Annotated in this window: 125 protein-coding genes, 2 pseudogenes and 1 riboswitch (1 of these 128 cut by a window edge); of the genes and pseudogenes, 40 read left to right on the forward strand and 87 right to left on the reverse strand. The window is 66.7% G+C overall.

What is annotated here, in order from left to right; all coding sequences use genetic code 11:
- Together ACTJLD_RS29795 and ACTJLD_RS29800 are read right to left on the reverse strand one after the other, a co-directional pair.
- Positions 1–1,389: FAD-dependent oxidoreductase (locus tag ACTJLD_RS29795; RefSeq protein ID WP_440660334.1), on the reverse strand; the 1,389-nt coding region annotated here is incomplete at its 3' end.
- Between the two features lie 281 nt (positions 1,390–1,670).
- Positions 1,671–1,880: a hypothetical protein gene (locus ACTJLD_RS29800; RefSeq protein WP_027791660.1), complete on the reverse strand. Its 210-nt coding sequence runs from the start codon at positions 1,878–1,880 to the stop codon at positions 1,671–1,673.
- A 460-nt stretch (positions 1,881–2,340) separates the two neighbouring features.
- Here ACTJLD_RS29800 and ACTJLD_RS29805 point away from each other — a divergent pair, with 460 nt between their 5' ends.
- The 5 genes from ACTJLD_RS29805 to ACTJLD_RS29825 are packed head-to-tail and all read left to right on the forward strand — an operon-like array spanning position 2,341 to position 6,258.
- Positions 2,341–2,757: a nuclear transport factor 2 family protein gene (locus ACTJLD_RS29805; RefSeq protein WP_440660335.1), complete on the forward strand. Its 417-nt coding sequence runs from the start codon at positions 2,341–2,343 to the stop codon at positions 2,755–2,757.
- A gap of 3 nt (positions 2,758–2,760) precedes the next feature.
- The gene (locus tag ACTJLD_RS29810) at positions 2,761–3,618 is read left to right on the forward strand and encodes an SDR family NAD(P)-dependent oxidoreductase (RefSeq protein WP_124532045.1); all 858 of its coding nucleotides are present in this window, start codon (positions 2,761–2,763) and stop codon (positions 3,616–3,618) included.
- Positions 3,619–3,658: 40 nt separating this feature from the next.
- Positions 3,659–4,417: an SDR family oxidoreductase gene (locus ACTJLD_RS29815; RefSeq protein WP_027791663.1), complete on the forward strand. Its 759-nt coding sequence runs from the start codon at positions 3,659–3,661 to the stop codon at positions 4,415–4,417.
- A 37-nt stretch (positions 4,418–4,454) separates the two neighbouring features.
- Positions 4,455–5,291 carry an SDR family NAD(P)-dependent oxidoreductase gene (locus tag ACTJLD_RS29820; protein ID WP_226186008.1) on the forward strand — a complete coding sequence of 279 codons (837 nt, stop codon included), beginning with the start codon at positions 4,455–4,457 and terminating at the stop codon, positions 5,289–5,291.
- Positions 5,292–5,349: 58 nt separating this feature from the next.
- Positions 5,350–6,258: an NAD-dependent epimerase/dehydratase family protein gene (locus ACTJLD_RS29825; protein WP_060319411.1), complete on the forward strand. Its 909-nt coding sequence runs from the start codon at positions 5,350–5,352 to the stop codon at positions 6,256–6,258.
- Positions 6,259–6,355: 97 nt separating this feature from the next.
- Here ACTJLD_RS29825 and ACTJLD_RS29830 read toward each other — a convergent pair whose 3' ends face one another.
- From ACTJLD_RS29830 to ACTJLD_RS29850, 5 genes are all read right to left on the reverse strand, one after another.
- Positions 6,356–8,221: a phosphoenolpyruvate carboxykinase (GTP) gene (locus ACTJLD_RS29830; RefSeq protein ID WP_060170779.1), complete on the reverse strand. Its 1,866-nt coding sequence runs from the start codon at positions 8,219–8,221 to the stop codon at positions 6,356–6,358.
- A 525-nt stretch (positions 8,222–8,746) separates the two neighbouring features.
- Complete coding sequence (locus ACTJLD_RS29835; protein ID WP_440660336.1) at positions 8,747–9,523, reverse strand: glucose 1-dehydrogenase; 777 nt, start codon at positions 9,521–9,523, stop codon at positions 8,747–8,749.
- Positions 9,524–9,638: 115 nt separating this feature from the next.
- Positions 9,639–10,394: an SDR family NAD(P)-dependent oxidoreductase gene (locus tag ACTJLD_RS29840; protein ID WP_440660337.1), complete on the reverse strand. Its 756-nt coding sequence runs from the start codon at positions 10,392–10,394 to the stop codon at positions 9,639–9,641.
- Positions 10,395–10,403: 9 nt separating this feature from the next.
- On the reverse strand, positions 10,404–11,270 hold the full coding sequence (locus tag ACTJLD_RS29845; protein ID WP_119337380.1) for an SDR family NAD(P)-dependent oxidoreductase: 867 nt from the start codon (positions 11,268–11,270) through the stop codon (positions 10,404–10,406).
- A gap of 50 nt (positions 11,271–11,320) precedes the next feature.
- Positions 11,321–11,821, reverse strand: coding sequence for a nuclear transport factor 2 family protein (locus ACTJLD_RS29850; RefSeq protein WP_027791670.1), 501 nt, complete (start codon positions 11,819–11,821; stop codon positions 11,321–11,323).
- Between the two features lie 212 nt (positions 11,822–12,033).
- Here ACTJLD_RS29850 and ACTJLD_RS29855 point away from each other — a divergent pair, with 212 nt between their 5' ends.
- From ACTJLD_RS29855 to ACTJLD_RS29870, 4 genes are all read left to right on the forward strand, one after another.
- Positions 12,034–12,546 (forward strand): nuclear transport factor 2 family protein, encoded by a 513-nt coding sequence (locus tag ACTJLD_RS29855; RefSeq protein WP_124532033.1) that lies wholly within the window; start codon positions 12,034–12,036, stop codon positions 12,544–12,546.
- A 51-nt stretch (positions 12,547–12,597) separates the two neighbouring features.
- The gene (locus tag ACTJLD_RS29860; protein WP_322072352.1) at positions 12,598–13,314 is read left to right on the forward strand and encodes an EthD domain-containing protein; all 717 of its coding nucleotides are present in this window, start codon (positions 12,598–12,600) and stop codon (positions 13,312–13,314) included.
- A gap of 499 nt (positions 13,315–13,813) precedes the next feature.
- Positions 13,814–15,214: a hypothetical protein gene (locus tag ACTJLD_RS29865; protein ID WP_175863245.1), complete on the forward strand. Its 1,401-nt coding sequence runs from the start codon at positions 13,814–13,816 to the stop codon at positions 15,212–15,214.
- A complete protein-coding gene (locus tag ACTJLD_RS29870; RefSeq protein WP_440660338.1) occupies positions 15,211–16,602 on the forward strand; it encodes a trypsin-like serine protease in 1,392 nt (463 codons plus the stop codon). Before ACTJLD_RS29865 ends, ACTJLD_RS29870 begins: the two co-directional genes overlap by 4 nt.
- Before the next feature lie 90 nt (positions 16,603–16,692).
- On the opposite strand, the gene ACTJLD_RS29875 is transcribed toward ACTJLD_RS29870, so the two are convergent.
- From ACTJLD_RS29875 to ACTJLD_RS29885, 3 genes are all read right to left on the reverse strand, one after another.
- Positions 16,693–17,658, reverse strand: coding sequence for an alpha/beta hydrolase (locus ACTJLD_RS29875; RefSeq protein ID WP_440660339.1), 966 nt, complete (start codon positions 17,656–17,658; stop codon positions 16,693–16,695).
- Between the two features lie 175 nt (positions 17,659–17,833).
- A complete protein-coding gene (locus ACTJLD_RS29880) occupies positions 17,834–18,703 on the reverse strand; it encodes a hypothetical protein (protein WP_371141208.1) in 870 nt (289 codons plus the stop codon).
- A 141-nt stretch (positions 18,704–18,844) separates the two neighbouring features.
- On the reverse strand, positions 18,845–19,162 hold the full coding sequence (locus ACTJLD_RS29885; RefSeq protein ID WP_440660340.1) for a TetR family transcriptional regulator C-terminal domain-containing protein: 318 nt from the start codon (positions 19,160–19,162) through the stop codon (positions 18,845–18,847).
- A gap of 187 nt (positions 19,163–19,349) precedes the next feature.
- On the opposite strand from ACTJLD_RS29885, the gene ACTJLD_RS29890 reads away from it, so the two are divergent.
- The 5 genes from ACTJLD_RS29890 to ACTJLD_RS29910 all read left to right on the forward strand — a co-directional run bounded on the left by ACTJLD_RS29890 (position 19,350) and on the right by ACTJLD_RS29910 (position 22,493).
- On the forward strand, positions 19,350–19,508 hold the full coding sequence (locus ACTJLD_RS29890; RefSeq protein WP_196494411.1) for a hypothetical protein: 159 nt from the start codon (positions 19,350–19,352) through the stop codon (positions 19,506–19,508).
- Between the two features lie 316 nt (positions 19,509–19,824).
- Positions 19,825–20,328 (forward strand): YbaK/prolyl-tRNA synthetase associated domain-containing protein, encoded by a 504-nt coding sequence (locus ACTJLD_RS29895; protein WP_440660341.1) that lies wholly within the window; start codon positions 19,825–19,827, stop codon positions 20,326–20,328.
- Between the two features lie 97 nt (positions 20,329–20,425).
- A complete protein-coding gene (locus ACTJLD_RS29900; RefSeq protein ID WP_021162168.1) occupies positions 20,426–21,064 on the forward strand; it encodes a helix-turn-helix transcriptional regulator in 639 nt (212 codons plus the stop codon).
- Between the two features lie 66 nt (positions 21,065–21,130).
- On the forward strand, positions 21,131–22,105 hold the full coding sequence (locus tag ACTJLD_RS29905) for a threo-3-hydroxy-L-aspartate ammonia-lyase (protein WP_027791681.1): 975 nt from the start codon (positions 21,131–21,133) through the stop codon (positions 22,103–22,105).
- Positions 22,106–22,244: 139 nt separating this feature from the next.
- Complete coding sequence (locus ACTJLD_RS29910) at positions 22,245–22,493, forward strand: hypothetical protein (RefSeq protein ID WP_440660342.1); 249 nt, start codon at positions 22,245–22,247, stop codon at positions 22,491–22,493.
- Between the two features lie 33 nt (positions 22,494–22,526).
- Here the strand turns inward: ACTJLD_RS29910 and ACTJLD_RS29915 are convergent, their stop codons facing one another.
- The 5 genes and pseudogenes from ACTJLD_RS29915 to ACTJLD_RS29935 all read right to left on the reverse strand — a co-directional run bounded on the left by ACTJLD_RS29915 (position 22,527) and on the right by ACTJLD_RS29935 (position 26,279).
- The gene (locus tag ACTJLD_RS29915) at positions 22,527–23,351 is read right to left on the reverse strand and encodes an SDR family NAD(P)-dependent oxidoreductase (protein ID WP_440660343.1); all 825 of its coding nucleotides are present in this window, start codon (positions 23,349–23,351) and stop codon (positions 22,527–22,529) included.
- Between the two features lie 5 nt (positions 23,352–23,356).
- A pseudogene (locus ACTJLD_RS29920) lies at positions 23,357–24,232 on the reverse strand (SDR family NAD(P)-dependent oxidoreductase).
- Between the two features lie 31 nt (positions 24,233–24,263).
- A complete protein-coding gene (locus ACTJLD_RS29925; protein ID WP_440660344.1) occupies positions 24,264–25,256 on the reverse strand; it encodes an NADP-dependent oxidoreductase in 993 nt (330 codons plus the stop codon).
- A 44-nt stretch (positions 25,257–25,300) separates the two neighbouring features.
- The gene (locus tag ACTJLD_RS29930) at positions 25,301–25,945 is read right to left on the reverse strand and encodes a Dabb family protein (RefSeq protein WP_440660345.1); all 645 of its coding nucleotides are present in this window, start codon (positions 25,943–25,945) and stop codon (positions 25,301–25,303) included.
- Complete coding sequence (locus ACTJLD_RS29935; RefSeq protein WP_440660347.1) at positions 25,935–26,279, reverse strand: hypothetical protein; 345 nt, start codon at positions 26,277–26,279, stop codon at positions 25,935–25,937. The genes ACTJLD_RS29930 and ACTJLD_RS29935 overlap by 11 nt, the downstream gene beginning before the upstream one ends.
- 167 nt (positions 26,280–26,446) lie before the next feature.
- On the opposite strand from ACTJLD_RS29935, the gene ACTJLD_RS29940 reads away from it, so the two are divergent.
- From ACTJLD_RS29940 to ACTJLD_RS29970, 7 genes are all read left to right on the forward strand, one after another.
- Positions 26,447–27,502: an AraC family transcriptional regulator ligand-binding domain-containing protein gene (locus ACTJLD_RS29940; protein WP_440660348.1), complete on the forward strand. Its 1,056-nt coding sequence runs from the start codon at positions 26,447–26,449 to the stop codon at positions 27,500–27,502.
- An 89-nt stretch (positions 27,503–27,591) separates the two neighbouring features.
- Positions 27,592–27,784: riboswitch (cobalamin riboswitch) on the forward strand.
- Positions 27,785–28,125: 341 nt separating this feature from the next.
- The gene (locus ACTJLD_RS29945; RefSeq protein WP_124671578.1) at positions 28,126–30,054 is read left to right on the forward strand and encodes a TonB-dependent receptor domain-containing protein; all 1,929 of its coding nucleotides are present in this window, start codon (positions 28,126–28,128) and stop codon (positions 30,052–30,054) included.
- Between the two features lie 236 nt (positions 30,055–30,290).
- Positions 30,291–30,860 (forward strand): YdeI/OmpD-associated family protein, encoded by a 570-nt coding sequence (locus ACTJLD_RS29950; protein WP_440660518.1) that lies wholly within the window; start codon positions 30,291–30,293, stop codon positions 30,858–30,860.
- 204 nt (positions 30,861–31,064) lie between these two features.
- A complete protein-coding gene (locus ACTJLD_RS29955; protein ID WP_440660350.1) occupies positions 31,065–31,910 on the forward strand; it encodes a GNAT family N-acetyltransferase in 846 nt (281 codons plus the stop codon).
- Between the two features lie 402 nt (positions 31,911–32,312).
- Positions 32,313–32,885 (forward strand): TetR/AcrR family transcriptional regulator, encoded by a 573-nt coding sequence (locus tag ACTJLD_RS29960; protein WP_124838521.1) that lies wholly within the window; start codon positions 32,313–32,315, stop codon positions 32,883–32,885.
- 22 nt (positions 32,886–32,907) lie between these two features.
- Positions 32,908–33,903 carry an alpha/beta hydrolase gene (locus ACTJLD_RS29965; RefSeq protein WP_440660351.1) on the forward strand — a complete coding sequence of 332 codons (996 nt, stop codon included), beginning with the start codon at positions 32,908–32,910 and terminating at the stop codon, positions 33,901–33,903.
- A gap of 19 nt (positions 33,904–33,922) precedes the next feature.
- Positions 33,923–34,348, forward strand: coding sequence for a DUF6331 family protein (locus ACTJLD_RS29970; protein WP_440660352.1), 426 nt, complete (start codon positions 33,923–33,925; stop codon positions 34,346–34,348).
- Here ACTJLD_RS29970 and ACTJLD_RS29975 read toward each other — a convergent pair.
- Positions 34,345–34,977 carry a LysE family translocator gene (locus ACTJLD_RS29975; RefSeq protein WP_440660354.1) on the reverse strand — a complete coding sequence of 211 codons (633 nt, stop codon included), beginning with the start codon at positions 34,975–34,977 and terminating at the stop codon, positions 34,345–34,347. The two genes, ACTJLD_RS29970 and ACTJLD_RS29975, sit on opposite strands and share 4 nt — an antisense overlap.
- Positions 34,978–35,093: 116 nt before the next feature.
- On the opposite strand from ACTJLD_RS29975, the gene ACTJLD_RS29980 reads away from it, so the two are divergent.
- Positions 35,094–35,555, forward strand: coding sequence for an Lrp/AsnC family transcriptional regulator (locus tag ACTJLD_RS29980; protein ID WP_027791696.1), 462 nt, complete (start codon positions 35,094–35,096; stop codon positions 35,553–35,555).
- Between the two features lie 122 nt (positions 35,556–35,677).
- Here ACTJLD_RS29980 and ACTJLD_RS29985 read toward each other — a convergent pair whose 3' ends face one another.
- From ACTJLD_RS29985 to ACTJLD_RS30040, 12 genes are all read right to left on the reverse strand, one after another.
- Positions 35,678–37,126 carry a collagen-like triple helix repeat-containing protein gene (locus tag ACTJLD_RS29985; protein WP_440660355.1) on the reverse strand — a complete coding sequence of 483 codons (1,449 nt, stop codon included), beginning with the start codon at positions 37,124–37,126 and terminating at the stop codon, positions 35,678–35,680.
- 280 nt (positions 37,127–37,406) lie between these two features.
- Positions 37,407–37,754, reverse strand: coding sequence for a copper-binding protein (locus ACTJLD_RS29990; RefSeq protein ID WP_060371928.1), 348 nt, complete (start codon positions 37,752–37,754; stop codon positions 37,407–37,409).
- A 66-nt stretch (positions 37,755–37,820) separates the two neighbouring features.
- Positions 37,821–38,612, reverse strand: coding sequence for a DUF2182 domain-containing protein (locus ACTJLD_RS29995; RefSeq protein ID WP_440660357.1), 792 nt, complete (start codon positions 38,610–38,612; stop codon positions 37,821–37,823).
- Positions 38,609–39,253: a DUF1326 domain-containing protein gene (locus ACTJLD_RS30000; RefSeq protein WP_027791701.1), complete on the reverse strand. Its 645-nt coding sequence runs from the start codon at positions 39,251–39,253 to the stop codon at positions 38,609–38,611. The genes ACTJLD_RS29995 and ACTJLD_RS30000 overlap by 4 nt, the downstream gene beginning before the upstream one ends.
- A gap of 180 nt (positions 39,254–39,433) precedes the next feature.
- Complete coding sequence (locus ACTJLD_RS30005; protein WP_021164379.1) at positions 39,434–39,733, reverse strand: hypothetical protein; 300 nt, start codon at positions 39,731–39,733, stop codon at positions 39,434–39,436.
- Between the two features lie 39 nt (positions 39,734–39,772).
- Entirely contained in the window at positions 39,773–40,132 is a 360-nt protein-coding gene (locus ACTJLD_RS30010; RefSeq protein WP_440660358.1) for a hypothetical protein, read from the reverse strand.
- A gap of 87 nt (positions 40,133–40,219) precedes the next feature.
- Positions 40,220–40,468, reverse strand: a complete 249-nt coding sequence (locus ACTJLD_RS30015; RefSeq protein WP_027791702.1) for a hypothetical protein — start codon at positions 40,466–40,468, stop codon at positions 40,220–40,222.
- Positions 40,469–40,562: 94 nt separating this feature from the next.
- The gene (locus ACTJLD_RS30020) at positions 40,563–41,090 is read right to left on the reverse strand and encodes an acyltransferase (protein WP_027791703.1); all 528 of its coding nucleotides are present in this window, start codon (positions 41,088–41,090) and stop codon (positions 40,563–40,565) included.
- Positions 41,091–41,092: 2 nt separating this feature from the next.
- Positions 41,093–42,037 carry an electron transfer flavoprotein subunit alpha/FixB family protein gene (locus ACTJLD_RS30025; protein WP_440660359.1) on the reverse strand — a complete coding sequence of 315 codons (945 nt, stop codon included), beginning with the start codon at positions 42,035–42,037 and terminating at the stop codon, positions 41,093–41,095.
- A gap of 16 nt (positions 42,038–42,053) precedes the next feature.
- Entirely contained in the window at positions 42,054–42,803 is a 750-nt protein-coding gene (locus ACTJLD_RS30030; RefSeq protein WP_440660361.1) for an electron transfer flavoprotein subunit beta/FixA family protein, read from the reverse strand.
- Between the two features lie 32 nt (positions 42,804–42,835).
- Positions 42,836–43,624: an SDR family NAD(P)-dependent oxidoreductase gene (locus ACTJLD_RS30035; RefSeq protein WP_027791706.1), complete on the reverse strand. Its 789-nt coding sequence runs from the start codon at positions 43,622–43,624 to the stop codon at positions 42,836–42,838.
- 66 nt (positions 43,625–43,690) lie between these two features.
- A complete protein-coding gene (locus tag ACTJLD_RS30040) occupies positions 43,691–44,527 on the reverse strand; it encodes an alpha/beta fold hydrolase (protein ID WP_440660362.1) in 837 nt (278 codons plus the stop codon).
- 139 nt (positions 44,528–44,666) lie between these two features.
- Here ACTJLD_RS30040 and ACTJLD_RS30045 point away from each other — a divergent pair, with 139 nt between their 5' ends.
- The 6 genes from ACTJLD_RS30045 (at position 44,667) to dmpG (ending at position 51,432) form a co-directional block, all read left to right on the forward strand.
- Complete coding sequence (locus tag ACTJLD_RS30045; protein ID WP_440660363.1) at positions 44,667–45,446, forward strand: SDR family oxidoreductase; 780 nt, start codon at positions 44,667–44,669, stop codon at positions 45,444–45,446.
- Between the two features lie 153 nt (positions 45,447–45,599).
- Positions 45,600–47,165: a DUF1302 domain-containing protein gene (locus ACTJLD_RS30050; RefSeq protein ID WP_175862542.1), complete on the forward strand. Its 1,566-nt coding sequence runs from the start codon at positions 45,600–45,602 to the stop codon at positions 47,163–47,165.
- 38 nt (positions 47,166–47,203) lie between these two features.
- A complete protein-coding gene (locus tag ACTJLD_RS30055; RefSeq protein WP_059697322.1) occupies positions 47,204–48,586 on the forward strand; it encodes a DUF1329 domain-containing protein in 1,383 nt (460 codons plus the stop codon).
- Between the two features lie 102 nt (positions 48,587–48,688).
- On the forward strand, positions 48,689–49,471 hold the full coding sequence (gene dmpE, locus ACTJLD_RS30060; protein WP_440660364.1) for a 2-oxopent-4-enoate hydratase: 783 nt from the start codon (positions 48,689–48,691) through the stop codon (positions 49,469–49,471).
- Between the two features lie 13 nt (positions 49,472–49,484).
- On the forward strand, positions 49,485–50,384 hold the full coding sequence (locus ACTJLD_RS30065) for an acetaldehyde dehydrogenase (acetylating) (RefSeq protein ID WP_027791711.1): 900 nt from the start codon (positions 49,485–49,487) through the stop codon (positions 50,382–50,384).
- A 16-nt stretch (positions 50,385–50,400) separates the two neighbouring features.
- Positions 50,401–51,432 carry a 4-hydroxy-2-oxovalerate aldolase gene (dmpG, locus tag ACTJLD_RS30070; protein WP_060061670.1) on the forward strand — a complete coding sequence of 344 codons (1,032 nt, stop codon included), beginning with the start codon at positions 50,401–50,403 and terminating at the stop codon, positions 51,430–51,432.
- Between the two features lie 189 nt (positions 51,433–51,621).
- Here the strand turns inward: dmpG and ACTJLD_RS30075 are convergent, their stop codons facing one another.
- Both ACTJLD_RS30075 and ACTJLD_RS30080 read right to left on the reverse strand, forming a co-directional pair.
- Positions 51,622–51,864 (reverse strand): hypothetical protein, encoded by a 243-nt coding sequence (locus tag ACTJLD_RS30075; RefSeq protein WP_146254399.1) that lies wholly within the window; start codon positions 51,862–51,864, stop codon positions 51,622–51,624.
- Positions 51,861–53,108 (reverse strand): alkaline phosphatase family protein, encoded by a 1,248-nt coding sequence (locus ACTJLD_RS30080; RefSeq protein ID WP_440660366.1) that lies wholly within the window; start codon positions 53,106–53,108, stop codon positions 51,861–51,863. The genes ACTJLD_RS30075 and ACTJLD_RS30080 overlap by 4 nt, the downstream gene beginning before the upstream one ends.
- A 413-nt stretch (positions 53,109–53,521) precedes the next feature.
- Between ACTJLD_RS30080 and ACTJLD_RS30085 the strand changes: the two genes are divergently transcribed.
- Positions 53,522–54,328 carry an alpha/beta fold hydrolase gene (locus ACTJLD_RS30085; RefSeq protein WP_440660367.1) on the forward strand — a complete coding sequence of 269 codons (807 nt, stop codon included), beginning with the start codon at positions 53,522–53,524 and terminating at the stop codon, positions 54,326–54,328.
- Between the two features lie 167 nt (positions 54,329–54,495).
- Here ACTJLD_RS30085 and infA read toward each other — a convergent pair whose 3' ends face one another.
- From infA to ACTJLD_RS30190, 21 genes are all read right to left on the reverse strand, one after another.
- The gene (infA, locus tag ACTJLD_RS30090) at positions 54,496–54,759 is read right to left on the reverse strand and encodes a translation initiation factor IF-1 (RefSeq protein WP_027791717.1); all 264 of its coding nucleotides are present in this window, start codon (positions 54,757–54,759) and stop codon (positions 54,496–54,498) included.
- Between the two features lie 468 nt (positions 54,760–55,227).
- Positions 55,228–55,431, reverse strand: a complete 204-nt coding sequence (locus ACTJLD_RS30095) for a cold-shock protein (RefSeq protein WP_006483056.1) — start codon at positions 55,429–55,431, stop codon at positions 55,228–55,230.
- A 290-nt stretch (positions 55,432–55,721) separates the two neighbouring features.
- Positions 55,722–56,801: a Rieske 2Fe-2S domain-containing protein gene (locus ACTJLD_RS30100; protein WP_440660368.1), complete on the reverse strand. Its 1,080-nt coding sequence runs from the start codon at positions 56,799–56,801 to the stop codon at positions 55,722–55,724.
- 67 nt (positions 56,802–56,868) lie between these two features.
- A complete protein-coding gene (locus ACTJLD_RS30105; protein ID WP_440660369.1) occupies positions 56,869–59,334 on the reverse strand; it encodes an efflux RND transporter permease subunit in 2,466 nt (821 codons plus the stop codon).
- A gap of 64 nt (positions 59,335–59,398) precedes the next feature.
- Complete coding sequence (locus tag ACTJLD_RS30110; RefSeq protein ID WP_060085371.1) at positions 59,399–60,376, reverse strand: WD40/YVTN/BNR-like repeat-containing protein; 978 nt, start codon at positions 60,374–60,376, stop codon at positions 59,399–59,401.
- A 181-nt stretch (positions 60,377–60,557) separates the two neighbouring features.
- Positions 60,558–61,763 (reverse strand): acetyl-CoA C-acyltransferase, encoded by a 1,206-nt coding sequence (locus ACTJLD_RS30115; protein WP_440660370.1) that lies wholly within the window; start codon positions 61,761–61,763, stop codon positions 60,558–60,560.
- 17 nt (positions 61,764–61,780) lie between these two features.
- Positions 61,781–62,266, reverse strand: coding sequence for a MaoC family dehydratase (locus tag ACTJLD_RS30120; protein ID WP_440660520.1), 486 nt, complete (start codon positions 62,264–62,266; stop codon positions 61,781–61,783).
- Positions 62,266–63,066, reverse strand: a complete 801-nt coding sequence (locus tag ACTJLD_RS30125) for an SDR family oxidoreductase (RefSeq protein ID WP_272546817.1) — start codon at positions 63,064–63,066, stop codon at positions 62,266–62,268. The genes ACTJLD_RS30120 and ACTJLD_RS30125 overlap by 1 nt, the downstream gene beginning before the upstream one ends.
- Positions 63,063–64,265 carry an acyl-CoA dehydrogenase family protein gene (locus ACTJLD_RS30130; RefSeq protein ID WP_440660372.1) on the reverse strand — a complete coding sequence of 401 codons (1,203 nt, stop codon included), beginning with the start codon at positions 64,263–64,265 and terminating at the stop codon, positions 63,063–63,065. Before ACTJLD_RS30130 ends, ACTJLD_RS30125 begins: the two co-directional genes overlap by 4 nt.
- On the reverse strand, positions 64,262–65,575 hold the full coding sequence (locus ACTJLD_RS30135; protein ID WP_334066864.1) for an acyl-CoA dehydrogenase family protein: 1,314 nt from the start codon (positions 65,573–65,575) through the stop codon (positions 64,262–64,264). The genes ACTJLD_RS30130 and ACTJLD_RS30135 overlap by 4 nt, the downstream gene beginning before the upstream one ends.
- Positions 65,576–65,577: 2 nt before the next feature.
- Positions 65,578–66,456 carry an SDR family oxidoreductase gene (locus tag ACTJLD_RS30140; RefSeq protein ID WP_440660374.1) on the reverse strand — a complete coding sequence of 293 codons (879 nt, stop codon included), beginning with the start codon at positions 66,454–66,456 and terminating at the stop codon, positions 65,578–65,580.
- A gap of 41 nt (positions 66,457–66,497) precedes the next feature.
- Positions 66,498–67,649, reverse strand: coding sequence for an acetyl-CoA C-acetyltransferase (locus tag ACTJLD_RS30145; RefSeq protein ID WP_440660375.1), 1,152 nt, complete (start codon positions 67,647–67,649; stop codon positions 66,498–66,500).
- A complete protein-coding gene (locus ACTJLD_RS30150) occupies positions 67,646–68,716 on the reverse strand; it encodes an acyl-CoA dehydrogenase family protein (protein WP_440660376.1) in 1,071 nt (356 codons plus the stop codon). The genes ACTJLD_RS30145 and ACTJLD_RS30150 overlap by 4 nt, the downstream gene beginning before the upstream one ends.
- 35 nt (positions 68,717–68,751) lie before the next feature.
- A complete protein-coding gene (locus ACTJLD_RS30155; protein WP_440660377.1) occupies positions 68,752–69,921 on the reverse strand; it encodes an acyl-CoA dehydrogenase family protein in 1,170 nt (389 codons plus the stop codon).
- The gene (locus ACTJLD_RS30160; RefSeq protein ID WP_440660378.1) at positions 69,918–70,733 is read right to left on the reverse strand and encodes an enoyl-CoA hydratase family protein; all 816 of its coding nucleotides are present in this window, start codon (positions 70,731–70,733) and stop codon (positions 69,918–69,920) included. The genes ACTJLD_RS30155 and ACTJLD_RS30160 overlap by 4 nt, the downstream gene beginning before the upstream one ends.
- A gap of 19 nt (positions 70,734–70,752) precedes the next feature.
- Complete coding sequence (locus ACTJLD_RS30165; RefSeq protein WP_440660379.1) at positions 70,753–71,862, reverse strand: NAD(P)H-dependent flavin oxidoreductase; 1,110 nt, start codon at positions 71,860–71,862, stop codon at positions 70,753–70,755.
- Complete coding sequence (locus ACTJLD_RS30170) at positions 71,859–72,779, reverse strand: enoyl-CoA hydratase (RefSeq protein WP_440660381.1); 921 nt, start codon at positions 72,777–72,779, stop codon at positions 71,859–71,861. Before ACTJLD_RS30170 ends, ACTJLD_RS30165 begins: the two co-directional genes overlap by 4 nt.
- Before the next feature lie 8 nt (positions 72,780–72,787).
- Entirely contained in the window at positions 72,788–73,585 is a 798-nt protein-coding gene (locus ACTJLD_RS30175; protein ID WP_060319677.1) for a CoA-transferase subunit beta, read from the reverse strand.
- A 10-nt stretch (positions 73,586–73,595) separates the two neighbouring features.
- Complete coding sequence (locus tag ACTJLD_RS30180; protein WP_059697341.1) at positions 73,596–74,489, reverse strand: CoA transferase subunit A; 894 nt, start codon at positions 74,487–74,489, stop codon at positions 73,596–73,598.
- Between the two features lie 9 nt (positions 74,490–74,498).
- Positions 74,499–75,395, reverse strand: a complete 897-nt coding sequence (locus tag ACTJLD_RS30185; RefSeq protein WP_440660383.1) for a VOC family protein — start codon at positions 75,393–75,395, stop codon at positions 74,499–74,501.
- Positions 75,396–75,596: 201 nt separating this feature from the next.
- The gene (locus tag ACTJLD_RS30190) at positions 75,597–76,028 is read right to left on the reverse strand and encodes a type II toxin-antitoxin system VapC family toxin (RefSeq protein ID WP_440660522.1); all 432 of its coding nucleotides are present in this window, start codon (positions 76,026–76,028) and stop codon (positions 75,597–75,599) included.
- 171 nt (positions 76,029–76,199) lie between these two features.
- Here ACTJLD_RS30190 and ACTJLD_RS30195 point away from each other — a divergent pair, with 171 nt between their 5' ends.
- The gene (locus ACTJLD_RS30195) at positions 76,200–76,442 is read left to right on the forward strand and encodes a hypothetical protein (protein WP_440660384.1); all 243 of its coding nucleotides are present in this window, start codon (positions 76,200–76,202) and stop codon (positions 76,440–76,442) included.
- Here ACTJLD_RS30195 and ACTJLD_RS30200 read toward each other — a convergent pair.
- The 35 genes and pseudogenes from ACTJLD_RS30200 to ACTJLD_RS30370 form a co-directional block, all read right to left on the reverse strand.
- Positions 76,433–76,639 (reverse strand): hypothetical protein, encoded by a 207-nt coding sequence (locus tag ACTJLD_RS30200; protein ID WP_440660385.1) that lies wholly within the window; start codon positions 76,637–76,639, stop codon positions 76,433–76,435. The two genes, ACTJLD_RS30195 and ACTJLD_RS30200, sit on opposite strands and share 10 nt — an antisense overlap.
- Positions 76,640–76,641: 2 nt before the next feature.
- Positions 76,642–76,941 (reverse strand): hypothetical protein, encoded by a 300-nt coding sequence (locus tag ACTJLD_RS30205; protein ID WP_440660386.1) that lies wholly within the window; start codon positions 76,939–76,941, stop codon positions 76,642–76,644.
- Positions 76,942–76,943: 2 nt separating this feature from the next.
- Positions 76,944–77,651, reverse strand: a complete 708-nt coding sequence (locus ACTJLD_RS30210) for a glycoside hydrolase family 73 protein (RefSeq protein ID WP_440660387.1) — start codon at positions 77,649–77,651, stop codon at positions 76,944–76,946.
- Positions 77,638–77,901 carry a hypothetical protein gene (locus tag ACTJLD_RS30215; RefSeq protein ID WP_440660388.1) on the reverse strand — a complete coding sequence of 88 codons (264 nt, stop codon included), beginning with the start codon at positions 77,899–77,901 and terminating at the stop codon, positions 77,638–77,640. The genes ACTJLD_RS30210 and ACTJLD_RS30215 overlap by 14 nt, the downstream gene beginning before the upstream one ends.
- Positions 77,898–78,074, reverse strand: a complete 177-nt coding sequence (locus ACTJLD_RS30220; RefSeq protein ID WP_155714150.1) for a hypothetical protein — start codon at positions 78,072–78,074, stop codon at positions 77,898–77,900. Before ACTJLD_RS30220 ends, ACTJLD_RS30215 begins: the two co-directional genes overlap by 4 nt.
- A 14-nt stretch (positions 78,075–78,088) precedes the next feature.
- On the reverse strand, positions 78,089–80,002 hold the full coding sequence (locus tag ACTJLD_RS30225) for a hypothetical protein (protein ID WP_440660390.1): 1,914 nt from the start codon (positions 80,000–80,002) through the stop codon (positions 78,089–78,091).
- 3,051 nt (positions 80,003–83,053) lie between these two features.
- Positions 83,054–83,443, reverse strand: a pseudogene (locus ACTJLD_RS30230) (transglycosylase SLT domain-containing protein); the annotation flags it as partial.
- Positions 83,444–84,871, reverse strand: coding sequence for a hypothetical protein (locus tag ACTJLD_RS30235; protein WP_440660391.1), 1,428 nt, complete (start codon positions 84,869–84,871; stop codon positions 83,444–83,446).
- Positions 84,872–84,883: 12 nt separating this feature from the next.
- Positions 84,884–85,783 carry a hypothetical protein gene (locus ACTJLD_RS30240; RefSeq protein WP_440660392.1) on the reverse strand — a complete coding sequence of 300 codons (900 nt, stop codon included), beginning with the start codon at positions 85,781–85,783 and terminating at the stop codon, positions 84,884–84,886.
- Position 85,784: 1 nt separating this feature from the next.
- Complete coding sequence (locus ACTJLD_RS30245) at positions 85,785–86,243, reverse strand: hypothetical protein (protein WP_440660394.1); 459 nt, start codon at positions 86,241–86,243, stop codon at positions 85,785–85,787.
- Entirely contained in the window at positions 86,240–86,818 is a 579-nt protein-coding gene (locus ACTJLD_RS30250) for an aspartyl/asparaginyl beta-hydroxylase domain-containing protein (protein WP_440660395.1), read from the reverse strand. Before ACTJLD_RS30250 ends, ACTJLD_RS30245 begins: the two co-directional genes overlap by 4 nt.
- A 146-nt stretch (positions 86,819–86,964) precedes the next feature.
- Entirely contained in the window at positions 86,965–88,299 is a 1,335-nt protein-coding gene (locus ACTJLD_RS30255; RefSeq protein ID WP_440660396.1) for a hypothetical protein, read from the reverse strand.
- Positions 88,296–89,750 carry a packaged DNA stabilization protein gene (locus tag ACTJLD_RS30260; protein ID WP_440660397.1) on the reverse strand — a complete coding sequence of 485 codons (1,455 nt, stop codon included), beginning with the start codon at positions 89,748–89,750 and terminating at the stop codon, positions 88,296–88,298. Before ACTJLD_RS30260 ends, ACTJLD_RS30255 begins: the two co-directional genes overlap by 4 nt.
- A 1-nt stretch (position 89,751) precedes the next feature.
- Positions 89,752–90,093, reverse strand: a complete 342-nt coding sequence (locus ACTJLD_RS30265; RefSeq protein WP_440660398.1) for a hypothetical protein — start codon at positions 90,091–90,093, stop codon at positions 89,752–89,754.
- Positions 90,094–90,096: 3 nt separating this feature from the next.
- The gene (locus ACTJLD_RS30270; protein WP_440660400.1) at positions 90,097–90,627 is read right to left on the reverse strand and encodes a hypothetical protein; all 531 of its coding nucleotides are present in this window, start codon (positions 90,625–90,627) and stop codon (positions 90,097–90,099) included.
- Positions 90,628–90,728: 101 nt separating this feature from the next.
- Complete coding sequence (locus ACTJLD_RS30275; RefSeq protein ID WP_440660401.1) at positions 90,729–91,229, reverse strand: packaged DNA stabilization gp4 family protein; 501 nt, start codon at positions 91,227–91,229, stop codon at positions 90,729–90,731.
- Positions 91,230–91,255: 26 nt separating this feature from the next.
- Complete coding sequence (locus ACTJLD_RS30280) at positions 91,256–91,894, reverse strand: hypothetical protein (protein WP_440660402.1); 639 nt, start codon at positions 91,892–91,894, stop codon at positions 91,256–91,258.
- 38 nt (positions 91,895–91,932) lie between these two features.
- Positions 91,933–92,310 carry a hypothetical protein gene (locus tag ACTJLD_RS30285; RefSeq protein ID WP_440660403.1) on the reverse strand — a complete coding sequence of 126 codons (378 nt, stop codon included), beginning with the start codon at positions 92,308–92,310 and terminating at the stop codon, positions 91,933–91,935.
- Positions 92,311–92,361: 51 nt separating this feature from the next.
- Positions 92,362–93,612 (reverse strand): P22 phage major capsid protein family protein, encoded by a 1,251-nt coding sequence (locus tag ACTJLD_RS30290; protein ID WP_059588123.1) that lies wholly within the window; start codon positions 93,610–93,612, stop codon positions 92,362–92,364.
- 37 nt (positions 93,613–93,649) lie between these two features.
- A complete protein-coding gene (locus ACTJLD_RS30295) occupies positions 93,650–94,576 on the reverse strand; it encodes a hypothetical protein (protein WP_440660404.1) in 927 nt (308 codons plus the stop codon).
- Between the two features lie 96 nt (positions 94,577–94,672).
- Complete coding sequence (locus ACTJLD_RS30300) at positions 94,673–96,796, reverse strand: portal protein (protein ID WP_440660405.1); 2,124 nt, start codon at positions 96,794–96,796, stop codon at positions 94,673–94,675.
- Complete coding sequence (locus ACTJLD_RS30305) at positions 96,796–98,310, reverse strand: terminase (protein WP_440660406.1); 1,515 nt, start codon at positions 98,308–98,310, stop codon at positions 96,796–96,798. The genes ACTJLD_RS30300 and ACTJLD_RS30305 overlap by 1 nt, the downstream gene beginning before the upstream one ends.
- Positions 98,310–98,705 carry a helix-turn-helix domain-containing protein gene (locus ACTJLD_RS30310; protein ID WP_440660407.1) on the reverse strand — a complete coding sequence of 132 codons (396 nt, stop codon included), beginning with the start codon at positions 98,703–98,705 and terminating at the stop codon, positions 98,310–98,312. Before ACTJLD_RS30310 ends, ACTJLD_RS30305 begins: the two co-directional genes overlap by 1 nt.
- A 7-nt stretch (positions 98,706–98,712) precedes the next feature.
- Complete coding sequence (locus tag ACTJLD_RS30315; protein ID WP_440660408.1) at positions 98,713–98,901, reverse strand: hypothetical protein; 189 nt, start codon at positions 98,899–98,901, stop codon at positions 98,713–98,715.
- Entirely contained in the window at positions 98,895–99,161 is a 267-nt protein-coding gene (locus tag ACTJLD_RS30320; RefSeq protein WP_440660409.1) for a hypothetical protein, read from the reverse strand. Before ACTJLD_RS30320 ends, ACTJLD_RS30315 begins: the two co-directional genes overlap by 7 nt.
- Positions 99,158–99,337, reverse strand: coding sequence for a hypothetical protein (locus tag ACTJLD_RS30325; protein WP_440660411.1), 180 nt, complete (start codon positions 99,335–99,337; stop codon positions 99,158–99,160). Before ACTJLD_RS30325 ends, ACTJLD_RS30320 begins: the two co-directional genes overlap by 4 nt.
- A 38-nt stretch (positions 99,338–99,375) precedes the next feature.
- Positions 99,376–99,990, reverse strand: coding sequence for a hypothetical protein (locus ACTJLD_RS30330; RefSeq protein WP_440660412.1), 615 nt, complete (start codon positions 99,988–99,990; stop codon positions 99,376–99,378).
- A gap of 28 nt (positions 99,991–100,018) precedes the next feature.
- Positions 100,019–100,651, reverse strand: a complete 633-nt coding sequence (locus ACTJLD_RS30335; protein WP_440660413.1) for a DUF2829 domain-containing protein — start codon at positions 100,649–100,651, stop codon at positions 100,019–100,021.
- A gap of 8 nt (positions 100,652–100,659) precedes the next feature.
- Positions 100,660–100,935 (reverse strand): hypothetical protein, encoded by a 276-nt coding sequence (locus ACTJLD_RS30340; protein WP_440660414.1) that lies wholly within the window; start codon positions 100,933–100,935, stop codon positions 100,660–100,662.
- On the reverse strand, positions 100,932–101,123 hold the full coding sequence (locus ACTJLD_RS30345) for a hypothetical protein (RefSeq protein ID WP_440660415.1): 192 nt from the start codon (positions 101,121–101,123) through the stop codon (positions 100,932–100,934). Before ACTJLD_RS30345 ends, ACTJLD_RS30340 begins: the two co-directional genes overlap by 4 nt.
- The gene (locus ACTJLD_RS30350) at positions 101,123–101,380 is read right to left on the reverse strand and encodes a hypothetical protein (RefSeq protein WP_440660417.1); all 258 of its coding nucleotides are present in this window, start codon (positions 101,378–101,380) and stop codon (positions 101,123–101,125) included. The genes ACTJLD_RS30345 and ACTJLD_RS30350 overlap by 1 nt, the downstream gene beginning before the upstream one ends.
- Positions 101,381–101,388: 8 nt before the next feature.
- Positions 101,389–101,889 carry a RusA family crossover junction endodeoxyribonuclease gene (locus ACTJLD_RS30355; RefSeq protein WP_440660419.1) on the reverse strand — a complete coding sequence of 167 codons (501 nt, stop codon included), beginning with the start codon at positions 101,887–101,889 and terminating at the stop codon, positions 101,389–101,391.
- Between the two features lie 2 nt (positions 101,890–101,891).
- Positions 101,892–102,527, reverse strand: a complete 636-nt coding sequence (locus ACTJLD_RS30360) for a hypothetical protein (RefSeq protein ID WP_440660421.1) — start codon at positions 102,525–102,527, stop codon at positions 101,892–101,894.
- The gene (locus tag ACTJLD_RS30365; RefSeq protein WP_440660423.1) at positions 102,496–103,530 is read right to left on the reverse strand and encodes a DUF1376 domain-containing protein; all 1,035 of its coding nucleotides are present in this window, start codon (positions 103,528–103,530) and stop codon (positions 102,496–102,498) included. Before ACTJLD_RS30365 ends, ACTJLD_RS30360 begins: the two co-directional genes overlap by 32 nt.
- A gap of 85 nt (positions 103,531–103,615) precedes the next feature.
- Positions 103,616–103,891, reverse strand: a complete 276-nt coding sequence (locus ACTJLD_RS30370) for a hypothetical protein (protein WP_059588100.1) — start codon at positions 103,889–103,891, stop codon at positions 103,616–103,618.
- A 152-nt stretch (positions 103,892–104,043) separates the two neighbouring features.
- On the opposite strand from ACTJLD_RS30370, the gene ACTJLD_RS30375 reads away from it, so the two are divergent.
- A complete protein-coding gene (locus ACTJLD_RS30375; protein WP_440660425.1) occupies positions 104,044–104,436 on the forward strand; it encodes a hypothetical protein in 393 nt (130 codons plus the stop codon).
- A gap of 7 nt (positions 104,437–104,443) precedes the next feature.
- Here ACTJLD_RS30375 and ACTJLD_RS30380 read toward each other — a convergent pair whose 3' ends face one another.
- The gene (locus ACTJLD_RS30380) at positions 104,444–104,662 is read right to left on the reverse strand and encodes a transcriptional regulator (RefSeq protein WP_440660427.1); all 219 of its coding nucleotides are present in this window, start codon (positions 104,660–104,662) and stop codon (positions 104,444–104,446) included.
- A gap of 109 nt (positions 104,663–104,771) precedes the next feature.
- Here ACTJLD_RS30380 and ACTJLD_RS30385 point away from each other — a divergent pair, with 109 nt between their 5' ends.
- The 9 genes from ACTJLD_RS30385 to ACTJLD_RS30425 form a co-directional block, all read left to right on the forward strand.
- Positions 104,772–105,449, forward strand: coding sequence for a helix-turn-helix domain-containing protein (locus ACTJLD_RS30385; RefSeq protein WP_440660429.1), 678 nt, complete (start codon positions 104,772–104,774; stop codon positions 105,447–105,449).
- A gap of 34 nt (positions 105,450–105,483) precedes the next feature.
- Positions 105,484–105,885: a hypothetical protein gene (locus ACTJLD_RS30390; RefSeq protein ID WP_440660430.1), complete on the forward strand. Its 402-nt coding sequence runs from the start codon at positions 105,484–105,486 to the stop codon at positions 105,883–105,885.
- 158 nt (positions 105,886–106,043) lie between these two features.
- Positions 106,044–106,253 (forward strand): hypothetical protein, encoded by a 210-nt coding sequence (locus ACTJLD_RS30395; RefSeq protein ID WP_440660432.1) that lies wholly within the window; start codon positions 106,044–106,046, stop codon positions 106,251–106,253.
- Positions 106,254–106,263: 10 nt separating this feature from the next.
- Positions 106,264–106,713, forward strand: a complete 450-nt coding sequence (locus ACTJLD_RS30400; protein WP_440660433.1) for a hypothetical protein — start codon at positions 106,264–106,266, stop codon at positions 106,711–106,713.
- Between the two features lies 1 nt (position 106,714).
- Positions 106,715–106,846, forward strand: a complete 132-nt coding sequence (locus tag ACTJLD_RS30405; RefSeq protein WP_440660434.1) for a hypothetical protein — start codon at positions 106,715–106,717, stop codon at positions 106,844–106,846.
- Between the two features lie 47 nt (positions 106,847–106,893).
- Positions 106,894–107,193 carry a hypothetical protein gene (locus ACTJLD_RS30410; RefSeq protein ID WP_440660435.1) on the forward strand — a complete coding sequence of 100 codons (300 nt, stop codon included), beginning with the start codon at positions 106,894–106,896 and terminating at the stop codon, positions 107,191–107,193.
- 154 nt (positions 107,194–107,347) lie between these two features.
- The gene (locus tag ACTJLD_RS30415) at positions 107,348–107,725 is read left to right on the forward strand and encodes a hypothetical protein (protein ID WP_440660436.1); all 378 of its coding nucleotides are present in this window, start codon (positions 107,348–107,350) and stop codon (positions 107,723–107,725) included.
- Complete coding sequence (locus ACTJLD_RS30420; RefSeq protein ID WP_440660438.1) at positions 107,722–107,883, forward strand: hypothetical protein; 162 nt, start codon at positions 107,722–107,724, stop codon at positions 107,881–107,883. Before ACTJLD_RS30415 ends, ACTJLD_RS30420 begins: the two co-directional genes overlap by 4 nt.
- Positions 107,883–108,718, forward strand: the 5' portion of a protein-coding gene (locus tag ACTJLD_RS30425; RefSeq protein WP_440660440.1) for a PD-(D/E)XK nuclease-like domain-containing protein. Its footprint extends 52 nt past the window's final position; 836 of the gene's 888 nt are visible here — the first part of the coding sequence; the start codon lies at positions 107,883–107,885; the stop codon falls past the right edge of the window. Before ACTJLD_RS30420 ends, ACTJLD_RS30425 begins: the two co-directional genes overlap by 1 nt.

Genomic DNA, 108,718 nt, shown 5'->3' on the forward strand with positions numbered 1-108,718 from the left:
GCGGGCGGCAATCCGTCGGTGAACGGGTCGAGCGGCTTCGGCATCGCCCGGCACCGGCGCGCGCGCCGCGTCGACCACCTGCCCGGTCGGCAGCGTGTCGAGCCCGCCGAGCGTGAAGTGCGGATAGAACGCGTAGTCGATCCGGCAATCGAGCGCGACGAACGGCGGCTCGATCAGCGGCTGCAGCCATTTCTCGGCCTTGTGGAACAGCGGATCGGCGCCTTCGGCAGCATGGCGGTTGTAGACGTCGACAGTCGCCGTCAGCGTGCCGGCCGGCATCTCCAGGTCGCGTTCGACTTCCTCCCACGTTTCGCCGGCCGCCGCGATGCCGATCCGCGCAATCGCGGGCGGCTCGCGGTACGTCGCCTGGTCGACGAGCAGGTAGATGCGGTCGCCGGCCTGGTGGAACGCGTGATGGCCCGTGCGGCCGTGATAACCGTCCTCGTTGATGAAGCGCTGGCCGCGCGCGTTCACGAAGATTCCCCGGATCAGCGATTCGGGCGCGTAGAACGGCAGGCTGACGAAGCCCTGGTCCATGTGGATCGCCGCGCCGCCCGCGCTCTGGCCGAGCAGGATGCCCGAGCCGTCGTCGCCGGGGCTGCCGATCGGTTCATCCGAGCGCAGGAACTGCGGCGCATGCCGGCGCACCATGTCGCGATTCATCGCGAAACCGCCCGCGCACAGGATCACCGCGCGACGCGCACGCACGCATGCCGTCTCGCCATACGCGCGCAGCACGACGCCGCGCACCGCGCCGTCGTCGTCGACGATCAAGGCGAGCGCGCGCGTGTCGTAACGCGTCGCGACGCCGAGCGCCGCCACGCGTTCGGCCAGCACCCGCATCAGCATCTGCCCGCCGCCCCAGCCCGGCCATTGCGGCGTGTGCCCGCGCGGGCACGGCTTCGCGGCCTCGCTGAACGGCCAGGCTTCCTCGCTGCCCGACCAGATCAGGCAATCGTCGGTCTCCGGTTCGACGATCCGCTCGGCAATGAACATGTTCTTGTACGTGAGGCCCTGCGCGACGAGCCAGTCGTGGTGCGCCAGGCTTTCGTTCGCGTAGAGCCGCACCTTCGCCTCGTCGGCGTCGCGCCCGCCGGCCAGCATCAGGTAGCGGTACAGATCCTCGGTGTCGTCGGTAAAACCGGCCTGCCGCTGTGCAGGCGTGCCGCCGCTGCCGCCGAGGTAGATCTCGCCGCCCGACAGCGCGCTCGTGCCGCCGTAGCTCGATGCGCGCTCGACGATCAGCGTGTCGGCACCGGCACGCGCGGCTTCGATCGCCGCACAGGCGCCGGCCGCGCCGAAGCCGACGATCACGACATCGTGTTCGGCATCCCAGCGATGCACGTCGCGAATGTTCAGGGGGTGAGTCAGGGAATAGTCGGATGACATGAGGAATGGGTCAACGTGTAGGAAACCTGAGGAAAGCGATGGAAAGCGGCGGATGCGGCGAGGGCCGGACAGGCGGCCCGTTGCCGATGTCGCCGCGATGCCGGGACGGGCATGCGACGGTGCGTGTGCGCGACACACGCGTCCCGCGCCCGGTTGAAGCCGCGATGCGCGTCAAACGGATCGGCCCGCGCGATGATTCCGACGTGGTCGCGGCGAAGGGCATTGGTACGCCATCGCGCCGCCACGGCTTCCGGCCTGCGCGGCGCGCAGCCGCGCCGACGTCACATGCCGCGCAGCGCGGCGAAACCGAAGTGCGACGGATCGATCGGCACGCAGCCGGCCGGCAGCCCGTTCGCGTCGACCGAGCGGCATTGCAGGATGCCGGCCGCATACGGCGGCGACGGAACCTGATCGGCGCCGTATCGCGCCATCGCCATGGCAGCGAACGTGCCCATCGCCAGTACGCACAGCTTGCGAGTCGTCAGTCTCATGATCGTCGTCCCCTCCGGTTGTCCGCTCGTGCGGTTCGTGTCCGGCGTGCATCGCATGCGGCACCGGATGACTGCACGGTAGCCAGCGCCCGGCCGCCGGCCATCGTCCATTTCGACTAGGGGCAAACGCTGAGCGGCGGGCGCACGGCGTGTCGCATCGCAGCATCGTGCGCAATGGCTTCGCACACGCGGAGGAGACGCGGCGCGTTGCGCGCCCGTCGCGGCCGGCCGCGCCAATCGTCAGACGCCTGTCGCACGCCGGTCGCTGCGCCGCAACAACCTTGCGCGATCGTGCGGCACGCGGCGCCCGGCCCCGGTGTTTTCCCCGACCCTCGCCCTGCTCCGTATGGATGATGAGTCGCCATCGGTCCGATGCGAACCTTCGCCTCGACGTCGCAATGCCGCCGCGTCCGCACTCGCGGCGCGGCCGACTCTTTCCGTTCTTCCACGGGAGCACTGCATGACCGATTCGAATCCCAGCCACGCGCTGTACGAACTGGCGTGCCGCTACGCGCAAGCCGTCGACCGGCGCGACTGGCCGCGACTCACCGCCCTCTTCACGCCCGATGCGCAGCTCGCCGGCCCCGGCTTCCGCTTCTACGACCGCGACGCGATCGTGACGGGCATGCGCGTGATCGAGCACTACGAAGCGACCCAGCATCACGTGCACAACCAGCTCGTGACGCTCGACGGCGGCGAGGCCGACGTCGAGACCTATGGCGTCGCCTGCCACGTCTACGTGCGCGACGGCGTGAAGCGCAAGCTCGACTGGGGGCTGCGCTATCGCGACCGCTGCGTGTTCGACGGCGGCACGTGGCGTTTCGCCGCGCGCACGCTGCACGTCGACTGGTCGCAAGACCTGCCGCTGGAGGGCTGAACGATGCGCACCGCTGCTCCTCTCGACGGCCGCACCGCACTCGTCACGGGCGGCGCCGGCGGCATCGGCGCGGCCTGCGCGCACGCGCTCGTCGCCGACGGCGCGGCCGTCGTGCTGATGGGCCGCCGCCGCGACGCGCTCGAACGCACGCAACGGCAACTGACCGACGCGGTGCCCGGCAGCCGCGTCGCGATCCATGCGGGCGACGCCTGCGACGAAGGCGACCTGCAGGCCGCGCTCGACTGCGCGTGGGCGCTCGACCATCGCCTCGACATCGTCGTGCCGACGGTTGGCGGTGCGAGTTTCCGGCCGCTGCTGCTGCACGACGCCGACACCTTCCGCGCCGAAATCGACCTGAACCTGCACAGCGCATTCGCCGCGATCCGTCACGCCGCGCCGCGGCTCGCCGACAGCGGCGGCGGCGCGATCGTCTGCATCTCGTCGACGGCCGCGCAGATCAATTTCCGCTGGCTGTCCGCGTACTGCACCGCGAAGGCTGCGCTAGAAGCACTCGTGCGCGGCGCGGCCGAGGAACTGGCCGGCGCGAAGATCCGCGTGAACGCGGTGCGCCCGGGCCTCACGCGCTCCGAAGCGACGGCGCCGATGTTCGACAACCGCGCGCTCGTCGATAGTTTTCTCGAGCAGATCCCGCTCGGCACGCTCGGCGAACCGGAAGCGATCGCGCATGCGGTGCGCTATCTCGCGGGCCCCGAGTCGGGCTGGGTGACCGGCCAGAGTTTCGCGGTCGACGGCGGCCACGAACTGCGCACCAACCCGCGCGTCGACGACACGATCGCGCAGATCTACGGCACGGCCGCGCTCGACGCGATCAGGGCCGGCCGCGCACCGGGCGCCGCATGAGCGCCCGCCCTCTTTCAACGTCAAGGGAATACGACCGACCATGAATCGAGTCGCAAACAAGGTCGCGCTGGTCACCGGTGCGGCAAGCGGCGTCGGCCGCGCGGATGCGCTGCTGCTCGCCGCCGAAGGCGCGCGTGTCGTGCTGACCGACATCGACGAGGACGCAGGCCGCGCGCTCGCACGCGAGATCGGCGACGCCGCACTGTTCGTCCGCCACGACATCGCCGACGAGGACGGCTGGCGACAGGCGATCGCATCGACGCTCGACCGCTTCGGCCGCCTCGACGTGCTCGTCAACAACGCGGCGATCTGCCCGGTCGGCTCGATCGAGGACACGAGCCTCGACACCTGGCGCCGCGTGATGCGCACCAACGCCGACGGCTATTTCCTCGGCTGCAAATATGCGATCGGCGCGATGAAGGGCAACGACACGCCGGGCTCGATCGTGATGATGTCGTCGGTCGCCGCGCTCGGCGGGCTGCCGATGATGTGCGCATACACCGGGTCGAAAGGCGCGGTGACGGCGCTCGCGCGCAGCGTCGCCGTGCATTGCAAGCGCAGCGGTTACCGCATCCGCTGCAACTCGATCCATCCGGACGGGATCTGGACGCCGATGACGCAGGCGCTGATGCCCGATCTCGATCCGGCCGCGCTCGGCATCGGCAGCGATCCGATGGCACGCATGTGCGACCCGCGGGACGTCGCGAATCTCGTGCTGTTCCTCGCGTCCGACGAATCGCGTTTCGTGAACGGTGCGGAGCTGCGGATCGACAACGCGCAACTGGTGTCGTCGCTGTGACGCGACGCGCTGCCCTCCCGTTCAAAGGAGTTCATCGATGATTTCATTCAACGGCAAGACCGTGCTGGTCACCGGCGGCGGCGCGGGCATCGGCCGTGCGTGTGCGGAAGCGTTCGGCGCGGCCGGCGCGCGCGTCGCGGTCGCCGAGATCGACCCGGCCCGCGCGCAGGACGTGCGCCAGGCGCTCGAGGCGGCGGGTGTCGACGCGCTCGTCGGCACCGTGGACGTCACGCGCCGCGACCAGGTCGATGCGTTCGCACGAACCGTCGACGCGCGCTTCGGCGGCCTCGACGTGCTCGTCAACAATGTGGGCGACTTCCTGCAGATCGCGAAACCGTTCGACGACTGCACCGACGACGACATCGCGCGGCTGTTCGACGCGAACCTGCGCCAGGTGTTCGTCGTCACGCGCGCGATGCTGCCGTTGCTGCGCAAGCGCGGCGCGGGCGGCAGCATCGTCGGCGTGTCGTCGATCGAAGGCTTTCGCGCCATTCCGAACTGCACCGTGTACGCGTCGTTCAAGGCCGCGCTGACCGGCTTCACGAAAAGCCTCGCGCTCGAACTCGGGCCGGCCGGCATTCGCGTGAACCAGATCGCCCCCGAAACCACCGAGACGCCGCAGGTGCCCGTCAGCGCGATGGTCGCGGCCGAGCATCGCGGGCACATCCCGCGCTGGATCCCGCTCGGGCGCTTCGGCGCGGCCGGCGATATCGCGGGTGCCGCGCTGTTCCTGGCGAGCCCGCTCGCCGCGTGGGTCACCGGCACGACGCTGCATGTCGACGGCGGCGCGCTCGCGGCGGCCGGCTGGTATCGCGACCCGAACGGCTTCTGGACCAACATGCCCGTCGTCACGGGCAACGGCTTGAATTTCTGAGCGGCACCGCCCGCCTGTTCATTTCACGCGGCACGACAGCGCCGCTACCGGAGACACCATGAAGATCCTGATCGTCGGCGGCACCGGCCTCATCGGCGGCCATGCCGCGCTGCACCTGCACGCGCAGGGCAACCCCGTCACGCTCGCCGCACGCAAGCCCCCCGCCCCCGGCAGCGCGCTCGCGCAGTTCGACGTATTGCTGCGCGACTACGTGGCCGGCAACTTCACGCGCGACGATCTCGCGCCGTTCGACGCGGTGGTGTTCGCGGCCGGCAACGACATCCGCCACCTGCCGCCCGGCACCGACGAAGCCGCGCACTGGGAGCGCGCGAACGTCGACGCGGTGCCGCGCTTCTTCGCGCTCGCGCGCGACGCGGGCGTGAAGCGCGCGGTGCTGGTCGGCAGCTTCTATCCGCAGGTCGCGCCGGCGCTCGTCGACACGGTGCCGTACGTGCGCTCGCGCCATCTCGCCGACGAACGTGTCCGCGCGCTCGCGACGCAGTCGTTCGCCGTATGCAGCGTCAACGCGCCGTTCGTCGTCGGATCGGTGCCGGGGCTGCGCAACGAGATGTTCGCTGCCTACACGGGCTATGCGCAAGGCCAGTTCGCGGGGCTGCCCGTGTTCGGGCCGGCCGGCGGCAGCAACTTCATCTCGACGCAATCGCTGTCGGAAGCGATCTGGGGCGCGCTGCAGCGCGGCGAAGCAGGCAAGGCCTACCTCGTCGGCGACGAGAACCTCAGCTTCGCCGACTACTTCGCGGCCTTCTTCCGCGCGGCGGGCAATCCGCGGGACGTCCCGTCGCTCGACCAGGAGCATCCGCTGTTGCCCGACATCGCGATCTACACGGGGCGCGGCAACGTCGTGTCGTACGAACCCGATCCCGCCGACAGCGCGCTGCTGCGCTACCGGCGCGGCGATGTGCAGCGTGCGGTCGATGAAGTCGTTGCGCATTGCCGCGCGCAGTAGGCAAACGGCGCGTGTGCGGCGCGAATGCAAAAACGTCCCGCCGCCGGCAACAAATGCCGGCGGCGGGACGTCGGAACGACAACGTCGATGCGGGCCGTCAGGCGCCGATACGCTGCTCGATCTTCTTCATCGTGTCGGTCATTTCGGCCGGCAGGCGCAGCTTCAGCATGTCGAACAGCGCCGCATGCAGTTTCAGTTCCTCACGCCATTCGTCGGCGTTCATCGACGTCACCGCGTCGAACTGCTCGCGCGTGAAATCGAGGCCGTCCCAGTGCAGGTCCTCGTATGCCGGCGACACGCCGAACGCATGCTCACCGCCGCCCCCCGTGCCTTCGAGACGGTCGAGCATCCACTTCAGCACGCGCATGTTCTCGCCGAAGCCCGGCCACACGAACTTGCCGTTCGCATCCTTGCGGAACCAGTTCACGCAGTAGATCTTCGGCAGTTTCGCGCCGGCGCCTTCGAGCTGCTTGCCGAGCTTCAGCCAGTGCGCGAAATAATCGCTGACGTTGTAGCCACAGAACGGCAGCATCGCGAACGGATCGCGGCGCACGATGCCCTGCTGGCCGACCGCCGCGGCGGTCGTCTCCGAGCCCATCGTCGCGGCCATGTACACGCCTTCGACCCAGTCGCGCGCCTCGGTCACGAGCGGCACGGTCGTCGAACGGCGGCCGCCGAAGATGAACGCGTCGATCGGCACGCCGGCCGGGTTCTCCCAGTCGTCGTCAATTGACGGACACTGCGCGGCCGGCGCCGTGAAGCGCGAATTCGGGTGCGCCGCCTTGCGGCCCGTCTCCTTGCCGATCTCCGGCGTCCACGGGTTGCCCTGCCAGTCGGTCAGCTTCGCGGGCGGCGTGTCGGTCAGCCCTTCCCACCACACGTCGCCGTCTTCCGTCAGCGCGACGTTCGTGAAGATCACGTTTTCCGTGAGCGTCGAGATTGCGTTCGGGTTGGTCTTCACGCCCGTGCCCGGCGCGACACCGAAGAAGCCGGCTTCCGGGTTGATCGCATACAGTCGGCCGTCGCGGCCCGGCTTCAGCCACGCGATGTCGTCGCCGATCGTCGTGACCTTCCAGCCATCGAAACCCTGCGGCGGAATCAGCATCGCGAAGTTCGTCTTGCCGCATGCGGACGGGAATGCGGCCGCAACGTGATACTTCTTACCGGCCGGCGACGTCACGCCGAGGATCAGCATGTGTTCGGCGAGCCATCCCTGGTCGCGCCCCATCGTCGATGCGATACGCAGCGCGAAACACTTCTTGCCGAGCAGCGCGTTGCCGCCGTAGCCCGAACCGAAACTCCAGATCTCGCGCGTCTCGGGAAAGTGCACGATGTACTTGACCGGGTTGCACGGCCACGGAACGTCCTGCTGGCCGGCTTCGAGCGGATGCCCGACGCTGTGCACGCACGGCACGAAATCGCCGTCCTCGCCCAGCACGTCGTACACCTCGCGGCCCATGCGCGTCATGATCCGCATGTTCACGGCGACGTACGGGCTGTCGGACAGCTCGACGCCGACGTGCGCGATCGGCGAGCCGAGCGGGCCCATCGAGAACGGCACGACGTACAGCGTGCGGCCGCGCATCGAGCCGCGGAACAGGCCGTTGAGCGTCTCGCGCATTTCGGCGGGCGCGATCCAGTTGTTGGTCGGGCCGACGTCGTCGCGCGATGCCGCGCAGATGAACGTGCGATCCTCGACGCGCGCGACGTCCGACGGATCGGATTGCGCGAGATACGAGTTCGGGCGCTTCGCCGGGTTCAGCCGCTTGAGCGTGCCCTGATCGACCATCTCCTGGCACAGCGCGTCGTATTCTTCCTGCGAACCGTCACACCACACGACACGCTCGGGCTCCGTGAGCGCCGCGATGCGCGCCACCCAGTCGATCAGCTTGCGATGTTTGACGAAAGCCGGCGGAGCGATCAGCGGGCCGTGTGTCGCTTCGGCCAGATTGTTTTGCGACATGAGGGTGTCTCCAGATTATTGGGCGAGGATGGGGGATGCGGGGCGAGCCCGCGAGATGGGGATGCGATTGGAGCGCAGAGTGCGGCGGCGCGCAGGACGGGACACGCGAGCGGAGCGCGTGTCGATGCCGCGATGCGTGCGAGAGAAGGTGACGTCTCGTTAGAAGGTGCGAACGCGAGTTTCGCCATGCAAGCAACCTGCCGTACAACTCCATGGCGACCAGCATACCATCGCCGTTATTTGGCAAACGTTGCGTTGCAACAAGAAACAACCATGTCGGCGATCCGGCACGCCAGTTGCCTGTGAATTATTTTTACAACGCCATTGCGCGCGTTTCGGGGGACGAAACGGCCAGGACGGCCGTCCAACAAGGGTTTCGCGGAAGCGGCAAATCCGGCCCGCCGCGCCCGCGTTTAGCCAGCGAGCGCGCGGGCCGTGCGAATTCACGTTTTCGCTAGTCAGGCAAACCCTGAATTAGGTTGCGTACACAAACATCCGACGAGAACGTGCGGCAGGCCCACCCGCTCAAAACGGCGCGCCCGGCAATCCGGGGTAATACGCGCCTGCCGCCATCCCGCCGTCGACGGCCAGTTCGGCGCCGTTGCAGTACGACGCTTCGTCGCTCGCGAGGAACAGCGTCGCGCGCGCGATTTCGTCGGGCAGGCCGACGCGTTGCAGCGGCACGTTCGCATAGTGCTTGTTGATTTCCTCGAGCGGCGCGCCGGTCGGGTTCGACATCGCGGTGTTCACGCCGCCCGGATGAATCGAATTCACGCGCACGCCCTGATGGCCGAGTTCGAGCGCCGCGACCTTCGTCAGCCCGCGTACGCCCCACTTGCTCGACACGTACGCGGCCAGTGCGTTCACGCCGCGCAGCCCGTCCACCGACGAGATGTTGACGATCGACCCGCGCTTCTGCGCGATCATGCGCGGCGCGATCGTCCGGATCCCGACGAACGTGCCGACGAGGTTGATCGAGACCGCACGCTCGAAATCGCGTTTCGACAGCTCGGTGATGCCGCCGAACGTCAGCACGGCCGCATTGTTGACCAGCACGTCGATACGGCCGAACTGCTCGACCGTCGCTTCGGTCACGCGCACCCAGCTCGCTTCGTCGGCGACGTCGAGCCGCATGAAGCGCGCCGCGTCGCCGAGCTCGCGCGCGAGCGCTTCGCCCTCCGCATCGAGCACGTCGCCGATCACGACGCGCGCGCCCTCCGCGACGAACAGCCGGCACGTCGCCGCGCCCATGCCACGCGCACCGCCCGTGACGATCGCTACCTTTCCGTCCAGTCGACCCATGTCGTCCTCTCTTCGATTCCGGTTTGCCGGCCGCCGCGCGCAAACGTGCACGCACTTGCCGGATCATGATCGGCACGCGGCCGGTGCCGCGCGCCTCCGCCGTCAGCCGCCGCCGTCAGCCCCAGTACGCCTGCCCGCCGTCGAGCGGCAGCGTCGCGCCCGTCAGATACGCAGCGTCGCGGCTCGCCAGAAACACGATCGCGCGGCCGATGTCCTGCTCGCAGTCGCCTACGCGGCCGAGCGGAATCGTGCGGAAAAACGCGGCGGCTTCCTGCGGGTTCGCATCGACCCAGCCTTTCAGGCCCGGCGACAACGCGTGCGGCGCGACCGCATTCACGCGGATCCCGTCCACGCCCCACTCGCAGGCAGCCGCGCGCGTCAGCGCACGAATCGCCTCCTTGGTCGCCGCGTACGCGCCGTAGCCGGACGCATCCCAGCGCACCGCGGCCGACGAAGCGAAATTGACGATCACGCCGTCGCCCTTCAGGTGCGGATGGCACGCGCGCATCATGCGCAGCGTCGCGATCGGCCCCGACTCGAGCCCCGCGAGGAAATCCGCATCGGTTACGTCGAGCAGGCGGCCGAGCGGCACGACCTGCGCGTTGTTGATCAGGATCTGCACGCCGCCGAAGCGCGCAACGACGCTGTCGACGCACGCCACGATCTGCGCGGCGTCCATCACGTCGCACACGAACGGCTCGGCCACGCCGCCACGCACGCGAATCGCCTCGCAGGTCGTGAGCAGCTTGTCGCGGGTACGACCGACTACCGCGACGTGCGCGCCTTCCGCCGCGAGCGCCTGCGCGACGCCCTGGCCAACGCCCTGCCCCGCGCCCGTCACGAGCGCGACCTTGCCTTTCAGGATGCCCATGTGCGCTCCTCAGGCGACGATCGCCGGATGGGCCTGCACGGGCCCGCCGAGCAGTTCGCGATACGACGGCGGCTGCTTGCCGTCGAGATCGGCGATGCCGTACCGCAACGCGGCTTCCGCGCCGACGAGCACCTGCCCCGACCACGCCATGCGCTGCGGATCGCCATGGATCGCGTGAATCACGCGGCCCGTGAATTCCGGGCTTTCCGCGACGAGCGAGAATTCCTTGTACAGATCCGGGTGTTCTTCCCACACGCGCGTCGTGCGCTCGGTGCGCAGCGGGCCCATCCAGATCGACACGGCCGCGACGTCGAACGGCTTCAGGTCGACGGCCATGTCCTTCGCGAACTTGTCGACACCGGATTTCTGCGCGCCGTAGGCCGCCCCGTGCATGTAACAGCTCGCGCCGAACGACGACGTGAACGCAATCAGCCCGCTGCGACGCTTCACCATCAGCGCCGCCGCGTGCCAGCTCGCGACATAGGCCGAGCGCAGCCCGACATCGAGGATGTTGACGAGGTCGAGCGACTTCTCCCAGAACGGGCCCGGCAGGATCAGTTGATCGTGCAGGTAGGTCGCGTTGTTGACGAGAATGTCGAGCCGCCCGCTTTCACGTTCGACGCGCTCGAACAGCGCCTTCACCTGCGCGTCGTCCGCGTGGTCGCACGCCACCGCGATCCCGCGGCCGCCGAGCGCATCGATCTCGCGTGCGGTCTCGTGGATCGTGCCGGGCAGCGGTGCGTCGCCTTCGTTCTGCGAGCGGCCCGTGACGTAGACGGTCATGCCGGCGGCGCCGAGCGCGCGCGCGATGCCCTTGCCCGCGCCGCGCGATGCGCCCGTCACGACGGCGACCGGCGCATCGTGGTTCTGTGTCATGTTCGATGTCTCCTGTGGAATGTGCGTCATGTGCAAGGCGCTGGCGTGCGTCAGGCGGCCGGCGGCTGCGCACCGGCGAACAGCACGCCCGGCGCATCGCCTTCGTAACGGGCCGACAGCGTCGAGGTGACGACGCAGCGCGTGCCCGCGATCTTCCATTCGCCGTCGACCTTCCGGTATTCGTCGTCGTAGTACGCGCCGAGCTGCGTGAGCGTTCGCGCGTTCGTGTCGATCATCTGGTAGTGCAGGCCCCACGTGCCGCGCGCATGCACGTCGTCGAGCACGTCGATCTCGGGATTCACGCCGTGATGCATCTCGACGATGTGCGGATGGCAGCCGAGTTGCACGAATACGTCGACGAGCGCGTCGCGCGTGTCGAACGTGCCGATGCGGCCGTAGTCGATGTGCACGTGTCCGGGCGCGAAGCAGTCGCGCATCCCTTGCGGATCCTTGCGGTCGCAGCACGTGAAGTAGCGCGCCTTCAGCCGGCGGATCGCGTCGGCATCCTCGAGCCGGCGCACACGCGCTTCCAGCGATTCGATGAGGGTCATCCTGTCTCCTTGTTCGGTGCCGGCGCGGTTCGATGGCCGCGTCGATGCCACGTTACCGCCGCGCGACGCGTCGGCCATCACCCGTTCGGATGAAACCGGCGATTCGTCCGCGCAGCGCCCGCCGCATGCGGACGGCGCGTTCGTCCAAACAGACGATGTGATGCAGGCGGCTTCGTTCCTACCATCGAACGACACCACCACGAGACCCGGCGATGGACGACACGACCCGCACGCTCCACGAGTACGAGCAGATCCGACAGTTGAAGTACCGGTATTTCCGCGCGGTCGACACGCACGACTGGGCGCTGCTCGCGGATTGCCTGACCGAAGACTGCGAGGCCCGCCTGTATGGCGGCCGCTACGTGTACGAGGGCCGCGACGCATTCGTGTCGAGCCTGCGCGAGCTGATCGGCAAACCGACCTTCCTGACGATGCATCACGGCCATCACCCCGAGCTCACGCTGGTCTCGGCCGATCATGCGTGCGGCGTGTGGTTTCTCGAGGATCACGCGATCAATCTCGAGGACAACTACCTGCTGCACGGCACTGCGTTCTACGACGACCAGTACGTGAAACGCGACGGCGCGTGGCGCATTCACGCGACGCGCCACGAGCGCCTGTTCGAAACCGTCACGTCCCCGATTCCGCCGTCGTTCACGCTGACCGCGAACCGGTTCGCGCCGGACGCCCACCCGTCGGCCGGATCGCCCGAAACCGCTTCCTGAACCCCGGCGGCAACGCCGCCGATCCCGTCATTCCCCTCTGGAGCCGGAGCAATGGAGAAAGTCATTTACGTGTTGTGGCGCGACGCGCAGGCTGCGCCCGATCAGTGGAGCCGCACCGTGCGCGCGCCACTCGCCGACAGGCTGCTGTCGCTCGGTGCGCACGGCGTGCAGGTGAACGTCGCGGATGCGGACGTCGCGCCGGCCGCCGGCCTGAAGCAGACCAACACGCACCCGGGCATCGACGGGATCGTCGCGGTGTGGGTCGATAGCGCAAACGCGATGTTCCGCCAGCCGTTCGACGACGCGGTGCGTGCAATCGTCCCGCACATGGCTGCGTATCTCGTCACCGAGTCGCAACCGATTCCGAATACGCGCTTTCCGGCACGGCCGGGCGAGCGCACCACGGGCTTCTCGCAGCTCGCGTTCCTGAAGCGGCCGCCGCGTCTCACGCACGAAGCATGGCTCGACGTGTGGCACGGGCATCACACGCGCGTCGCGATCGATACGCAGGACAATTTCCTGTACGTGCAGAACGTTGTCGTGCGCGCGCTCACGCATGCGGCGCCCGGTTACGACGCGATCGTCGAGGAATGCTTTCCCGCCGCGGCGATGACCGATCCGCATGCGTTTTTCGATGCGGTGGGCGATGACGAAAAATTCCAGCGCAATGTGGCCGAGATGATGGACAGCTGTGGACGCTTCATCGACTTCGACAAGATCGATGTGCTACCGACGAGCCAGTATGTGGTGAAGGCGGTGCGGGGGTGAGTTCGGGGGGAGCGTGGGGGGGGGCGATCCATTTCAGTGAAATTCGGTGTGGTGTCCCTTTGCGGGCCGGCGGCATGCAATTGCGTGGCACCGGCCTACTTCGATCCCAAATGTCCAATGTCTATACCCGCGTTATGCGATCGCCCTGAAGCGTCAGAGATGGATACGGTTCCAATCGATACGATATCGATTACATGCCAGCCCCGTTATCCTGAACCGGGGATGATCGGCCAAGGCGCTTCGTCACCCGTGCGAATGCCCGCCGACAACGTTTCGCTTCGCGGCTTACCCTTGTTATCAGGTCGTCCTGAGAACAATCGAGACGTGCGATCCAGACAGCACGCATATCGCATCGCCATTCCTCTAGACAAAGCCTGAATCGTTTCCTATTCTCCCTCTCAACATCGGCATTTTTTGCTCGCTCCGGCCTTAACAATCAGTCAAATTTCGGACGACATTTCGTCCTGAAGAAAACCAAAAAAGAAGGGGGAAGTCAAAAATGGCGAAGAAACTTGCTGCCTGGCTCATTTTTGTTTCGAGCGTCCCCTTCGTTCTTTCGTCCTGCACTTCCGTTTATTCAGTCAAACGTCCGGACGACTCCTCACCGATTTACGGCATCCCCTATTCCCTTCCGCAGAAAATATATATCGTCTCGGCCAAGTACACGATCACTCAGTGTGAACTACTGAAAAATGGATCACTCCATATCCAGGTAAACAAACAAATCACCATCACGTCCGAGACACAGCCCGATCCCTCGGAGCGTTACTACATTCCCTATTCATCGCTCAGAAATTTCTTCAAAGATACTGATCTGACGGTAGAGAATTTCGACAATTCGACGCTGAAGTCGATAAATGCCACGATCGCGGACAAGACCGGCCCCACAATCACAGCTTTGGTTGGAACCGCGCTACGGGTCGCATCGCTGGCCGGCGGTGTGACGCTGACCAACGCCGGGGCGCCCCCGACCACCCAGGACATGTGCAAGGCCGACGTGCTCAAGGCTTTGAACGCGCAAGCCAAATCGCAAGCTCAAGGCTCTGGAAAAACCAAGGGTGCCGCGAAACCCGCAACTGCCAGTGCCACCGATACTGCTTCCGCAACGCAGGCAGCCAGCGCGCCGGACAGCAATTCCCCCACGACCTTCAGCACGGTGTTCGTGTGGCGGCCTCAACTGAGCGATACGCCTGATCCTAAACATCCCGAAATTTCCGGGCACTTCTACCCCAGGCGAATCCTGGATAGATGGCTTACCCCACGCGGTTATAAGGCACTGAATAATAGAGACCAGAATGAGGACACGATCGAGATTCCGGCCGGACAGGATGACGTGATCGTCAAATCACTGCGGACCGAACTTCGCATCGACCCGGTCGTGGTGCAGAAAAAAGTGAACATCGATAGCGCGTCCACCCAAGGAATCATCCTTCGCGAGCCTGCCTACGGCCTCCTGCAAGCATGCGACGAGGCCTGCCCCAATCCCATGCCCGGTGGTTCCGAATCGTCCGGGTACAGCACCCACGGTGTATTTCACGTGAGCGAAGAAACGGTGCCTCAACTCGGCTCCTATGTGATCCTCCCGCTCCGAAACAGAATGTTCGAGACTCAAACCGCGACGATCGCACTGTCGTCGGATGGCGCCATCAACAAGCTTGGACTGAAGTCGAACGCTACCTTACCGGATGCTGCCAGCACCGCCAACACCGATCTCGATGCGCTCCAGAAGGCGCGTGATGCTCGCGCGAAAGCCCGCACGGATGCAGCCGCCGCCGAGGCGAACGCGGCGCAGGATGCTGCCAAGAAGGTCACCAATGACAACAAGGCCATCTCCGAGTGCCTGAGCGCGCAAAAGGCTGTCCGCGATGCAAACGGAACCGTCGTGGGGAAATGTCAATGATGGCGGAAAGCGCGTCGCGTCCCAGAAGATTGACAACAGCGGCAACGCTGCTCGCGGCCGTATCGCTGAACGCGCACGGTCAGGCCGCGGATGAGAATGCGCGGGTGACGCACGCCGTCATACCGCTTGTCGCAGGAGCACTCGGCAAACCTGATGCAGCGGGCGCGGCACTGCCCGCATCTGCCGTACTGCCCGCTCCCGTGATGAATACGTTGACTGCGTTTCTTCGGACACGAGTCAACGTCGAGCAGATCGCGAACGGCACCATACCACGCGATGTCAAACTCGACTTCGATGATGAAGTCAAAACCCGAGCCGCACTGCTGACGTTGGCGAACGCTGCGGGTAATTGCGGCACGCTCCTGGCCTCTTCACGATCGACGTTGGCCCTTGCAGCGGCAAGCGTCGAGGTAGATCCGGATCTCAAGCGTCGCATGGCGCAGCAGTACAGCATTCCGGCGCTGGCCGCCCTTCACCTCGGGGGGCCGGACATTCAGGTGATTTGCCCGAACACCGGCAAAGACCCGAAGTATGTCCCGCCACTTGTCGGCAAACACGATATACATCCAGCCAACAGCCACGTGGCAACGCCTTACGAGTTTTCGGGCTTCGATGACGTCGTGGCGATCAGCCTGGACGGAAAATACCAATGCTCGGGAACGTTGGCGACCCGCAACTGGATCATTACCGCAGCGCATTGCGTAACGGATGAGGCCAACAATCAGAAGCTTGCGCCCGATCGCCTCCGGTTCTACAAGTACGGCGAGACCGGGAAGGACGGGTTCTCCACGACGGCGCTGGACGGTTCGACGGTCTCTATCAAGGGACGAAAGGCGCGCGGCATCACACAGATCTTCGTCAGTCCACGTTGGGCCGCCACGCCGGCGAAAGCTACACCCGATGCGGTCGCGGACCAGGCGATTCTGGCGGTCGATTATGACGGAGCGCCGACTGAACACATCGTGTCGCTGACTCGAAATTCACCCCCGGTCAACACACCGATTTCGATCATAGGTTATGGATTCACCGGTTCGATCAACGATGTTCCCGGCGACAATCCTCAGTTGGGATGGAATTCCTTGTCGGAGTCGACACGGAATCCGGGCAGCGGCGGATGGATATATCTACAGCCAGCGGGCGTCGGCACCAATTGCATTGGAGATTCAGGAGGCGCAATATTCTCCGGGCATCTCAATGGCGCTCAGAACGAGACGCATGAACTCGTCGCCATCGTGAGCCGGATGGTCTATGCCGGTGCGTTCGACGGACCTGCGCAGCAAGGTAGCGCCGCGAATTGCGTCGGTCAGGCAAGCATCAACTCTCTCATTACGGAGGAATCGAGACAGTTTCTATGCGACGCGGCACACAATGACATTCATGGATGTTGATGCCAGTATTTCGTCGGGAAATGTTCAGAGGCACTTGCTGATATTCGCGTTGCCGCCCGGCAGCGACGAGCGAACCGGATTCGACCACGACTAGCCCCGACTCGCCGTCGCCGCATGCACGAACGCCGAAATTGCCGCCACCACGCCATCCGCCAGCGGCAGATCCGGGTTCGAATAAGCGGCGAGGTTTTCCTGCAGCGCCGACGTGCGAACCGTCTTGAGCACATGATTGGCGTCGGCGATCAGCGCCATTTCCGCCTGTGGATTGGCCTGCTTCAGAAGTTCCGCGTCCTGTACGGCGACCTGGATATCCCGCGCCCCCTGCACGATGAGCACGGGCTTCATGTAACCGGCCAGCAGCGCTGCCGGATCGAGGGTCAACTCGCTCATCAGGAAGCGCTGGACTTGCGGCCTGAACAACGGCATGAGTGCCGGGTCGATCCTCGCTGCGTCTACCCGTTCACCTGCCTCCAGGGATTCGAGGATCGACATTGCATTGACAAGAATCGGCGCATTTGCCGGGTTCGATTGCAGTTGTTGCCTCAACACGGGCCCTAGCGGGCGCCCTGCCGTCGATACCAGGATCAGGCCGTCGATGTCGTCCATTTGCCGGGCAGCCGACAACGCCACCCATCCGCCCTCGCTATGCCCCAACAGCCACACCCGGGAAGCTCGCGTCCGAGCGCGAATGGCGGCGACCCACGAACGGACGTCGGCCGCGTACTCGTCGATCGTGACGTCATCGGCATCCGGTATCGCCGACGCGCTGCCGTACATGCCGCGCTTGTCGATTCGAACCGACGCGATTCCTTCATCGCGCAATCCTTCCGCGAGCAATCGGTAGGTCGACGGCTGAATCCCGTTCGGCGCGTTACCGTTCCTGTCGGTCGGGCCCGAGCCCGGCACGATCAACACCACCGGGGCATCGCCGGAACCCGGGGACAAAAGCGTGCCTTTCAACGGGCCGGCCGGGCCCGGTGCTTCGATTTCCGTCTGCATGGTTTGTAAAGGATCTCTCGAATGAAGGGCGAAAGCCATTGTGATGCTCGCGAACATCGCCGTCGCCATCGGCCCTGGCCGCGCATGAAACCCTCGACGTCTTCCTGGGATGGCCACGACGTCCTGGCAACACCGCGATCAATTGCCAGCGACGGAAGCGGCTCGTTCAAGCCGTCGTACCTGGCCGACACCTGTCCGATGCAATTGACCGAGGCCGCCCCGCTCTTGCCCGTCAGTCACCCGTGAACCGGCGCGGCTGATACGTATTCCCGTTCCAGGTAAAACGCGCGGACTTGCCCGCCCCGGCCTTTCCCTTGGGACGCACAAGGAGGTCGTAGTGCCCGTTCGTCATGTGAGGACTGAACGACAGCACGTAATGCGTCTCCGTCGTATTTTCCGCATCACAGGAATCCCGCCGGGCATCGCCCGGCTTCCCGCGTTTTCCGTCGTTCTTCTCCTCACATTCCGCAGCCCCGTCCTTGTCATAGGTCGACCAGTCGGTTAGCGCGGAGAAGACGGGCGTCACGCGACCATCGCGATAACGGTACAGGCTCAGTATCCCGGTCGAATCGCTATGCGCGGTCGACGTGTAGTTATTGCCGAAGAGCACGCCAAAGGCAGTTTCCTGCGCGCTGATCCGGTAGGGAATGACGTCCATGGCCAGGAAGGCACTCCATAACATCGGTGACGTATCGACGCGCTCGCTCCGATCGCTCGCGAGCAGGCGGAACCCTTGCCCGTCGCGGGTCAGCACACCTGTCCACAACTCCGCGTCGACGGTCTCGGTCGGGCGCTGGACCAATGCGGCCACGACCCAAAGCGGCCCGGAAGCCGACGGCCCATGCGCCCATGGTGACAGCGCGACACCCTTGACACTGTCTGCCGGGGCCGGGTCCGTGCCCATCAGGGTACGCAACGCAGCTTGTTGCTGCTCGTCGTCGGTCACGTTGCTCGACGCAAACGCGCAGTGCGCAACCAGCGCCAGGACGAGCGTCAGCACCGTTTGGATGCAAAAGTCGAGTTTCCTGCTTCTTCGGGCGCGTGAGTCTCGCCGCCCAAAGGATGAATCATCTCCGCGCGCTTCCTGCATGCCGATCGACATTGCCCGTGTTCTCCTCGTAGATCCTGTTTCCAGCCATTTTCAAGCAAGTTTCGTCGCGTCAACGTCTCTGCGCGTGGCTCGACGGGCTTCGACCGCTCGAGCCGATGCCGGAGACGTCGAACCGCATCGCAGCGATTCAATTCATGGCGCCCTGGCCAAAGCCAGAACGGCCATCACCGCATCGTCCTCGATCCCCTTGATATCCGACGGGAACCGGTTTCTTTGCGGTATCAACACGATGAGCCCCTCGATCTGCGCGGTAACCAGCGCGGCTCGCCTCGCGAGCGCAGCTTGCGACAGCGCCGGGTTCACGGCCTCGATGAATCCGGCGATCACGCGCCGTTGAAACCCGTATCCCTCTTCGAGCATTTTCCGCGCGAACTCCTGAGTCTGCGCCAGTGCCCAGAAGTTCACGAACAGGCTTTGCGTCCGGGGCTGCTTGCCGTCCTCGAGCAACAACCTGACCACTTTAGGCGGCCCTCGGCTGTCAGCGACGTGTCCGCGCTGACACTGTCGTACGTATTGGCGTAGGCTTCCATCGTCGCGGAAAATCGGTTTCATCGACGACGAACGCATCATCTACTCGGGTGGATGTTTCGGTCACGGCGTCGCCCTGACGCACCTCAACGGCCGGACGATCGCAGACATGCTGAGCGGGAAGCAAACGGCCTTGACGGACTTCTGGATCGTGAACCGCAAATCGATGTCGATGAAAAGCGACACGCTGTCGTTCCTGTTCGGCAGGGCGGCGCGTCAAGCGCTGAAGACCTGGGACCGATGGGAGGAGCGAGGATTGACGAAGTAACGGCGGGGGATCGCGCGTTCCCGTCCTGGCCGGCGGCATGACGCTGGCGCCGGAACCCCGTCGCGATTCCTGTCGCCCGAAATCCTCATTCTTCAACGGGCCGCGCGCCGGAAATTCCCCGACCCTCATCAACATTGCGCAACGCAACTGTTTGTCGATCCCCTTCCCACCCGTAGCGCCCTCCACGCCTCGCCCACACGCATCTTTGCCACGCCCATGACAAAACGTCTATAATTGGACAATCCATCGACTGGCACGCTGAAGCATTCGCCCCCTGGCGCGCCTCGATTCCCCGGCCCTGCCTGCCCGGAGCGACATGAGCGACTACCCCGTTTTCGACACGCTTTGCGATCTGCTGAACACGTCCGGCGCACGATTCCGCGTGCTGGAACATCCGGCCGAAGGAAAATGCGACGCGATCGCCGCGCTGCGCGGCACACGCCCCGAACAGGGCGCGAAGGCAATGCTGTGCACGTTCAAGGACGGCGGCGACGCCGCTGCGCTCGCGGTGATTCCGGGCCACCTGAAGATCGATTTCCGCAAGGTCGCCGATGCGGTCGGCCGTCGCAAGGCGACACTCGCACCGCCCGATCTCGCGGCCGCCGTCACGCGCTGCGTGATGGGCGCCGTGCCGCCGTTCGTGTTCGACGCCGGCGTGACGCTCGTCGTCGATCCCGCACTGGTCGAACACAACACCGAGATTGCATTCAACGCGGGCCGCCTCGACCGCTCCGTCGTACTCGACGCGGCCGACTACGTGCGGATCGCGCAGCCGCTGCTCGCCGACATCACGCGGCCGCAAGCGCCGGACGGCGAGTAACCCGCCCGCAGCCCGCAGCCCGCAGCCCGCCGCCCGCCGCCGGTCGCCCGTTTCCCGACGCCGTCGCATCGATCCGAACCCCGAAAGCGAAACCACCATGACCACCACCCGGAACAAGGCGCCGTCCGAGCAGGCATCGCTGATCGAACAGGTGCAGCGCATTGCCGAAGGGCTCGGCGCGATGTTCGCGCCGTTCACCGAAGTCGTGGTTCACGACCTGCGCACGCCGAAGCACGCGATTCTCGCGATCCACAACAACCTGTCGGGACGCGCAGTCGGCGATCCCGCGACCGAGCTCGGCCTCGCCCGCATCGCGGACGACGATTTCCCGCAAGTGCTCGCGAACTACCCGAACCGCTTCGCCGACGGCCGCACCGCGAAAAGCACGTCGATCGGCATCAAGGATTCGACCGGCCGCTACGTGGCCGCGCTGTGCCTGAACGCCGACACCACGCTGTTCCGCGGCTTCCAGGGCATGCTGAACCAGTTCTGCAGCACGGACGGCGAAGCCGTCGCCGAAACGCTCGACCCGGCCGGCGCGGACGCGATCCGGCAACGCATCGACGCATTCGCGATGCGCCTCGCGACGACGCCGCGCGAACTGAAGACCGACCAGCGCCGCGAGCTGATGCAGGCGCTGAAGGCCGACGGTTTCCTCGAAGTGCGCCGCGCGATGGAAATCGTGTCGCAGCATCTCGGCGTCTCGCGCGCGACCGTCTACAACGATGCGAAATGATTCCGGATTCCGGCGCGCCGTGCGCGCGGCGTCCCTGTTGACTGACCTTTCCGACCCCAAACGACCATGAACGCTCCGACTCTCCCCACGTACGACGACGTTGCCGCCGCCGCGGCCCGGCTCGAAGGCCATGCGCACCGCACGCCGGTGATGACGTCGCGGACGATCGACGAAGCGCTCGGCGCGCAGGTGTTCTTCAAGTGCGAGAACCTGCAGCGCATGGGCGCGTTCAAGTTCCGCGGCGCGTTCAACGCGCTGTCGCGCTTCGACGCGGAGCAGCGCCGCAACGGCGTCGTCGCGTTCTCGTCCGGCAACCATGCGCAGGCGATCGCGCTGTCGGCGCGCATCCTCGGCATTCCCGCGACGATCGTGATGCCGCAGGACGCGCCGGCCGCGAAGATCGCCGCGACGCGCGGCTACGGCGGCAAGGTCGTGACCTACGACCGCTACACCGAGGATCGCGAGCAGATCGGGCGCGATCTCGCGGCGCGGCACGGGCTCACGCTGATCCCGCCCTACGACCACCCGGACGTGATCGCCGGCCAGGGCACGGCGGCCAAGGAACTGTTCGACGAAGTCGGCCCGCTCGACGCGGTATTCACGCCGCTCGGCGGCGGCGGGTTGCTGTCGGGCACCGCGCTCGCCACGCGCGCGCTGTCGCCGCACGCGACGCTGTACGGCGTCGAGCCGGAAGCCGGCAACGACGGCCAGCAATCGTTCCGCTCCGGCGCGATCGTGCATATCGACACGCCGCGCACGATCGCCGACGGCGCGCAGACGCAGCACCTCGGCAACCTGACGTTCCCGATCATCCGCCGCGACGTCGACGACATCCTCACCGCGACGGACGCGGAACTGGTCGACTGCATGCGTTTCTTCGCCACGCGTATGAAGATTGTGGTCGAGCCGACCGGCTGCCTGTCGTTCGCCGCCGTGCGACGGATGAAGGACGCACTGCAGGGCAAGCGCGTCGGCGTGGTGATCAGCGGCGGCAACGTCGATCTCGAGAACTTCTGCACGCTGGTGTCGGCGTCGGCCTGACCATCGCGGCGCGCATGACCATTCCGTCCTCCGCGCCGCATCCCGCCGCATCACGCCTTCACGCCGCGTTAAGTTTCGCGCCCTAGACTGATTACGTTGTCCCGCAATCCGTCGCGCAGTCAGTCGTGAAGGAGCCACCATGAAAACGCACGCGATCGTCGCCGCCGCCCTGACGGCCGCTTCCCTTTCGGCGTTCGCTCAACCGGGCGTCACGTCATCCGGTTTTCCCGCCGCGTCGCCGCACGACGCCGTCGCGCAAGCGACGCACCGCTCGCCCGCCGCGTTGCCGCACGCCGGCTTCGTGCTCGCGAAGATCGACCAGAACAATACGCCCCCTGATCGCGGCGGCGACCCGAGCGGCCGCACGCATTCCGGCACGCACATGTGACGGCCCGCGCCGGGCGCCGCTGCCGCCCGGCCCTCAGAACGACGGCAACGACGGATCGCGCGCGGCCAGGATGTCGTCGGTGCGTCGCTGCAGCGCGCCATCGATCGTCTCCGGTTGCGGAATCAGCCAGTAGCGCCCGGCACGGATGCCGTCGAACACCCGCTCGGCGAACGCGTCGGGCGTGAGCCCGTGCGCGTTCAGCATCGAGCGCATCGTGTCGACGAAGCCGCGCACTTCGGGCCGGTCGTGCACCGCGCCGAACGGGTCGTTGAAGATGCCCGATTGCACGGGGCCAGGCGCAAGCAATGACACGCCGACCGGCGCACCGAGCATCTTCAGTTCTCCGTACAGCGATTCGGTCAGCGCGACCACCGCGAATTTCGTCGCCGAATAAGGCGACATCAGCGGGCTCGGCAGGAACCCGCCCACCGACGCGGTATTCACGATGCGCGCCGGCACATTGCGTTCGAGCATCCGCGGCACGAAGCTGCGGATCCCGTTCAGCACGCCGTGCACGTTGATCGCGAAGCTGCGCTCGAAGCGCTCCGGCGTGATTTCCCAGCTGAAGCCGGTCGCCATCACGCCCGCGTTGTTGAACAGCAGGTCGACGCCGCCGAAGCGCTGCCACGCGGCTTCCGCCAGCGCATCGACGGCTTCCGGCCGGCTGACGTCGGTCGGCACGCACAGCACGTCGGTGTCGAGCGTCGCGGCGAATGCGTCGAGCTTCGCCGGGTCGAGATCGGCCAGCACGACGCGCATGCCGAGCCCGGCAGCATGGCGTACAAGCCCGCTGCCGATGCCGCTGGCCGCGCCGGTGATCACGGCGGTGCCGCCGTCGAAGCGAATCGGGTTCGTCATGTCGATCAGAGTCCTGTGGGGTCGATGTGGGGATGCGCGTACGCGGGAATCACCGGCGGCGGCAGCACCGTGCGGCCGTCGAGCGAATGCACCTCGAGCTGCTGCGCGAGCGGGAAATGCAGGCTGTGCGTGACGAGGCCGGTGCGTTCGCGCGCCGGCAGGCTGCACAGCGCGAGCGCGGTTTCCGCGAGATACGCGACATCCTCGGTCGGATAGCCTTCGGGGATGTAGCGCGCGGCGCCCGGCGTGCGGATCGCCGTGCTCGGCGCGACGAGATTCACCGCGATGCCGTCGGCTTCGAGTTCGGCCGCGAGCCCCTGCGTGAAGCGCGACAGCGCCGCCTTCGCCGCCGCGTAGACGGTCGCGCCGCCCGCACGCGAGAAATCGTCGAACGGGCGCAGCGGCGGCAGCGCCGTCACCGAGCCGACGTTCACGATTCAGCCGGCGCCGCGCGCACGCATCAGCGGGATCGCGGCCTGCGCCAGCGCGAACGGAATCCGCAGATAGTGTTCGATCGTCGTGTCGAACATCGTCATCGGCATCGCGTCGACGCACGCATAGTCGGCCACGCCCGCGTTGTTGACGAGGATGTCGAGGCCGCCGGCCGCCTGCGCCGCGCGCCCGACGAGCGCGTCGCGCTCGGCCGCGTTCGACAGGTCGGCCGCGAGCGCGATCGCGCGACCGCCCGCCTGCTCGATCAGCGCGACCGTTTCGGCGAGCGTGCCGGCGGTCGTGGCCGATCGCGCGAGGCTGCGCGCCGTCACGACGACGGTCGCGCCTTCGGATGCCAGGCGCTGTGCGATCGCACGGCCAATGCCGCGGCTTGCACCGGTCACGAGCGCGCACTTGCCGGCCAGTACGCCGGTTCGGGTATCGGTCATCGTTGTCTCCTGTGATGGGCGTGCGGGCCGCTCAACCGGCGATATCCGCAACATGAAGCACCAGCTTCGTTTTCGCCTCGCCCGTTTGAACGAGATCGAGGGCATGGGCCGCCTGTTCGAGCGGAAATCGGTCGAAGCGCGGCACGCGCAGTGCGCGCCGCTCGAGTTGCGCCGCGATCCGGCCGAGCGTGGCGCCGCTCGGCATCCGGCTGTAGGTCATCGCGATGCGCAGGCCGCGCCGGGCGGCTTCGGCGGCCGTCGCGGCCAGCCGCTGCGCATCGCCCGGTGCGAGCGTCATGATGTTCACCAGCGTGCCGCCCGGTGCCGGCAGGTCGAGCGCGTCGGGCAGCGTGTCGCCGCCGACCGCGTCGAGCACGAGGTCGACCCCGCCGGGCGCCCATGCGCGCAGCGCCGCCGCGATGTCCTGCGCGCGATAGTCGATGCTTGCAGCGGCGCCCAGCGATTCGACCGTCTCGCGGTTGCGCGCGGAACACGTCGCCGCGACCCGCGCGCCGGCCTGCACCGCGAGCTGGATCGCGAACGTGCCGACCGCGCCCGCGCCGCCGTGCACCAGCACGGTCTGTCCGGCCTTCAGCCCGCCGTCGTCGAACAGGCCGGCCCACGCGGCGAGCGCGGGTGTCGGCACCGCGGCGGCTTCCGCGAGGCTCACCGCGTCGGGCACGCGCACGACCGAGTCGTGGCGCACCGCCACGTATTCCGCATACGCACCCCAGCGCCCCGCGCCGACGTCGGTCTGCGCGAACACCCGCATGCCGGGCGCGAAACCGTCGACGCCGTCGCCGACCGCTTCGACCACGCCCGCCGCGTCGAAGCCGATCACGAACGGAAACGTGTACTGCATGAATGCGCCGAGGTAGCCTTCGCGGCATTTCCAGTCGGCGGGATTGACGCCCGCAAAGGCAACGCGGATCAGCACGTCGCCTGGGCCCGGCGTCGGTGCCGGCACGTCGGCCATCCGCAAGGCGTCGGAATGACCGGTGCGATCGATCAACAGGGCTCGCATCTTCGTGTCTCCAGGGGTGGTGTCAGCTTGACGGGCGCGCCGCATCACACCGCCGTATCGGCCAGCAGGCTCGACGCGAGCGGACAGAACGCATGCGAGATCGCATCGACCGTCCAGTCGGGGCTTTCGGCGTCGAACCGACGGTCGACCCAGCCCCAGTGATACGGATGCATCAGGTATTCGCCGAGCAGATCGCCGACGCGCGCGAATTCCTGCTGCCACACGTGTGTCCATGCGCCGGGGGACGCGATCCGGCTCAGGCGCCAGTTGCGGATACCGGGCATGTACGCGGGCATGCTCAGCAGTTCGCGTTCGAGCGCGGCGACCTGCGCGGCGCCGGCCTGCGGCCGCACGCGCAGCATCAGCGTGCGCCACACGCCGTCGCGCAGCGCGGGTTCGCGCAGGCCGCCGCCGATCGCGCGGCACACGGCGCCGTCGATGCGTACGATGCCAGGCAGTTGCGCGAGCGCGGCGAAATCCGCCGTGCCGTCGGCTGTGCCATTGGCCGCCGAATCGTCGCGCAGCACGTCGAGCGTGTAGTCGCCCGCGCCCCAACTGCCGTCCTGGTTGCGCGCCAGCGCCACGCGTTTCGCGCCGGCCAGCGCGTGTGCCGCTTCGTGCAACGCGCGTTCGATGCCATCGGCGTCGCGATCCGCCGACACGAATACCTGTGCCGTGTCATGCCGCATGATCGACCTCCGTCAGTGCAGGCAGCGGCGTATCGGCGTCCGTCATCACATGGCGGCGGCGCACGTCGCACAGCGCGTCGACCGCCATCCAGAAATCGACCACGTCGGCATTCGTCAGCGCACGCATCCGGTAGTAGGCCGGCGCATCGGCCAGGTGCCAGGTCAGCCACAGCGTGCTCGGCTGCCCCGGCACCGCGACGGGCGGCGACACCCAGTGGCCGGCCGCCGTCAGCCCGCGTGCCGCGTGGCCCGGCAGGTAGCGGTCGCGCAGCAGCGCAAGCACGTCGGGAATGCGCTCGGGCGCGAGCGTGATTTCGTCTACGATCTGGATCATTCGCGTGTCGTCCGTGGTCGTTCGTGACAGGGATCGGCGGCCGGCCTACGCCGTTCCGGCGAGGCCGCGGGCAGCCGGCGTGGATAGCATTCTTGCGTGGCGGCGATGAGCGGGCCCCTACCGGCCCGCTCACCGGCCCCTGTTGCAACGATCAGATCGGGAAACTCATGAAACAGCGCGCCATGCCGGCCCGCGGCCGCATCCTGCCGGGCCTCGGCGCGCGCCTGCTGAGCGAACTCACGCGCAGCGGCGCGCCGCCGGCCGACCGCGAGGCGCCGCCTCGCCCGGCGGCGACACCGGGCGATTTCGTCGCGCTGTACCGCGACGCGATCGAGCGGCTCGAGGCGCGGGTCGCGCGCGGCGACGGCCACCCGCCGATGCGCAAGCGCGAAGTCGACCTGATGTGCCGCTGCCTGCTGAGTTGCGCGACGCTCGCCGACGCGATCCGCTGTGCGGCCGAGTTCTGCGAAATGCTGCAGCCGCGCGCCGGTCACCTGACGCTTGCGGTGCGCGACGGGCGTGCGCTGTTCCGGATGGATTCGCTGCGGCGTACGCGCAGCCCGGCCGCGTGCCTGGTCGACCTGACCGGGCTGTTCTGCTACCTGCAGCTGTTCGGCTGGCTGATCGGGCAGCCGTTGCGGCCGACCGACGTATGGCTCGGCCATCCGCGCCGCGACGACGCGATGCCACTGCTCGGACTGTTCAATGCGCCGGTTGAAGTGGGCCGCAAGACCTACGGTTTCGCGTTCGATGCGGCGCAGCTCGCGTGCCGCGTGATCCGGCAGCCGGCCGAGCTCGACGCGTTTCTCGTCGATTTTCCGTTTCGCCTGATCGATGCGGCACCGGCCGTCGTGTCGTGGACGCAGCAGGTGCGCGGTTTCCTCGATGCGGCGCTCGCGCACGAACAGGCGTTGCCGGCGCTCGCCGAACTGGCCGCGTGGCTCGGCGTCAGCGAGGCGACGTTGCGGCGGCGGCTGGCGGCCGAGCACACCGGTTATCACGCGCTGAAGGAGCAGTGTCTCGCCGAAGCCGCGCAACGCTGCCTGCGCGAATCGGACTGGCCGGTCGCGCGGGTCGCCGCGCATCTCGGGTTCGGCGGCGAGGAGGCGTTTCGCCGCGCGTTCGTCCGGTGGACAGGGGTCGCGCCGAGCCGGTTCAGGCGCGATCGCACGGCTTCGAACCACCTTGTTTCATCAGACATGAAACGCGGCGCCGACGCCTGAAAGAAAGGATTTAGAAAGGTCCTGCCCGGCAATGACGTTTTTTCGCATCCCTGCGTCGCCGGATATTTGACGCGGCGGCGCGCCCGCCATTACCCTTGCGCGCTGATGGTGCCCGGAGACGGGATCAAAAGGGAACGCAGGAGAGGCCATGCCTCGAATCTGCGGCTGCCCCCGCAACTGTGAGCGGTGAATTCGTGCCACTGCGTGCCACTGGGAAACCGGGAAGGCCTGCACGAATGACGACCCGCGAGCCAGGAGACCTGCCATCGACCCGAGGTCCAGGCAGCCGCACCGGGCGGGGTGTCCCGGCGCGCCAGGCACCGCCGTTGGCGGTCGCCCGCTGCATGGACGGCCCGACCTCAGGATCGCCCGATGTCCATTGTTACCGCATCCGCTTCCGCACCGGAAGCGCCGCGCCGGCACGCCGCCGGCCTGCACGGCCCGCCCGCACGCGCGTGCCGTTCCCTATCGACGGCATCCGCCGGCATGCGCCGCGCCGACGCCCGCGACACCGGCCTGCCCAGCCCGGTCGCGCGATAACCCGACCACCGATAACAAGACCGGTGCTGCGCGCCGCCCGCTCACGATCGACGCCGGCGCAGCCCGACGACAACGACAGCCTCATGAAGATTCGACACCTCCTTGCCACGTCCGCCGCGACCGCGCTCCTCTCGCCCCTCGCCCACGCCGCCGGCGACACCGCGGTTTCGCAACCGGCCCCGGCCGCCGAAGGCACCGACCTGCCGACGATCAACGTGACCGACACGCGGCGCCTGCCCGAGTCGTTCGACCAACGCTATGCGACGACCCAGGTGCTCACGCGCACCGATCTCGACCGGCTGTCGCCGAGCGACCCGAGCATCACGCAGGCGCTTGCGACGCTGCCCGGCGTGACCGTCTCGCAGAACGGCGGCCCCGGTTCGTCCGCGTCGGTCAGCATCCGCGGCTCGTCGGCCAACCAGGTCGCCGTGTTCATCGACGGCATCCGGATCGGCTCGCCGACCACTGGCATCGCGCCGTGGGCCGACTTGCCGACCGAAGCGTTCGAACGCGTGGAAGTGATTTCGGGGCCGGCTGCCGCGTCGTTCGGCGCCAATGCGATGGGCGGCGTCGTGCAGCTCTTCACGCGCCGCGCCGCCAACCAGCCGAACCAGACGACCGTGTCGTTCGGCGGCGGGTCGAACAAGACGTTCGACACGCAGCTCCGCACGTCGGGCACGGTGCCGTCGACCGGGCCGCTCGCCGCGCTCGGCGGGCTCACCTACTCGCTCGGCCTGCGCTCGTACAACACGGCCGGCATCGACTCGACGCGGCCCGTGCTGCCGTACCATGAGGCCGGCCGCAACCCGTACCACGCGCAGGATCTCGATGCGCGCCTCGGCTACGCGCGCGACAACTGGTCGATCTCGACGTTCGCGCTGTATCACCGGTCCGATCTGTCCTACGACAACAGCGGTTATGCGAACCGCCAGCTCGATCATCAGCTGACGACCGGTATCGCGTTCCACCTCGACATCACACCCGACACGCAGTTCGACCAGTCGTTCGGTTATGCGAACGATCGACAGTTCCTCTACGCGAGCGATCCGGCCATCCCGACCGACCAGATCAATTCGCAGCGCATCAGCACGTCGACGTCGTTGACGCATCAGGAACGCGGGTTCCACCTGTTCGGGCTGCCGCTGTCGGGCGAGACCAAGCTCGCGTACGACTTCACGCGCGAGCAGGCGTTCCTGCCGGTCGATATTCCGGGCGGCATACCGACGCGCAACGATTCCGCGTTCTCGCTGCATCAGTCGGCGACGCTCGGCAGCGTGACGATGTTCCTCGCGGGGCGCCATGAAATCATCGCCGGGCAGTCGGTGAATACGGGTAACGCGGCGCTGTCGTGGGCGATCACGCCGGTGTATACGGCGCGCGTGTCGTACGGCAATGCGTTCAAGCTGCCGACGTTCAACGACCTGTACTACCCCGGCTACGGCAATCCGGGGCTCAGCCCGGAACGCAACACGTCGGTCGAGGCCGCGGTCGATGCGAACACGTCGTACGGTACGTTCACGGCCGCGATCTACGACACGCGGGTCACCAACCTGATCGCGTACAACCCGGCGACGTTCTCTCCGATGAACATCGGTCGCGCGCATATTCGCGGCATCGACCTGTCGTACAAGGGGACGATCGGCCGCTCGACGCCGGTGAGCGTCGCGGTCGGGATCCTGAATCCGCAGGACGAGACCAACGACTCCTGGCTCAGCCGCCGTCCGCGCCAGACGGTCAGCGTCAACATCGATCACACGTGGGATGAACTCCACCTGCATGCGTTGAGCACGGGGGCGTCGCTGCTTTATGGCGGCACGACGTTCGACGATCCGGCCAACTCGACCTATCTGCCGTCGTACCTGACGGTGGGCCTGCGCGCGTCGTACCGGATCAATTCGCACCTGACGGTGTCGGCGACGGTGTCGAACCTGTTCGACCGGCAGTACATGACCGCGTATGGATACAACACGCTTGGACGGACGGCGTTCGGGAAGGTGAGTTACACGTTCTGACGGGTGGATGGGGAGGCCTTGGCGCGGTGGGCGGCAAGGTCTCCCGTCGGGAAGCGGTGTTCGATGCTTCCGTCACCGGGTATGGGAAACGGTATTGCGACCCAAACCCGTCGACGGGCTGGTGACTGCGGATCTGCCGGTCTTTCGGTCGCGCCACGGGCGTCAATGTCCGTATCAACACTGTTAGACTGCGGACGCCCATCCCCGTGGATGTACTCACCATTCAGGACATCGACATGACCGAATGCACGCTCACGTTTGCCAGTCAGATCGAATGGGAAAGCTGGTTAGGGGAAAACGGCAGCACTTCAACCGGCGCATGGCTGCGTCTGGCGAAAAAAGGCACCGGGCAGCGAACCGTCACCTACGAACAGGCGCTGGAAAGCGCCCTCTGCCATGGCTGGATCGATGGTCAAAAGCGGGCCGGGAACGACCAATACTGGTTGCAACGCTTCACCCCACGCTCCGCAAAAAGCCTGTGGTCGCAACTCAACAAGGACCGGGCTGAAGCACTGATCGCCGCTGGCAGAATGCGCCCGCCCGGCATGTGCGAAATCGAGAAAGCCCGGAAGGACGGCCGCTGGAACGCTGCTTATACGTCGGCCAGCAACTCGACCGTGCCGGACGACCTGCAGGCGGCCTTGGACGCCAATCCTGGCGCCAAGAAATTCTTCGCAACCCTGAACAGCCGTAACCGCTATGCGATTCTGTATCGCATACAGAATGCCAAAAGGCCCGAAACAAGGGCGCGCAAAATCGGAGAGTTCATCGACATGCTGCTGCGTGGCGAAACCTTCCATCCATGAGTTTTTCGCTGACGGAGATTTTCCCGAACGTCGGGTATATGACCCATCACGGCCGCTTCGGCTCGGCATCGGCCATCACACACTCGTTCCATTCTTCGGACTATGATGATCCGGCCGGCAGCCACGGGGCTGCCGGCCCACGCTTCCTCGATGCATTTCACGTAACGCAACGCGCATTCCCGAGCGCAGCGACCGAGGTGAATCATGGATCAACACGAATACTTCATCGTGCGCACCATGTCGGCCGACGAGGTAGCCATGTCGATCGAATGGGCGGCGGCGGAAGGCTGGAACCCCGGCCTGCATGATCCGTCCTGTTTCAGGGAAGCGGACCCGGCCGGGTTCTTCGTCGGCGTCTGGCGCGGCGAGCCCGTCGCGTGCCTCGCCGCCGTCGCCTACGACGAACGCTTTGGTTTCATCGGCCTCTACATCGTGAAACCCGGGTTTCGCGGCAAGGGCTTCGGCATCCGAATCTGGCAGCACGGCATGCGTTACCTCGCCGATCGCAACATCGGGCTCGATGGTGTCGTGGCCCAGCAGGCGAACTACCGGAAGTCCGGATTCGCGCTCGCGTACCGCAACATCCGCTATCAGGGGCGCGTGGACGGCATCGGGTGCGCGCACGTGACAGCCGCGGCCGACGTGCCGTTCGAGCAGTTGCTCGCCTACGACCGCCAGTGCTTTCCAGCGGCACGCGCGCGTTTCGTCTCCGCGTGGATCGCGCAGCCGGATGCCGTGGCGCTCGTGACCGTCGACGCCGGCCGTATCGCCGGATACGGTGTCGTGCGCCGCTGCAAGGCGGGCTGCAAGGTCGGCCCGCTGTTCGCCGACGACGCAGGCGTTGCCACCGGGCTGTTTCGCGCGCTGGCCGCGCGCATGCCCGGCGAGGTCATCGTGCTCGACGTGCCGGAAACGAACCCCGCAGCCGTCGCGCTGGCGGAACGGCACGGCATGACGAGCGTCTTCGAAACCGCGCGGATGTACACGCAAGACGCGCCGCCGATTGCAATCGAGCGCGTGTTCGGGGTGACGTCGTTCGAGCTGGGGTAATCATCACGAACAGGGCGGACGCCCAAGTCGCTACGCGATGCAACGTCAGCAAGCGTGGCTGGGTAATTCCGCCCTCTACGGCCCTTGTACGGCAGGTACGGGCATCGTGCGGGCATCAACGGGCCACCCGTCGGAACGGGTGATGCGCAGACGACGCAGATCCCGATCGCCGCGACAGCCGGGTGGATGTGGCTTACATGCCCGGCACATGTTTGTCTCCGCTTCCTGACGCACGACACCCGACCAAAGCGGCCATCCCCGATCACATGAAGCCATAGCGCTTCGACGCACCGGAACACGTCACCCCAATGACGCACAGGCAGAACCGGCACGCCCGGGAAATTGACAACCCCGCCAAACCTAATACAATTAGCCGCTTGACTAACTTGAATAGCATCTGTCATGGCACGCGCCGGCATCACCCTGGACAAACTCGTCGAAGCCGGCGCACAGCTCGCCGATGAGACCGGCTTCGAGCACCTGACCGGCGCAGCGCTCGCGCGTCACTTCGACGTCAAGCTCGCCAGCCTGTACTCCCATGTCCCGAGTTTCGACGACCTCAAGAGCCGGATCGCACTCTTCGCGCTGAGGGAGCTCGCCGATCGCGCAACCGAAGCACTGGCCGGCCGTACCGCCAAGGACGCGCTGACAGCGCTCGCCAACGTCTATCGCGACTACGCGCGCGAGCACCCCGGCCGTTTTGCAGCCGCGCGCCACCCGCTGAGCGCCGAGCGCGCCGCTGAAAGCGCCGGCGGCCGGCTCGTCAGGATGACCTCGGCCGTGCTGCGCAGCTACGACATGCCGGAAGCCGAGCAGCCGCATGCGATCCGCCTGCTCGGCGGCTTTTTCATGGGCTACGTCACACTCGAAAGCGCCGGCGGGTTCTCGCACAGTGCACCGGCTTCCGACGCGTCGTGGTTGCGCAGTCTCGATGCGCTGGACGTGATGCTGCGCCACTGGCCTTGCGCCGCATGACTCGCCCAACGGAGCTGAATCGATGAAAGACCAACCCGACGGCGTGGTCCTGCCGAGCCGTGTCGTCCCCTTCCCGGCCTCGATCAGCGAAGAGGCGCGAGCCGCGTTGCAACGGCTGGTCGGCAGCGACGGCGTGCCGCTGAACGCGCTGCACGTGATGCCTGCCCCGGACGATTTCGACGCATGGATGCGCGTGAAGGCGGCCGCCGACGCGCACTACGCGGCGGCCATCGAGCAGCTCGGCGGTCATCTGCGTTCAAGCGTGGAGACGATCCGGGCCGGCGCTGCGGACGTGCACGTCGCCACGCCCGAGGCAGTGGCTTCCGGCGAATGCGCGTACATCGACCTGCATGGCGGTGCGCTGGTTCTCGGCGGCGGCGCCGCATGCCGCGCCGGCGCGCAGATGCAAGCCGACCGGCTCGGCATTCGATGCTACGGCGTCGACTATCGCCTGCCGCCCGAACATCCGTATCCGGCCGCACTCGACGATTGCATCGCCGCGTATGCGTACGTGCTGGAGCGCTACGCACCGGAAAACATCGTCATCGGCGGGCGCTCGGCGGGCGGCAACCTCGCCGCCGCGATGGTGCTGCGCGCCCGCGACGAAGGGCTGCCGCTGCCGGCCGCGCTGGTGCTGCTGTCGCCGGAAGTCGACCTGACCGAATCCGGCGACAGCTTCGAAACCAACCGCCTCGTCGACGTGGTGTTGCCGACGTCGCTGATGCCGAACAACCTGCTCTACGCGAACGGCGCCGATCTCGCGCATCCGTATCTGTCGCCGCTGTTCGGCGATTTCGCTGTCGGTTTCCCGCCGACCTTCATCCAGAGCGGCACACGCGACCTGTTCCTGTCGAACGCGGTCCGCCTGCACCGCGCATTGCGGCGCGCGCAGGTGCCGACCGAGCTTCACCTGTTCGAAGGCATGCCGCATGGCGGGTTCATGGGCGCGCCCGAGGACATGGAACTGGGCCAGGAAATCGCGCGCTTCGTGCGTGCGCATTTGCCTGCATTGAATTGAATCCGTCGAGCGTCAGACGATGAACGGCAAACCCCACAAGGACGACATCGGCATCGGCCCGGATCGCTGGATCGAATTCGGCGATCTGTCGGGCGGGCAGGCGCAGGCGGTCGCGATCGATCCCTGTCTGGCCGGGGTCATGTCGTTGATCGATGCACTGGAGACGGACTGTGTCGCCGCATGCTGCGGCATCGACGCATTCGGTTTCTGGCCGGACGAGATCGCGGTCGCCGTGAGCACGCTCGATCGCGCTGCGCTGGCACGGCTCGCCGACGATCTGCTGTCGGTTCAGCGTGCGATCGACGCGTTGCCGTCCGATCTCGTCGTCAGCACGCGGATGAACCAGTTTTTCAGGAAGGCGGTGTTAGTCGAGTTGCTCACGCATATCCGGACGACTATCGACGCGATCCGGTCGCAGCGCGATGCGCGCGACGCATCGACCTAAATGACGCCGCGCACGCCCGCGACCACCTGAATCACGCCGAACCCCGCGACGACCGCGGCCGACACGCGCGACAGCCCGTGCATGAACGCGAACGACATCCGCGTGCGCAACGCGGCGGTCGTACCGCTCAGGCACAGCCACCACGTTGCGGAGCCGGTGAACACACCGGCGACCATCAGCGCCACGGACGGCCACATCGCGCCTTCCCGCGCCCCCGACAGCGGGCCGAGCGCCGCGAAGATCCCGACGAACGACAGGATCGTCATCGGGTTCGACAGCGTCAGGCCGAACGTCGTCAGGAAATCGCGCAGGACGGTCGTGCGCGGCAGGTCGCGTTGCGCCATCGACGCGGCCGGCGCCTGGCGCGCGATGGTCCACGCCAGCCACACGAGGAATGCGCCGCCAGCGATTTTCAACCCGACGGTCAGCATCGGGAACGCCGTGACGATACCCGCGATGCCGAGCGCACCGAGCAGGCCATAGATCGCATCGGCGCACGCGGCGCCGACGCCCGTCGCGAATCCCGCCTGAAAGCCGCGGCTCAGGCTGCGCTGGATGCACAGCATGCCGATCGGGCCGACCGGCACCGCGATCGACAGCCCCATTACGACGGACTTGATGAACAGCATCGCCTGCTCCTTGCGACATGTGACGCGTTGAACAGGCATCGTAGGGAAAGTCCGGTCATCGCTGAATGCGGTTTTTAAGGAAAAATGGCGGCTTCACCTTAAAAAATTCCACCGCGATGGACGATCTGGACTGGAAGGTACTGGCGCTGTTGCAGGCCAACGGCCGCATCAGCTACACGGAGCTGGCGCGCCAGGTGCACCTGTCGGTGCCGGCGGTGACGGAGCGCGTGAAGCGCCTCGAAGCGGCCGGCGTCGTCGAGGGCTACACCGCGCGGATCAATCCTGCCGCCGCCGGCTATCCGGTCAGCGCGCTGATCGGCATCACGGTGCCGCAACCGGCGAAAGCGAAATTCCTCCGGTTGCTGGAGACGATTCCCGAAGTCGTCGAATGCCATCACGTGACGGGCGCGGACTCGTATGTAATGCGACTCGTCGCGATCAGCATGACCCATCTCGAACAACTGATCGAGCGCATCAACCTGTACGGCGAAACACGCACGTCGATCGTGATGTCGACGCCGCTGCCCGCACGCGGATTGGCGCGGCCGCCGTCGCCGCGCGACATCGTTCGCGATTGACGCGTCGAGCGGCCCCGCCCGCTCCGCTTTCAGCAGGAGACCATCGAGCAATCCCGGCCGGCGGTAACCGGAGGCCAATCTTCATCTGGCCGGTTACCGCCGTGACGATCCGGACCGATCGGCTACTTGCCGGCCACGCCGCCAAGCAGGCCGCCCACCAGCCCCGTAATGGGCGCGAGCGGATTGGCGAGCGCACCCAGCGGCGAGCCGCCGTCCGCGCCGGTCGCGGAACCGTTGCGAACGGTCGCCGGCATGCCGCCGACCACGCTCGTCACCAGGCCCGCCACCGGCACCGCGCCGTTCGCACCGCTCGGGTTCACGAGGCCGCCCACGTTGGTCACGGTGTTGCCGACCGCGCGAACGAGCCCGCCGACGCCGCCGACCAGCGGCTGGGGCGACGTGGACGTCACCTTCCATCCCGCCGACGTGATCGCGCCGCCGATCTGTCCGAGCAGGCCCGCGACCGGCTGTCCGAGGCCGGTCGCCGTGCCGACCTGCTGCGTGACCTGGCCGACGGTCGTGACGAGCGGCGTGATCGCCGTGCTGATCGCCTGCGTCGTCTGCTGGACCGGGCCCGACGACAGGGCCGAGCCGAGCATGGTGCCGCCCGTCTTGATGCCGCCGGACACGGTGTCGAGCAGGCCGCCGACCGGTGTCGTGAGCGGCGCCAACGGCGACAGCGGGCCGGTGCCGAGCGCCTTCACCGTGTCGCCGAGGCCGGCGACCGGATTGCCGACCGAGCCGACGATGGAGCCGAGCCCGGCGACCGTCGTGCCGACGGGGTTCGCCGTGAAACCGGTCTGGCCGATGCCGTTACTCACGGCGTTCGACGTGTCGCTGATGATCGTGCCCACGCCCGTGACCGTGTTGCCGAGGCCGGTGGTCACGCCCTTGCCGACTCCGGGCGGGCTCACGCCGCTGATCGTGGCGCCGGCATCCATGACGACCACGCCGACGGAACTGATGATGCCGTTCGTGCCGGGGGTTCCGCTGGTGCCGCTTGTGCCGCCGGTTCCGTTCGTGCCGCTGGTGCCGCTGGTGCCGCTCGTTCCACTCGTGCCGCTGGTCCCACTCGTGCCGCTGGTCCCACTCGTCCCACTCGTCCCACTCGTCCCACTCGTCCCACTCGTCCCACTCGTCCCACTCGTCCCACTCGTCCCACTCGTCCCACTCGTCCCACTCGTCCCACTCGTGCCGCTCGTGCCGCTCGTGCCGCTGGTTCCACTCGTGCCGCTGGTTCCACTCGTGCCGCTGGTTCCACTCGTGCCGCTGGTTCCGCTCGTGCCGCTGGTTCCGCTCGTGCCGCTGGTTCCGCTCGTGCCGCTGGTTCCGCTCGTGCCACTAGTTCCGCTCGTGCCACTGGTTCCACTCGTGCCACTAGTTCCGCTCGTGCCACTGGTTCCACTCGTGCCACTAGTGCCGCTAGTCCCGCCCGTTCCACTCGTACTCGTTCCGATGTTGTTACCACCCGGCTTCGGCGCCGTGACATCGCTGCCGCCACAAGCCGCCAGCGCACACGCCGCGGCAACCGCGGCGAGCGCAACGTTCGCCTTGATGAAATGATTTTGCATGGAAGCCCCCGTCCGCAATTCAGCGCGATCCTTCCTGCAAGCATCTACCGTGCCATACCCGTCGGTTCCTGTAACGATCCCGCCGCCGCACCGCAGCGCCCCTGCCGACGCCATACTCCCGCGCAGCACATCGCCCGCGCCTCCACCCGCTGCGTTCGATCCGACCGTGCGTTCCGGCAGCACCGACGTAACACCGATCCGGCGTTACGTAGCACGACGCCCAAAAAAACGGCCGGGACCGCACACCGCCGGTCCCGGCACATTGCACATACCCGCGTCGTCACCGACGCTTCACGATCTTCACAATCGTAAGCGTGCCGTTCACGCTTTCGACGCGCACCCTGACCTTGTCGTCGACATGAAGCGACGTCAGCATCGCCGCATCCCCGACCTTGAACGCCATCGTCATCGGCGGCATCCCGACGTTGTCGAGCGCGCCATGCTTCAACATGACCAGCCCGCGCCCGGCATCGATCTCCTTGACCTCGGCATCGGTCAGCGCCGCATCCGGCGCCGACATCGTCGAACGCCCCATGCTCATCGCAGGCATGTCGCTGCCCGCGAACGCCGGCATCGCAACGACTGCCGCCGCGCCCCACGCGGCGAACGCGTGAAAGCAGGTCTTCATCGATCGTCCCCCCCGGCTCCGAAGACATTCCTGTTGTTCATCGAAGCCGCGACGCGGATGCCCGGCTCAAACGAACAACGTCGCACCGGCCCATGCGATCAGCACGACACCCAGAACGCGCCCGGCGCGCTCGCCGCCGGGCAGGATTTTTTCCGCGAACACGAACACCGACAGCGCGGCAATCCACACGACGTTCATCACGCCGCCGACGAACAGCAGCGCCATCAGCATCCCGCAGCACCCGACGCAATACATCCCGTGTCGCGCACCGAGCAGGAAACTGCCCGCGATGCCCGGGCGCCAGTGCGCAACCAGAAAGGCCGCCGGCGCGCGGCATTGCCGAAGGCATGCACGTTTCAGCGGCGAGAATTGATAAAGCCCGGCCAGCGCGAGCACGGCCGCGGAAAGCACCGCACTCTTCGACCACAGCATCATCGCGGAGATCAGCCCGGCCGGCTGCAGCAGTTCCTGGAGCAACGCCGCGCCGACCGAGAACGCGAACCACGCGGCCAGATAGCCGGCCAGCAGCGACATCGACGTCAACGCAGCCGCCGCGCCGTCCGCGCCGCGATGCCTGAGCACGCGCCGGTACAGCATCACGAGCGGCGCCGCGCTGGGCGTCATCATCGCGATCATCATCACCCACCACATCGCGATCACGGTCGGCAGCGACGGATCCATGCTGCCCATGTCGCCCGTCAGCCGATGCGGAAAGAGCGCGACCGCCGTCATCTGCAGCGCCGACATGCCGGTGCCCGCGCCGGTCCACAGGTAGAACCAGCACACGCCGACGAGCGCGGCCATGCCGAGCAGCGTGACGACGCGCTCGCGTCCGAGCCAGGTATCGAACGGAGTCATGCCGCCGCGCGATGCCGGATCAGCCCGTGGTTGTTCAGGTGCAGCCGCGCGAACTGCGCATAGGTTCCGTCGAGGTTCAGCACGATGTTGCCCTGCGAGCGCCCGGTGCCCGAACCGATCTCGGCGAGTTCGTACTCGAAGCCGTTCGGCAGGTCGATCCGCGCGCGATGCTCGGCGCCCGTCACCGGGTTGCGGATCGGATCGCCCGCGACGTCGAACACACCGTCGACATGAATCCGGCCGTGCCGCGCATCGACATCGACGTCGAAATCGATCTTCGTGAAGATCGGCTCGAACGCGTGCTCGAGCGTCGACGCGAATACCGCGAACATCGTCGCAAACGGATCGGTATCCTGACCGGTCATGATCTTCAGCACCGCTTCGCGCTGCGCGGGACTCGCGCGCTCGTCGACGATCGGCTGGCACTTGCCCCGGCCTTCGTGGACCGCGCCCGGCCACTGAAACACGACCGCGATCCTGACGCCGTCGAGCACCACGTCGCCGTAGTGGCCGCTGTCGATCGAAATCGCACCCATTGCTTCGCATCCGCCGTGGGTCGGCGGTGCATTGAACTGGCAAGGGCATCCGTATGAGCAATTGCAGCTCATCATTTCGGTACCCTGAATCTCCCACGGCGTCATGGCTTCACCTCGCGCGCTGTAACACACATGAATGCTTCGAATCTAGTGCACGGCATCGGGGAAATCAAAGCGGGAACGGATGACCGATACGACGGGGGAAACCCGCAAATTCCGGTGTCGCGCATGACGCGTCGACCGGCTCGCGGACGGCCGCTCGGGTCGAGACGTCACGCCCGCTCGTCACACGACCAGCGACGCGACGATCGCACACCACACGGCACTTGCGCCGCACAGAAACACGCGCCGCGCGACGAGCATCCGCGACTCGTCGCCGGCCGTCTTCATCGGCGAAGTCGCGAGGAACGGCACGCTGGCGAGGCACGCGAAACCCGCGAGCGCGAGCACGATCACGACGTAATCGCCGAACCGCCAGGGCAACGGTTCGTGCAATCCCCAGTAGCCGAGAAACAGCATGCCCATCGAAAACATCGTCGCGGCGGCCGAACTGAGCGCGACCACCGATCCCGTCGGAAATTGCATGGGAGCCTCCCCTCGCGCATCCCGCGCGACGCCGGATCATTATCCCGGCGCGGAGGGGAAAAGCACAACGCCGGCCGGCAGCAGGCCGTGCCGCTCGCGGCGCGCGAGCGCAAGCACGTCGCGGCGAAACGCGGAATCGCGGATCGGCCGGAAAATCGGAACCTCCGACGGTACTACGCGGTGATATCGAACTTGCTCAGGATCGCGATGCTTTCGCTTGCGCCGGCAACGCGCTTCATCGTCCCGATCGAATGGGGGCGGAACACGGAGTCGACCTGCCGGCATTCCGGCGGCGTCTTGCGCAGGGGATGCCGGCAGGATCTTGCCGGCCGGCGTCAGCGTCAGCCGCAGCACGCGCTCGAGCGACGATTCGCCGATCGCCTCCTCGAGCAGCCGCACATGCGTGCCGACCGCGGACGGCACGGCATCGATGATCGTTGTCACGGATTGACAGAACCCGGATTCGCGCGGCGGAAGTGCCCGCCTTCAGCCCGGCTTCTTCGTGGCCTGCACGACGGAAATCCAGCCCACCACCGCCGCGGCGACCCAGCAACAGGCGATCATCAGGTCGAGATCCATCCAGCCTTCGAAATTCGCGCTGTTTTCGAAGCTGCAGCGCTGATGGCCCCTGACCCACACGCAGCCGCTGATGAACTGCTGGATGTGCATATAAACGCTGTAGACAGCAAAAGCCGACGCGATGACCGTGAGCCGCAAACGGACGTTCTTTTTCATGTGACGCGAATGCCGGTGGAAAGCCAGTGCCGATCTTACGGCAACGGCAACCTGCCCGGCAATCCGTCGCATCCTGCCCCCGGATGCCCTTCGCTCACGCGTCGATCCGCCTGATCGTCCTCAGGCAATCCGCCGCCAGCTGCTGATAAATCCGCGTGCCGTTCGCCTTCGCGTCGATCTCCGCGTCGCTCAGCCGACGCACGACGCGCCCCGGCATGCCCGCGAGCAGCACGCCGCGCGGCACGTCGTAGCCGGCCTTCACGAATGCGCACGCGGCGACGATCGTCGTGGCGCCGATGGTCGCGCCGTCCATCACGACCGCATTCATTCCGATCATCGTGTCGGGTTCGAGCGTCGCGCCATGCACGATCGCACCGTGGCCGATGTGGCTGTTGACGCCGAGCCGGCACGTCTCGCCGATCCCGACGTGCAGCACGCAGCCATCCTGCACGTTGCTGCCGTCTTCGACGACGATCGCGCCGAAGTCCCCGCGCAGGCTCGCATGCGGACCGATGTAGCAGCGCGCGCCGATCGTCACGTCGCCGATCACGACCGCGCTCGGGTCAACGTACGCGGACGGATCGACGCGCGGCCGCATCCCGTTGAATTCGAACAGCGGCATCGTCAGAGCGCCGCGACCGCTGCCGGCACGAGCGTGAACAGGTCGCCGACCACGCCGTAGTCGGCCACGCTGAAGATCGGCGCTTCCGGGTCCTTGTTGATCGCGACGATCACCTTCGAATCCTTCATGCCGGCCAGATGCTGGATCGCACCCGAGATGCCCACCGCGATGTAAAGCTGCGGCGCGACGATCTTGCCGGTCTGGCCGACCTGGTAGTCGTTCGGCACGTAGCCGGCGTCGACTGCCGCGCGCGATGCGCCGAGTGCTGCCGACAGCTTGTCCGCCAGCGGCTCCAGCACCTTCGTGTAGTTCTCGCCGCTGCCCAGACCACGGCCGCCCGACACGATGATGCTTGCGCTCGTGAGTTCCGGACGGTCCAGCTTCGTCACTTCACGGCTCACGAACTGCGACTTGCCAGTGTCTGCCGCTGCTTCGATCTTCTCGACCGACGCACTGCCGCCTTCCGCTGCCACCGGATCGAAACCCGTCGCGCGCACCGTGATGACCTTGATCGGGTCGCTCGACTGCACCGTCGCGATCGCGTTGCCCGCGTAGATCGGGCGCTCGAACGTGTCAACCGACACGACCGCCGTGATCTCGGATATCTGCGCGACGTCCAGCTTCGCGGCGATACGCGGTGCGATGTTCTTGCCGTAAGCAGTCGCCGGCGCGAGGATGTGCGAATAGTCCTTCGCGATGTTCAACGCGGTCGCTTCGACGTTTTCCGCGAGACCTGCTTCGAGTTGCGGCGCATCGGCCAGCAGCACCTTCGATACCCCCGCGATCTTCGCTGCCGCGTCGGCCGCCGCTTGCGCGTTGTGGCCCGCGACCAGAACATGCACGTCACCGCCGCCTGCCGCGCCGAGTGCCTGCGCAGCCGCCACCGCATTGAGTGTCGCGGCCCTGATCGATGCGTTGTCGTGTTCCGCAATTACCAGAATCGTCATTTCGTTGCGTTCCCTGTTACAGCACCCTGGCTTCGGTCTTCAGCTTCGCGACCAGCGTCTGCACGTCCGGCACCTTCATGCCGGCTGCGCGCTTCGGCGGCTCGTTCACGTTGAGCACTTTCAAACGCGGCGTCACATCCACGCCAAGGTCGCCGGGCTGCACGATCTCGAGCGGTTTCTTCTTCGCCTTCATGATGTTCGGCAAGGTCACGTAGCGCGGCTCGTTCAAACGCAGGTCGGTGGTCACCACGGCCGGCAGTTGAAGCGACAGCGTTTCCGCGCCGCCGTCGACTTCGCGCGCAACCGTCGCACGCCCGTCGGCCACCCCCACCTTCGATGCAAACGTCGCCTGCGGCAAACCCGCTAGCGCGGCCAGCATCTGCCCGGTCTGGTTCGAATCGTCGTCGATCGCCTGCTTGCCGAGGATCACGAGCGACGGCTGTTCCTTGTCGAGCAGCGCCTTCAACACCTTCGCGACGCCCAGCGGTTCAACACTGTCGTTCGATTCGACGAGGATCGCGCGATCCGCGCCGATCGCGAGCGCCGTGCGCAGCGTTTCCTGCGCCTGCGCGACACCGACCGACACCGCAACCACTTCGGTCACGACACCGGCTTCCTTCAACCGCACGGCCTCTTCCACCGCAATCTCGTCGAACGGGTTCATCGACATCTTCACGTTCGCGATGTCGACGCCCGTCCGGTCGGATTTCACGCCGACCTTCACGTTCGCGTCGACCACGCGTTTCACTGCCACGAGCACTTTCAACTGCACGTCTCCCTTGTGGTGCGATCGCCGCGTCAGCGCGCGGTATAACCGCCGTCGATCACGAGCTCCGCGCCCGTCACATAACGGCCGGCCGGCGACACGAGATACAGGATGCCGGCCGCGATGTCGCGCGGGCTGCCGATCTTCGCCATCGGCACATGCGTCTGCAGATAACCGAACACGTTGTCCGGGTCCTGCCCCATCTGGCGGAACGCTTCCTCGAGCATCGGCGTACGGATATAGCCGGGATGCACCGAGTTCGCACGGATGTTCTTCGCCGCGTACAGCATCGCGTCGACCTTCGCCATCATCCGCACCGCGGCCTTCGACGCGTGATACGCGGGCACGTCGGGCCCGCCGACGATCCCGTACATCGACGACAGGTTCACGATCGACCCGCCGCCGGCCGCGTCGATATGCGGAATCGCGGCACGCGTGCACAGGAACACACCGTTCACGTTCACGTCCTGCACGCGCTGCCACTGCGCGAGCGTGAGCTCGTGCGTCGGCACGTTGTGGCCTTCGATGCCCGCGTTGTTCACGAGCACGTCGAGGCGCCCGAAGCGCGCGACGATCTCGCCGAACACGCGTGCCACGTCGGCTTCCTGCGTCACGTCGAGCGACCAGAACGCGGCCTGGCCGCCCTGCGCGCGGATCTCCTCGACGAGCGCTTCCGCCGGTTGCGACAGCACGTCGAGAATCGCGACGCTCGCACCGGCCGCGGCCAGCGTGCGCGCCGTCTCCGCGCCGATGCCGCGCGCGCCGCCGGTGATCGCGGCCACCTTGCCGCGCAGGTCGAACAGGTCTTCGATGAGCTTCATGTCGTCTCCATGTATGTGATCAGACGGCCCGCCCGCATCGGGGCAGGCCCTCGCGGGCATCCGGCGTTATCGCGTATTCCGCGCCGCAAGAAAATCGAGGCATTCCCGATTGAAATAGTCGGCGTGTTCCACCATCACCCAGTGGCCGCACCGGTTCATCAGCACGAAACGCGCGTCGCGGCAGCGTTCGAGGAACTTCAGCGCGCCGCCGACGGGATTAAAACGGTCGTCCGTTCCCCAGAAACCCAGCACCGGGCAGCGCAGGTCGCCGAGCGCGCCGGTCAGGTTCGGCACGCTCATCGTCGAGAGCACTTCGGTCGGCTGCTCGACGCACACCTTCATCCGCTCGGCCACGAGCGCGTCGGTGACGATCGCCGGATCGTGCACGAGCAGCGTCAGCAGCTCGCGCATCGTGTCGTCATTCATCTGGCGATTGGTGAACAGCTTCACCATCCGCTGGATGCCTTCCATCCGGAAATAGGTGTCGCGATCCTCGACGCCGCCCGGCGCCATCATGATCAGCCCGTTGACTTCGTCCGGGTAATCGAGCGCGTACTTGAGCGCGATCGCACCGCCGAGCGAATTGCCGAGCAGCACGGCCGGCCCGATCCCGAGCGCGTCCAGTTGCGCATGCAGCGCGCCGACGAAGAAATCGAGCGTATAGGCGACGTCGGACGGCTTCGACGACTGCCCGTAGCCCGGCAGGTCGACGACGATCGCGCGATGGCCGGCCGCCGCGAACGCGGGCACGTTGTGCTTGAAGTTGCTGAAACCGCTGGCGCCCGGGCCGCTGCCGTGGATGAACACCACGGGCCGGCCTTCGCCCGCCTCGTAGTGGTGCAGGCGCAGGCCGCCCGGCACGTCGGTGAAGATGCCGGCCGGCGGCGTCGTGGGGATCGTCATCGCGGGTTGTCTCCTTCGTCGTTCGATGGATGCCTGACCACGATGATTGCGTCGCCGGCGCCGGCCGGCATCATCCTTTCAGACTACGAAGCCGCGCGCGCTTCTTCCTATCATCGGCCCACCGAAACGGAGGCAGACGATGAACGGATTCGACTACAGCGGCAAGACGGTGCTCGTGACGGGCGGCACCAAGGGCATCGGGCGGCGCATCGCCGAACGGTTTCTCGCGGCGGGGGCGCGCGTGTTCGTCTGCGGACGCAGCGCGCCCGACACGCCGCCCGCGGCCGACGGCCGCGAGGCGGCATTCGTCGCGGCCGACCTGCGCGACATCGAGCAGGTCGACGCGATGCTCGCGACGATCCGCGCGGAGGCCGGCCGCCTCGACGTGCTCGTCAACAACGCGGGCGGCTCGCCGTTCGCGCTTGCGGCCGATGCGTCGCCGCGCTTCACCGAATCGATCGTGCGGCTGAACCTGATCGCGCCGCTGCAGCTCGCGCAGCGCGTGAACGCGATCATGCAGCCGCAGCCCGAAGGCGGCGCGATGTTGTTCATCGCGAGCGTCAGCGCGTCGCGGCCGTCGCCCGGCACGGCCGCGTACGGCGCCGCGAAAGCGGGCCTCGTCAATGCGGTCACGTCGCTCGCGGTCGAATGGGCGCCGCGGGTGCGCGTGTGCGCGATCAGCCCGAGCCTCGTGCAGACGGAATCAGCCACCGAAGGCCACTACGGCGACGACGATGCGCTCGACGCGATCCGCGCGACGATTCCCGCCGGCCGCCTCGCGACACCCGACGACGTTGCCTCCGCGTGCCTCTTTCTTGCGTCGTCCGACGCGTCGTACACGTCGGGGGCGAACCTGCGGCTCGACGGCGGCGGCGAACGGCCCGCGTTCCTGTCGGCGGCACAGGCCAACGCGCGATGACACGCGTCGCGCACGCGGCGTCGCGCGATCGTTGCCAGTCCTAGGGAAGTCATCTAGTTCATTTTGACGATTCCCTGCTACCGCGATCTCCCTACTCTGCCTCTCACGACAACACATAGTCGACCGTCGTCGATACCCCCAAGAGGAGACACCATGCAACAACGGATTTCGCGCCGTACCGACAAGCGGGCCACCGCCACGCTGTCGACGCTGGCCGCCGCGCTGCTGACGTGCGCCGTTCCCGGCGCGCACGCCGGCAGCACGATCGAGCTGGGCGCCGACACGACGCTGGACTATACGTTCACGCTCAGTTACGGCCTCGGCATGCGCACCCGCGCACCGAGCGGCAATCTCCTCACGCCGGCGAACATCAACGGCGACGACGGCGACCGCAACTTCGCGAAGAACAAGCTGATCGAGAACCAGGTCAGCCTGCTCGGCGAAGTGAACCTGAAGCACGACGACTGGGGTGTGTTCGTGCGTGCCGACACGTTCTACGACCAGGCCTATCGCCGCCCGAACTACAACGACGCGCCGGGCACCGTGAACCAGTCGGGCCAGTACAACAATTTCACGAGCGACGCGCGCTACTGGTCGGGCGGCCACACGACGCTGCTCGCCGCGTATGCATACAACACGTTCCACATCGGTTCGACGAGCCTGAACGTGAAGGTCGGCGATCAAGTGGTCGCGTGGGGCGAAAGCCTGTTCTTCCCGAACATCGCGGGTGCACAGGGGCCGTCCGACGCAACCAAGTCGTACATGGCCGGCGCCGAGGTGAAGGACATCCTGCTGCCGGTGCCGCAGATCTCGACGCAGTGGCAGATCACGCCGAACTTCAGCCTGCTCGGCTACTACCAGTTCTCGTACCAGCAGAACCGGCTGACCGCGCCCGGCACGTACTGGAGCTACTCCGACGTGACCGGCCCGGGCGCGCAGTTCATCATCGGCCCGGGCGGGATGATCATTCCGCGCGGCCCCGACGACAAGCCGAGCGCACGTAACCAGTGGGGGATCGGCGCGCGCTTTCGCGTGCTCGGCGACACCGAGCTGGGCCTGTACCACCTGCACTACAACGACATGAACCCGAGCGTCGTCACCACGTACTTCCCGACGCTCCAGTACCAGCAGACCTATTTCAGCAACATCAAGCTGACCGGCGCGAGCTTCTCGACGCAGGTCGGCCCGGTGAACGTCGCGGGCGAAGTGTCGTACCGCCAGGGCGCGGCGGTGCTCGTCAATACGCCGACGGGCCCGCAGTCGACCCGCGCGAACGTGCTGCAGACCAACCTGTCCGGCATCTACTCGATCGGGCCGAGCTTCCTCGCGAATTCGCAGTCGCTGATCGGCGAACTGACGTACGTGCATGCGGGCAGCATCTCCGAGCTCGACGGGTCGACCACGCTCGCCAACTCGCGCAACGCGCTCGCGATGGAGATCGCGTGGACGCTCAGCTACAAGAACGTGTTCAACGGCTGGGATCTCGACGTGCCGCTGACCTACACGCACGACCTGACGGGCACGTCGCCGCTCGCCGGCGCGCTCGGCTCGCTGACGGGCCAGGGCGACCACCGCGTGACGGCCGGCGTGACGTTCACGCGCCTGAGCAACCTGCAGCTGTCGCTCGTCTACGCGAAGTTCCTCGGCTCGCCGAACCCGGTCACGCGCCCGCTCGCGGATCGCGACTACGTGCTGGCCACGGCGACCTACCACTTCTGAGCGGCCCGGCCGCTCGTCACTCAGCAAGAGGATTTGTCATGAAGCGAATTCGTCTCCCCCTCCTGCGCGCGTCGGTGATCGCCGCGTGCGCACTCGCCGCGACGGCGTCGTACCCGAAGGTCACGCCGGACGACCTGAAGGCGCTCGACGGCCAGTTGACCCCGATGGGCGCCGTGCGCGCCGCGAGCAAGGACAACGGCGTGCCCGAGTGGTCGGGCAAGTGGCTCGGCACGCCGCCGGACGTGCAGTACAAGCGCGGCAGCCGTTACCCCGATCCGTACGCGAGCGAGAAGCCGGTCGCGACGATCACCGCGGAGAACATGGCGCAGTACGCGGAGCACCTGACCGACGGCCAGAAGGCGATGTTCAAGCGCTATCCGGCCACGTTCAAGATCATCGTCTACCCGACCCACCGAGACTTCCGCTATCCGGATTCCGTCTACAAGGACATTCGCACGTACGCGCCGGATTCGACGATGACGTCCGACGCGAACGGCCTCACGAACGCGCCGCCGACGGTGCCCTATCCGATCCCGAAGACCGCCGCCGAATTGCTGTGGAACCAGCGCTTCTCATCGTCGATCGGCACCGAGCAGGCCACCTACGACCAGGCGGTCGTCTACTCCGACGGCAACATCGCGTGGGGCAAGGTGCGCTACGACATCTACTCGCCGCGCAACGTCGGCAAGTACGACGTGAAGAGCGACCTGAACAACCGCACGTACTACCGCAACGCGACGGAGCTGCCGCTGTCCGACCGCGGCTCGCTGATCGTCGGCTTCACGAACTGGGACAAGGCCGGCGCGGACAACTCGTCGCGCACGTGGATGTACAACCCCGGCACGCGGCGCGTGCGCCAGGCGCCTGAATACGGCTACGACCAGCCGCAGGGCCCGGGCGGCTTCCGCACGGTCGACGACGACCGCCTGTACAACGGCCCCGGCGATCGCTACGACTGGAAGATCGTCGGCAAGCGCGAGATCTACGTGCCGTACAACAACTACAAGGTGATGGACAGCGCGGTGAAGTACGGCGAACTGCTGACCAAGGGCCACGAGAACCCCAGCTACATCCGCTACGAACTGCATCGCGTGTGGGTGCTGCAGGCCACGCTGAAGAGCGGCTACCGTCACCAGTACGCGAAGCGCGTGCTGTACATCGACGAGGATTCGTGGCAATCGCTGCTCGCGGACAACTACGACGCGCGCGGCCAGCTGTGGCGCACCAACGTCGCGACGTCGCTGTACGCATACGACGCCAAGGTGTTCTACCCGAGCGCGGTGTTCTTCCACGACCTGATCTCCGGCGCGTACATGGCCGACCGACTGACGAACGAAGGCCCGATGCCGAAGCTCGACAACAGCCCGCAGTTCAACGAGGCGTATTTCTCGCCTGACGCGATCCGCAGTTCGGGCAACTGATCGACCGACCGACGCGGCATGCCCGCGACCCACGCGCCGGAGCCCCGCTCCGGCGCACGACGCCGCCCGTGACGGCGGCCATTTCCATTCGAGGGCCCTTTCATGTATTCCCGCCTGCATACGACGCTCGGCGACGAGCTGTACGCCGCATGGCACGCGCGCACACCGGTCGCGCCGCTGTCGGGCCGGGCGCGCCGCCTGTCGCTCGACGACGCGTACCGCATCCAGCAGCGCTTCATCGAACGCCGCGTCGAACACGGCGAGGCGGTCGTCGGCAAGAAGATCGGCGTGACGAGCCAGGCCGTGCAGGACATGCTGAACGTGCGCCAGCCCGATTTCGGCATCCTGCTGTCGGGCATGCACTACGCGGCCGGCGAGGCGATCGCCGCCGATTCGCTGATCGCGCCGCGCGCCGAGGGCGAGATCGCGTTCATCCTCGCGCGCGACCTGCGCGGCCCCGGCATCGACCGCAACGACGTGATCGCCGCGACGGCCGCCGTCGCGCCCTGCTTCGAGATCGTCGACTCGCGCATCCGCGACTGGGCGATCCGCATCGAGGACACCGTCGCCGACAACGCGTCGTGCGGCGTGTACGTGCTCGGCGAAACGCGCGTCGACCCGCGCACGCTCGATCTCGCCGCGTGCGAGATGACGATCGAGAAGAACGGCGAGCCCGTCGCGCAAGGCCGCGGCGACGCGGCGCTCGGCCATCCCGCCGACGCGGTCGCGTGGCTCGCGAACACGCTCGCCGCGTACGACGTACCGCTGCTTGCCGGCGAGATCGTGCTGTCCGGTTCGCTCGCGAAACTGATTCCGGTCACGGCCGGCGACACACTGTCGATGCATATCTCCGGCATCGGCAGTTGCGACGTCCGCTTTATCTAAAGGAACCATCCTGATGAAGAAAATCAAATGCGCACTGATCGGGCCCGGCAACATCGGCACCGACCTGCTGGTCAAGCTGCGCCGCTCGCCGGTGCTCGAACCGGTGTGGATGGTCGGCATCGATCCGGCCTCCGACGGCCTCGCGCGCGCCCGCGAATTCGGCCTGAAGACCACCGACAAGGGCGTCGACGGGCTGCTGCCGCACGTCGCCGCCGACGAGATCCGCATCGCGTTCGACGCGACGTCGGCCTACGTGCACCGCGACAACTCCGACAAGCTCACCGCGCTCGGCGTGAAGATGATCGACCTGACGCCCGCCGCGATCGGGCCGTACTGCGTGCCGCCGGTCAACCTCGACGCGCATCTCGACAGCGCGCAGGCGAACGTGAACATGGTCACCTGCGGCGGCCAGGCGACGATCCCGATGGTGTACGCGGTGTCGCGCGTGCAACCGGTCGCGTATGGCGAGATCGTCGCAACGGTATCGTCGCGCTCGGTCGGCCCCGGCACGCGCAAGAACATCGACGAATTCACGCGCACGACGTCCGGCGCGATCGAACAGGTCGGCGGCGCACGCAAGGGCAAGGCGATCATCGTGATCAACCCGGCCGAGCCGCCGCTCATCATGCGCGACACGATCCACTGCCTGACCGACGGCCCGCCCGACGTCGACGCGATCACCGCGTCCGTGCATGCGATGGTCAAGGAAGTGCAACGCTACGTGCCCGGCTACACGCTGAAGAACGGCCCGGTGTTCGACGGCAATCGCGTGTCGGTGTTCATGGAGGTCGAAGGGCTCGGCGACTACCTGCCGAAGTACGCAGGCAACCTCGACATCATGACCGCCGCCGCGGCCGCCACGGCCGAGCGTTTCGCCGAACAGATGCTGGCCGCGACGGCCGCCACCGCTTGAGTCGAGGAGTCACACGATGTCACTTGCAGGCAAGAAGATCACCGTCCACGACATGTCGTTGCGCGACGGCATGCACCCGAAGCGCCACCAGATCACGCTCGACCAGATGCGCAACATCGCGCGCGGGCTCGACGCGGCCGGCGTGCCGCTGATCGAGGTCACGCATGGCGACGGGCTCGGCGGCGCCTCGGTCAACTACGGTTTCCCCGCGCACACCGACGAGGCGTACCTGGGCGCCGTGATCCCGGAGCTGAAGCAGGCGAAGGTGTCGGCGCTGCTGCTGCCCGGCATCGGCACCGTCGAGCATCTGCGCATGGCGCACGAACTCGGCGTCGGCACGATCCGCGTCGCGACGCACTGCACCGAAGCGGACGTATCGGAACAGCACATCGGCCTCGCGCGCACGCTCGGCCTCGATACGGTCGGATTCCTGATGATGGCGCACATGTCGTCGCCGGCGCAGCTCGTCGTGCAGGCGAAGCTGATGGAATCGTACGGCGCGAACTGCATCTACATCACCGATTCGGCCGGCCACATGCTGCCCGACGACGTGACCGCGCGGATCGGCCAGGTGCGCGACGCGCTGAAGCCCGAGACGGAGCTCGGCTTCCACGGCCATCACAACCTCGCGATGGGCGTCGCGAACTCGGTCGCGGCCGTGGCGGCCGGTGCGAACCGGATCGATGCGGCCGCGGCCGGCCTCGGCGCCGGCGCGGGCAACACGCCGATGGAAGTGTTCGTCGCGGTATGCGACCGGATGGGGATCGAGACGGGCGTCGACGTGTTCGCGATCTCGGACGTCGCCGAGGATCTCGTCGTGCCGATCATGGATTCGCCGATCCGCCTCGACCGCGATGCGCTGACGCTCGGCTATGCGGGCGTCTACTCGTCGTTCCTGCTGTTCGCGAAGCGCGCGGAAGCGAAGTACGGGATTCCCGCGCGCGACATCCTCGTCGAACTGGGCCGGCAGCGGCTCGTCGGCGGGCAGGAGGACATGATCGAGGATGCGGCGCTGACGATGGTGCGGGCGCGGGAGGTGGCGGCGTAAGCGAACGCGGGCGTCGGCGCAGTGCAACGGGTCGTCGGCAGCGCGGCAACCTCGCTTCTGCTGCCGACGGGCCGGCTGCCCGCCGATTTGCACGGCCGGCGCCGCATCTTCATCGCGGGCATGGCTCCCTTCACCGTCGCGTCGCTGCTGTGCGCGCTCGCGCCTTCGGTATCGGTGCCGCTCGCCGCATCACCGATGCTTCCCGCCGTGCCTGCGCTGCCGATGCGCTTCGCGCGCCCGCAGCAGCGACGGCATCAGTTCCTCGATGTATTGCCGCGCCTGCCCTCGCGTCACGATCTCGCTGAAGCGCTGATGGGCCTTGTCATGGCCGACCAGCGCCGCATGCGCTTTCTTCAGGATGTGCAGGTATGCGATCAGGCTCGTGCCGTCGCGCACGGGCAGCGCATCGCGCGGGTCCGGTGTCGTACTCATGTTCCGATCCTTTGCGGACAATCCGTCCGGCACGTAGTCGTCACGAGCCCCAGCAGGTCGTTCGCGAGACGGTCGCGGTCGGTCAGCGGCGCCAGGCCGAACAGCCGCTCGAGCGTCGCGGCGACCGACGCATGGTCGTACGTCGTATGGTCGACCTGCCCGGCCGCGACCCACGGCGAAATCACGATCGCCGGCACCCGCACGCCGTACACGTCGAACCCGAAGCCGCTCGCGTTCAGCGTCGCCGCCGCGCCATCGTTCGGCGGCGGCGCAGCGCCCGGCCCGACCGAATCGTAGAAGCCGCCGTGCTCGTCGTAGCAGATCACGAGCAGGCTGCTGTTCCACACCGGCGAATTGCGGATCGCGTTGTACACGCGCGCGACGAGCTGGTCGCCGCCTGCGAGGCCGTCCATCGGATGCTGCGAGCTGCCGTTCTGGTAAGTGCCGTGCACGATGTCGCCGTAACCGGGCTCGATGAACGTATAGCGCGCCGTATAGCCCGCCGCGAGATCGGCCTCGAAATGCGCGAGGTCGTCGATATCGAAGAAGCTGATGCCCTTCAGCGACGCGACCTGCGGCACGTGGCCGACCGGATTGCCCGTCTGGTCCTGGTAGATGCGCCAGTTGTCGTCGCCGAGCGCGGCGAAGATCGAACCCTTCGGATACGGGAAACCGTCGAACGCGTCCCACCCGGCCATTTCCTCCCTGGTCGGCGAATGGTCGAGCCCGGCCGACGACGCACCGTGCAGGAAAAAGCGATTCGGCCAGGTCGGCCCCGGCATCGATGCGTGCCACGCGTCGCACAGCACGAACGCGTTCGCGAGCGTGTGCAGCGACGGAGCCTGCGTCGCGATGTCGACGCCCTGCATGATCTTGCCCGCGTCGGCCGGCTGCGGCGGCTTGCCTTCGGAACGCGACGTCGCGTAGTTCGACACGAATCCGGTATTGCGGACCGGCGGATAGGGCTGCCCTTTCACGAACGGCACGCCAGCGCCGCAGAGCTGCTCGAGCACGTCGGTGAATTCGTGGCACGGATCGGTCGGCATCCGGTCGGGCGCGCCGCCGCCGAACGGATAGACCGCGCCGCCATACGCGTTGCTGTTGCCCGGCGACGCGGCGACGATGCCGGGGTAGCCCGACAGCGCGAACAGGTGGTCGAAGGAGCGGTTCTCGAGCATCAGCACGAACACGTGCCGGATGCGGTCCTGAACCGACGGGGATGCGGGGGCTGCGTCTGCACTCATGGCGCCTCCTGGCGTCGCGCGACGAAAGTCCGGCTGGCACGGCCGTTGGCCCGCTGAAAGACGCTGAAGGAATTGAAAGCCGCACGCGCGGCGCGGGCCGCGAATTGCCGACGAGTGTACGACCGCGCCGGCCCGCACGTAAAGCCGCACGCGAACCGCGTCGCCGCGCGTGCGGTCAGCCGCCGGCCGGCGCGGCTTTCCGCGTCACGACATCGGTCTGACGATCGCGTTGCGGCTGTCGGACGACAACCGCCGGTCAATGCGCGCCGCATCGACGTGTCGGGCGGGATGGCACGTCGAACGTTGACTTTCGCCGGTTGGCCCGATACGATCGACGCACTTTCAAGACGCCCTCCCGGTCCGCCGGGAGGGCGTTTCGTTTTGGTTCACCCACCAAAAGGAAACGCCTTGAAATGAACCGTATCGACACCCTCTCCTCCGGGCCGAACGCCGACCACGACGGCCTCGGCTACCTGCGGCACGGTACCGGCCCCGAATGCGTGATGGTCCTGCACGACTGGCTCGGCGACCATACGAACTACGCGGCGCTGCTCCCGTATCTCGACGAATCGGCATTCACGTACGTGTTCGTCGACCTGCGCGGCTACGGCGAATCCATCCACCTGCGCGGCACCTGTACCGTCGACGAGATCTCGGCCGACTGCCTCGCGCTCGCGGACCGTCTCGGCTGGCCGCGCTTTCACGTGATCGGCCATTCGATGACGGGCATGGCGACACAACGGCTCGCCGCCGATGCGCCCTCCCGCATCAAGAGCGCGATCGCCGTGTGCCCGGTGTCGGCCGCCGGCAACCGCCTGAACGACGACGCACGCGCGTTCTTCGCGAGCACGGCCGTCAATGACGATGCGTTTCGCCGGCTCATGCGATTCGTGACGGGTGGATTGTCGGCGCGCTGGGCCGACCTGAAGCTGCGGCAGAACCGCGAGCGCGTGGCGCCGGCCTGCCGGCTCGCGTATCTCGACATGCTGACCGGAACGGATTTCGTCGACGATGTCCGCGGGCTCGAGACGCGCTTCCTGGTGATCGTCGGCGACAAGGATCCGGGGCTCGACGAAGCGGCGATGCAGGCGACGTTCCTCGCGTGGCACCCGAACGCGCGGGTCGCGACGATACCGAATAGCGGGCATTACCCGATGCAGGAGTGCCCGCCGTATTTCGCGATGGTCATCGAGGATTTCCTGCGGGACGCGGCTGCCTGAGCGTTGCGCACAAGCAGCGGCCGGCGAAGGCGATGTGGGCCGCTGCGGCATGACGACGCCGCCGGCGGCCGGTAAACGGCAAGCAACGGGCCGTTCATCCGGTTCGTCCGGCCGTGGAGGCCGGACGGGATTCGATCGGCACGCGGTTGCGCGCCGATCGTTGCCGCTTAACGACGCGGCCCGCCGGTGCGCTGCGGACGCGGCGAATTCGCGTCCTTGTGCCGGAAGTTGATGCGGCCCTTGGTGAGGTCATAGACCGACAGTTCCAGCGTCACGCGGTCGCCCGCGAGAATGCGGATGTGGTTCTTGCGCATGCGGCCCGACGCGTACGCGCCCACCACGACGCCGTTTTCCAGCGTGACACGGTATTTGCTGTCCGGCAGCACTTCGTCGACGATTCCGTCGAGTTCCAGCAGTTCTTCTTTTGCCAAACCAATTCCTCCAGACAAGGTAATTGACCGCAGCCGCGGCGATCTGCCCGGCGCCGTGTCCCGCAACGGGACGGCGGCCGGCAGGCTGCCGGGGATCGGTTCGTTCAGACGGGCCATGGGCCTGTCTTGCGATCGGAGCCCGGCGCGTTGCGGCGTTCAGGCGGTCGGTGGCGGCGGCGCATAAAGCGCCGCGCAAGTCGGGACCGCGCCGGCAAGGCATGGCGGCGGTCTGCTCGGGTTGATGCGTTGAAGCGGTGATGCGCTGGCGAAGCGGCGGGCGCTTCGCGAGGGCGTTGCGTCGCACGCCGTACAGGCATGCGATGAGGGAGGCGACACGACCGATGCATCGTGAATGTCGCGATGCATCGGTCGTGCGCATCGGAAACGCGCCGGCTGCCGCCGAAGCGGCGCCGTGCGCGCCAATCCGTCCGGCGGCGGCCACCGTTTGGCGGCCGCTGCCGATGCGGCTTACTGCGGCGTGATGTTCGACGCTTGCAGACCCTTCGGGCCGCGCTTCACTTCGAAGCTGACCTTCTGGCCTTCGGCCAGGGTCTTGAAGCCCGTGCCGCGAATTTCAGAGAAATGGGCGAACAGATCGTCGCCGCCGTTGTCCGGGGAGATGAAACCAAAGCCCTTGGTTTCGTTGAACCACTTGACGGTACCGGTATCCACAAATACTTCCTTAATACGAATAATTGAACATGCGCCCGCAACGGGCACAGAAAGACTCAAAAGAGGGAGAGACCAACGACTGCCGCACGGAGTGCGGCCAATGATGAGCAATCGAACTTCTTGAACACTTCGGCCATGGACACTACGCGGTAGCGGCCGTTTCGTCAAGACATTTTGATGCGGCGCACAAGCACACCCGCCGCGTGTGCCTTGCGCGGCGGGTGTTGCCGGCCGACGGGACGCATTTCGATGCGCCCCCGCTTTCCGGCCGGCGGACGGCCCGCCGGTTCTTACCGCGGCTCGAACACGTGATGCAGCGCCGGCGGCGCATCGCCTTCGCGAATCCGCATCTCGAACGCCTTGCGCGCGACGCTCGTCGGCCGCACGTCCGCCACGTCCAGGTAGAACTGCGAATACCAGTCGCGCATCTGGTACAGCGGCCCGTCGCCCTCGCACAGCAGCGGGTTGTCGATCCGCGTCTTGCTGTGCCAGATGTCGACGTCCTCGTAGAACGCGCGCTGCGCTTCCTTCACGTACGCGTTCGCGATCTCCCTGTTCTGCTCGTCGGACAGCCCGGCCACCTTCTTCACGATCACGCCGTAGCGCAGCTCGAAGCTGTTCATGTCGATCGGCACGTGGCAGTTCAGCAGCACCGAGTGGATCGGCTGCCCGCCGCTCCGCCCCGTCATCTGCGTGATGTGCACGGCCGGCCCGAAATACGTCGACAGCGCGGTCAGGGCGTCGCCGCCGAGCTTCTCGCTGCGGCCGACCATCAGCTGCGTCGCCTTGTGATCCTCGAACAGGTTCGCGAAATAGTCGATCGGCGCGCGGTGCACGGTCGCGAAGTGCGCGACGTCCGAGATGTTGTCGACCAGCTCGCGGCAGTTGGCCTGGATCACCATCTTGTCGACGACCCAGCCCGACCATTCGTCGGAGAAGCACACGTCGAGGCGCGGAATCGCGACTTCGGGCGGCGGTGCGTTGCCTTCCGGGTCGTTCCAGACGAACAGCAGGTTGTTTTCCTCGCAGGTCGGCCATGCGCCGATGCGCGCCTTCGGCGGGATCCGCTTGCAATACGGAATCGATGCGCACTGCCCTTCGCCGCTCCACGCCCAGCCGTGGAACGGGCACACGAGGTTGTCGCCCTGCACCGTGCCGAGGCTCAGGTCGGCGCCCATGTGCGGGCAGTACGCGTCGACGACGTTGACCTTGCCGGTCGAATCGGCGAACGCGGCGAGCTTGCGGCCGAAGGCGTTCAGCGTGTGCGGCTTGCCGTCCTTGTAGTCGCGGGCGAGCCCGAGGCAGTGCCAGCCGCGCGCATAGCGCTGCGCGAGCGGCTGGGCTTCGATCTTGTAAGGGCGTGCGGACATGCGGGTTGACTCCTCTTGTGGACAACGCGCGGCGGCCGGCCGCGCGCGGGGGAAATGGGGGCGCCGGTCAGCGCACCGGGTTGCCGGGTTCGAGCGCGGGCGACGGATTCAGCGTTGCCGGAGCCGCCGGCGACGGCTGCGCGTGCGCCTGCTGCACGCGGCGCTCGGCACGCTCGACGCCGAGCCACGCGGCGAGCGCGGGCAGCAGGAACACGGCGCCGAACAGGTTCACGAGGAACATGAACGCGAGCAGCACGCCCATGTCGACCTGGAACTTCAGCGCGGAAAACGCCCACGTGCCGACGCCGATGAACATCGTGACGGCCGTGAACAGCGCGGCCGTGCCGCGCTGGCGCATCGCGTCGGCGAATGCGTCCGGCAGCGTCGCGCCGTGGCGGAGGTCGTGCTGCAGGCGTTCGTACAGGTAGATCCCGTAGTCGACGCCCACGCCTACGCCGAGCGTGATCACCGGCAGCGTCGCGACCTTCAGCCCGATGCCGAGAAGCGCCATCACCGCGTTGCACAGGATCGACACGAGCGTGAGCGGCACGACGATGCACAGCACCGCGCGCCACGAGCGGAACGTGACCGCGCAGAGCAGCGCGATCGCGCCGAAGATCGACAGCAGCATCGCGATCTCCGCGTCGCCGACCGCCTCGTTGGTCGCCGCCATCACGCCGACGTTGCCGCCCGCGAGCCGGAACGCGACGTTCGGCGTCGGGTTCTCGCCCGCGAAACGCCTGATCTCGTCGACGATGTGCGCGATGGTCGTGCCTTCGTGGTTCTTCGTGTAGATCAGGACCTGGATCGCCTTGCAGTTCGCGGTGTTCATCCCGTTGTCGGGGTCGAACGCGTTGGAGCCTTGCGTGAGCCCGTCGCTCGAGCGCGGCAGCGCGGCCCAGCGCGGGTTGCCCTCGTTGAATGCGGCGATGAACACCTTGCCCTGCGACGACACGCTCGTCACCGACTGCACGCCGGCCACGCCGCGCATGTTCATCTCGAACCGCTCGATCGCGCTCATCACCGGGTAATGCAGGCACGCGTCGTCGAAGCCGGTCGTCTCGACGATCACCGACAGCACGTCCACGCCGATGTTGTACTGGTGCGTGATCGCCGCGTTGTCGATGTTGTAGCGCGAGTTCGCGCGCAGCTCCGGCGCGCCGGTGCCGATGTCGCCGATCTCCAGCTTGCGCGATTCGAGCGTGCCGTACGCGAGCAGCGCCAGCGCCACCGCGAACACGCCGAGCGCGGGCGCCGGCCGCGCGAATACCGCGAAGCGCGACCACCGCCCGCTGCCGCCGGCCGCCGCCGTGCGCTGCGCGCGCGCGAGCGTGCCGCGTTCGAGGCGCGTGTACGACAGCAGGATCGGCAGGAACACCTTGTTGGTGACGATCATCAGCAGCACGCCGAGGCACGCGGTAATGCCGAGCTCGCGCACGATGTCGATCCTGATCCGCATGATGACCATGAAGCCGAGCGCGTTGGTCAGCAGCGCGACGGTGCCCGGCACGAACAGCTTGCGGAACGCGTCGCGCGCGGCGTCGACCGGCGACGCGCCGCGCACCAGCGCCTGCTTCCATGCGTTGGTCATCTGCACCGCGTGCGACACGCCGATCGAGAAGATCAGGAACGGCACGAGGATCGACATCGGGTCGATGCCGAGCCCGAGCAGCGGCAGCGCGCCGAGCAGCCACACGACCGGCAGCAGTGCGACGACGAGCGCCAGCGCGGTGGTCTTCAGCGAGCGCGTGTAGGCAAACAGCAGCGCGGCCGTCACGAGGAACGCGAGCGCGAAGAACGCCATCACACCCGCGATGCCGCTCTCGACGTCGCCCACCAGCTTCGCGAAGCCGATGATGTTCACGTCGATGCCCTGCTTCGCATAACGCGCGCGGATTTCCTCGAGCTGGCGCGCGACCGCGCTGTAGTCGAGCCGCTTGCCGGTGGCCGGGTCGGTCTCGCGCAGTTCCGCGCGGATCAGCGCCGATTTCAGGTCGTTGCCGACGAGGCGGCCGATCTGCCCGGAACGCGCGACGTTGCGGCGCACCTTCGCGAGATCGTCCGGGTTCGCGCTCGAGAACTGGCCGGGCACGACCACGTCGCCGCGAAAGCCGGCCTCGGTCACTTCCGTGTAGTGGACGTTCGGCGTGAACAGCGAGAACACGCGCGAGCGGTTCACGCCGGGGATGAAGAAGACGTCGTCGGTCGCGTGGCGCAGCGCGTCCATGAACGTCTGGTTGTAGATGTCGCCGTCGCCCTTCCAGCGCAGGCTCACGAGGATCGTGTTCGCGCCGGGGAACGCACCCGCATAGCGCTCGAACACCTGCATGTACGGGTGCTGCATCGGGATCATCTTGTTGAAGCCCGGATCGAGCTTCAGGCGCGTGGCCGACAAGCCGAGCGCGAGCGTCACCGCGACGCACAGCAGCATCAGCAGCTTGCGCCGGCGGATGATCGTGTCGGCGCAGCGCTCGACGAACGCGGCGAGACGCGACGCGGAAACGGCTTCAGGAGGACGTGACAGGTCGTTCATGGAATTCTCGGGTCGGGACGGACGATGCGAAACGAACGGAAGGCGGCGCTGCGGGCGGCCGGCGTCAGGACGGCGACGGCGTCGACGCAAGCGCGCCGGCCAGCGGCGCGACGCCGGCCTCGCCGCCGAGCAGCAGCGCGCCGTGGCCCATGTCGAGCACGGCCGCGAGGCTCTGCACGCCGCCGAGCTTGCGCACGTCGAAGGTCAGCCCGCCGTCGCGCGATGCGACGATCGCGCCGCCCTGGCCCACCAGCACGAGTTCGCCGTCGGTGAGCTGGGTCGCGCCGAAGTACGACACCGGCACATGGCTGTCCACATGCGTCCAGGTCGCGCCGCGATCGGTGCTGCGCACCACGTTGCCGCGCATCCCGTATGCGACCCAGTCGCCGTTCGCGAGCATCAGCGCGCCGAACAGCGAACCGGCGTACGGCGACGGCAGCTTGTCCCACGTCGCGCCGTTGTCGGTCGAGCGCAGCAGCGTGCCGCTCTCGCCCGCGACCAGCAGGTTGCCGTGGCCGTCGCCGACGATCGCGTTGAGGTGACGGTCGCCGGCCGGCGTCTTCAGCGGCTGCCACGTGAGGCCCGCGTCGTCCGAGCGCAGCAGCTGGCCGAAGCTGCCGGCCGCGAACAGCGGGCCGCCCGCCGCGCCCCACACGGACAGCAGCGGATCGGAATGCTCATGGTCGATGTGCACTTCACGCCAGTGCATGCCGGCGTCGTCGCTGCGGACGATCCGGCCGTCGTGGCCGACCGCGATCCCGAGCGTCGGCGTGATGAAACGCACCTGCGTGAGCGTCGATGCCTGGTCGGGCGTGACAGACGCCGGCCGCCAGCGGGCGCCCGAATCGTCGCTCAGCAGGATCACGCCGCGTTCGCCGACCGCGACGATGCGCGCGCCGGCCCGGGCGAGCCCGTTGATCTGCAGCCGGTCCGCATGGATCGCGGTGACCGGGAACGCCGGCAGCGGGCGCGGCGAAAACGCGAACAGCGCCGCGCCGAGCACGAGCGCAGACATCGCGAGTCCGGGCAAGGTTCGTTTCATTGCTTGTCTCCTGTTTCTGCGTTCGACGGCCGTTGGCGCGTGCGCGCCGACGACCGTCGCCTGCAAGTCTCCGGGCCGCCGGTCATGGCCGCGGCCTCGAATCGTCGTTCGTGAATGGTTCGCCGCGTGTGCGGCGCGGCCCATCCGCGTGCCGCTACGTCCGCTAAGTCCGCTACGTCCCCTATGCGCCGACCTCGAACAGCGCGGCGGCACCCATCCCGCCGCCGATGCACATCGTCACGACCGCGTGCCGTACGCCGCGCCGCGCGCCTTCGAGCAGTGCGTGCATCGTCATCCGCGTACCCGACATCCCGAACGGATGGCCGAGCGCGATCGCACCGCCGTCGACGTTCAGCCTGGCGTCGGGAATGCCGAGCGTGTCGCGGCAGTACAGCGCCTGGCACGCGAACGCCTCGTTCAGCTCCCACAGCCCGATGTCGCCGACGGTCATGCCGAAGCGCGCCAGCAGCTTCGGAATCGCGAACACCGGGCCGATGCCCATCTCGTCGGGCTCGCAGCCGGCCACCGCGAGGCCGCGGAACGCGCCGAGCGGCGTCAGCCCGCGGCGTAGCGCCTCGCTGCGCGACATCACGACCACGGCCGCCGCGCCGTCCGACAGTTGCGACGCATTGCCGGCCGTCACGAACTCGCCCTGCTCGACGACCTTGCCGCCGCTCCACGACGGCTTCAGCCCCGCGAGCCGTTCGGCCGTCGTGTCGGCGCGCACGCCTTCGTCGCGCGCCGCACGCAGATCCTCGTGGCCGGCCGGGTTGCCTTCCTTGTCGAACAGCGCGCGCCGCACGTCGAGCGGCGCGATTTCCGCATCGAAGCGGCCGGCCGCCTGGGCGTCGGCCGTGCGCTGGTGGCTCTGCAGCGCGAATTCATCCTGCGCCGCACGCGAGATTCCATAGCGGCGCGACACGATCTCGGCCGTTTCCATCATCGCCATGTAGGCGGCCGGCTGGTGGTCGAGCACGGCCTGCGAACGCGCGCGATACGCGTTCTTGTGCTTGTTCTGCGTGAGCGAGATCGACTCGACGCCGCCCGCGACGACGATCCGCGCATCGCCCGCGCCGATGCTGCGCGCGGCGCTCGCGATCGACATCAGGCCCGACGAGCACATGCGGTCGATCGCCATGCCGGGCACCGAAGCCGGCAGCCCGGCCGCCGCCGCCGACAGGCGGCCGATGTTGTAGCCCTGCGTGCCCTGCTGTGCGGCGCAGCCGATCAGCACGTCGTCGACGTCGGCCGGCGCGATGCCCGCGCGTTCGAGCGCGGTGCGCACCACGTGGCCGCCCAGCGCGGGTGCCTCGGTGTCGTTGAACATGCCGCGAAACGCCTTGCCGATCGGCGTGCGTGCGACGGAAACGATGACTGCGTCTTCCATGGGCTGGCTCTCTGAATCTAGAAGTAGTAACGGCTGATCGTGTCGGCCACGCAGCCGGGTTTCGCGTCACCTTCGATCTCGACGGTCACGCGAATCCATGCCTGCACGCCGCCGTCGAGCGGCTCGACGCGCAGCAGCTCGCCGACGCCGCGCACGCGTGCGCCGACCTTCACCGGCGCGGGGAAACGGATCCTGTCGCAGCCGTAGTTGACGCCGAGCCGCACGCCGTCGATACGCACGATCTGCGGCAGGAAATGATTGACGAGCGACAGCGTCAGGTAGCCGTGCGCGATGCACGCGCCGAACGGGCCGTCCTTCGCGCGCACCGGGTCGACGTGCACCCACTGGTGATCGCCGGTCGCGTCGGCGAAGCCGTCGATGCGGATCTGGTCGATCGCGAGCCACGCGCTCGCGCCGAGCGTGTCGCCGACGGCCGCCGCGAGTTCGCCGGGATGCGCGAACACGCGGGGCGTCGCGCGCACGGAGTCGAGGGTCGCGCTCATCATGCGTGCTGGCTGCTGACCGACAGCACTTCGCCCGTCATGTACGACGCGTAATCGCTTGCAAGGAACACCATCACGTTCGCGACCTCCCAGACTTCGGCGGCGCGCCCGAAGGCTTCGCGCGACGCCAGTTGATTCAGCAGGTCGGCCGGCGCCGACTTCTTCAGAAAATCGTGCATCGCGATGCTCGGCGCGACCGCGTTGATGCGCACGCCGTACGGCGACGCCTCGAGCGCCGCGCAGCGCGTGAGCGCCATCACGCCCGCCTTCGCGGCCGCGTAGTGCGCCTGTTCCGCCTGCGCGCGCCAGCCGAGCACCGATGCGTTGTTGACGATCGCGCCGCGGCCGCGGGCCTGCATGTGCGGCAGCATCGCGCGCGTCATCCGGAACGTCCCGGTGAGGCTAATGTCGATCACGCGCGACCATTCGGCATCGTCCATATCGACGATGCGGGTCGACCCGCCGAGCCCCGCGTTGTTGATCAGCACGTCGACGCCGTCGAGCTTGTCCTGGGCGTCGGCAACGAGTGCCTGCACGTCGGCCTCGACCGCGACGTTGCACAGGCGGCCGTAGACCTGTTGCAGCCCCGTTTCGACACGCAGCGTTTCAACGGCCTGTTCGAGGCGCTTTTCGTGGATGTCGGAGATGAACAGCGCGCGGCAGCCTTCCTCCGCGCAGCGGCGCGCGGCCGCGAAGCCGATGCCGGCGCCGGCGGCGGCCGTGATCAGCACTGATTTGCCGGCGAGCAGCCGGTGGCCCGGCACGTAGGCCGGCGCTTTCTGGATCTGGGGTTCGGTCATGCGGTGCCTCGTGGTTCCCTGGGCATGCCGAGCCCGCGCTCGGCCATGATGTTGAGCTGGATTTCGTTGGTACCCGCGTAGATCGTGTCCGCACGGGAGAACAGGAATACGCGCTGCAGATGGGTGAGCTTTTCGTCGGCTGGATCGATCACGTTCGCGCGAGGCCCGAGCGCGTCCATCGCGAGCTGGCCGAGGTCGCGGTGCCAGTTCGACCAGAAATACTTGTAGATCAATGCCTCGCGGCGCAGCGGCGCGGCTGCACCGCCATCGGCGTCGTCGGCGCCGGACAGCATGCGCAGCGCGTTGTAGCGCATCACGCGCAGCCCGGCCCATGCGCGGCCGATCCGCTGCCGCAGCACCGGGTCGCGGTCCGCGCCCGATTCGCGCGCGGCGTCGATCACCCATTCGAGTTCGCGGACGAACTGCATCTGCTGGCCGAGCGTCGACATCCCGCGTTCGAAACCGAGCAGCGTCATCGCGATCCGCCAGCCGTCGCCAGGCGCGCCGACGAGGTCGCGTGCTTCCGCGCGCGCGCCGTCGAAGAACACTTCGTTGAATTCCGCGCCGCCGTTGAGCTGCCTGATCGGCCGGATCTCGATGCCCGGCTGGTCGAGCGGCATCAGCAGGAACGACAGCCCCTTGTTGCCCTTCGACGCGGGATCGGTGCGCGCAAGCACGAAGATCCAGTCGGAATCGTGTGCAAGCGACGTCCAGACCTTCTGGCCGTGGACGCGCCACGTACCGTCCGCATCCTGTTCGGCACGCGTGCGGACATTCGCCAGATCCGAACCCGCGCCCGGCTCCGAATAGCCCTGGCACCAGAACTGCGTGCCGGCGAGAATGCCGGGCAGGAAACGCGCGCGCTGATCGTCGGTGCCGTATGCGACGAGCGTCGGCCCGAGCAGCCCTTCGCCGATGTGGCCCATCCTTCCCGGGCCTCCGGCGCGCGCGTATTCCTCGTGGAAGATCACCTGTTCGGCCACGGAGAAGCCGCGCCCGCCGGCGGCGCTCGGCCAGCCGAGGCCGGTCCAGCCGCCCTGCGCCAGTTCCCGCTCCCATGCCTTGCGCAGGTCGGGAAACGCTTCCTCGTCGCCGGGGCCGCCGCGGTATTTCAGGCACGCGAATTCGCCGGTCAGGTGCGATTGCACCCAGTCGGCCACTTCGTGCCGCAATTGCTGTTCGCGCGTTTCGCTGTTCATTGAAGGGCTCCTGCGCGTGCGGCGGACGTGCGGGCGGGCGCGTCGTCGCGGTGCGCGTCGCCGCCTTCGATCGCATGGGACGCGATCCATTCGAGCAGTTGCGGCGTGCTGCCGAACTGCGCGCCCGACGCCTGCGCGCGCTTGAAGTAGAGATGCGGGTCGTATTCCCACGTAAAGCCGACGCCGCCGTGCAACTGGATCGCTTCCTGTGCGCAAAACGCGTACGCGTCGTTCGCGGCGGATTTCGCCGCGGCGATGTCGGCACGCAATGCGTTGCGCGGCACCACGCTGCCGGCCTCCGCGTCCCACGCATGCGCGGCGCCGAGCACGGCCGAGCGCGCCGATTCGATCAGCACCATCATCTGCGCGCAACGGTGCTTGACGGCCTGGAACGACGCGATCGCGCGGCCGAACTGCACGCGCTGGCTCGTGTAGTCGAGCGTCAGGTCGAGGCATTGCTGTGCGCCGCCGAGTTGTTCGGCGGCCAGCGCGAGCGCCGCGAACCATGCGGCGCGTTCGAGCACCTGCGCCGCGTCACGGCCCGCAATCCGCGCGTCGCGGCTCACGCGCACGTCGTCGAGCGCAATCCGTGCGAGCGGCCTCGTCGCGTCGAGCGTGTCGAGCGGCGTCACCGCAACGCCGGCTGCGCCGGCAGTCATGTCGATCGCGAACAGGCCGACCGACTGCCCTTCGTTCGCGATCCGCGCCGGAACCAGCAGCAGGTCGGCGCGCGCACCGTCGAGCACTTGCGCCGCGGCGCCGGACAATGCAAAGCCGGCCGCGGTTTCTTCCGCGATGAACGGAAACGGTCGCGCACTGGCCGGTTCGTCGAACGACTCGCCGAAAGATGCGCCGAACGCATTGGCACCCGACCGGCCATATGGCCGGCCGACCCGCGCGCCACCAGGCTCGCCGAACGGCCAGTCGAACGGCAGCGCCAGCGTCGCGCTGCATGCGCCTTCGGCGATCTTCGCGAGCCAGTCCATCGCCAGCGGATTGTCAGTGCAGCCCGCGAGCGCGGTCGCCGCCAGGCACGCGGTCGAAAAATACGGCACGCACGCGATGCGCCGGCCAAGCTGTTCCATCAGCACCGCCTGCTCGACCGCGCCGAGCCCGAGCCCGCCCGCCGCCTCCGGCAGCGCAAGCGCGTTCCAGCCGAGTTCGCCCGCCAGCGCGGCCCACAGCGCATCGTCGCGGCCGGCCGATTGCTCGAGTGCGCGGCGCACGTCGGCGGACGCGCTGCGTTCGGCGAGCACGTCGGCCGCCGCGTCGCGGATCATCGCCTGTTCGTCGGTGAGCGCCAGATCCATGCTCAGCTCCCGTACACGCGCTGCGCGGGCCGCGCCTCGGCGAGCAGCCGCGCGACCGCCGGGCCGACCTCGGCCGCCGCCCAGCGCGCGCCGCGGTCGACGCTCGGGCCCGTGCGCCAGCCTTCCGCGACCGCGATCATCCCGCCCGCGACCTCGAACACGCGGCCCGTCACGTCGGCCGACAGCGCGCTGCCGAGCCACACGACGAGCGGCGCGACGTTGGCCGGGTCGAAATAGTCGAAGCCGCCGTCCTCGGGCTTCTTCATCATGTCGGCGAACACGCCTTCGGTCATCGACGTGCGCGCGGCCGGCGCGAGTGCGTTCACGCGCACGCCGTAGCGCTGCAGCTCGGCCGCCTGCATCAGCGTGAGCGCGGCGATGCCGGCCTTCGCCGCGCCGTAGTTCGACTGGCCGATCGAGCCTTGCAGGCCGGCGCCGGAACTCGTGTTGACGATCCGCGCGTCGACCGCGTGGCCGGCCTTCGCGGCATCGCGCCACACGCGCGCCAGCACGCTCGACAGGCAGAAGTGGCCGCGCAGGTGCACGCGCATCACGTCGTCCCAGTCGGTTTCGGTCATGCTCGTGAACATCTTGTCGCGGCAGATGCCCGCGTTGTTGACGAGCACGTGCACATCGCCGAACGCTTCGCGGGCCGCGTCGACGATCCGCTGCGCCGTTTCGACGCGCGTGATGTCGTCCGCATTCGCAAGCGCGCTGCCGCCGCGTCGTGCGATCTCGTCGCACACGACCTGCGCGGCCTCGTGCCGGATGTCGTTGACGACGACCGCCGCGCCTTCGACCGCGAACGCGAGCGCATATTCGCGCCCGAGCCCGCCGCCCGCGCCGGTGATGATGACGGTGCGTCCGTTACAGATTCCCATGCTGGTGCCTCTTGGATCGTGAGATCGTGAAAGTGACGCGCTCACAGGCGCTCGATGATCGTGACGTTCGCGAGGCCGCCGCCTTCGCACATCGTCTGCAATCCGTACCGGCCGCCGGTGCGTTCCAGTTCGTGCAGCAGCGTCGTCATCAGCCGCGCACCGGTCGCGCCGAGCGGATGGCCGAGCGCGATGCCGCCGCCGTTCGGGTTGGTCCTTTCATGCGGGAAACGCGTATCGGCCAGCCACGCCTGCGCGACCGACGCGAACGCCTCGTTCATTTCGACGACGTCGATCTGCGACCAGTCGAGCCCGCTCTTCTTCAACGCGGCCCGGGTCGCCGGGATCGGCGCGGTGAGCATCCACAGCGGATCGTCGCCCAGCACGCTCAGGTGATGGATGCGCGCGCGCGGCGTGAGGCCGTAGCGCTTCAACGCGTCCTCCGACACGATCAGCAGCGCCGCGGCCGCGTCGCAGGTCTGGCTCGCGACGGCGGCCGTCAGCGAGCCGCCCGGCGTCAGCGGTTCGAGCGTCGCCATCTTTTCCAGCGACGTGTCGGGGCGCGGCGTCTCGTCGTGCAGCACGCCTTCGAGCGGCACGATTTCCCGCTTGAAATGCCCGGCCTCGATCGCGGCGACCGCACGGCGGTGGCTTTCGAGCGCATAGCGCTCCATTGCGTCGCGCGACAGGTTCCAGTGATCGGCGATCCGCTGCGCGGCGACGAACTGCGACACCGGCGCGTCGCCGAAGCGCGCGCGCCAGCCGGTGCTGCCCGAGAACGGGTCGCCGAAGCCGAGCGGCGCCGCGCAGGTCATCGCGGACGAAATCGGGATCTGCGTCATCGTCTGCACGCCGCCCGCGACCACCACGTCCTGCACGCCGCTCATCACGGCCTGTGCGGCGAAATGCACGGCCTGCTGCGACGAGCCACACTGGCGGTCGACCGTCACGCCCGGCACCTGCAGCGGCAACCCGGCCGCGAGCCAGCAGGTGCGCGCGATGTTGCCCGCGAGCGGGCCGATCGTGTCGACGCAGCCGAACACCACGTCGTCGTATTCGTCGGCGGGAATCGCATTGCGTTCGACGAGCGTCTTCAGCACGAAGCCGCCGAGGTCGGCCGCATGCACGTGCGCGAGCCCGCCCTTGCGGCGGCCGGTCGGCGTGCGCAGCGCGTCGACGATATAGGCTTGTTTCATTGACGGGTTTCCTCGAGGTCGAAGGTCTGCGCGGGGCCGATCGGCAACGCGTCGCCGAGGATCGCGTCGGCCACGCGGGCCTTGTGGAACGCGCTGTCGCCCCAGTTGCCGGAGAGCGCCCAGATTCGCTTCATGAAGATCTGCAGGTCGAGCTCCCACGTGTAGCCGATCGCCCCGTGCACCTGCATCGAGTGACGCGCGGCGAGCTGCGCGGCCGACGTCGCCGCGAGCTTCGCGTGGGACACGAACACCGCGCGCTGCGGGTGATCGTCGGCGATCGCCTGCGCGGCGCGCGCGACCACCGGCCGCGCGAACTCGTAGCGGATCGCGACATCGGCAAGCAGATGCTTGAGCGCCTGGTACGATCCGATCGCCTTGCCGAACTGCTTGCGCTGCGCGCTGTAGTCGATCGCGACGTCGAGCACGCGCTGCGTGAGGCCGAGCAGTTGCGCGGCGACCGCGAACGCGCCGTGGTCGAGCGCACGGTCCAGCAGCGGCGCGGCTTCGTCGGCGCCTGCGATGCGCGTAGCCGCCGACGGTTCCCAGTCGAGCGTGAACAGCCGCCGCGACGGGTCGACGCTGTCCACCGCGCGCCACGCACACTGCGCGGGATCGACGCGGTGCAGCTCGCCACGGTGCTCGCACAGGAGCGTTTGCGCGACGTGCACGTCGGCCGCATACGGGTTCACCGGATGCACGAGCGCGACGCGCGCGCGCCCTTCGGCGATGTCGCGCAGCAGCGCGTCGCGCCAGTCGCTCGCAGGCAGCCGCGCGAGCACGCCGGCCGAGACGAGCGCCGTGTCGAGCAGCGGCTCGGGGCTGCCGAAGTAACCGTAGGTCTGCGCGAGCAGCGCCCATTCCGCTTCGCTCAGGCCGAGGCCGCCGTGCGCCTCGGGCACCGACACCGCGGTCAGCCCCTGCGACGCGAACAGCGCCCACAGGTCGTCCGAACGCCCGGTCGGCGTGGCCCAGAGCTCGCGGATCAGCTCGGGCGTCATCTCGGTCATCAGAAGGCGCTTCACGCTGTCCGCGAGCGCTTCCTGGTCTTCATCGAATACGAAATCCATACGATGTCCGTTCAGTGAGGGTGGCGCCGGCGCCGTCATGCGCGCGGCATGCCGAGCATCCGTTCGGCGACGATGTTGCGCTGGATCTCGTTGGTGCCCGCGTAGATCGTGCCGGCCTGCGCGAACAGGAAGCCGTCGAGCCAGTGGCCGAGCGTCGCGTGCTGCGCGGCCGTCTGCGGGACGACCTCGCCGTGCGCGCCGAGAATGTCGAGCGCGGTCTGGTGCATGCGCAGGTCGAGTTCCGACCAGAACACCTTGTTGGTGCTCGACTCCGCGCCGATATGGCCGCCCTTCAGCAGCCGGCTCGCGGTCGCGTAGGTCGACAGCGCATACGCCTGCGCATCCGTCCACGCCTGCACCACGCGCTCGCGCAGCGTCGGATCGCGATCCGCGCTGTCGCGGTGGGCGAGATACAGGTCGCGCAGGGCCTGCGCGGTGCGCTGGAAGCGCGCGGGCGAACGCAGCATCAGCCCGCGCTCGAAGCCGGCCGTCGCCATCGCGACCTGCCAGCCCGCGCCTTCGGCCGCGAGCCGGTTCTCGACCGGCACGCGCACGTCGTCGAAGAAGATTTCCGCGAAGCCCGTCTGCCCGTTCAGCTGGCGAATCGGCCGCACCGTGATGCCCGGCGCGGACAGCGGCACCATCAGGAACGTGAGCCCGTGGTGGCGTGACGATTCCGGGTCGCTGCGGAACAGCCCGAACAGCCAGTCGGCCCACACCGCGCGCGTCGACCAGATCTTCTGGCCGTTCAACACGTATTCGTCGCCGATCCGGGCGGCCGTCGTGCGGATCGCAGCCATGTCGGAACCCGCATTCGGCTCCGACCAGCCCTGCGCCCATACGTGCTCGCCGGCCGCCATCGCGGGCAGGAAACGCGCCTTCTGCTCCGCGGTGCCGAAATCCATCAGCGTCGGCCCGAGCAGGAAGATGCCGTTCTGGTTCACGCGCATCGGCGCATCGGCACGCCAGTACTCTTCCTCGAAGATCAGCCACTCGATCAGGTCGCAGCCGCGCCCGCCCAGCTCGCGCGGCCACGTGACCATGCTCCAGCGGCCCGAGTGCAGCGTGCGCTCCCATTCGCGGTGCGCGGCGAAGCCTTCCTCGGTGTCGAAGCTCGGCAGCCGCTCGCGCGGCACGTGCGCGGCGAGCCATTCGCGGATCTCCGCGCGAAACGCCTGTTGCTGCGGCGTGTAGGTCAGGTTCATGCGCGTGCCTCCTCGACGGTGGCCTGCGCATCGAAACGCGCATCGCGCTTCTCGACGAACGCGGCGCGCGCTTCGGTCGAATCGTTCGTCATGTATGCCTGCAGCGTGAAGCCCTGTTCCCAGCGGTACTTGTCCTCGAGATCGCCGTCCTCGACGCCGTTCAGCGCCTCCTTCGCGAGCCGCACCATCGCCGGGCTCTTCTCCGCGATCTTGCGGGCGAGCGCGAGCGCCGCGTCGCGCAGCGCGTCGCGCGTCACGACCTGCTCGACCGCGCCGAGCCGGTATGCTTCGGCCGCGTCGATCATCTCGCCCGTGAAGTACATCGCGCGCACCTTCTGCACGCCGAACAGCCGCTGCAGGTGCGCGCCGCCGCCCATCGCGCCACGGTCGATCTCGGGCACGCCGAAGCGCGCGCAGTCGGCCGCGACGACGATGTCCGCCGCGCCGCAGATGCCGATCCCGCCGCCGAGCACGAAACCGTGCACGGCCGCGATCACCGGCTTCGGGTTGCGGTGCACGGCGCGGAACGTCTCGTAATTGCCCGCGTTGACCGCCACGATCCGCTCCGGATGCGCGGCCAGCTCCTTGATGTCGACGCCCGCGCAGAAGCCGCGGCCTTCGCCGCGCACGACGATCACGCGGACCTCGTCGTCCTCGCCGAGCACATCGAGCGCGCGGGAAAGCGCATGCCAGCCCTGCGCGTCGAGCGCGTTCACGGGCGGATGGGCGATCACCAGCTCGGCGATGCCGTCGGCGCGATCGATCCGGAACGGCATCGCGCCGGCCGGTTGGTTGGATCCTGTCATCTCCATTGCCTCCCTGTGATGTTGTTCATGCGGCCTGCGCTGCCGCCGTGCCGCGCAGCGCGGCCAGTACGTCGAGTCGCTCGCCGGCTTCCGCGACGATCCGTGCGATCAGCGCGTCGCACGGTTCGATCGCGCCGATCATCGCGGCCGCCTGGCCGCTCGGCAGCACGCCTTCATCGGGGCGGCCCTCGACGATCGCGCGCTGGATCAGGAACGGCGCGTTCGCCGCCATCAGCGTCTGGCTCGCCGTGTAGTCGTGCGAGCGCAGCGCCTTGATCGCGAGGCCGAGCATGTCGCCCGTGCTCAGGCCGTTCTGGCGCCGCCATGCGTCGGCCGTCTTCAGCGCGAACAGCGTGCGGCGCAGCGGGCCGAAGCGCTCGAGCTTCAGCAGGTACGGGTTGTCGATCATCCGTTGCGGCAGCCCGTCGAGCGCGTCCGACACGCGGATGCGTGCCGGGTCGCCGACCGCGACGTAGCGTTCGAGTGTCTCGCGCGGCACCGGCGATTCGGCGCTCATCAGGAAGCGCGTGCCCATCGCGATGCCGGCCGCGCCGTACGCGAGCGCGGCAGCCAGCCCGCGCCCGTCGAAGAACCCGCCGGCCGCGACCACCGGCACCCGCACCGCATCGAGCACCTTCGGCAGCAGCAGCGTGGTCGGCACCGAGCCCGTGTGGCCGCCGCCTTCCGCGCCTTGCACCGTCACGATGTCCGCGCCGAGCTCGACCGCCTTCACCGCATGCTTCGGTGCGCCGACGGTCGGCATGCAGACGATGCCGGCGTCCTTGAAGCGGCGGATCGTCTTTGCATCCGGCCCGCGGCCGTAGCTCACCGCGCGCAGCCGGTGCCGGATCGCCAGCTCGACGACCTGCTGCGCGTTCTTCTGGAACATGTGGAAATTGATGCCGAACGGCTTGTCCGTCAGCGACTTCACTTTCAGGATCTCGGCCTCGACCTGCTCGGGTTCGAGCGTCGCGCCGGCCAGGAAGCCGAAGCCGCCGGCGTTGGCGGTCGCCGCGACGAGCCGCGCGTCGGCCACCCAGCCCATCGCGGTCTGCACGATCGGATAGCGGCAGCCGAGCAGGTCGCACAGAGGCGTATGCAGCGGGCTTTGAAGCGTCTGAAGCGTCGTGCTCATGCGGCCGCTCCGTTGACGGCGACCGGTGCGGGCGCGTCGCCGCGATCGACGCCGTTCGGCTGACGCTGCGAACTGGCCATGCTGCGCGCGTCGTAGCCGCCGAGACGGTCGCCGCTCACGAGCTCGTTGTGCGCATGCGCGAAGTGATGCCACGCGAACGCCGCATCCATCGCCGCGCGCTTGCCCTGCAGTTCCTCGACGTGATTCAGTGCCTGCTTGGTCAGCGCGAGCCCGAGGCGCGGCATCGTCGCGATCTTCGCGGCGATCGCATAGGTCGCGTCGTGCAGCCGTTCGCGCGGCACGACGCGGTTGACCATCCCCATCTGGTACGCACGCTCGGCCGGCATCCGTTCGCCGAGGAACAGGAATTCCTTCGCGATGCGCGGGTTCAGTTCGTAGGCGTGCGCGAAATACTCGACGCCCGGAATCCCCATTCGCACGACCGGATCGGCGAAGAACGCATCCTCGGACGCGACGATCAGGTCGCACACCCACGCGAGCATCAGCCCGCCCGCGATGCATGCGCCCTGCACCATCGCGATCGTCGGCTTCGGCAGGTCGCGCCAGCGCCGGCACATCCCGAGGTAGACCTCCTGCTCGCGTGCATAGAGGAATTCGCCGCCGTCCTTGTCGACGTGGTCGTACCACAGCGACGCACGATCGAACGACTCGTGGATGTCGCGGCCCGGCGTGCCGATATCGTGGCCCGCCGAGAAATGTTTGCCGGCGCCCGCGAGCACGATCGCCTTCACCGCGTCGTCGTGCGCCGCGCGCCGGAACGCCGCGTCGAGCGCGTACGTCATCTTCGAGTTCTGCGCGTTGTGATACTCGGGGCGGGTCATCGTGATCGTCGCGATGCCGCCGTCGACCGCGTAGTCGACGACACCGTCGCCGAACGTCATCTGGGTCGCTTCCATGTCGGACCTCATCCCCGGCGCGGCGCCGGATTGTTGCGCACGATCGTCGCGCGCAGGTTGTGCGGATCGAGCGCACGCACGATGCGCAGGTCTTCCGCGTTCGGCGCGGCCGTCGTGCCGAGCTCCGGATGCGCGATCAACGGGAAGCCCGTCGCGTCCTGCACCTCGTCGAAGCTCACGCCCGGATGCAGCGAGCGCACGCGGATCGCGTGGTCGGGGCCGCCGAAATCCATCACGCACAGGTCGGTGACGATGCTGCGCAGGTCGACGAAGGTTTTCATCCCGGGCAACCGGCGCGCCGGGTTGTAGCCGACCGTGCACACCATGTCGACTTCGCCCGCGACGAACGTGCGCTTGCCGTGGCCGCTGACGAAAAACGAGTTCGCGTGGTTCGTCGTGTTGCCGGGGAAGCCGCGCGCGCCGAGCAGCTGGGTTTTCGGGCGCGCGTAGTCGTCGCCGAGCCACGAGATGTTGGCTTGGCCGAAACGGTCGATCTGCGTCGGCATCACGAGCGCATGGCGGCGGCCGTGCCACAGGCAGTCGAACACGCGTTCGTAGGTCATCCAGCCGCTCGCCTTCACGCGGTAGCCGTCGGGGCGCGGGCCGAGCGGCACCGGCTCCTCGACGAGATACGCTTCGCCGTCGGTCAGCATCAGCCCGTTGTTGTACGCAAGCCGCGCGAGGCCGGCCGCGAGCCGCGGGCCCGTGCCGATGCCGGTCGCCAGCACTTCGCCGTCGTCGCGCCAGAGTCGCGCGGACGCGACGATCATCAGTTCCGCGAGGGAATGGTCGAGAGATTCGCTCACAGGCGCTCCTTTACAGAATCGGCAACGGCAGCGTCGTCACGTGCGACAGCCCGCCGACGCCTTCGAGGTACTGGCGTTCGTCCTGGCCGACCACGTCGCGCAGGTACGCCGCCGTCTTCGCATCGTCTTCCGCACTGGCGCAGTACGCGCGCAGGTGCGGCAGGTCCCAGCCGTAGGCCGGCCCGCACGACGTCGGGTGTGCACCGCCCGGCGCGTGCACGACGCCGGTGACGAGCGAGCGCTCGAACGGATTGCGTTTCGCTGCGTCGAGGTCTTCGCTCGCGAGCGACGCGTCGACCGTTTCCGCCGACACGTAGCAACGCTGCGCGGCGCGTGCCATCCACGCGTCGAAGAACGGATCGGGGCCGTCGATGCGCGTATTGCCCATCCGGTCGGCCGCGTTCACGTGCAGCAGCGCGGCGTCGAGGTCGATCGCCGGCATCGCGAGCAGCGTTTCGCCGTCGTCGTACGGCGACTGCACCGTGCGCAGTTGCGGCGCGTGATCGAGCAGCGCGGTGCCGAGCCCGGCACGCGTCGGCAGGAACGGCAGCCGGGCGGCCGCCGCGCGCAGGCCGAGCTGCAGCATCCCTTCGTCGAGTTCCAGCACGTCGATGCGGCCCTGTTCACGCGCACGACGGAAATGCGGTTCGAGCGCGATCACGTCGAGCGACACGAAGCCGAACACCACCTTGCGTACCTTGCCGGCCGCGCACAGCAGCCCGACATCGGCGCCGCCGTACGCGACGATCGTCAGGTCCTTCAGGTTCGAGCGCGCGATTTCGCGCACCAGCGCCATCGGCTTGCGCCGCGGCCCCCATCCGCCGATGCCGATCGTCATGCCGTCGGCGAGTTGCGCGACCACGTCGCGCGCGGACATCGTCTTGTCGAGAGGTTTCATCGTCATCGTGCTGGCTTACCGGTATCCGATGCTGAAATCGTGGCCCCACTGGCTCACCTTCGTGGCCTCGAACACCGCGTGCTTCGACCAGTCGACCGTGAGGCCGCCGAAGCCGTATTCGAGATCGAAGCCGCCGGGGGTCTTCATGTAGAAAGAGATCATCTGGTCGTTGCAGTGGCGCCCGAGCGTCGCGGACATCTTCACGTCGTGCGCGGCCACGCGGTCGAGCGCGCGGCCGACTTCGTCCATCGAGTCGACTTCGGCCATCACGTGCACGCAGCCCGACGGCACAGCCATCTCGAACAGCGCGAGGCTGTGATGGCGCGCGTTGCGGCAGTGCATGAAGTGGATCCGCTTTTCGGGTTCGGCGGGATCGGGCGTGAATTTCACGCGATAGATGTCGGACAGCTCGAAGCCGAGCACGCCGCGCACGAACGCCTCGGTCGCGTCGAACTGCGGCGCGGGCAGCACCGCGTGGCCGAGCCCCATGTCGCCGGTGACGAAGTGCGCAACGCCCAGCGGCGACACGAAACGGCGGAAATCGCAGCGCGCGCCCCAGTACAGCTCGTGGCGGTTGCCGGACGGGTCGGTGCACCACGCCATCGCCTGCACGCGGCGCAGCGCGGCTTCGGCGGGCGTCGCGCGGATCGGCTCGACGCCTGCCCGCTGCAGCACCGCCAGCGCGGCGTCGAACGCAACGCCGTCGGGCAGTTCCCAGCCCGACGCGAAATAGCGGTCGGCCGATCCGGGGACGATCACGTAGCGGAAATCGCGCTCGTCCATCTTCAGGTACAACGCGCCGTCGGGCGCGTCGAGCGCCTGCATGCCCAGCACGTCTTCCGCATAGCGGCGCCACGCATCGACGCGCGTCGCCTCGACGACGACATAGCCAAGCGCACGGACATCGATCATGTCGGCCTCCTCCTGGTTCAGAATCCGTTGTTCGTGAAAGGATTCTGGCCGGTCGGGGGTGGTGTTACATCGTCTGTTGGGACGAGAGGCGGCGGGGAATCGGAGCGGCGCAGACGCGCGCGCGGCTGCCCGGCGGAACGGGCCATGTCTGCGGAAGGAGACGGAGAGCCGGGACTGGTTGCCGCGACGCGGCAACCGGGATCAGTCGAACGGGTTCAGCAACCTGACGCCGGTGCGGGCGAAATCCGCGACGTTGCGCGTCACCACGGTGAGATCGTTGATCAGCGCGGTGGCCGCGATCAGCTTGTCGAGTTCGTGCGTCGGATCGGGCACGCGCAAATGCCCCCACGTCTGGCTGATCTCGATGTCGACCGGCAGGATGTTCGGTGCATAGCCGGCCAGGATGGTTGCCACCCACGCCTCGAGCGCCGACGCCTGGGGGTGATCGCCGCGATGACGGATCAGGTCGACGCCGCGGCGAAGTTCAGCAACTGTCACGACGGACAGGTAAAGCGGGCTGGCGTCCGCCGCGGCCTGCCTGAAGAACGCCCGCACGCCACGGTTGGTTCGCTTGCCCTTCCTGATTTCACTGATGACGTTGGTATCAATCAAAAATGCCTGACGTTCCTGCATATTCTCGTTTGTTTTCAATTGGTTAAATGCAGATTTCGGGCAGAAAATGCCGGCCAGAGTCTGCACCTTGCTGCCAGTAAAATCAAGCACTTGCCATAGGGTTCTGAACGGCGGCCGAGAGGATCGCGCAACAGCGCTACACTGTACATCCATACAGAGAAGCAGCGCATCATGTCCGCCAACGCGACCCCATATATCGGCCTGCACGTCCGCACGGTGCTGCACACGTGCTGGACCTGCGAACACTGGGCCGGTACCGCCGAGCCCGGCGCCGGCATCGCGCATTGCACGAACCCGAAGTGCTCGCCGATGCGTGCGCGGCCGAACCACGGCTGCAGCTGCTGGGTGCGCGCGATCGGCCTCGATGATCTGGACGACGACACCTGCGACGCGCTCGCGCAGCGCTATTTCTGAGCCGTTGAGCAGTTCGCCCGCCGCGTGAGTTCGTACTGGAGGATCTCGCGCTTCGTCTCTGGTGTGTCGGCCGGCGATGCCGTCATGGGCTTGACCCACAGGCAGCCGGTATCGACGATGCGCGCCGGGGGCACGGACGGGCAGGTATGGCAGCCGGCGAGCACCGCGGCCGCAGCGATGGCGATCAGGATGCGCATGGTCAGTCCTTCCGCAGCGCGCCGATGTCGGCGAGCCGCGCGTCGAGGTCGGAATCCGGCGTCGCCGCCGCCTGCTGCTGCGCGTCGGCCGCCGCCACCGCGGCCTGCTGGCCGGTTTGCGCCGCCGCGGCGTTGCTTGCCTCGCTCTGCGCCGCCGCCTGAGCGACGGTAGCCTGCGCCTTGGCGGTCGCCGTAGCGGCCTGCTGATGGCGGAACAGGCCGAAGAGCACGCCTCCGGCGCCGACCAACGCACCGAGGATCGCACCCAAGTGCGCGACGAGAAACGAAACGATCAGGGTCATGGTCACGCCTCCAGATGGTCGAGCGCGCCGAGCCCGCGCGTGCTCATGATGGCGATCAGCTTGTCGGCGTACAGCGGATCGGTCGCGTAGCCGGCCTTCGCGATCGCGCGCGCGAAGCTCGGACCATCCTTGAACGCGAACGCCGGCCGGTAGCGCGGGTTGCTGGTCAGGAAGGCCGCGTGGTCATCGATGCTGCCCTGCCAGGTGTCGTACGCGCGGAAGCGCGCGGTGATCGTGACCGTCTCGCCGTTGACGACCTCGTGCGTCACCTGCGGCGTCACCGGGCCGTGCCATGACGCGTCGGCCTTGATGCCGAACAGGTTCATGCCCGGCGCGCGGCGCCCCCAGCTGGATTCGAGCGCAGCCTGCGCGACGGTGACGCTGGCGGGCACGCCAGTGCGTTTCGCGCACGCCTGTGCCGCCGGCGCGATCGCCGCGATGAAGCCCGCGGGCGTCGAGATATCCGGCGTCGGCGCGGCCGCGCGCGGCGGCTCTACAGGAACCGGAACCACCGGGGAGACGGCTGGCGTCGGCGTGGGCTCCGAAGTCGCGGCTGCGATGTCCGTTTTCTCCGGTTGAATTGTGCCGCCCGGCCCGGCGTGGCCGCCTTGCTGGACGGGCGTTTGCGCGGGGATGCTTGCATTTTTCGGCCCGTCGCGGCCGGGCGCAAACAGCGAGAAGATCGCGCGGAAGAGATCACTGAGCGCCATCGCCCCCTCCCTTCGCGGTGAACTCGATCACCCGGGCGATCATCGCCAGCGCGACGCCGGCCGCCGGCCAGAACGTCTGCGGGATGCTCGGGAAGTACGTCTGCACGTACGGATAGACGCTCGGCCAGTTGTCGGCCAGCATCTGCGCGAGATGCGGCGCCGCGGCGAGCAGCGCGCTCAGCACGAGCATGATGCGCATCTCGCTCCACTTCCACGCCAGCTTCCAGTCATCGACGAGTCGGATCTTCATTCGGCCTTCCCCTTCGGAAACCACTGGTTCTTGATCGTGCCGAGCAACGCGACGATCGTGAGGAGCGACACCCACCACGACACGTCGTGATTCCAGACCCAGAGGCAGCTGCTCCACACCGCGCCCCACCCCGCCGATACCCAGCTCATCGCCTGTTGGATTTCCTTGTTCATGAATCCCCCGATAATTACGAAACGACTACGCCTTTCCAGACGGAGCCAGTGCGAATCCAGATCTTGTTGTTCGTGTAGTCGAAGCAGATGGCCGCGAAGCCGGGCTGAAGATTCGGCGCACCGGTCGGCGCGCCAGGGATAGCGGGAATCTGCAGGAAGCCCGAATTCGACCCAGTCGTGAGATTCGCCTGGCCCGCGCACACGTCGCCGCCCGACGGGTTCAGCATCAGCGGCTCTTTCTGCAGGCCGGCCGTGATTGCCTGAATGACACCCACGCCATTCACGGGATCCCAGCCGGACGCGATGCGGTTGTTCGGGTTCGCGAAGTCCTCGATGAAGAATGTCCCGTTGTTCCCCGTGTCCCCGAACGCGTTCACCAGATACGAGGTATTCGCGACGTCTGCCGAGAAGCGGCCGCGACCATAGACATCGAACGGGAAGCCCGGCGCGGTGCGATTGACGCCCCACTTTGTGCCGCTCGCGTAATCCCAGTAGACGATGCCGATGTTGTAGGTGCCCTTGTTGATGGCGCCCGACTGGCCGTAGAGGTTGCCGCCGATCACCTGCGCGGTGATGCCGTTCGAGCCCGTTGCGTTCAGGCCGTAGCGGTTGGAGCCGGTGTTGGCGTAATCGCCGACGCAACCGGTGAAGATCAGGTTCGTGATGACGCCGGCGCTCGAGTCGATGAGGAACGCGTCGTACGTGTTCGCGGCGGCCTGCCCGGCGCCCTTCACCCGGCAGTTGTTGAGCGACGCGGTGCTGCTCTTGATCCAGAACCCTTCGTGCTGCGGGATGTAGGCAAAGCAGTTCGTGTAGTCGTTGTCGGTGGCCGGCGCGTCGAGCCACCAGCCCTTCAGACCGGAGCCCACTGCCGAGCAGTTCACGAACTGGCTGTTCGACGAACCCACGTAGAAGCCGTAACCGCTGCCGTTCGTCGGATTGTTCGAATCGAGCTGTGCGTACCACGACGTGCAGTTCGCCCACTGGCATTGGGCACCGGCGCCGATGTCCTCGATGAAGCCGATGTAGCTGTTGAAGTCGTTGCAGTTCGATACCTGCCACGAGCTGGCCGACGCGATGTCGATGCCAGCGCCGATCTTCCCGAGCGCCGAGCCCGTATGGTTGCCGACGCCGCAGTTGTACGTATCGATCCCGGAGAAGTCGCCATAGTGCGGCGCGCCGGCAATCGCGAGGCCCGTCGTCGGGTTGAGCTGGACCGCGGAGATGCCGTTATCCCAGCCGTTCTTGACCGTGATGCCGTGGACCTTCGAGTAATCGCCCTGCACGAGCAAGCACGACCCCGCGATGATGTTGCCGCCATAGACGACCGGATTCGTGTAGCTCCCGTTCTGCGCGTTGTGGTCGAAGATGAAATCGCCGTCGAGGTGGATGCGCGCCTTGAAGTCGAACATCGGCGCGATCGCCGAACCGTTCGGCGCGGCGTACTGCAGCGTCACGATGCCGAGCGCGAGCCAGTACTGATCAATCGACGTGCTGACGGTGCCCTCGATCAGATAGGTGCCCGCCGGCCATGCGATCGAACCGTAGGCGTTGACGGCAGCCTGGAGTGCCTTCGCGTTGAGCCGGTTGCCGTCACCGACGATTCCAAGTTCGGTGACGAGCGTGACGCCCACCGACGGGCTGACGCTCGGCAGCGTGAACACCACTTTCCCGTAACGATCGAGCACGGTCAGCGAGTACGGCGCGTTCCCGCAAAAAAGCGGCACTGCGGCGCCGTTCAGCGCGAAGGTGCCGTTGAGCACCTGGATCGGCTGCTGAACCGGAATCGTCAGCTGCGGGTCTGCGTAGACCGTGACCGGGTTCGTGACCGGGTTCGTGTTGGCGACGCCGATATAGACCTTCCCGCACTGCAGCGGGCGCCCGAGCAAGTCCGAGAAGAAGGGCAACGGATTTTGGATGAGATTCACGAGTCACCTCTTCGTGTTCATGGCGTATTCGCTCGAGCTGAGCGCGGCCGCGAGCCAGCGCTCGCGCGCATTCGGATCGTTCGCTGCGGTTACGTCGCGCGCGAGGTTGTAGAAGCGACGGAATTGCGCGGAGTTGGCGGCCGCCTTGATAGCCTGCGGAGAAGGCGTCGCGGTCCGCGTAAGCTGCTGGAACTCGGGCGTCACGATCAGCGCATCGGCCGCCTTCATCACGTCGGGCTTGCCCTTCGAGAGAGCGCTCATCACGGCGTGGCCGAGGCCGGCGCCGATGGGCCCCATCGTGCTCGCGGCGCCCGTTGCAAGCGTCCCCACCACCTTGCTGACGGCCGCCTTGCGCGCCACGTTGTAGATGTTCCCGATCAGTCCGTCGGCCCGCGCATTGAGCGCGTCGCGCGCGGCCATGATCCGGCCCGTGGTGATGTTTTCGCGCGTGGCGTTCGCGACGCCGCGCGACACCGTCGCGAGGTCGATCAGCTGCTGGCGCGTCTCTGCGGGCAGGTTCGCCATGACCAGGTTGTGCGCCGCCGAGTTCTTCTTCAGCCCGTCGTACCAATCCGCGTATGCCTTGAAGTTGAGGTCACCGTTCTTCGTGGCCTTTCCGAAGGCGTACGCGAGGCCGCTCGACATGACCTTCTCGCGCATGCTCGGCGGCACGGATTTGAGCAGACCGGCCAGCTTCGTCTCGTCGCCCTTCGACGCGGCCGTCACCGCGGTGCCAAGCTTGCCGACGAGCGAATCGCCAAGCTGCTTGCCGAAGAGCGACGTCATGTCGTCCTCGACGCTCTTGCGCATCTGCACCGTCGCGATCGCCGCATCGAACTTCTCCAGCGCGCCGGGCACGTTCGCGAGCGCCGCGCGCTGATCCTCCGAGATGCGGCCGTAGAGCGCCTTCAGCAGCCCGCTGTCGGCATCCTTGAACGGACCCTGGTTCTTCAGGCCCGCGCCGATGTCCTTGCGCACGTCGTCGAGTAGCGCGTAGCTCGGGTTCTTCACCTCGGGCTTGAGGCCGAGCGCGGCCGGATCGACTTCCTGGCCGCCGACCATCATCGGCGCCTTCTGCGGCGTGAGCTTCGAGAGGATCCTGCGCTCGGCCGGCGACAGGTTCTTCGCGCCACCGAGTTCGTCCGCGCGCTGCGCGATGAAGCCGAGCACGTTGTCCGGCGCGGCGCCCATCTTCGCCGGCACGCTGCTGCGCAGGTCGGCATACAGGGCCTCCGCCTTCTGGTCGAGCTGCTGCTGCGTGTTCGCGAGTTCGCTCTTCACCGACGACGACAACTCGCTGAGGTCGTTCGTGCCGGCCGCATCCTCGACGATCTTCTGCGCGCGCTGGCCGACCTGCTGCAGCCCCTGCATTTCCTCGGACCGCGCGATGCTGCCGGGCATCGACTTGATCGCCTGCGTGAGTTCGATCGCGGCCTGGTTGCTCGTCAGGTGGTCGGGCTGCAGGTTATCGGCGATGCCGAGGCGCTCGGCAGCCGCCAGGCGCTCAGGATCGGGCGCCATCTGCGCCGCCAGCGTCTGCTGCGCGGTGCGCTTGCCGATACCGAGTGGTGCGCCACCGGCGCCCGTCGCCTTGCGCGTCTGCGCGGCGAGTTCGTCGGTCGACATGAAGTCGCGCGCGGCAGCGGCGGCCGGCGATGCTGCGGCATTCACCGCATCCGCAGCCTCCGTAGCGGCGGCAGTCGCGGGAGCACCCTCGGCGGCGGCCGCGCTTTCTGCCGGTGCTGCGGCGCTCGTCGTCGCTGCGGCTGCCGGATTCGGCGCGCCTTCGCCGGCGGCGGCCGGCGCTTCGTTCGCCGGCATGCGCTCGGGGGCTGCGGCCGCCGCCGCTTGCTCTGCGCTGGCCTGCGGTGCGCGCTGCGCGGCAGCTTCGGCAGCACCAGCTTCGGCCGCTGCCGGAGCTGCTGCTTCAGCTGCCGGCGCGCCACCAGCGGCCGCCATCGTCGGCTCTGCGCGCTCGGCTGCCGCCGCGGCTATGCCGGCCGCCGGCACTTCCTTTGCCAGCGCCGCCACCACGCGCGAGGCAGCGGCTGGCGCGAGCGCGGTCGTCAGCAGATTGACCGCATACCCGAGCGCAGGGCTGCCGGTTGCCTGATGCACCGCTTCGCCGGCCGCGCCGCCCACCGCGCCGGCGGCGATCATCTTCGGAATGGACGAAAGCCCGATCCCGGGCATCGGCACTGCGAGCGAACCAGCGCCCGTCGCGGCCGCCTGCAGTGTGTGCTCGCCCGGTGTGACTGCCGTCGGCATGCCTGCCTGATTCATGAGGTCGGTCGCCGCCGGCCCGACGGACGGAAGATTCGGCGCGGCCTGGGGCACCGCGGCGGGGAGATCGGCCTGCGTCGCAGCCGGGGCGATGTGCATGCCGAATGCCTGATCAATGGCGTTCATCGCGCCGCCGCCGTTGGCGATCGATGCGAGTGCCTGCGCCGGCATATCGATCACGCCCTTGGCTTTGTCGATGACGCTCCCGATCGTGTCGGCGGCGCCTTGGATGAAGCCGCGCCCCGCGATGCCAGCCTCGCGCCCCGCAGTCACCTGCGGCGGCCCGGTGAGCGTCGCGCCGGCCGGGAGCGTCACGGCACCGCTCTGCACGTCCCTCTGGAACTGCGCAGCCTCGGCAGCCGGCATCTTGCCGGTGTTGAATGCGTCGATGGCGCCCGCGGGCGCGACCGGCGCCTGCGCGGGCTGCGGCGGCTGGGCCGGCGCACCCACGTTCATGCCCGGCGGCAGCGCGATATTGCCGTTCGCGACGTCCTGCTCGAACTGCGCCTTGTCGGCGGGGCTCATCTGCCCCGACTGGTACGCGTGGAATGCCTGAATCAGCGGCGAGTTGTTCTGTTGATCGGGCGTGTACAGACTCGGCACGCCCTGGATGCCAGCTGCGCCGCCTACGCCGGCCGTCTGGCTCGCATAGAGGTTCGGCACCGACTGGATGCCGGCAGGCTGGCCGCCAGGGCCGAACGGATTCGGCGTCTCGCCGTGCGTGTACGAATTCGGCGTGAAGCCCGTCGTGCGCTTCGCATAGGCCATCGTCTTCGGCCCCCAGTTCGCCTGATCCGTGCCGCCGTGATACGCGGCCACGGCCTGCACCGGATCGCCACCGTAGCGCCCCATGTTCTGCTTGAGCACGTACGCGGCCGCGTAGGCCGCCGCTTGCGGCGACGAGTACGCGTCGACGCCTGTTTGCTTGAGCACCGCGTCGCGCGTGGGCGACGTGATCTGGTACGGCGTCGCGGCGCCCGCGCTGCTGATCTGGTCAGCGTTGCTGCGCTCGCCCTGTAGGCGAATGGCGCTCAGCAGACCCGGCGGCAACCCGACCGCGTTCGATGCCTGCTGATCGGCGGCCGCGTATGCGGGATCTTTGTACGACGTCGGCCACTTGCTCGGGTCGTAGCCTGCGGGGATAGCGTTCGCGCCCACTTACTGGCCCCCCGACGTGTACTTGTTGAGGTAGCTCAGGTTCCCGCTGAACTGCGGGCCGGCGTTCGACAGACCGGCTGTGCCATTCGGCGCCGGATACGTCGACGGGAACTTCGATCCCGGCTCGATCGCCTTCATCATCACGGCCGAGAATGGCGTGCCGGCCGCCACCTTCGTGTTGCCGATCGTGAAGTCGCGCGTCGCGATGCCGAGCGAACCACCGTTCACGCTCATCCACTGCGCCGAGATGTCGCTCATGCGCGCCTGGATGCGCGAGAGGTTCGACATCGCCTGCAGGCTCGTTTTGATGTACTCCGGACTAGCATTTGGCGGGATGCCCTGCGAAAGCGTCTTCGCGTTCGGGTCGCCATTCGCGAGCAGTACGCTGTACTCGGGGCTCGACGTGACCGCCTGAATCCCGTTGCGCACGACGCTGAGCGGATCCTGTGCGCCAAACACCTGTTGAACCTTCGCCATGACCGAGCCGGAGATACCGCTCTTCCACTCGTTGCCCGACAGCGCCTTGTCGAGCGCACTGTTGAGGTTATCGAACTGGTTCGCGCGGTTGTTCGCGGTCGCCGCGTTCATCGCGAGGCCGTTGAGCTGGTTGTTCTGTTCCGGGCTGAGCTGCGGGAAGTTGTAGTTGCGCACCCAGTTCTGGACGGCCATGTTCGCGTCATTGACGATCTGCTGCGTCTGCGCCTGGGTTTGGCCGGTCGAGGCCTGGAGTTGCCCCGTCTGCGCGTTCGTGAGGCCCACATTGGCCTGCGCCTGCGCGGGCGCAACGTTCGCCGTCGCGATCGTCGCCGGCATCGTCGCGCCCTGCCCGAAGTGGCTCATGAAGTCCTGCGGGCCCATGGCCGCCGCGAGCGTGCCGCCCAGGAATGCCTGCGCGTTACGCGTGCCGTTTTGCTGGTCGCCTTGAATGAGGCCGAGAACCTGCTTCGCGCCGTTGAGATCCTGCTGCATCTGCGGGTTGCTCTCGAACCCCGGCGTGTTCTGGATCGCATCCACGTGCTGCTGGATCAGTTTCTCTGCCAGATCGGGGCGCCCGTTCAGCAGCGTCGAATAGATCGGCGATGCGAGATCAAGCTTCTGCTGACGCTGCTGCTCGTTGTAGCCGCCCCACGCACTCTGCACCTGGGTTGACCACTCGGGGTTTGCCATCGCCATCTGCACAGCAGTCTGCGGCGTCGGGTTCTGACTGAACTGCTGCCACTGGTCGCGGAACGCCTGCTGGCGCTGTGCAGCGAGCGAGCGCAGGAGCGCGCTCTGTTGCACGTCCTGGGCCTGCGCATTAAGCAAGCCGGTTTGTGCCTGCGTGTTCTGCAGCGTGGCTGCCTTCTGGAACGCGCCAATGGGATCGGGCTGCACCATGAGGCCGGTGTAATTCACCGGCTGCGGCGGGGTCGCCATGATGTCGGACATGATGGTCTCCGCTTAGAACATGCCGGCGCCGGTGCCATACAGGCCGCCCGGCGATGAACTGCCTGCGCCGGCTGCATTCAGGTAGGCCGGCAGGGAAAACGAGTAACCGCCCCCGCTCGGTCCAGAATTTCCGAGGTAGTTGCCGAGCGCGCTCGTGAGGTTGTTGAGGCCGCCCGTGATTGCATTCGTCGTGCCGAGCGTGCCGCCGGCCTGCGCCGATCCAATCTGCCCCGTCAGGTTCGTGATGTTGTTGCCGGTCGAGATCGCCGCATTGCCGGTGCCGGCCGCTGCGTTCGCGCCGGTGTTGATCAGGTTCTGGAACTGGCCGCCGAGCTGCCCGTAGATGCCGTTGAGCACCTGCGATCCGTTGAGCGCGCCATTGATACCGCTGAGCGACGCCTGCTGGTTCGAAATCTGCTGCCCCATCACGTTCGACAGGATCTGCCCCGGGAGGTAGCCGAGCGACGCGATCGTGTTGCCGCCGCGCAGGCCGCCCGTCGCGCTCGCGTTCGCGAGAATGGCCTGCTGGCCGAGATTCATCGCGTTCGTGTAGAGCGGGTTCTGCGTGAGCGAATTGATCCAGCCCTGCTGCTTGTCGGCGCCATTCACGCCGGTCATGTTGTTGAGCTGAGTCAGCGCCCCGAGGTAGTTGTCGAGGATGCCCTGCGTCTGCGTGGCGACGCCCTGCTCCTGCTTCGTGATGCCCTGCAACTGCGGCATCGCGCCGGTGCCCTGATCGACGTATGGCTGAAGCAGGTTTCGAAGCGTGTCGAACTCGCGCTGCTGCTCGGCAATGCCAGCCTGAGCCGCGCCGGCCTGCGTATCGGCGGCCGAATTTGCACCGATCGCCGATACTGCCGAACCGGCCAGTCCCGCGACGCCCGTGCCAATTCCTACTGCTGCGGCGACCATGTCAGTCCTCCAGCCATTTCGAATAGGTGGTCTCGACGGGCTGAAACCCGAGGAAACGGAAAAGCGCCGTCGAATCGTGTGCGTTCTTGCTACCGACGAACCAGAGCTTCACGCCGCGGCGCTTCAGTTCCTTCTCGACAAAACGGAACATGCGCACGCCAGTCATGCCGGTGCGCTTGTCTTCGCGCACGAAGAAGATGTCGGGGGAGCACGTGAGGCACGACCGGTAATGGAGACCGGGCGCAATGAAGCACACGAAGTAGCAGACGATTTCCCCGCCTTCGCGGCCGATCACCATCAGCAGGGAGCCGTCCGATTCGCGCCGGCGATATGCCTCGACCTGCGGATCGAGTTCGATGCCGCGCTCCTTATGCAGGGAGATCTCGCCATAGTGCGCATGCAGTAGCGGCAGCAGCTCGCCATACACGTCCGAGAACCGCTCGACCATGAACGTGATCATGCGAACCTCAGATCGATCACGAGGTGTATGCGATCCTCGTCCGAGTTGTTGATCACCTCGTGCTCTATGGCGTTCTGGAACCACCAGACTTCGCCCTCGCGCATCCACACGGTTTCATCGCCACATCGAAAGGTGTTGCCAGCCGTGGATTGAAGGACGACGTGATAGCGATCCCAGTAGCTTGCGTGCCACGGGGAATCCGCATGCGGGAAGATGCGGCCGCCGGGCACGATGCGGTTGAGCATGCAACGTCCGAGACGCGTTGCGCCCGTAGCGGCCATGAGCGCCATGATGTGCTGGCGAGCTTCCGGCAACTCGTTGATCTCGGTGCGCCACGGACACTCATGCAGGTCGACGCCAGCGAGCTTGTTTTGCTTGTACAGCTCGAGCTGCTCGTCGTTTTCGACGGGCACGTGCTCTTGGAATCGCAGATAAATCGTGTCGGTCTCGCCGAAAGGCCCCTGCGGAAACTTGCGCAGGAAGTCGTCAGCTTTCCAGAGATGGGGTTTTCGATAGATCGCGTTCAGGAGGGGGCGTATCTGTACGCCTTCGGCGATCTTGAGGAAGTTCCGCATGAGCGAGTCCGGTAGAGATGCGCATGGCGCCTCGGGTTAAATGGACTCGCGTGGAACTGCCTGGAAGAGAATCGCCCGTACGCGGCTAGGGTCGATTCGTTGACACACCGAACGATATATCAAATAGGTGCGTTTTCAAACGGTTTTTACCACATGGGGATATATCGCGTCGTGCCGTTGTCGTTCACCGGCACCCACTTCGTCGGGTTACCGGTCGTCGGCGCATTCGTCAGCGTCGCGCTCGCGCTGCCTGCGCCATTCGTCAGCGCAACCGATGAAGCGACCAACGTGCTCGACCCGACTGTGAGGCTCGAAATCGTCGTGACGCCGGTCGCGCGGTTGATTTTGAATGGTGTCGCCAAGTAAACGCCCGCGTCGTTGTAGGAGTCGATCGCGAAGTTCGATCCGGCGTTGGAACCCGACTCGGCCGTGCTGTCTTCCTTGATGTCCCAGCGGTTGACGCCCGCGGTCTGGAGGAACAGGGCGCGGTTCGTCGCGGCCGCGCCATTGATGTTCGTCGTACCGGGCAGCGTCTGCGTTCCCGACCACGTGTTCGTGCCGTTCAGCAGCGGCACCGTGGCGCCGCTCGTGCCGGTGTTCTGGGTCGCAGCGGTGCCGAGGCCGAGGTTGGTACGCGCCGTCGACGCGCTCGCGAGATCCGACAGATTGTTGGCCGCCTGGAGGAAAAAGGAGACGTTCTGGACCGCCGCCGTTCCCAGACCGAGATTCGTGCGCGCAGTGCTTGCGCTCGCGAGGTCGCTGAGGTTATTCGACGCCTGCAGATACGTCGATGGCGCCACGAACGAATATGCGCCCGCGCCCGTGCGCTGCAACAGTCCGGTGCCGGTGAACCCTGAAATGTTGTCGAGCGCCGTGCCGCCGGCAGCGGACGAGCCCGTGCCGCCATTCGCGACGGCCACTGGCGTCTGCAAGCTGACCGTGACGTTCCCCGTTGCGCTGCTCACGTTGATGCCGGTTCCGGCAAGGATCTGCGTGACGGTCGTCGGAAGAGTCTGGAACGATGGATCGGCACCGGGACCGTTGCTCGTGAGCACCTGACCGGACGAACCCGGCACCGCGAAATTCGGCGCGGACGCACCGTTGCCGACTACCACGCCGTGCTGCGTGAGCGACGTGAGCCCTGTGCCGCCGTGGGCCACTGTCACCGGAACGGTGAGCGATAGCGTGATCGTGCCAGAGCCAATCACCAGACTCAGGCCGGTACCGGCCTGCAGCACGTCGGCGTTCGGCACCTCGGCGTTCGCAGCGGCGACGACATACGCGACCTGCTGGAGCGCCTGCGCAAGCGCGAGCGCCTGTTGCGCGATCGTCGACGTGCTATCGATCGCGTCCGGCAGGTTGATCGTGATGTCCTGCGTCATTGCTTCGAGGCGACGCACGGCCGACTGGTTCTGCCCGAACGATTCGGCCAGCTCCTTCCGGTTCGCCTTCGGCGTCGAGATGGTGATCTGCGTCGTCATGCTGCGAGCGGCTCCCCGTTGGCCTCCAGCGCGGCGAACGAAACCGGCGCGGCGTTGTTGCCCGCGAACCGGTAACCGCGGAAGTTCCGGAAGAAGTGCTTCGGCCGCCATTGCGCACGCTGCTTCGTGCGGCCCTGCGCGCCCATCGAGATATAGCGCGGCATGCTCCAGACGAGCCCGTCGTCGGTGTACTGCATGCTCATCGTGTCCTGCTCACCGAGCGCGGCGCGGCCGTACGTGCCGATCAGTTCCAGCGACGAGACCGCGAAGCCGCGCGCCTGCCCGTATGCGAAGATCGTGTCGAACTGCCAGCGTGCGTTGGTGCCATACTGCGCGGCCGTCGTCCCGTCGATGTACCCGATGCGCTGGTCGTACTTGTCGCCGCAGATGAACTTGCCATAGCAGTAGACGGGATGCCACGCGCGCCACGGGCCGGTGCCATCCGTGCTGGAATCCAGCATGAACCATAGCGGCTGCTGCGCGACCTGCGAGCCGGCCACGTCATACACGAGCGTCTCGGCCGGCAGGTGCAGGTAGATGAACTGCTGCTCTTTCTCGGCCCGATACTCGAGCGTCGTCATGTACAGCTGCGCTTCCGTGTACTTTCCCATGATCATCTCGACTTCGCGCGCGGCGATTTTCGTCGCGACGCCGAGGCCGACGGATAGCCACACGCTTGGCGCTTCGTCCTGCGCACCGCCGACGAACGCGAAACCCTGGCTCGTCATGGCCTTGGCCTGCGGCCCGATCAGTCCTTTCTGGATCGTCGCCCCGATGTTTTCCTGGAATGGGAAGCCGGTACCGCCGATGTTGTCCATCACCGGGATCTGATAGCGGTTGCCGAGGTAGAGCTCGTTGCGGAATTTCCAGACGCCGTTGAGCGGATCCGGCTGGTTGCTGCTGCTCCCGAACAGCTGCGAGTTGATCGTGAACTGGTTGGCGAGCTGCGTGACGTAGCAGTACGTGCCGTCCGTCATCACGAAGTAGCCGCTCATCCACACGAGGTCGATCGGACGCCCGAGATTCGGATCGGTGCACTGCTGCAGCAGGATCGGGCCGGTCGAGCCGTTCGGCCGCTGGATCGTGTAGAACCAGAGCTGGTTCGCCGTCACGATGCCGATTCCCTGATTCGAATAGCCGTAGGCCATCGCGACAGGGTTGCCGTCGTCGGGAACCTGGCCGATCACCGTGACGACGCCGACCGCGCTCACCGAAACGAAATTCGTGCCGATCACGCGATAGCACGTGCCTTCCCAGTTGATGCCGCCGCGGTCGTGGCCGGCGAGCGCTGGCGCGCCTGCGTCGAAGCGCGTCAGGCCCTCGGCCGAGCGCAGGAACATCTTGCTGATGCCCGTGCTCTTCATCACGGGCACCAGGTTGCGCGGGTAGGACGTCCGGAACTCGGCGCCGACGTCGGTGTACGTTCCGGAGGCGAGCGGGATCTGCGGCATGTCAGGCGGCCGCGCTTTGGAAGCCTTCGCCCGGCGTCACGTAGACGGTGCCCGTGTTCGTGCCGGTCGTAACGAGCGAGACGGTCCCATAGGTGTCGGCTTTCGTGATGACCTCCGACGAGTTCGGGCCGATCGGATAGTCGCCTTCCGTTCCGACCGTCGCGGCGACGGCAGCCGCTGGTGCACTGTTCGGCGAGCACCGCACGAACACCGGGAAAGCGTTCGGATTGAGCACCCGGATCTGCTTCGCGTTGGGATCGACGCCGATCGGCGTTGCCGAGTTGCTGACCGAAACGGCCTGCGTCTGGCCGTAGGCCGGCGAATAGGGTTGGTTGAATGCCATGGTTCAAGCTCCGTCGAGCGGGCGCACGATGAACGACGCGCGCGTGAGGGAAAGGGTCGTGGCCTGATCGGCCGAGGCAACGAGTTGGATCACATCGCCGACGTTGATCTCGCCGTTGACGTTGTTCGGGTTCTGCAGGATGCCGGCGAAGTGGAACGACTGCGCGTTGCCGGTGCCGACCTGGATCGACTCGAACTCCGAGGTGAACAGCGTGCCGCCGACCGGGCCCGTTTGCAGCTGGAGGGTAAGCACGCGCGGCGACGGCACTGATCCGAGCAGCGCGACCCAGATCTCGCACGCGGCGATTGCTCGCGTCGCTTGCATGAGGCCGGTGACCACGTTCTGCGTGAGCGACTGGCCGCCCGCGGGAAGCACGCTAGCGCCGTTCGCGTCCCACGGCGTGATCACCGTCGGCGTCGTCCCGATCGCGATCGATTCGGACTGCGTGCGCCGCAGCGCGTAGAGCGACGAGGCGCTCAGCAGACCGTTCGGGAACGTGAGATTGTCCTGCACGCATTCGATGAGGTCCGACACGGATGCTCGGCGCGGCTGTCCGCTGCACTGATCCCAGAAGGCGATCTGGTCCTGAGGACGGATCCGGCCGCGCCGGGAAAGCTGATTGATGTTCGTCATGGTCAGTCCGAGAAGTTCTGTTGCTGCTCGTCGATGCCCAGATCGAGGTAAGCATCGTGCGTCGTGGTGACGCGCTCCTTCGTGGCGAAGAAGACCTGCGTCTTCGTGTTGCGGCGGTTGCCGGTACCGATCGGCATCTGGCGCGGCATCTGCATCTGCGGGATCTCGTAGTTTCCGATCAGCAGCGCGCGCTTGCCGTCGCGCGCGGCGATACGCGTATCCGGTAAAACCTGCTTGCCGACCGTCGGCGCGATGCGCAGCGCAAGATTCGTGATGTAGGCGTTCTCAGCCCAATCCGGGAGCCCGGAATCGTCGTCCAGGTTGCTGCCGTCCGCGCCGGCGATGTTGTATCCCACGCGGATACCGAGCGCGTCCCACTCGGCCGCCAGGCGATCGAGCCGACGCAGTCCCGTATTGAGTTCTTCGTCGGAGAGGTCGAACACATAGCCAGCGAGCGCGATTTCTTCGTACGCGCCCTCGACGAGTTCTTGCTTCGTTGCCATGTGTCCGACCTCTCTCGGGTTGCTGCTTACCGCGGCACGAAATTCATCGTGGGCGCGGCGCTGTACGTCACGATCACCTGGTCGCCGGCGCTGACCGGCACCGGACCGTCGACGAAACCCGTCGCGATCGTCGTCGACCCGCGCTTGAGCTGCAGCGCGGAGTCGGTGCCACCGCTCACAAACACCGTGCCGGCCGCTGCCGCCGTGTAGGTGTACGGCGACGCGCCGACCGTGATCGCGGCGATGGCGCCGCTGCCGGCCCATGCCGCGCTGTTCGCGCCGTCGATCACCACCCAGTGCGTGCCGTCGCTCTGCAGTTCGATCACCGCGTTCTGCGCGGTCAGCGAGAGGCTCGCGGCGCCTTCGATGGTCGCGCCCGAGATGTCGATGATCGACACCGAGTTCGCCGCCGCATAGGAAGCGTCCATGCGCTTGATGCGCTTGCGCTGGCCGAGGCACTGCGCGGCGTTCTGCAGGACGATCTGCACGTTCTGGCTCGAAGCATCGACCTCGATGAACGCGTCGTTGCCCACCACGTTGTACGGTGACGGGTTGGCGTCGTTGGCTGCCGCGACGAGCAGCGTCACCGGGTCGTTGCGCGAGCCTGCGCCCGCGCCGGCCCCGGCGGCCTTGTTTCCGAATGCCCAGGATTGGGTCACTTGCATGATGCTTTCTCCAATGGACCGTCAGGCCCGCGAATGGATTACGAAGCCTTCTTCGAGGCCGACGCCTTCTCGGGCGCTGCGGTCCCCGACGTGTCCCCGCGCTCGGCCGCGAGGCGCTCGCGCTCTTCGCGTGCGCCTTCCTCACGCGCGCGCTGCACGGCCTCTTCGAAAATGCGCCGCTGTTCTTCTTCGCGCGCGAGGCGAATGCCCTCCTGCTTGGCACGCTCGATCGCGGCTTCCTGGCTGTTCTGGTCGCCCTCGGCCTCCTTGACCTCGGTGGGCGTCCGGAACCAGCCGTCGTCCAGGTGAGCATCGACGTCGTCCGCGTCCACGATGATCGTGTCGACGCGCACGCCGTGCAGACGCTCCTTGGTGCCCTTTCGATAGAGCATCGTCGGTTCACGCATGCCTTTCATGTCGTTTTCCTCAAAGACGAACACCGGCCGAAGCCGGTGCTCGAGGGTTGCTTACTGGTTGAACAGCTCGATGCCGCACATCTCGGTGTTCAGGACTGCCACACCGAAGAAGATGTCCGCGCGGTACTTGATGAGCTTGGTGTCGATGTCGACGAACTTGCACAGCTCGACTTCGATACCCTGCTCGGTCGTTGCACGCAGCACCTGGATGCCGGCGTCGGTCGGCGTCGCGAAGCGGCCCGGCAGCAGCTCGACGGCGTCCTTCTTCCAGTGCGGGTTGGCCTTCGCCGTGACGAGGTTCAGCCACGTGATCGCCGCGCCGTTCGCGGGCGTCGCGCTCACGTTCTGATAGCACAGCTCGGTCACGGAACCGCCCTGCCCGCTGATGAACGGGGGCGTGATCTGCATGTGCGTGCCGTCGACGACCGACACCACGCGGAAGGTCTTCGGCTGGCCCGAATCCACCTTCGTGATGTGGTGCACCGAATCCACGCCGGCAACCTGGAAGCAGTCGCCTGCGGCGACGCCGGCCGTGCTGCTGACCTGGATCGTCTGGAAGCGGTTGTCGACGTTCGTGACCTCGTTGTAGCTGGTCGTCGTGGTCGCCTGCGGCACGTAGTACTGGTTCGCTGCGCCGATCGTGATGGCACCACCGGCCGCCGCGGCGATCTGCGGCGCGTAGTCCATCTTGTACACGTCGAAGCCGGCCACGTCGCCGATGTACGCGCGCTCGTAGGCGGTTTCCGGGCGACCCTGCAGCGTTTGACGCGCCGCGAGGTTGCTCGCCATCGAGTTGTAGTCGCGCGAGCTGAACGCCGTGAATCGATCCGTCTCGCCGATGCCCTGCTCGTTGTAGACCGAGTCGAGCGCCGCGACGTCGTCGAAGCCGGCCGCTGCCGACGTGCGCTGAACCACGAGCGAGCCGAGCGACGTCACCGCGTTGTTCACCGCGACGTTGATGTCCGAAGCGAGCTTCTGCTTCGCGGCATCGCCGAGGCGGTTCTCCTGCAGTGCATCACGCAGCTCGAGCGCGGTCATCGTCCACGGCACCGAGCGGGGTTGGTTGATGGAGGCCGGCACGCTGAGCTGCGTGTAGGCTCCGAAGTTGCCCGTCATGTCCGTACCCGCATACGACTGCGCGATGTACGGCATCGGGCGCCAGATGATGTTCAGCGACCGTTCCATCGCCTGCTGGTCGGTCGTGTACTTGCGCACCATGCGCGAGAGAACGAGCTGATCCTCGAAGCCCTCCAGGAGCTGCTCGAAGGCTACCCGTTCCTCTTTCGAAAAGTTGTTCGACATATTGCCCTCTATCCGGTTGACAGAGAGCAGCTACGCCCTATTTGCGCGACTGCGCCTTCAGTTGCCGTCGGTAGGCATGAACACGCGTGTAATCGCCCGTCTTGTCCGCCTCGGCCCGTAGCTGCTCGAGTTTCCTCTCGCTGCCGCCGGCGGAGGCGCCCGCGGAAGACGAGACCCGCGCCTCAGGCGCGGCTTTGCTCGCGGTCGGACGGTTCAGCTTGATTTCCTTCTCAAGCTGACCGGCGCGGAACGCGAACCGGACGGGATCCTTGATTTCGGCCAGGGCTTTCAGTTTGTTCGGGAAACGACCGAGGGCGGCGACCAGCAGCGCGGGTTTCTCGGCGCCGAGCAGCAGGATGCCCTGCTGTTCCGGCGTGAGAGCCGTGACCACTTCGTCTTCCAGCTCGCGGAAGTTTTTGATGCGCAGTGCGGCGGCCTCGGTTGCGTACGCTTTCTCGCGATCCGCCACCATCTGACGACGTGCATTCGCATTCCGCTCCTGTTCGGCCTGCGCGGCGTCGACCTTGCGCTTGTCTTCGTACCACTGCTCAAGCGCCTGATCGAACTTGCTTTCGTCATAGTCGAACTGTTCCAGCTTGGGCTTGGGGCCCAGCGTCGGAACCTGAACGGGCTGCTCCTGCTTCTGCACACCCTGTTGCTGCGCTTCGAGCTCGCGAATGCGCCGCTGGGACGCAACGTAGTTCTGGCGCAGCTCCTTCACCCACTGAGGAGCACTCTGCTGATCCTGGCTTGCATCGGAGGCCGGCGAAACCTCGTCACCGAACTGGAAATCGAGTTCGCCCTCATCGCCGCCTTCGCCCGGCGCGCCGTCGACGGACCCGTGGTCATCGTCGGAATGCGCGCCGTTTGCGGCGGTGCCAGCGCGGGCTGCTGCTTCCGCGTCGGCGTCGTTTTGGGTCGAAAGAACAACTTCCGGGTTCTGCGTGTCTGCCGTGAGAGTCATAAGATCACCGTTAACTCGCAGCTAGGCGCTACGGGGGCCTGCGCTGCATTGATAGCAACAATCGTTGCGGGAATCAAGGAAAAACATCACGCGTTGTCAAGATTGCAGCGCGGGCTGTGCGGGCGCCGATGCGGCCGCTGCGTCCTCCGATGTCTGAGCGATGAGCGTCTGCAGGATCTCGTGCGCGACGCGCAGGCGATCGAGGCCGTGATCGGCGAGCCGCGCCACTGCATCGGCCCGGCTGTTCGCCGCGCCGGCGAGCGTCTTGAGCGTCTCGGCACCGGTCTTTTGCGTGAGCGCGACCTTGTGGCCGAGTTCGGCGTGCGCGAGCTGATCGTGAATCGACGGCGGCTGCGACGCGGCGGCCTTCTGGATCTCCTCGAGCTTCTTGCGCTCCTCCTCGGTCGGCTTGACGACGCCCATCTGCACCAGGCGGAAGCGCATGAACTCGCGCACGTCCTCGAGGCCCTCGCCGTCCATGTTCGCGATGATCAGCGACGTGATGATCGACTGGAGTTGCGGATCCTGAATCATCGGCAGGATCGTGGTGAGCGCGGCCACCATGGCGTCGCGCCGGCTCTTGAAGCCCGGGCCCGTGTCGACGTCGGCCTCGTACTTGCCGTTCTGCAGGTCGTTGAGCACGACGTGCGCGCCGTCCTTCACCTGGCGCTGCTTCAGCCGCACTTCACCTTCGGTGCCGTCTGGCCCGATCGTGACCATGCGCCGGCCCTCTTCGTCGTAGACCTCGCGCGCCATGCCGAGCCAGATCTGACCGGTGCGTAGCATCGACTTTCCGAAGTTGTCCATGTAGATGAACGCCTGCATGTCCACGTGCGTCTGGATCGTCTGCATCAGCTCGTTCGAGACGTTCGACGGCACCTGCTCGCCAGCCTGCTGGTTGCCGAGCAGCTCCTTGATCGAGCCGTCGGTCAGTTCGAGCAGCGCGGCGAGCGACTGCGGCACCGGAGGCGGATCGGTATAGCCGACGGGGCCCTGCACCTGCTCCTCGCCATTCGGGCCGGCGGGCGTCGGGTTCACGAGCAGATACGGGTTGTCCTTGATGTTGTCCTCGGCCCACGTCACCTCGTGCCCGCGGATCTGGTCGGGCGTGAAGATCGGTTTGCGGCGCGGCGACAGCGCGGTAATGATCGCCAGCAGCGACACTTGCATGTTGAAGAGGCGCTGCGCATCCTTCGCGAGGCGCACGTGCCCCATGATGCGTTCCTGGTTGTCGATGTACGCGCGCTTGCCGTAGAACGGCACGACCGGGATGTTCGGCCCGGCGATGTAGCCGCAGTCCTCCAGCACGCGCGCGCCATCGTGAATCCACTTCCGCACGCGGCGGCGCTTCTTCGTGCGCGTGCGCACCTCGGTGTATCCCATCGCCTGCAGTTCGGCGCGGTCGCCCTCGGTGAGTTCGTCGAGCGGAATCTTCTTGTCCTTCTCGTTCTGGCCGAGCATGCGGAACACGACGACCTTCGTCTTGACGTCCTCGACCTCGTAGTACTCGGCCACGTAGATGACGTCGGGCGTGTACCAGTCGAACTCCGTCATCTTCTGGACCTTCCGGAACGTGGCCGGCTGCCCGCTGTTCGCCGCGGCCCACGGATCCTTCATGCCCGTGTCGCCCCATTCCTCGGCATACGCGTCGCGGCCCATCGCCGAGATCACCCAGCAGCGCTTCGCATCGCTCTTGTCGTACTTCTTCCCGTCGAGCGAGAAGAACACCGACGAGTCGGCGTCGTAGATCGGCTCGAAAATGATCTTCTGACGGTCGTCCTCGTCATCGAACTCATCGGCCTCGACGTTACGCAGGCGCCAAGCGCCCATGCCGCCCGCCGTGCCCTCGTCGAAGCCGTTGTCGAAAGCTTCCTGGCCGCCGCCATGCTTCTCGTCGGCACGGAACATGCCCGTCAGGTTGTCGGCCGTCTGGCTGCTCGCGTCGTCGTCGCGCGCGATGAAGCGCACGCTCGCGCGGTTCGCGCGGTACTCGTTGAAGATGCGCACGACGGCCATGTGCACCTTGTTCACCTCGAAGCGCGGCTTATTGTCGAACTGCAGGCGCAGCGCGTCTTCCCACATGGCACCCTCGACGAACACGAAGCGCCGGTCCTGCAGGCACTTGAGCCGGATTTCCTGCTGGCTCTTGTACGACATGTCGAAGTGGATACACGAGCGCTCGACGACTTCCGCGCTGATCTCTTCCTTGGTCTTTGCCATCACCGCCTCCCTTGATTCCAATGGTTCACCGTCGGCACGATCGTCACGGGTGCCGGCGGCGGTTTCGCGATCTTCAGTTTCTTGTGGGCCTGTCCCCACTGGCGCAGCGCGTCGGCGCCGTTCGAATGCAGGTCGTGCTTCGGGTAGTCGCGCCACGTGCCCGCGCGCTCGTCCCACTCCTTCGAGTACTTCTCGACGTGGTCGAGACCCTCCTTGCAGCCCTCGGCATCGAAGCATGCGAGCGACAGCGCCATGCGTGTCTGGTTGATGCCGACGGTCACGTCGTCGATGCGCGGCACGATCACGATGTCGTGCACGCCGAGGCCGCGCAGCATGTCCTCAGGCGATTCGTTGCGCCAGCCAGTGCCGAGGCGCTTGTTCTTGCCGTCGTGCGGCAGATAGGCGGTGCCGAACGTGTAGCCCGTCTCGTTCATCACCTTCACGTAGTGGTCGAGCGTGCGGCCGCTGCTCTCGTAGTACTTGATGAAGTGGTGCGAGACGCCGACGAGCTGGTGGAACCAGATCGCGTTCAGGTCGTTCTGCCCGAGATCCCAGAACGTGTTGACCGGCACGCTGCGGTCGTACGGCACGCGCGCGATGCGGCCTTCGCTGCGCATCGCATCGAACTGCTCGCGGTACCACGCGCCCTCGTTGCTGGCCTCGAATGCTTCGTCGGGCGTGCTCGGGTATTCGCGCTTCATGTCCGCGCCGAGCCGGCGCTTCGTCAGCACGTACCAGGCACGCTTGCGCATCGACAGCTCGACGCCGGTTTTCTCCTCGACCTTGTCGAAGTACTCGCGCTCCTTGTCGGAGATCACTACTCCGCTCGGCTCGGCCTCGTACTCGCTGCGCGTGAACCACGGGAAGAAGAAAAACTTCTCCTCCAGCGGTTGGAGCGGCTGACCCGCGCGCTTGCGCGCGTCCTCGCACATGTCGTAGAACTTGCCCTCGCGGCCCTCGGCCGTCGACTCGACGAACAGCAGCCCGTCGGGCGCGAGCGCGGGAATGGCGCCTGTCGTGATTTCGCGCGCGCGCCGCGGGTTCTGCGCGCAGATCTTCCCGAACTCCGAAACGTGCAGGTATTGCAGCGTGCCGGAACGCATCGACGTGCCCACGCGCACGCTGGAGTTGTTCGACAGCAGCAGCTCGGACACGCTCTCCTTCACCGGATAGCGACGCTCGCGTATTCCGCTCGGCAGACCGTCGTAGGCGAACTTGATCTTGTCGCGGAAGATCGTTTCGGCGTTCGTCGCCGTGTCCGCGATCACGCCGGCGCGCACGTTCGAATTGAACACGGCCGCGTCGAGGAACATGAGCTGGATCAGCGTCGAAAACCCGAGCTGCCGCGCCTTCAGGATCACATTCCGGTAATGCATCTCCTCGAGGAAATGCGTCTGCTCCGGATTCGGCTGAAACTTGATGACGCGGTTGCTCTTGTCCGTGATGCGGTACAGGTTCGACAGCCGCCAAACCGGGTTGCTCCACTCTTCCATCTTTAGGCGCGCGTCGACCATCAGTCGTCGTCCTTCGGCCCGTCGACCGGCACCTGCGGCGGTTTGAACGTCGTGCCGTCGAGCTCGCTCAGCAGCTCGTCGATCGGCGAGATACCGACGCGCGTCACGTTGTCGATGCGATCGCGCCAGCCGAGCCGGTTCTTCAGCCAGAAGATCAGCAGCGTCGCGTCGCCGCCCATTGCCTGGTCGTACGCTTTCCCGACGATCTTCGCGTCGGCGTGGAATGCGCCTTCCTCGATCGCCTCCTTGAAGCGGGGATACTGCTTGCACCACGTGAGCAGCGTGCGCCGCGTCACGCCGAGCGCCTTGGCGATTTCCTCGCGCGTGGCACCGCGAAGGGCGTACGCACGCGCGAGAGGCGCGAACTCAGGGTTGTATTCGCTCGGGCGCGCCATGATCACCTCACCGATTGATGCGACGTCGCAGCTTGAGGACTGCCATCGCGAAGCACCAGCAGATCCAGAAGGTGCCGATGTAGAAAACGATGCGGTCCGTATGAGGCACGCCGATCGAAACGAGGAACGTGCCGAGGAGCACGATCGCGAAGACGCCAATCGCGAATATGAGCGCGTGGTAGACGACGTTCAGCATGCCCGCTTCCCCTTTCCCTTGGACATCGCGTTGTCCTTCGCCTGGAGCTTCTTGGCGCCCTTCATGTCTTCCTTGCGGTCCTTCGGGCTGCGCTCGTACTTGTTGAGCGCCGTCTTCAGGGACTCGCGTTTCTTTGCATTGCCTGCAGCCATTTTCGATACCTCCAGTAGATCCTCGAATCCTTCGAGTAGAGCCTCCAAGGCGCTGCGCTCGGCTGCGTTCAGCCGGTAACGCAGCGCACGGATAAACGCGACGGTCACTTGTGCAGCTTCTTCAGCGTCTTCGCGAGCCGCGCGCGCTCGCCCTCTTTGCCGCCCTTCTTCGCCGCGGCGTCGAGCTTCTTCTCGGGGATCTTTTCGCCCTTCTTCACCCCGAGTTCCTTGCGCAGCGATCCGGGCTTCTCGATCGCGCCTTTGATCCACTTCTTCTCCGCCATGACGACCTCCAGAAAAGCGGGCACGCGGCCCGCATGGGTTACTTCACGAGCGCTTCGATCTCGTCGAGCAGCTTGATGAACGGCGCGCGCGTCACCTCATCGAACGTCCAGAAGTGCTTGCGCAGCGTGTACACGCGCGACGCGACGGCTTCAGAGACGGAAGCGGCGATTGCGAGACCGACGCCGACTTGCGAGACAGACGACGCAGATGACTGCGTGTCGCTTGCGGAGGAGTCGCCCGCAGTCGGGGCAGCGGCGTTTGGGTCATCCGATGCTCCAGTGGTCTCCGCATCGGACACTTCGGATGAGGGTGAAGTCTGTGCCGAGAGGCTTGCCGCATCCGTCGCATTCGTAGCAGCACCGGAACCGGCCGCGCCAACCTCCCCCGCCGCCGCGACCGCCGGCGCGTCAGTCACAGCCGTGGAATCGGCAACATGCGCATCCAGGCTTGCGGCATCCACTGCAACAGGGGATTCCGACGCAAGCCCAGTGCTCGGGACATGCTCCCCCGCCGTGGCCCCGCCAGCCTCCTGCACGGGTTCGCTGCTGCTCGGCGCGCCGTCGCCGTGGATCAGGTGCTCGACGGCCGTTTCGACCTTCTCGACGATCTCGCCGACGATGCCCGTCGACTGGTTCTGTTGCTCTTCACTCATGATGGTGCTCCAGGTGAGGTGCTGCGGGTTATTCGAGAATGACCCAGTCGTCCGCGAGGATCGAATCCATGCCGGGCACGAATACGCACACCGTGTCGTCGGCCCGCTTGATCGCGAGGTACGCGTGATATGGCACGAGCCCGTTCTCGCCGAAGTGCTGCTTCGCGATGTCGGTCTGCGCCGGATACGCGGCGGCCGGGACGTAGTAGACGAAGACGCCGGATGCCTTCCAGCCGGCGCGGGTGACCTTGCATCCCAGCATCAGCGCGTGAAGCGCATAGCCGAAGCCGTTTGCGGAGCCAGATTTCGAGGCCTCGATCTCACTCTCGAGCTGCTCGTTGCTCACGAGCCGATTGCCGGGCGACCGCGCGACCTGCGCCTCGAGCTGCTCCGTCTTCGCCGCCTGCCCCTTCTGAAACGGCATCCACTCGGCGAACGGCTCGTCGTCGCTGCCCTTGTCGTCGCCCTGCAGCAGGCGGACGCTCGTGAGCGCGTGATGGCGCCCGAGCGCATCAAGCACGGCGAGATTCACCATGCGCGGCCCGTGCACGTACGTCACGATCGCGGCGAGCGGCTGCTTCGGGTCGCATTGAATACGCAGCCCGGCGGCCGACTTCCCCGGCCGGAAATGCACGATTCGTCCTACGGTGGGTTCGATCACGGTTGCTCCTATGCGGGTTGGTGCTGCTGATCGCGCCAGGCCACGAACGGCCGGCGCAGGAACTGGTGGAAGCGCTGCTCGGCAGCGCGGTCGGTCGCGAGCTGCTTGCGGGTGTCGATCTCGCACACCGTGCGGATGAATGCGGCTGCCGTGTCGACGTCGACTGATTGCGGCGGCACGGTGTACTGGCCGACCCACTCGCGGAACTGCGGGTCGCGCGGCAGGTTGCACGCCAGATGGAACGCGCTGAGCTTCGGCTGCTCGTCGAGGTGGGCGAGGTTCATGCGTCACCAGCCTGCTTGACGCGGGCGGCCTCGATCTCGGGCATCCCGTCGAATCCGCAGTCGTTGCATTCGTAGCCGACGTCGATTAGGCCACCGCATTCAGGACAGCAAGTGTCCTCGCGAAGAAGATGGCGGCGCAGCGCCGGCGATTTCACGGGGAACGTGAGAAAGCGGGTATCGGAAGTCATCAGTCGCACTCCCCGCCGTCGCTGTCTCCTTCGATGAGCGGCGCCGGCAGCGCGCGCGTCGGCTGCACCTCGCGCACCGCGTCGGCCGGAAGGTCGACGTCGTAGCGTTCCCGCATCTGCAACCCAGATCGGCAAATTCCGACTGATTGGCACGCAATTGGTGTCATGCAGTTCGAACACGTGCCATCACGCCAGCCGCGCGGCTGCCCTGCGTTCCAGCCCATCGAGCCGCCGAAGAGGAGTTCATCGATTCCCATGCCCCACCTCACGCAAACATCGCAGCCTGCGGCTGCTCGACGACGATCGGCGTGATCGTCACCACGACGCGGGCCTCGCCGTCAGGCTCAGCCACGCGCCCCGAATCGGCCCACACCCAGAAGTCATCCTCGAATGCGATCTCCTTCAGCGAGTCGTAGATGACCTTCCGCGCGTTATCGAGGTCGATGCGCTGCACCGTGTCGTCCCAGCGCGCGCCGTGCAGGCGCTGCCGCTTCTGCCAGTCCTGCGGCCGCTTCGCGTACAGCACGATGTCGACGCGCACGCGGCCCTTGATCGCTTCACGCACGCCCGCCGCGCGCAGCAGCCAGCCGACCTCCTGCTTATAGGCCTTCGCCTCGCTGCTCGGCGCGGTCATGATCCGCTTGCCGAGGTTGAACGACTTCCAGTACCGATTCGCGCTGATCGGATACGGCAAAACGAGCGTCAGCGCCGTGCCCTGCTTTTGGGCGGGAAGAAACTCGCGCGCGGGCGTAGTGGATGCGGTCATGCTCATGCCACGCTCCAAAGCCGTTGCCCGCGCATGCGGTAGTTGTCGACGACCGTCTCGCGGATCTCGGCGTACTGCTGCTTCAGCTCGGCGTCAATGCAATCCTCGACGACGCGTCGACCAGCCGGCGACGTGATCGCGTCAGTCGCGCACTTCGACACCCCGGCCGTCAGCGGTGCACCATCGGACGACGCGCCGCGCAGAATCAGCTTGAACGCCCATTCGGCGGTCGGCTCGCGATTGAGCATGCTCGTGATCGCGGGCCGCATCTTGCCGAGATGCGCGCTCACGGTCGCCTCGTCAGCCTTCGGGCCATAGCCGATTCGATGCACGGTCGAGGCAGCCTGTTCGCTGCGCGCCTGACGGCACAGCGCGACGAACTCGGGCAGCGTCGGCGGCTTCGGCAGCGCCGTGAGGTTGTCGCTCCCCGCCTTCAGCTGGTCGCGCGACAGCTTGCCGAGCTCGATCGCCCAAGCCTTCTGCACCTCGCCCACGTTCACGCCGGTCCACATCGAAGCGAAACGCGAGCCGTAGAACGCGGCCATCTTCGAGAAAAGCGCCTCTATCCAATGCTGCGGGAGCGCGTCGAGCGGCCAATCAGGGCGCTTAAACGTCGATGGTTCGGTCATCTGGTTCATGGCTTCGGTTCCGTCCGGTGAGGGCTGCAATGGTCTGGGCGTTCTGGTCGGTCCAGCTCGGATTCGGCGAAGCGCGCGCGGCGTTCGCATTCGCCATGCAGCGGTCGACGTAGAGCGGGAGGCATACGATCGGTTCGCTGGCGTCGCGTATCGCGGCGGCGATCGCGTCATCGACGAAAGCCGTCGTCAGGCCAGCGTTCGTCCATCCGGCAAAGACCGGCCAGAGCTTCTTCCGGTCGTTGACGTTCGTCGGGTCAGCCTCGAAGCCGTGCTTGTCGCGCAGGTATCGCAGCCACTCGGCCGCGTCCTTCGGGCGGAAATCGTCGGCGGCGACTCGCGCGGGTTTACCGGGAGAGACGACAGTACCTACGGTGTTAACTTCTCCCTGTCCCTTCCCTTCCTTTCCTTTAAGAGCGTTTTCCGCAGGAATTCCATCGTCCTTCCGGCGGAAGTCTTTCTTCGTTCCGGTGGAAGCTCGTTCTTTTCCAGCGGAAGGACTGCTAAATTCCTCGGGAAACAAAGCCTTTTCCATCGGACGACCCATGTCGATCCACTGGTCAAGCTCCGGGACTTCCAGTGGAACGAGGCCGGAATCGGCGCGCGCCTTGTTTCGTTTCCGGACGCGCTCGCAGAGCTTGTCGTGCGCCTGCCGGTGCTTTGCGAACCATCCTTCGTTCGCCTTCTCGGCCACGACCGGGTGATAGAGGCGGCCGTCGCTGCACTTGATCCAGCCGCGCAGCGCGCCATCGCGGATCGCTTGCCATGCGGCGGGCGCACGCTGGTAACCGGTGAACTTGGCGAGCACGCGGTCATCGTCAGGCAGGCTGGCGGCCGGAACCTGGTGCCACGATTTGCTCCAAAGCAGCAACGCGGCCCAGCACGCCTCCGGCGACTCAAGAGCGGCCAGATCGCTGTCACACAGCCGCTGCACGTCGAGCGGCATGAACGGAAAATCGCGCAGGTCGCAATCCGCAGGGGTGAGAGGATTCGGGAGGTCGTTCACGCCCACCTCCAGCACCCGCCGAACGCGAACGAGATGACCGCGAGCATCCAGGCGTCGATGAAGAACTCGAGCATGGCGCCCTCCCTCAGCGAAGCCCGCACTCGCCGGCGCCCTGTCGCGCGCACTCGCAAGCAGCCCCGACCTTGCAGAGGGTCGCGATCGCATCCAGGTACGGCCGACTGACGAGCGCGTATCCGGCGACGTCGATCGCCTTCTCGAATTCGTTGATCAGCACGCCGCGCTGACCGCTCAGAAAGCGGCTCACTTCGGACGCATCCCAGCCAAGAACCTCGGCCGCGCGCTTGCGATCCGGCCCGGTCAGGACGTCGCGCAGCGCCTTTTCAATGTTCGGTTTGGCCATGACTGGCAACCCCTAGCAAAAACTGTTGAGTGCCGTTGCTGCGTGGCACAAATACGATGCGGTCAACGTCAACCGCGTCTTTCGGGAGGAGCTTCCAGCCATGTCAGAATCGCGTACCCCTACGTCAATCCGTTCCATGAAAGGAGGCTCCTGTGACTCAACTGATGGAATTCTTGGTGCTGCTCGCCGCGATCATTGCGTTCGGCGTCTTCATGGTTCGCGGCGATGCGCGCTTCAGGGCGCGCCGCGCAGCAGTGAAGTCCGTCAAAGAAGATCCAGCGGCCGTTGTTACGGTGAAGACGGTGCACCTTCTGCGGGCGGAGATTGCGGAAAGCCGCGCTCGAACGGACCTACTGCTGGCGGCAACTGGCTCATTGCTGCGCATGAGCGAGCACCGAGAAGAGATCCAGCAGGCGTTACGCGATGTTTCGGACATGCTCGAGCGCAAACACATGGAAAACGAGCAGTACGGCGTGGCGCTCAACGAGGCGCTCGCCACACTTCTCGAGATCAGCGGGGCAGAGGAACCGCGCGATGTGAACTGAGCGGCGCTCACGCAGGCACCTGTGTCGGCTGCACAGCGGTTTTGGCGGCGAAATGCTCACCATGGAAGGCCGCGATTCGATTCCAGTACGAAGCCTTCGTGTCGGCGATCTGCCCCGACTGGATACGGCTGATGGTTGCTTGCGGGATGCCGGTGGCCGCGCCGATCTTGCTTTGGCTCACGCCGTCGGCTGTCAGCTCGTCGACCAGTTGCTTAGCGGGCTTCATAGGACGCTCCAAGGTCTGTTGGAGCGTATTTTATACGTTTTCGTATTGAAGTAAATCTATTTCGTATAGAGACTTGCCGGACGCTATGCAAATACGTATTTTCCCGGGCATGACTGACGACCCTAACTTCCTCGCCTCGAACCTTCAGTGGCTGATGGATCGCCGCGGACTGAGCGGCAACTCGCTCGCTGAGGCGCTGAACAATCGGCCGCCGCAGCCGACCATCCATCGCATCCTCACGGGGGAGAGTCAGACGCCCCGCGACCCGACGCTACGTCCCATAGCCGACTATTTCGGGGTATCAATCAATGATCTCCGGTATATCGATTTGCGAAAGATTCAGTCAGAATCCAACATTCGTCCCGCTGCGATCGGGACCAGGCGCATCCCCTTATTGAATAGCCTGCAGGTGGTAAAAATGACTGAGGCCGCGAGCACATTGCCGAGGAACGGGGTATTCGAATTCCTTTTGACTGATCTGGAGCTATCGGACAACGCATTTGCATTGGAAATTGATGACGACTCCATGACCCCCGAATTTAATGCGGGTGATCGAGTCATCATCGATCCCGCGCTGAGCCCGCGACCAGGCGACTATGTTGTCGCTGCCAAAGAGGGCGAAGATGCGACGTTCAAGCGTTACCGAGCACGTGGTACGAATGAAATGGGTCAAGATGTATTCGAGCTCGTCCCCCTTAATCCGGATTACCCGACCGTGAGTAGCGAGCATCGATCGGTAAAAATCATCGGTGTGATGGTGGAACACCGGCGATATCGAAGACGATAACGGCACAATTAGAAATTCGTTTCGGGGAAGAAAAATGCTAAAAAAAATCTGCGCCCTACTTGTGGCGCTTCCGCTTGCAGGCTGCGCTACCTATGACCTTTCGCTGATGCCGAGGGGGCCCGGAAAGATCGCTCACGGCACAGCGAAGCAGATCGACAAGACCGTTTCGATCACGATCGACGATCGCACTTACGACGGAAAATTTGCCTACGTTCAGGGCGGTTCCTTCACGCTCGCGACGGCTTTCTCGGGTGGCCAAGTTGCGACCGGCAATGCGGTCGGCGTCAGCGCGACGGGCAACGGAAACGTCCTCGCGCAGTCTGCCGACGGCCACAATCTGCGCTGCGTCTTTTCGTTCAGTGGCTGGAGTCAAGCTGGCACTGGCACATGCCTCACCGATGATCAGCAGCTGTACGATCTGCAGATTTCGCGGTAGCGCCTCTAGCGCGTTGCCCTGACGGGGCCTGCGCCCGTCATATCAAGAATCCCGCTCCGGCGGGATTTTTTTCGCCCACCCCTATGCGAAATCGTATTGACTATCCAATACACTTTCGTATAATTGCCTCCATCAGCACCACATGAACGAGGCACCCCGTGAAATCAGAAGACACCCGCGGCTGGACCACCCAGGCCGAGTTCGACTTCATCGATCAGCTCGCGAGCCGCATGAACGCGATCTCGCTCCTGCAGGGCTACCTGGCCGGCATGACGCGGCGCACGGAGTTCTGCGGGATCGACCCGACGCGCGCGACGCGGTACGCGCACGACCGTCTCGACACGATGCTGCGCAAGTTCGCGGCCTGAGGAGAACGACATGCTTGCACCCACCACCGAACGCACCGCCGACTTCTGGTCGGACCGCCAGCTGCAGCAGTTCAATGATGCGGCCGACGCCGAGGCTGACCGCACCGAACTCGTCGCGGCCATCGCGAAGGAGCGCCTGAAGGCGAAGATCGCCGCGCTGTCGGACGACGATCTGATCGGCGGCATGCACAGCGTCACGCAGCAGAAGCACGGCGCTGCTCTACGCGCCGCGTTCCGCGAGTCGCCGGAGGCACTGGGCGATCTGGTGATGTCGATCATCGTGCACGCGATGAGCGAGGACGCGGAACTCGAGGCTGAGCGCTCGCTCGATGACGAGCGGCCGCGCTTCGCGAACGTCAGCTGCTCGTCGTGCGGCCAGAAGTTCGGCCCGGGCGCCGCCGGTTTCTCCAGCTGCGCCGACCACATCGGCCGCCACGTGCGCTTGTTCGACGAGCTCTGACATGCAGCTCTTCGTCAAAACCGTCCTGATCGGGCTCGGCGTGCTGTTCGTCGTCGGCATCGTCTACGAGGTAGTCGATCGCATCCGCGGCGCCATGAAGAACATCGAGAACGACGAGCACCACCTGCACTGACCACCGCGCCCGCCCTGCGGGCAATCACACCACACCGAGGATAGACCATGAGCGAGATCAAACACACGCCTGACGCCCGCGAGCTGCTGCTCGAAGCCGGCGCTGAATGCATGTCGCCCGAACAATACGAAGCGTTCGAGATGCTTCTGGCGACGCAGCAGGATCTTTCTCAGCGCTTTTCGAACTGCGTGACGAAGCGCCTGCACATTGACGTGCCGACCGATGCAGAGATCGAATCGGAGGCTCGCTTGTACAGCCTCGATCTGGCGAATGGCCTCGACTGGTGTTTCGACGACTTCAATCTCAAGGCGTTCATCCGCACGCTGTTCATCGCTCGGAAGGCATGATGCGCGCCCCTCTCAACAGCCCAACGCTTGTATCGCGCGGTTACAGCCGATCGGTTGTATCGCGCGACTGGTTCCCGCTCGCGGTGCTCGGCGCGCTGTATCTGATCGCGTGCGGGGTTGCGCCGGCCTATGAACTTCTCGCGGGGATCGCGCGATGAAGCTGTTCTACCTCCAAGACAGCCGCTCATTCGTCGGAAACGACGTGATGTGGTGGGCGCAGAACGGTAACGGCTACACGACCGACCTGCGCAAGGCGCACGTGTACACGCAGGAAGAAGCGCAGGCGCGCCACAACGCGCGCGAGACGGACATTCCGTGGCCGAAGGATTACATCGACGCGCGCTGGCGCCCGGCTGTCGACGTGCAGCACATCAAGCGCGACGAGGCGCTCACGGGAAGCGGCATTGAACTCGTCAAGCCGCAGAAGCAACGCTCCGACCGTGTGAACTGCATCGGGTGCGGCCGCTTCCCGAGAGACGCCGATCGCTATTCCCTCGACTGCCCACACTGCGGCGCGGACAACCGACCATGAACCCGATCACCTACCTGTGCGGCGCGCTCGACCGGCTTTTCGAGCGTAACCCGGTCGCCGGCATCATCGTCGCGATCCTCATCGCGTTCGGATGCGCGGTCGGCATCGCATACCTCGGCACTACGCCGGAAGCGCCGCGCGGCGTGTGGGGGGCGTGATGCTCAAGTACGACCTGTCGATCGACGCGTATCACGCGCTGCCGCCCGTCTCGAAATCGCAGCTCGACGACCTCGCGCTGTCGCCGTTCCACTTCTACAGCCGGCACCGCAATCCGCTGCGGCCGCCGCGCGCCGAGAAGCCGGGCCAGCTCGAGGGGCACCTCGCGCACTGCGCAGTGTTCGAGCCGGAACACTTCGACGCGCGCTACGTCTGGGCGCCGAAGGGTGCGCCGCGCAAGCCAACGGACACGCAGTGGAACGCGAAGAAGCCTTCGCCGGACAGCATCGCGGCGATGGAATGGTGGCGCGAATTCCTCGACGCGTGCGGCGAGAAGCGCGTGATCACGGTCGATCAGTACGACGTCGCGATGCGCCAGGCCGAAGCCGTGCGCGCGCTGCCCGAGATTCAGGACGCGCTGTCGCGCGGCCGCGCCGAGGTGTCCGCGTTCTGGACGGACGAAATGACTGGCGTCGAATGCCGCTGCCGGCCCGACTGGGTGCACCAGCTGTCGCGCAAGTCGGTCGAGTTGCTCGACCTCAAGACGTATAGCTGCGCATCGGCTGACGAGTTCCGCCGCCAGATCGCGCGCAAGCGCTACCACGTGCAGGACGCGTTCTACTCGGCCGGATACAGCGCGGCTGCCGGCGTCACGGTCGAAAAATTCACCTTCGTGGCCGTTGAAACCGAATGGCCGTACGCGGCCGCGTCGTACACGCTCGGCCCGGAAAGCCGCGAAGAAGGGTTCATGGAGTGCCGTCGGCTGCTCGACGTCTATGAGGAATGCATGCGCCTGAAGCGCTGGCCCGGCTACTCGAACAAGAGCACGCAGATCGA

This window comes from Burkholderia sp. 22088 (assembly GCF_052045915.1).
Classification (GTDB): domain Bacteria; phylum Pseudomonadota; class Gammaproteobacteria; order Burkholderiales; family Burkholderiaceae; genus Burkholderia; species Burkholderia cepacia.

Coding starts and splice junctions, on each gene's coding strand:
- ACTJLD_RS29995 (WP_440660357.1), bottom strand. CDS start 38,612: ATGACTCCGTTCGATACCTGGCTCGGACGCGAGCGCGTCGTCACGCTG.
- ACTJLD_RS30110 (WP_060085371.1), bottom strand. CDS start 60,376: ATGAAACGAACCTTGCCCGGACTCGCGATGTCTGCGCTCGTGCTCGGC.
- ACTJLD_RS30220 (WP_155714150.1), bottom strand. CDS start 78,074: ATGAACAAGGAAATCCAACAGGCGATGAGCTGGGTATCGGCGGGGTGG.
- ACTJLD_RS29875 (WP_440660339.1), bottom strand. CDS start 17,658: ATGTTCGCGAGCATCACAATGGCTTTCGCCCTTCATTCGAGAGATCCT.
- ACTJLD_RS30360 (WP_440660421.1), bottom strand. CDS start 102,527: ATGAACCAGATGACCGAACCATCGACGTTTAAGCGCCCTGATTGGCCG.
- ACTJLD_RS30200 (WP_440660385.1), bottom strand. CDS start 76,639: ATGCGCATCCTGATCGCCATCGCTGCGGCCGCGGTGCTCGCCGGCTGC.
- ACTJLD_RS30170 (WP_440660381.1), bottom strand. CDS start 72,779: ATGGAAGCGACCCAGATGACGTTCGGCGACGGTGTCGTCGACTACGCG.
- ACTJLD_RS30015 (WP_027791702.1), bottom strand. CDS start 40,468: ATGAAAAAGAACGTCCGTTTGCGGCTCACGGTCATCGCGTCGGCTTTT.
- ACTJLD_RS29890 (WP_196494411.1), top strand. CDS start 19,350: ATGCTGAGCGGGAAGCAAACGGCCTTGACGGACTTCTGGATCGTGAAC.
- ACTJLD_RS29915 (WP_440660343.1), bottom strand. CDS start 23,351: ATGACGAACCCGATTCGCTTCGACGGCGGCACCGCCGTGATCACCGGC.
- ACTJLD_RS30135 (WP_334066864.1), bottom strand. CDS start 65,575: ATGGATCTGGCGCTCACCGACGAACAGGCGATGATCCGCGACGCGGCG.
- ACTJLD_RS29930 (WP_440660345.1), bottom strand. CDS start 25,945: ATGCGGCATGACACGGCACAGGTATTCGTGTCGGCGGATCGCGACGCC.
- ACTJLD_RS30105 (WP_440660369.1), bottom strand. CDS start 59,334: ATGAACGACCTGTCACGTCCTCCTGAAGCCGTTTCCGCGTCGCGTCTC.
- ACTJLD_RS29825 (WP_060319411.1), top strand. CDS start 5,350: ATGAAGATCCTGATCGTCGGCGGCACCGGCCTCATCGGCGGCCATGCC.
- ACTJLD_RS30315 (WP_440660408.1), bottom strand. CDS start 98,901: ATGCTGAACGTCGTCTACCACGCGCTCATATTCGCGATTGGCGTCTTC.
- ACTJLD_RS30120 (WP_440660520.1), bottom strand. CDS start 62,266: ATGAGCGCGACCCTCGACTCCGTGCGCGCGACGCCCCGCGTGTTCGCG.
- ACTJLD_RS30145 (WP_440660375.1), bottom strand. CDS start 67,649: ATGAAACAAGCCTATATCGTCGACGCGCTGCGCACGCCGACCGGCCGC.
- ACTJLD_RS30115 (WP_440660370.1), bottom strand. CDS start 61,763: ATGGAAGACGCAGTCATCGTTTCCGTCGCACGCACGCCGATCGGCAAG.
- ACTJLD_RS29950 (WP_440660518.1), top strand. CDS start 30,291: ATGACCGAATGCACGCTCACGTTTGCCAGTCAGATCGAATGGGAAAGC.
- ACTJLD_RS30190 (WP_440660522.1), bottom strand. CDS start 76,028: ATGCAGGAACGTCAGGCATTTTTGATTGATACCAACGTCATCAGTGAA.
- ACTJLD_RS30025 (WP_440660359.1), bottom strand. CDS start 42,037: ATGACGATTCTGGTAATTGCGGAACACGACAACGCATCGATCAGGGCC.
- ACTJLD_RS30235 (WP_440660391.1), bottom strand. CDS start 84,871: ATGTCCGACATCATGGCGACCCCGCCGCAGCCGGTGAATTACACCGGC.
- ACTJLD_RS29945 (WP_124671578.1), top strand. CDS start 28,126: ATGAAGATTCGACACCTCCTTGCCACGTCCGCCGCGACCGCGCTCCTC.
- ACTJLD_RS29895 (WP_440660341.1), top strand. CDS start 19,825: ATGAGCGACTACCCCGTTTTCGACACGCTTTGCGATCTGCTGAACACG.
- ACTJLD_RS29830 (WP_060170779.1), bottom strand. CDS start 8,221: ATGTCGCAAAACAATCTGGCCGAAGCGACACACGGCCCGCTGATCGCT.
- ACTJLD_RS30020 (WP_027791703.1), bottom strand. CDS start 41,090: ATGCCGCTGTTCGAATTCAACGGGATGCGGCCGCGCGTCGATCCGTCC.
- ACTJLD_RS30340 (WP_440660414.1), bottom strand. CDS start 100,935: ATGAACCTCGCCCACCTCGACGAGCAGCCGAAGCTCAGCGCGTTCCAT.
- ACTJLD_RS30160 (WP_440660378.1), bottom strand. CDS start 70,733: ATGGAGATGACAGGATCCAACCAACCGGCCGGCGCGATGCCGTTCCGG.
- ACTJLD_RS30210 (WP_440660387.1), bottom strand. CDS start 77,651: ATGGCGCTCAGTGATCTCTTCCGCGCGATCTTCTCGCTGTTTGCGCCC.
- ACTJLD_RS30380 (WP_440660427.1), bottom strand. CDS start 104,662: ATGAAGCCCGCTAAGCAACTGGTCGACGAGCTGACAGCCGACGGCGTG.
- ACTJLD_RS30300 (WP_440660405.1), bottom strand. CDS start 96,796: ATGGCAAAGACCAAGGAAGAGATCAGCGCGGAAGTCGTCGAGCGCTCG.
- ACTJLD_RS30250 (WP_440660395.1), bottom strand. CDS start 86,818: ATGCGGAACTTCCTCAAGATCGCCGAAGGCGTACAGATACGCCCCCTC.
- ACTJLD_RS29865 (WP_175863245.1), top strand. CDS start 13,814: ATGGCGAAGAAACTTGCTGCCTGGCTCATTTTTGTTTCGAGCGTCCCC.
- ACTJLD_RS29940 (WP_440660348.1), top strand. CDS start 26,447: ATGAAACAGCGCGCCATGCCGGCCCGCGGCCGCATCCTGCCGGGCCTC.
- ACTJLD_RS29925 (WP_440660344.1), bottom strand. CDS start 25,256: ATGCGAGCCCTGTTGATCGATCGCACCGGTCATTCCGACGCCTTGCGG.
- ACTJLD_RS29980 (WP_027791696.1), top strand. CDS start 35,094: ATGGACGATCTGGACTGGAAGGTACTGGCGCTGTTGCAGGCCAACGGC.
- ACTJLD_RS29805 (WP_440660335.1), top strand. CDS start 2,341: ATGACCGATTCGAATCCCAGCCACGCGCTGTACGAACTGGCGTGCCGC.
- ACTJLD_RS30350 (WP_440660417.1), bottom strand. CDS start 101,380: ATGGGAATCGATGAACTCCTCTTCGGCGGCTCGATGGGCTGGAACGCA.
- ACTJLD_RS30290 (WP_059588123.1), bottom strand. CDS start 93,612: ATGTCGAACAACTTTTCGAAAGAGGAACGGGTAGCCTTCGAGCAGCTC.
- ACTJLD_RS29835 (WP_440660336.1), bottom strand. CDS start 9,523: ATGGGTCGACTGGACGGAAAGGTAGCGATCGTCACGGGCGGTGCGCGT.
- ACTJLD_RS30155 (WP_440660377.1), bottom strand. CDS start 69,921: ATGAACCTGACCTACACGCCGCAGCAACAGGCGTTTCGCGCGGAGATC.
- ACTJLD_RS30035 (WP_027791706.1), bottom strand. CDS start 43,624: ATGAAGCTCATCGAAGACCTGTTCGACCTGCGCGGCAAGGTGGCCGCG.
- ACTJLD_RS30400 (WP_440660433.1), top strand. CDS start 106,264: ATGCTTGCACCCACCACCGAACGCACCGCCGACTTCTGGTCGGACCGC.
- ACTJLD_RS30195 (WP_440660384.1), top strand. CDS start 76,200: ATGTCCGCCAACGCGACCCCATATATCGGCCTGCACGTCCGCACGGTG.
- dmpE (WP_440660364.1), top strand. CDS start 48,689: ATGTATTCCCGCCTGCATACGACGCTCGGCGACGAGCTGTACGCCGCA.
- ACTJLD_RS30260 (WP_440660397.1), bottom strand. CDS start 89,750: ATGCCGCAGATCCCGCTCGCCTCCGGAACGTACACCGACGTCGGCGCC.
- ACTJLD_RS30130 (WP_440660372.1), bottom strand. CDS start 64,265: ATGAACAGCGAAACGCGCGAACAGCAATTGCGGCACGAAGTGGCCGAC.
- ACTJLD_RS29900 (WP_021162168.1), top strand. CDS start 20,426: ATGACCACCACCCGGAACAAGGCGCCGTCCGAGCAGGCATCGCTGATC.
- ACTJLD_RS29985 (WP_440660355.1), bottom strand. CDS start 37,126: ATGCAAAATCATTTCATCAAGGCGAACGTTGCGCTCGCCGCGGTTGCC.
- ACTJLD_RS30410 (WP_440660435.1), top strand. CDS start 106,894: ATGAGCGAGATCAAACACACGCCTGACGCCCGCGAGCTGCTGCTCGAA.
- ACTJLD_RS30325 (WP_440660411.1), bottom strand. CDS start 99,337: ATGGCGGAGAAGAAGTGGATCAAAGGCGCGATCGAGAAGCCCGGATCG.
- ACTJLD_RS29880 (WP_371141208.1), bottom strand. CDS start 18,703: ATGTCGATCGGCATGCAGGAAGCGCGCGGAGATGATTCATCCTTTGGG.
- dmpG (WP_060061670.1), top strand. CDS start 50,401: ATGTCACTTGCAGGCAAGAAGATCACCGTCCACGACATGTCGTTGCGC.
- ACTJLD_RS29850 (WP_027791670.1), bottom strand. CDS start 11,821: ATGACCCTCATCGAATCGCTGGAAGCGCGTGTGCGCCGGCTCGAGGAT.
- ACTJLD_RS29800 (WP_027791660.1), bottom strand. CDS start 1,880: ATGAGACTGACGACTCGCAAGCTGTGCGTACTGGCGATGGGCACGTTC.
- ACTJLD_RS29815 (WP_027791663.1), top strand. CDS start 3,659: ATGAATCGAGTCGCAAACAAGGTCGCGCTGGTCACCGGTGCGGCAAGC.
- ACTJLD_RS30415 (WP_440660436.1), top strand. CDS start 107,348: ATGAAGCTGTTCTACCTCCAAGACAGCCGCTCATTCGTCGGAAACGAC.
- ACTJLD_RS30125 (WP_272546817.1), bottom strand. CDS start 63,066: ATGACCGAACCCCAGATCCAGAAAGCGCCGGCCTACGTGCCGGGCCAC.
- ACTJLD_RS30240 (WP_440660392.1), bottom strand. CDS start 85,783: ATGGTCGCCGCAGCAGTAGGAATTGGCACGGGCGTCGCGGGACTGGCC.
- ACTJLD_RS30085 (WP_440660367.1), top strand. CDS start 53,522: ATGAACCGTATCGACACCCTCTCCTCCGGGCCGAACGCCGACCACGAC.
- ACTJLD_RS29970 (WP_440660352.1), top strand. CDS start 33,923: ATGAACGGCAAACCCCACAAGGACGACATCGGCATCGGCCCGGATCGC.
- ACTJLD_RS29990 (WP_060371928.1), bottom strand. CDS start 37,754: ATGAAGACCTGCTTTCACGCGTTCGCCGCGTGGGGCGCGGCGGCAGTC.
- ACTJLD_RS29855 (WP_124532033.1), top strand. CDS start 12,034: ATGGACGACACGACCCGCACGCTCCACGAGTACGAGCAGATCCGACAG.
- ACTJLD_RS30185 (WP_440660383.1), bottom strand. CDS start 75,395: ATGATCGATGTCCGTGCGCTTGGCTATGTCGTCGTCGAGGCGACGCGC.
- ACTJLD_RS30405 (WP_440660434.1), top strand. CDS start 106,715: ATGCAGCTCTTCGTCAAAACCGTCCTGATCGGGCTCGGCGTGCTGTTC.
- ACTJLD_RS30150 (WP_440660376.1), bottom strand. CDS start 68,716: ATGGATTTCGTATTCGATGAAGACCAGGAAGCGCTCGCGGACAGCGTG.
- ACTJLD_RS30390 (WP_440660430.1), top strand. CDS start 105,484: ATGCTAAAAAAAATCTGCGCCCTACTTGTGGCGCTTCCGCTTGCAGGC.
- ACTJLD_RS30385 (WP_440660429.1), top strand. CDS start 104,772: ATGACTGACGACCCTAACTTCCTCGCCTCGAACCTTCAGTGGCTGATG.
- ACTJLD_RS30080 (WP_440660366.1), bottom strand. CDS start 53,108: ATGAGTGCAGACGCAGCCCCCGCATCCCCGTCGGTTCAGGACCGCATC.
- ACTJLD_RS29955 (WP_440660350.1), top strand. CDS start 31,065: ATGGATCAACACGAATACTTCATCGTGCGCACCATGTCGGCCGACGAG.
- ACTJLD_RS29910 (WP_440660342.1), top strand. CDS start 22,245: ATGAAAACGCACGCGATCGTCGCCGCCGCCCTGACGGCCGCTTCCCTT.
- ACTJLD_RS30065 (WP_027791711.1), top strand. CDS start 49,485: ATGAAGAAAATCAAATGCGCACTGATCGGGCCCGGCAACATCGGCACC.
- ACTJLD_RS29960 (WP_124838521.1), top strand. CDS start 32,313: ATGGCACGCGCCGGCATCACCCTGGACAAACTCGTCGAAGCCGGCGCA.
- ACTJLD_RS29905 (WP_027791681.1), top strand. CDS start 21,131: ATGAACGCTCCGACTCTCCCCACGTACGACGACGTTGCCGCCGCCGCG.
- ACTJLD_RS30180 (WP_059697341.1), bottom strand. CDS start 74,489: ATGACGATGAAACCTCTCGACAAGACGATGTCCGCGCGCGACGTGGTC.
- ACTJLD_RS29935 (WP_440660347.1), bottom strand. CDS start 26,279: ATGATCCAGATCGTAGACGAAATCACGCTCGCGCCCGAGCGCATTCCC.
- ACTJLD_RS30345 (WP_440660415.1), bottom strand. CDS start 101,123: ATGACTTCCGATACCCGCTTTCTCACGTTCCCCGTGAAATCGCCGGCG.
- ACTJLD_RS30040 (WP_440660362.1), bottom strand. CDS start 44,527: ATGACGATCCCCACGACGCCGCCGGCCGGCATCTTCACCGACGTGCCG.
- ACTJLD_RS30275 (WP_440660401.1), bottom strand. CDS start 91,229: ATGGCAACGAAGCAAGAACTCGTCGAGGGCGCGTACGAAGAAATCGCG.
- ACTJLD_RS29870 (WP_440660338.1), top strand. CDS start 15,211: ATGATGGCGGAAAGCGCGTCGCGTCCCAGAAGATTGACAACAGCGGCA.
- ACTJLD_RS30045 (WP_440660363.1), top strand. CDS start 44,667: ATGAACGGATTCGACTACAGCGGCAAGACGGTGCTCGTGACGGGCGGC.
- ACTJLD_RS30285 (WP_440660403.1), bottom strand. CDS start 92,310: ATGAAAGGCATGCGTGAACCGACGATGCTCTATCGAAAGGGCACCAAG.
- ACTJLD_RS30330 (WP_440660412.1), bottom strand. CDS start 99,990: ATGAGTGAAGAGCAACAGAACCAGTCGACGGGCATCGTCGGCGAGATC.
- ACTJLD_RS30265 (WP_440660398.1), bottom strand. CDS start 90,093: ATGGCATTCAACCAACCCTATTCGCCGGCCTACGGCCAGACGCAGGCC.
- ACTJLD_RS30255 (WP_440660396.1), bottom strand. CDS start 88,299: ATGACGACGCAGATCACCATCTCGACGCCGAAGGCGAACCGGAAGGAG.
- ACTJLD_RS29975 (WP_440660354.1), bottom strand. CDS start 34,977: ATGCTGTTCATCAAGTCCGTCGTAATGGGGCTGTCGATCGCGGTGCCG.
- ACTJLD_RS30055 (WP_059697322.1), top strand. CDS start 47,204: ATGAAGCGAATTCGTCTCCCCCTCCTGCGCGCGTCGGTGATCGCCGCG.
- ACTJLD_RS30245 (WP_440660394.1), bottom strand. CDS start 86,243: ATGATCACGTTCATGGTCGAGCGGTTCTCGGACGTGTATGGCGAGCTG.
- ACTJLD_RS30310 (WP_440660407.1), bottom strand. CDS start 98,705: ATGGCGCGCCCGAGCGAATACAACCCTGAGTTCGCGCCTCTCGCGCGT.
- ACTJLD_RS30000 (WP_027791701.1), bottom strand. CDS start 39,253: ATGACGCCGTGGGAGATTCAGGGTACCGAAATGATGAGCTGCAATTGC.
- ACTJLD_RS29965 (WP_440660351.1), top strand. CDS start 32,908: ATGAAAGACCAACCCGACGGCGTGGTCCTGCCGAGCCGTGTCGTCCCC.
- ACTJLD_RS30370 (WP_059588100.1), bottom strand. CDS start 103,891: ATGGCCAAACCGAACATTGAAAAGGCGCTGCGCGACGTCCTGACCGGG.
- ACTJLD_RS30295 (WP_440660404.1), bottom strand. CDS start 94,576: ATGACTCTCACGGCAGACACGCAGAACCCGGAAGTTGTTCTTTCGACC.
- ACTJLD_RS30420 (WP_440660438.1), top strand. CDS start 107,722: ATGAACCCGATCACCTACCTGTGCGGCGCGCTCGACCGGCTTTTCGAG.
- ACTJLD_RS30355 (WP_440660419.1), bottom strand. CDS start 101,889: ATGACCGCATCCACTACGCCCGCGCGCGAGTTTCTTCCCGCCCAAAAG.
- ACTJLD_RS29820 (WP_226186008.1), top strand. CDS start 4,455: ATGATTTCATTCAACGGCAAGACCGTGCTGGTCACCGGCGGCGGCGCG.
- ACTJLD_RS30305 (WP_440660406.1), bottom strand. CDS start 98,310: ATGGTCGACGCGCGCCTAAAGATGGAAGAGTGGAGCAACCCGGTTTGG.
- ACTJLD_RS30100 (WP_440660368.1), bottom strand. CDS start 56,801: ATGTCCGCACGCCCTTACAAGATCGAAGCCCAGCCGCTCGCGCAGCGC.
- ACTJLD_RS29840 (WP_440660337.1), bottom strand. CDS start 10,394: ATGGGCATCCTGAAAGGCAAGGTCGCGCTCGTGACGGGCGCGGGGCAG.
- ACTJLD_RS30165 (WP_440660379.1), bottom strand. CDS start 71,862: ATGAGCACGACGCTTCAGACGCTTCAAAGCCCGCTGCATACGCCTCTG.
- ACTJLD_RS30280 (WP_440660402.1), bottom strand. CDS start 91,894: ATGCAAGTGACCCAATCCTGGGCATTCGGAAACAAGGCCGCCGGGGCC.
- ACTJLD_RS29845 (WP_119337380.1), bottom strand. CDS start 11,270: ATGACACAGAACCACGATGCGCCGGTCGCCGTCGTGACGGGCGCATCG.
- ACTJLD_RS29860 (WP_322072352.1), top strand. CDS start 12,598: ATGGAGAAAGTCATTTACGTGTTGTGGCGCGACGCGCAGGCTGCGCCC.
- ACTJLD_RS30205 (WP_440660386.1), bottom strand. CDS start 76,941: ATGACCCTGATCGTTTCGTTTCTCGTCGCGCACTTGGGTGCGATCCTC.
- ACTJLD_RS30140 (WP_440660374.1), bottom strand. CDS start 66,456: ATGGGAATCTGTAACGGACGCACCGTCATCATCACCGGCGCGGGCGGC.
- ACTJLD_RS30215 (WP_440660388.1), bottom strand. CDS start 77,901: ATGAAGATCCGACTCGTCGATGACTGGAAGCTGGCGTGGAAGTGGAGC.
- ACTJLD_RS30075 (WP_146254399.1), bottom strand. CDS start 51,864: ATGAGTACGACACCGGACCCGCGCGATGCGCTGCCCGTGCGCGACGGC.
- ACTJLD_RS30005 (WP_021164379.1), bottom strand. CDS start 39,733: ATGCAATTTCCGACGGGATCGGTGGTCGCGCTCAGTTCGGCCGCCGCG.
- ACTJLD_RS30050 (WP_175862542.1), top strand. CDS start 45,600: ATGCAACAACGGATTTCGCGCCGTACCGACAAGCGGGCCACCGCCACG.
- ACTJLD_RS29810 (WP_124532045.1), top strand. CDS start 2,761: ATGCGCACCGCTGCTCCTCTCGACGGCCGCACCGCACTCGTCACGGGC.